The sequence below is a fragment of the Aeromonas sp. ASNIH7 genome (assembly GCF_002903485.1).
Classification (GTDB): domain Bacteria; phylum Pseudomonadota; class Gammaproteobacteria; order Enterobacterales; family Aeromonadaceae; genus Aeromonas; species Aeromonas caviae.
Genome location: NZ_CP026226.1, coordinates 689,022 through 801,198, shown reverse-complemented (window position 1 = coordinate 801,198; position 112,177 = coordinate 689,022). Strand labels below are relative to the sequence as shown.

At 62.6% G+C, this 112,177-nt stretch carries 98 protein-coding genes, 3 tRNA genes, 5 pseudogenes and 2 riboswitches (2 of these 108 only partly in view); of the genes and pseudogenes, 64 read left to right on the top strand and 42 right to left on the bottom strand.

What is annotated here, in order from left to right:
* A protein-coding gene (locus C2U47_RS03565; RefSeq protein WP_010673445.1) for a hypothetical protein crosses the window boundary here: on the top strand, positions 1-38 show its 3' end. It extends 214 nt beyond the left edge of the window; only the last 38 of its 252 coding nucleotides appear in the window; the start codon falls outside the window, past its left edge; it ends in the stop codon at positions 36-38.
* Between the two features lie 94 nt (positions 39-132).
* Here the strand turns inward: C2U47_RS03565 and C2U47_RS03560 are convergent, their stop codons facing one another.
* Complete coding sequence (locus C2U47_RS03560; protein WP_010673446.1) at positions 133-747, bottom strand: trimeric intracellular cation channel family protein; 615 nt, start codon at positions 745-747, stop codon at positions 133-135.
* A 134-nt stretch (positions 748-881) separates the two neighbouring features.
* The gene (cysZ, locus tag C2U47_RS03555; RefSeq protein WP_010673447.1) at positions 882-1,646 is read right to left on the bottom strand and encodes a sulfate transporter CysZ; all 765 of its coding nucleotides are present in this window, start codon (positions 1,644-1,646) and stop codon (positions 882-884) included.
* A 110-nt stretch (positions 1,647-1,756) separates the two neighbouring features.
* Between cysZ and C2U47_RS03550 the strand changes: the two are divergent.
* From C2U47_RS03550 to ligA, 3 genes and pseudogenes are all read left to right on the top strand, one after another.
* Positions 1,757-5,130 (top strand): annotated as a pseudogene (locus C2U47_RS03550) (AAA family ATPase).
* 15 nt (positions 5,131-5,145) lie between these two features.
* Positions 5,146-6,276, top strand: a complete 1,131-nt coding sequence (zipA, locus tag C2U47_RS03545) for a cell division protein ZipA (RefSeq protein WP_010673449.1) — start codon at positions 5,146-5,148, stop codon at positions 6,274-6,276.
* Positions 6,277-6,375: 99 nt separating this feature from the next.
* Positions 6,376-8,382 (top strand): NAD-dependent DNA ligase LigA, encoded by a 2,007-nt coding sequence (gene ligA / locus C2U47_RS03540; RefSeq protein WP_043152325.1) that lies wholly within the window; start codon positions 6,376-6,378, stop codon positions 8,380-8,382.
* 57 nt (positions 8,383-8,439) lie between these two features.
* On the opposite strand, the gene C2U47_RS03535 is transcribed toward ligA, so the two are convergent.
* A complete protein-coding gene (locus C2U47_RS03535; RefSeq protein WP_050485116.1) occupies positions 8,440-9,408 on the bottom strand; it encodes an ABC transporter substrate-binding protein in 969 nt (322 codons plus the stop codon).
* Between the two features lie 439 nt (positions 9,409-9,847).
* Here C2U47_RS03535 and nrdD point away from each other — a divergent pair, with 439 nt between their 5' ends.
* The 4 genes from nrdD (at position 9,848) to C2U47_RS03515 (ending at position 13,339) form a co-directional block, all read left to right on the top strand.
* The gene (gene nrdD, locus C2U47_RS03530) at positions 9,848-11,965 is read left to right on the top strand and encodes an anaerobic ribonucleoside-triphosphate reductase (RefSeq protein ID WP_103261453.1); all 2,118 of its coding nucleotides are present in this window, start codon (positions 9,848-9,850) and stop codon (positions 11,963-11,965) included.
* A 110-nt stretch (positions 11,966-12,075) separates the two neighbouring features.
* Entirely contained in the window at positions 12,076-12,585 is a 510-nt protein-coding gene (gene nrdG / locus C2U47_RS03525; RefSeq protein WP_010673453.1) for an anaerobic ribonucleoside-triphosphate reductase-activating protein, read from the top strand.
* A gap of 57 nt (positions 12,586-12,642) precedes the next feature.
* Positions 12,643-12,813 carry a YqaE/Pmp3 family membrane protein gene (locus tag C2U47_RS03520; RefSeq protein ID WP_010673454.1) on the top strand — a complete coding sequence of 57 codons (171 nt, stop codon included), beginning with the start codon at positions 12,643-12,645 and terminating at the stop codon, positions 12,811-12,813.
* 133 nt (positions 12,814-12,946) lie between these two features.
* Positions 12,947-13,339: an energy transducer TonB gene (locus C2U47_RS03515; RefSeq protein WP_010673455.1), complete on the top strand. Its 393-nt coding sequence runs from the start codon at positions 12,947-12,949 to the stop codon at positions 13,337-13,339.
* 58 nt (positions 13,340-13,397) lie between these two features.
* Here the strand turns inward: C2U47_RS03515 and C2U47_RS03510 are convergent, their stop codons facing one another.
* The 4 genes from C2U47_RS03510 to slyA all read right to left on the bottom strand — a co-directional run bounded on the left by C2U47_RS03510 (position 13,398) and on the right by slyA (position 16,510).
* Positions 13,398-13,757 (bottom strand): MliC family protein, encoded by a 360-nt coding sequence (locus C2U47_RS03510; protein WP_010673456.1) that lies wholly within the window; start codon positions 13,755-13,757, stop codon positions 13,398-13,400.
* A 183-nt stretch (positions 13,758-13,940) separates the two neighbouring features.
* Entirely contained in the window at positions 13,941-14,969 is a 1,029-nt protein-coding gene (locus C2U47_RS03505; RefSeq protein WP_010673457.1) for a DUF2955 domain-containing protein, read from the bottom strand.
* A 10-nt stretch (positions 14,970-14,979) separates the two neighbouring features.
* The gene (locus C2U47_RS03500; protein ID WP_103261452.1) at positions 14,980-16,035 is read right to left on the bottom strand and encodes an HlyD family secretion protein; all 1,056 of its coding nucleotides are present in this window, start codon (positions 16,033-16,035) and stop codon (positions 14,980-14,982) included.
* A 1-nt stretch (position 16,036) separates the two neighbouring features.
* Entirely contained in the window at positions 16,037-16,510 is a 474-nt protein-coding gene (gene slyA, locus C2U47_RS03495; protein WP_010673459.1) for a transcriptional regulator SlyA, read from the bottom strand.
* Positions 16,511-16,768: 258 nt separating this feature from the next.
* Here slyA and C2U47_RS03490 point away from each other — a divergent pair, with 258 nt between their 5' ends.
* Positions 16,769-18,334 (top strand): ATP-binding protein, encoded by a 1,566-nt coding sequence (locus C2U47_RS03490; RefSeq protein ID WP_043152340.1) that lies wholly within the window; start codon positions 16,769-16,771, stop codon positions 18,332-18,334.
* Between the two features lie 3 nt (positions 18,335-18,337).
* The gene (locus tag C2U47_RS03485; protein ID WP_043152342.1) at positions 18,338-19,030 is read left to right on the top strand and encodes a response regulator; all 693 of its coding nucleotides are present in this window, start codon (positions 18,338-18,340) and stop codon (positions 19,028-19,030) included.
* A 115-nt stretch (positions 19,031-19,145) separates the two neighbouring features.
* Here C2U47_RS03485 and C2U47_RS03480 read toward each other — a convergent pair whose 3' ends face one another.
* Positions 19,146-20,054 (bottom strand): LysR family transcriptional regulator, encoded by a 909-nt coding sequence (locus C2U47_RS03480; RefSeq protein WP_043152344.1) that lies wholly within the window; start codon positions 20,052-20,054, stop codon positions 19,146-19,148.
* 99 nt (positions 20,055-20,153) lie between these two features.
* Here C2U47_RS03480 and C2U47_RS03475 point away from each other — a divergent pair, with 99 nt between their 5' ends.
* Both C2U47_RS03475 and C2U47_RS03470 read left to right on the top strand, forming a co-directional pair.
* Positions 20,154-21,137 carry an aldo/keto reductase gene (locus tag C2U47_RS03475; RefSeq protein ID WP_103261451.1) on the top strand — a complete coding sequence of 328 codons (984 nt, stop codon included), beginning with the start codon at positions 20,154-20,156 and terminating at the stop codon, positions 21,135-21,137.
* A complete protein-coding gene (locus C2U47_RS03470) occupies positions 21,134-21,538 on the top strand; it encodes a carboxymuconolactone decarboxylase family protein (protein WP_039039282.1) in 405 nt (134 codons plus the stop codon). Before C2U47_RS03475 ends, C2U47_RS03470 begins: the two co-directional genes overlap by 4 nt.
* A 95-nt stretch (positions 21,539-21,633) precedes the next feature.
* Here the strand turns inward: C2U47_RS03470 and C2U47_RS03465 are convergent, their stop codons facing one another.
* The gene (locus C2U47_RS03465) at positions 21,634-22,521 is read right to left on the bottom strand and encodes a DMT family transporter (protein ID WP_010673465.1); all 888 of its coding nucleotides are present in this window, start codon (positions 22,519-22,521) and stop codon (positions 21,634-21,636) included.
* 96 nt (positions 22,522-22,617) lie between these two features.
* Between C2U47_RS03465 and C2U47_RS03460 the strand changes: the two genes are divergently transcribed.
* Positions 22,618-23,412 carry an AraC family transcriptional regulator gene (locus tag C2U47_RS03460; RefSeq protein ID WP_103261450.1) on the top strand — a complete coding sequence of 265 codons (795 nt, stop codon included), beginning with the start codon at positions 22,618-22,620 and terminating at the stop codon, positions 23,410-23,412.
* 51 nt (positions 23,413-23,463) lie between these two features.
* Here C2U47_RS03460 and exaC read toward each other — a convergent pair whose 3' ends face one another.
* Positions 23,464-24,981, bottom strand: a complete 1,518-nt coding sequence (gene exaC / locus C2U47_RS03455; RefSeq protein ID WP_103261449.1) for an acetaldehyde dehydrogenase ExaC — start codon at positions 24,979-24,981, stop codon at positions 23,464-23,466.
* Between the two features lie 290 nt (positions 24,982-25,271).
* Between exaC and C2U47_RS03450 the strand changes: the two are divergent.
* The 21 genes and pseudogenes from C2U47_RS03450 (at position 25,272) to C2U47_RS03350 (ending at position 43,850) form a co-directional block, all read left to right on the top strand.
* Positions 25,272-26,947: pseudogene (locus C2U47_RS03450) on the top strand (sigma-54-dependent Fis family transcriptional regulator).
* A gap of 303 nt (positions 26,948-27,250) precedes the next feature.
* Positions 27,251-28,537: a GGDEF domain-containing protein gene (locus tag C2U47_RS03445; protein WP_043152359.1), complete on the top strand. Its 1,287-nt coding sequence runs from the start codon at positions 27,251-27,253 to the stop codon at positions 28,535-28,537.
* Positions 28,538-28,605: 68 nt separating this feature from the next.
* Complete coding sequence (locus C2U47_RS03440) at positions 28,606-29,016, top strand: VOC family protein (RefSeq protein ID WP_010673470.1); 411 nt, start codon at positions 28,606-28,608, stop codon at positions 29,014-29,016.
* 102 nt (positions 29,017-29,118) lie between these two features.
* Positions 29,119-29,808: a phosphate regulon transcriptional regulator PhoB gene (gene phoB, locus C2U47_RS03435; RefSeq protein WP_010673471.1), complete on the top strand. Its 690-nt coding sequence runs from the start codon at positions 29,119-29,121 to the stop codon at positions 29,806-29,808.
* Between the two features lie 72 nt (positions 29,809-29,880).
* Positions 29,881-31,176, top strand: a complete 1,296-nt coding sequence (gene phoR, locus C2U47_RS03430; protein ID WP_010673472.1) for a phosphate regulon sensor histidine kinase PhoR — start codon at positions 29,881-29,883, stop codon at positions 31,174-31,176.
* Between the two features lie 272 nt (positions 31,177-31,448).
* Positions 31,449-32,423 carry a PstS family phosphate ABC transporter substrate-binding protein gene (locus tag C2U47_RS03425; RefSeq protein ID WP_010673473.1) on the top strand — a complete coding sequence of 325 codons (975 nt, stop codon included), beginning with the start codon at positions 31,449-31,451 and terminating at the stop codon, positions 32,421-32,423.
* Positions 32,424-32,575: 152 nt separating this feature from the next.
* The gene (locus C2U47_RS03420; protein ID WP_010673474.1) at positions 32,576-33,391 is read left to right on the top strand and encodes a M48 family metallopeptidase; all 816 of its coding nucleotides are present in this window, start codon (positions 32,576-32,578) and stop codon (positions 33,389-33,391) included.
* Positions 33,379-33,885 (top strand): GNAT family N-acetyltransferase, encoded by a 507-nt coding sequence (locus C2U47_RS03415; protein WP_039039287.1) that lies wholly within the window; start codon positions 33,379-33,381, stop codon positions 33,883-33,885. The genes C2U47_RS03420 and C2U47_RS03415 overlap by 13 nt, the downstream gene beginning before the upstream one ends.
* Before the next feature lie 109 nt (positions 33,886-33,994).
* Positions 33,995-34,897, top strand: a complete 903-nt coding sequence (locus C2U47_RS03410; RefSeq protein WP_041214715.1) for an ROK family protein — start codon at positions 33,995-33,997, stop codon at positions 34,895-34,897.
* A gap of 41 nt (positions 34,898-34,938) precedes the next feature.
* Positions 34,939-35,664, top strand: a complete 726-nt coding sequence (locus C2U47_RS03405) for a copper homeostasis protein CutC (RefSeq protein ID WP_043152365.1) — start codon at positions 34,939-34,941, stop codon at positions 35,662-35,664.
* Positions 35,665-35,672: 8 nt separating this feature from the next.
* Positions 35,673-35,792, top strand: coding sequence for a copper homeostasis protein CutC (locus C2U47_RS03400; RefSeq protein ID WP_081843953.1), 120 nt, complete (start codon positions 35,673-35,675; stop codon positions 35,790-35,792).
* Between the two features lie 35 nt (positions 35,793-35,827).
* Positions 35,828-35,920: pseudogene (locus C2U47_RS03395) on the top strand (copper homeostasis protein CutC); the annotation flags it as partial.
* A gap of 8 nt (positions 35,921-35,928) precedes the next feature.
* Positions 35,929-36,048: a copper homeostasis protein CutC gene (locus C2U47_RS03390; protein WP_080769920.1), complete on the top strand. Its 120-nt coding sequence runs from the start codon at positions 35,929-35,931 to the stop codon at positions 36,046-36,048.
* 191 nt (positions 36,049-36,239) lie between these two features.
* Entirely contained in the window at positions 36,240-36,851 is a 612-nt protein-coding gene (locus C2U47_RS03385; protein WP_010673478.1) for an FKBP-type peptidyl-prolyl cis-trans isomerase, read from the top strand.
* Between the two features lie 137 nt (positions 36,852-36,988).
* Positions 36,989-37,870: an ABC transporter ATP-binding protein gene (locus tag C2U47_RS03380; protein WP_039039291.1), complete on the top strand. Its 882-nt coding sequence runs from the start codon at positions 36,989-36,991 to the stop codon at positions 37,868-37,870.
* A gap of 79 nt (positions 37,871-37,949) precedes the next feature.
* Positions 37,950-38,963: an ABC transporter permease gene (locus C2U47_RS03375; protein ID WP_039039292.1), complete on the top strand. Its 1,014-nt coding sequence runs from the start codon at positions 37,950-37,952 to the stop codon at positions 38,961-38,963.
* Positions 38,948-39,259 carry a DUF2845 domain-containing protein gene (locus C2U47_RS03370; RefSeq protein ID WP_029313965.1) on the top strand — a complete coding sequence of 104 codons (312 nt, stop codon included), beginning with the start codon at positions 38,948-38,950 and terminating at the stop codon, positions 39,257-39,259. The genes C2U47_RS03375 and C2U47_RS03370 overlap by 16 nt, the downstream gene beginning before the upstream one ends.
* A gap of 460 nt (positions 39,260-39,719) precedes the next feature.
* Entirely contained in the window at positions 39,720-40,739 is a 1,020-nt protein-coding gene (locus C2U47_RS03365; protein WP_010673482.1) for an amino acid ABC transporter substrate-binding protein, read from the top strand.
* A 62-nt stretch (positions 40,740-40,801) separates the two neighbouring features.
* The gene (locus C2U47_RS03360) at positions 40,802-41,989 is read left to right on the top strand and encodes an amino acid ABC transporter permease (protein ID WP_232091039.1); all 1,188 of its coding nucleotides are present in this window, start codon (positions 40,802-40,804) and stop codon (positions 41,987-41,989) included.
* 9 nt (positions 41,990-41,998) lie between these two features.
* Complete coding sequence (locus tag C2U47_RS03355) at positions 41,999-43,093, top strand: amino acid ABC transporter permease (protein WP_103261446.1); 1,095 nt, start codon at positions 41,999-42,001, stop codon at positions 43,091-43,093.
* A gap of 13 nt (positions 43,094-43,106) precedes the next feature.
* Positions 43,107-43,850, top strand: a complete 744-nt coding sequence (locus C2U47_RS03350) for an amino acid ABC transporter ATP-binding protein (RefSeq protein WP_010673485.1) — start codon at positions 43,107-43,109, stop codon at positions 43,848-43,850.
* Positions 43,851-43,945: 95 nt separating this feature from the next.
* On the opposite strand, the gene C2U47_RS03345 is transcribed toward C2U47_RS03350, so the two are convergent.
* Positions 43,946-44,161, bottom strand: a complete 216-nt coding sequence (locus C2U47_RS03345; protein WP_010673486.1) for a DUF1107 family protein — start codon at positions 44,159-44,161, stop codon at positions 43,946-43,948.
* A gap of 177 nt (positions 44,162-44,338) precedes the next feature.
* On the opposite strand from C2U47_RS03345, the gene yfcD reads away from it, so the two are divergent.
* The 3 genes from yfcD to C2U47_RS03330 all read left to right on the top strand — a co-directional run bounded on the left by yfcD (position 44,339) and on the right by C2U47_RS03330 (position 46,544).
* Positions 44,339-44,869 (top strand): NUDIX hydrolase YfcD, encoded by a 531-nt coding sequence (gene yfcD, locus C2U47_RS03340; RefSeq protein WP_103261445.1) that lies wholly within the window; start codon positions 44,339-44,341, stop codon positions 44,867-44,869.
* Positions 44,870-44,980: 111 nt separating this feature from the next.
* The gene (locus tag C2U47_RS03335; protein ID WP_103261444.1) at positions 44,981-45,451 is read left to right on the top strand and encodes a peroxiredoxin; all 471 of its coding nucleotides are present in this window, start codon (positions 44,981-44,983) and stop codon (positions 45,449-45,451) included.
* Between the two features lie 124 nt (positions 45,452-45,575).
* Positions 45,576-46,544 carry a calcium/sodium antiporter gene (locus C2U47_RS03330; RefSeq protein WP_010673489.1) on the top strand — a complete coding sequence of 323 codons (969 nt, stop codon included), beginning with the start codon at positions 45,576-45,578 and terminating at the stop codon, positions 46,542-46,544.
* Positions 46,545-46,609: 65 nt separating this feature from the next.
* Here the strand turns inward: C2U47_RS03330 and C2U47_RS03325 are convergent, their stop codons facing one another.
* Positions 46,610-47,758 carry a type III PLP-dependent enzyme gene (locus C2U47_RS03325; RefSeq protein ID WP_103261443.1) on the bottom strand — a complete coding sequence of 383 codons (1,149 nt, stop codon included), beginning with the start codon at positions 47,756-47,758 and terminating at the stop codon, positions 46,610-46,612.
* A gap of 506 nt (positions 47,759-48,264) precedes the next feature.
* Positions 48,265-48,375, top strand: a riboswitch (glycine riboswitch).
* 249 nt (positions 48,376-48,624) lie between these two features.
* Between C2U47_RS03325 and C2U47_RS03320 the strand changes: the two genes are divergently transcribed.
* Positions 48,625-50,001 carry an alanine/glycine:cation symporter family protein gene (locus tag C2U47_RS03320; RefSeq protein WP_103261442.1) on the top strand — a complete coding sequence of 459 codons (1,377 nt, stop codon included), beginning with the start codon at positions 48,625-48,627 and terminating at the stop codon, positions 49,999-50,001.
* 201 nt (positions 50,002-50,202) lie between these two features.
* Here the strand turns inward: C2U47_RS03320 and C2U47_RS03315 are convergent, their stop codons facing one another.
* Both C2U47_RS03315 and C2U47_RS03310 read right to left on the bottom strand, forming a co-directional pair.
* On the bottom strand, positions 50,203-50,916 hold the full coding sequence (locus C2U47_RS03315) for a lipoyl protein ligase domain-containing protein (protein WP_103261441.1): 714 nt from the start codon (positions 50,914-50,916) through the stop codon (positions 50,203-50,205).
* Between the two features lie 100 nt (positions 50,917-51,016).
* Positions 51,017-52,413, bottom strand: a pseudogene (locus C2U47_RS03310) (nucleobase:cation symporter-2 family protein).
* A gap of 243 nt (positions 52,414-52,656) precedes the next feature.
* Between C2U47_RS03310 and C2U47_RS03305 the strand changes: the two are divergent.
* A complete protein-coding gene (locus C2U47_RS03305; protein ID WP_103261440.1) occupies positions 52,657-53,796 on the top strand; it encodes a GGDEF domain-containing protein in 1,140 nt (379 codons plus the stop codon).
* A 30-nt stretch (positions 53,797-53,826) separates the two neighbouring features.
* Here the strand turns inward: C2U47_RS03305 and C2U47_RS03300 are convergent, their stop codons facing one another.
* Both C2U47_RS03300 and C2U47_RS03295 read right to left on the bottom strand, forming a co-directional pair.
* Entirely contained in the window at positions 53,827-54,075 is a 249-nt protein-coding gene (locus C2U47_RS03300; RefSeq protein ID WP_010673495.1) for a YciN family protein, read from the bottom strand.
* 151 nt (positions 54,076-54,226) lie between these two features.
* Positions 54,227-55,606: an MATE family efflux transporter gene (locus tag C2U47_RS03295; protein ID WP_045523506.1), complete on the bottom strand. Its 1,380-nt coding sequence runs from the start codon at positions 55,604-55,606 to the stop codon at positions 54,227-54,229.
* Between the two features lie 120 nt (positions 55,607-55,726).
* On the opposite strand from C2U47_RS03295, the gene C2U47_RS03290 reads away from it, so the two are divergent.
* Together C2U47_RS03290 and C2U47_RS03285 are read left to right on the top strand one after the other, a co-directional pair.
* Positions 55,727-56,584, top strand: a complete 858-nt coding sequence (locus C2U47_RS03290) for a helix-turn-helix transcriptional regulator (protein ID WP_162726164.1) — start codon at positions 55,727-55,729, stop codon at positions 56,582-56,584.
* A gap of 55 nt (positions 56,585-56,639) precedes the next feature.
* Positions 56,640-58,334, top strand: a complete 1,695-nt coding sequence (locus C2U47_RS03285; RefSeq protein ID WP_010673498.1) for an NAD-dependent malic enzyme — start codon at positions 56,640-56,642, stop codon at positions 58,332-58,334.
* A gap of 74 nt (positions 58,335-58,408) precedes the next feature.
* On the opposite strand, the gene C2U47_RS03280 is transcribed toward C2U47_RS03285, so the two are convergent.
* From C2U47_RS03280 to C2U47_RS03265, 4 genes are all read right to left on the bottom strand, one after another.
* Entirely contained in the window at positions 58,409-59,467 is a 1,059-nt protein-coding gene (locus tag C2U47_RS03280; RefSeq protein ID WP_029313971.1) for an OmpA family protein, read from the bottom strand.
* Positions 59,468-59,686: 219 nt separating this feature from the next.
* Positions 59,687-60,688: a porin OmpA gene (ompA, locus tag C2U47_RS03275; protein WP_010673500.1), complete on the bottom strand. Its 1,002-nt coding sequence runs from the start codon at positions 60,686-60,688 to the stop codon at positions 59,687-59,689.
* A gap of 412 nt (positions 60,689-61,100) precedes the next feature.
* Positions 61,101-62,120: a porin OmpA gene (gene ompA, locus C2U47_RS03270; RefSeq protein WP_010673501.1), complete on the bottom strand. Its 1,020-nt coding sequence runs from the start codon at positions 62,118-62,120 to the stop codon at positions 61,101-61,103.
* 305 nt (positions 62,121-62,425) lie between these two features.
* Positions 62,426-63,013, bottom strand: coding sequence for a hypothetical protein (locus C2U47_RS03265; protein ID WP_010673502.1), 588 nt, complete (start codon positions 63,011-63,013; stop codon positions 62,426-62,428).
* Positions 63,014-63,271: 258 nt separating this feature from the next.
* On the opposite strand from C2U47_RS03265, the gene C2U47_RS03260 reads away from it, so the two are divergent.
* Both C2U47_RS03260 and C2U47_RS03255 read left to right on the top strand, forming a co-directional pair.
* Positions 63,272-63,538, top strand: coding sequence for a helix-turn-helix domain-containing protein (locus tag C2U47_RS03260; protein WP_010673503.1), 267 nt, complete (start codon positions 63,272-63,274; stop codon positions 63,536-63,538).
* Positions 63,539-63,733: 195 nt separating this feature from the next.
* Positions 63,734-65,094: pseudogene (locus C2U47_RS03255) on the top strand (sodium-dependent transporter).
* 65 nt (positions 65,095-65,159) lie between these two features.
* Here the strand turns inward: C2U47_RS03255 and rssA are convergent.
* Complete coding sequence (rssA, locus tag C2U47_RS03250) at positions 65,160-66,029, bottom strand: patatin-like phospholipase RssA (RefSeq protein WP_029313973.1); 870 nt, start codon at positions 66,027-66,029, stop codon at positions 65,160-65,162.
* 34 nt (positions 66,030-66,063) lie between these two features.
* On the bottom strand, positions 66,064-67,620 hold the full coding sequence (locus C2U47_RS03245; RefSeq protein WP_041201458.1) for a sensor domain-containing diguanylate cyclase: 1,557 nt from the start codon (positions 67,618-67,620) through the stop codon (positions 66,064-66,066).
* Positions 67,621-67,830: 210 nt separating this feature from the next.
* Here C2U47_RS03245 and C2U47_RS03240 point away from each other — a divergent pair, with 210 nt between their 5' ends.
* The 3 genes from C2U47_RS03240 to C2U47_RS03230 all read left to right on the top strand — a co-directional run bounded on the left by C2U47_RS03240 (position 67,831) and on the right by C2U47_RS03230 (position 74,604).
* Positions 67,831-68,883: an efflux RND transporter periplasmic adaptor subunit gene (locus C2U47_RS03240; protein WP_010673507.1), complete on the top strand. Its 1,053-nt coding sequence runs from the start codon at positions 67,831-67,833 to the stop codon at positions 68,881-68,883.
* Positions 68,883-72,035 (top strand): efflux RND transporter permease subunit, encoded by a 3,153-nt coding sequence (locus tag C2U47_RS03235; RefSeq protein WP_010673508.1) that lies wholly within the window; start codon positions 68,883-68,885, stop codon positions 72,033-72,035. The genes C2U47_RS03240 and C2U47_RS03235 overlap by 1 nt, the downstream gene beginning before the upstream one ends.
* Before the next feature lie 196 nt (positions 72,036-72,231).
* A complete protein-coding gene (locus C2U47_RS03230) occupies positions 72,232-74,604 on the top strand; it encodes a YgiQ family radical SAM protein (RefSeq protein ID WP_010673509.1) in 2,373 nt (790 codons plus the stop codon).
* 114 nt (positions 74,605-74,718) lie between these two features.
* Here the strand turns inward: C2U47_RS03230 and C2U47_RS03225 are convergent, their stop codons facing one another.
* Both C2U47_RS03225 and C2U47_RS22805 read right to left on the bottom strand, forming a co-directional pair.
* A complete protein-coding gene (locus C2U47_RS03225; RefSeq protein WP_085943948.1) occupies positions 74,719-76,185 on the bottom strand; it encodes a hypothetical protein in 1,467 nt (488 codons plus the stop codon).
* Between the two features lie 65 nt (positions 76,186-76,250).
* Entirely contained in the window at positions 76,251-76,484 is a 234-nt protein-coding gene (locus tag C2U47_RS22805; protein WP_158657387.1) for a hypothetical protein, read from the bottom strand.
* 141 nt (positions 76,485-76,625) lie between these two features.
* On the opposite strand from C2U47_RS22805, the gene C2U47_RS03220 reads away from it, so the two are divergent.
* The 5 genes from C2U47_RS03220 (at position 76,626) to aqpZ (ending at position 81,356) form a co-directional block, all read left to right on the top strand.
* Positions 76,626-77,576: a transposase gene (locus C2U47_RS03220; protein WP_010673512.1), complete on the top strand. Its 951-nt coding sequence runs from the start codon at positions 76,626-76,628 to the stop codon at positions 77,574-77,576.
* Between the two features lie 618 nt (positions 77,577-78,194).
* Entirely contained in the window at positions 78,195-78,422 is a 228-nt protein-coding gene (locus C2U47_RS03215; RefSeq protein WP_010673513.1) for a hypothetical protein, read from the top strand.
* Positions 78,423-78,705: 283 nt separating this feature from the next.
* Positions 78,706-79,614, top strand: coding sequence for a Gfo/Idh/MocA family protein (locus C2U47_RS03210; RefSeq protein ID WP_103261439.1), 909 nt, complete (start codon positions 78,706-78,708; stop codon positions 79,612-79,614).
* Between the two features lie 233 nt (positions 79,615-79,847).
* Positions 79,848-80,369 carry a crossover junction endodeoxyribonuclease RuvC gene (gene ruvC / locus C2U47_RS03205; RefSeq protein ID WP_010673515.1) on the top strand — a complete coding sequence of 174 codons (522 nt, stop codon included), beginning with the start codon at positions 79,848-79,850 and terminating at the stop codon, positions 80,367-80,369.
* A gap of 300 nt (positions 80,370-80,669) precedes the next feature.
* Positions 80,670-81,356 carry an aquaporin Z gene (gene aqpZ / locus C2U47_RS03200; protein WP_010673516.1) on the top strand — a complete coding sequence of 229 codons (687 nt, stop codon included), beginning with the start codon at positions 80,670-80,672 and terminating at the stop codon, positions 81,354-81,356.
* A 345-nt stretch (positions 81,357-81,701) separates the two neighbouring features.
* Here aqpZ and C2U47_RS03190 read toward each other — a convergent pair whose 3' ends face one another.
* Positions 81,702-82,442: a lytic transglycosylase domain-containing protein gene (locus C2U47_RS03190; protein ID WP_069785440.1), complete on the bottom strand. Its 741-nt coding sequence runs from the start codon at positions 82,440-82,442 to the stop codon at positions 81,702-81,704.
* 342 nt (positions 82,443-82,784) lie between these two features.
* Here C2U47_RS03190 and C2U47_RS03185 point away from each other — a divergent pair, with 342 nt between their 5' ends.
* Positions 82,785-83,225: a GNAT family N-acetyltransferase gene (locus C2U47_RS03185; RefSeq protein WP_010673518.1), complete on the top strand. Its 441-nt coding sequence runs from the start codon at positions 82,785-82,787 to the stop codon at positions 83,223-83,225.
* Positions 83,226-83,229: 4 nt separating this feature from the next.
* On the opposite strand, the gene C2U47_RS03180 is transcribed toward C2U47_RS03185, so the two are convergent.
* Complete coding sequence (locus C2U47_RS03180; protein ID WP_029313991.1) at positions 83,230-83,772, bottom strand: DUF1439 domain-containing protein; 543 nt, start codon at positions 83,770-83,772, stop codon at positions 83,230-83,232.
* A 96-nt stretch (positions 83,773-83,868) separates the two neighbouring features.
* Between C2U47_RS03180 and cls the strand changes: the two genes are divergently transcribed.
* Together cls and C2U47_RS03170 are read left to right on the top strand one after the other, a co-directional pair.
* On the top strand, positions 83,869-85,350 hold the full coding sequence (gene cls / locus C2U47_RS03175; RefSeq protein ID WP_010673520.1) for a cardiolipin synthase: 1,482 nt from the start codon (positions 83,869-83,871) through the stop codon (positions 85,348-85,350).
* Between the two features lie 109 nt (positions 85,351-85,459).
* The gene (locus tag C2U47_RS03170) at positions 85,460-86,728 is read left to right on the top strand and encodes a DUF945 family protein (protein WP_010673521.1); all 1,269 of its coding nucleotides are present in this window, start codon (positions 85,460-85,462) and stop codon (positions 86,726-86,728) included.
* 59 nt (positions 86,729-86,787) lie between these two features.
* On the opposite strand, the gene purU is transcribed toward C2U47_RS03170, so the two are convergent.
* The gene (gene purU / locus C2U47_RS03165) at positions 86,788-87,624 is read right to left on the bottom strand and encodes a formyltetrahydrofolate deformylase (RefSeq protein ID WP_029313992.1); all 837 of its coding nucleotides are present in this window, start codon (positions 87,622-87,624) and stop codon (positions 86,788-86,790) included.
* 209 nt (positions 87,625-87,833) lie between these two features.
* A riboswitch (FMN riboswitch) is annotated at positions 87,834-87,991 on the top strand.
* A 104-nt stretch (positions 87,992-88,095) separates the two neighbouring features.
* Between purU and ribB the strand changes: the two genes are divergently transcribed.
* Together ribB and C2U47_RS03155 are read left to right on the top strand one after the other, a co-directional pair.
* On the top strand, positions 88,096-88,749 hold the full coding sequence (ribB, locus tag C2U47_RS03160; protein ID WP_010673523.1) for a 3,4-dihydroxy-2-butanone-4-phosphate synthase: 654 nt from the start codon (positions 88,096-88,098) through the stop codon (positions 88,747-88,749).
* Between the two features lie 225 nt (positions 88,750-88,974).
* Positions 88,975-89,217, top strand: coding sequence for an Lpp/OprI family alanine-zipper lipoprotein (locus tag C2U47_RS03155; RefSeq protein WP_010634682.1), 243 nt, complete (start codon positions 88,975-88,977; stop codon positions 89,215-89,217).
* 140 nt (positions 89,218-89,357) lie between these two features.
* Here the strand turns inward: C2U47_RS03155 and C2U47_RS03150 are convergent, their stop codons facing one another.
* Together C2U47_RS03150 and C2U47_RS03145 are read right to left on the bottom strand one after the other, a co-directional pair.
* Entirely contained in the window at positions 89,358-90,206 is an 849-nt protein-coding gene (locus C2U47_RS03150) for a tetratricopeptide repeat protein (protein WP_069785441.1), read from the bottom strand.
* Positions 90,203-90,925: a 4'-phosphopantetheinyl transferase family protein gene (locus tag C2U47_RS03145; protein ID WP_029313995.1), complete on the bottom strand. Its 723-nt coding sequence runs from the start codon at positions 90,923-90,925 to the stop codon at positions 90,203-90,205. Before C2U47_RS03145 ends, C2U47_RS03150 begins: the two co-directional genes overlap by 4 nt.
* A gap of 276 nt (positions 90,926-91,201) precedes the next feature.
* Between C2U47_RS03145 and C2U47_RS03140 the strand changes: the two genes are divergently transcribed.
* From C2U47_RS03140 to C2U47_RS03125, 3 genes are all read left to right on the top strand, one after another.
* Entirely contained in the window at positions 91,202-91,690 is a 489-nt protein-coding gene (locus tag C2U47_RS03140) for a C40 family peptidase (RefSeq protein ID WP_010673526.1), read from the top strand.
* A gap of 151 nt (positions 91,691-91,841) precedes the next feature.
* The gene (gene rlmF, locus C2U47_RS03135) at positions 91,842-92,789 is read left to right on the top strand and encodes a 23S rRNA (adenine(1618)-N(6))-methyltransferase RlmF (protein WP_029313997.1); all 948 of its coding nucleotides are present in this window, start codon (positions 91,842-91,844) and stop codon (positions 92,787-92,789) included.
* 235 nt (positions 92,790-93,024) lie between these two features.
* Positions 93,025-93,750 (top strand): MaoC family dehydratase, encoded by a 726-nt coding sequence (locus C2U47_RS03125; protein ID WP_010673529.1) that lies wholly within the window; start codon positions 93,025-93,027, stop codon positions 93,748-93,750.
* A gap of 63 nt (positions 93,751-93,813) precedes the next feature.
* On the opposite strand, the gene C2U47_RS03120 is transcribed toward C2U47_RS03125, so the two are convergent.
* Both C2U47_RS03120 and C2U47_RS03115 read right to left on the bottom strand, forming a co-directional pair.
* Positions 93,814-94,806, bottom strand: coding sequence for a DUF481 domain-containing protein (locus C2U47_RS03120; protein WP_029313999.1), 993 nt, complete (start codon positions 94,804-94,806; stop codon positions 93,814-93,816).
* Between the two features lie 13 nt (positions 94,807-94,819).
* Positions 94,820-95,737, bottom strand: a complete 918-nt coding sequence (locus C2U47_RS03115; protein WP_049636696.1) for a L,D-transpeptidase family protein — start codon at positions 95,735-95,737, stop codon at positions 94,820-94,822.
* A 340-nt stretch (positions 95,738-96,077) separates the two neighbouring features.
* Here C2U47_RS03115 and C2U47_RS03110 point away from each other — a divergent pair.
* Positions 96,078-96,167, top strand: a tRNA-Ser gene (locus C2U47_RS03110).
* Positions 96,168-96,547: 380 nt separating this feature from the next.
* Here C2U47_RS03110 and C2U47_RS03105 read toward each other — a convergent pair.
* Positions 96,548-99,985 (bottom strand): hybrid sensor histidine kinase/response regulator, encoded by a 3,438-nt coding sequence (locus tag C2U47_RS03105; RefSeq protein ID WP_010673541.1) that lies wholly within the window; start codon positions 99,983-99,985, stop codon positions 96,548-96,550.
* Positions 99,986-100,234: 249 nt separating this feature from the next.
* On the opposite strand from C2U47_RS03105, the gene C2U47_RS03100 reads away from it, so the two are divergent.
* Positions 100,235-100,310: transfer RNA gene (locus tag C2U47_RS03100), tRNA-Gly, on the top strand.
* 55 nt (positions 100,311-100,365) lie between these two features.
* Positions 100,366-100,439, top strand: a tRNA-Cys gene (locus tag C2U47_RS03095).
* 63 nt (positions 100,440-100,502) lie between these two features.
* Here the strand turns inward: C2U47_RS03095 and C2U47_RS03090 are convergent.
* A complete protein-coding gene (locus C2U47_RS03090; RefSeq protein ID WP_010673542.1) occupies positions 100,503-100,790 on the bottom strand; it encodes a hypothetical protein in 288 nt (95 codons plus the stop codon).
* Positions 100,791-101,004: 214 nt separating this feature from the next.
* Here C2U47_RS03090 and C2U47_RS03085 point away from each other — a divergent pair, with 214 nt between their 5' ends.
* Entirely contained in the window at positions 101,005-101,205 is a 201-nt protein-coding gene (locus tag C2U47_RS03085; RefSeq protein ID WP_010673543.1) for a YbfA family protein, read from the top strand.
* Between the two features lie 243 nt (positions 101,206-101,448).
* Here the strand turns inward: C2U47_RS03085 and C2U47_RS03080 are convergent, their stop codons facing one another.
* The 5 genes from C2U47_RS03080 to C2U47_RS03065 all read right to left on the bottom strand — a co-directional run bounded on the left by C2U47_RS03080 (position 101,449) and on the right by C2U47_RS03065 (position 107,640).
* A complete protein-coding gene (locus C2U47_RS03080) occupies positions 101,449-103,773 on the bottom strand; it encodes a response regulator (RefSeq protein WP_233735861.1) in 2,325 nt (774 codons plus the stop codon).
* On the bottom strand, positions 103,773-104,669 hold the full coding sequence (locus C2U47_RS23195) for a transporter substrate-binding domain-containing protein (RefSeq protein WP_069785444.1): 897 nt from the start codon (positions 104,667-104,669) through the stop codon (positions 103,773-103,775). Before C2U47_RS23195 ends, C2U47_RS03080 begins: the two co-directional genes overlap by 1 nt.
* A gap of 143 nt (positions 104,670-104,812) precedes the next feature.
* A complete protein-coding gene (locus tag C2U47_RS03075) occupies positions 104,813-105,580 on the bottom strand; it encodes a DODA-type extradiol aromatic ring-opening family dioxygenase (protein ID WP_010673544.1) in 768 nt (255 codons plus the stop codon).
* A 297-nt stretch (positions 105,581-105,877) separates the two neighbouring features.
* Positions 105,878-106,348: an FKBP-type peptidyl-prolyl cis-trans isomerase gene (locus tag C2U47_RS03070; protein WP_010673545.1), complete on the bottom strand. Its 471-nt coding sequence runs from the start codon at positions 106,346-106,348 to the stop codon at positions 105,878-105,880.
* A 137-nt stretch (positions 106,349-106,485) separates the two neighbouring features.
* Complete coding sequence (locus C2U47_RS03065) at positions 106,486-107,640, bottom strand: Na/Pi symporter (RefSeq protein ID WP_010673546.1); 1,155 nt, start codon at positions 107,638-107,640, stop codon at positions 106,486-106,488.
* 251 nt (positions 107,641-107,891) lie between these two features.
* On the opposite strand from C2U47_RS03065, the gene C2U47_RS03060 reads away from it, so the two are divergent.
* Positions 107,892-108,284: a hypothetical protein gene (locus C2U47_RS03060; RefSeq protein WP_029314009.1), complete on the top strand. Its 393-nt coding sequence runs from the start codon at positions 107,892-107,894 to the stop codon at positions 108,282-108,284.
* 75 nt (positions 108,285-108,359) lie between these two features.
* Here the strand turns inward: C2U47_RS03060 and C2U47_RS03055 are convergent, their stop codons facing one another.
* From C2U47_RS03055 to gabT, 4 genes are all read right to left on the bottom strand, one after another.
* The gene (locus C2U47_RS03055) at positions 108,360-109,703 is read right to left on the bottom strand and encodes an APC family permease (RefSeq protein WP_010673548.1); all 1,344 of its coding nucleotides are present in this window, start codon (positions 109,701-109,703) and stop codon (positions 108,360-108,362) included.
* A 470-nt stretch (positions 109,704-110,173) separates the two neighbouring features.
* Positions 110,174-111,517, bottom strand: coding sequence for an APC family permease (locus C2U47_RS03050; RefSeq protein ID WP_041214747.1), 1,344 nt, complete (start codon positions 111,515-111,517; stop codon positions 110,174-110,176).
* Positions 111,517-111,654, bottom strand: coding sequence for a hypothetical protein (locus tag C2U47_RS23045; RefSeq protein WP_010673549.1), 138 nt, complete (start codon positions 111,652-111,654; stop codon positions 111,517-111,519). Before C2U47_RS23045 ends, C2U47_RS03050 begins: the two co-directional genes overlap by 1 nt.
* A 233-nt stretch (positions 111,655-111,887) precedes the next feature.
* Positions 111,888-112,177: the final stretch of a 4-aminobutyrate--2-oxoglutarate transaminase gene (gabT, locus tag C2U47_RS03045; RefSeq protein ID WP_010673550.1), read on the bottom strand. The gene runs 1,000 nt beyond the window's last position; the window shows 290 of its 1,290 coding nt (coding positions 1,001-1,290); the start codon falls outside the window, past its right edge; the stop codon is at positions 111,888-111,890.

Below are 112,177 nucleotides of genomic sequence, written 5' to 3'. Positions count from 1 at the left end.
ACAAGGCGACCTTCTTCAGCTCGGAAGGGATCAACTGACCCTTTCCTCTCTTGCCGATGCCCAACAAAAAAGCGCCGTATGGCGCTTTTTTGTTGCTCGTTATCCGTGCAATATGGCCAGGAACTGGCGCGATCAATGGGTGGCGTACTGATAGTTGAAGGTGGGCAGTCCCCACTTGAAGCGTACCGCCAGGAGCCGCAGCACGAAGCCGATGCCGATGGCACCGAAAGCGGCCCAGTCGTTGGGCAGCCCATGGTGCAGCGCAAAGCAGTAGAGCGCGGCGGTGATCAGCGAGACGGCGGCATAGAGCTCGCGCTTGAACACCAGCGGGATACGCTGGCACAGCAAGTCCCGCAGCACCCCCCCGAACACGCCGGTCACCACGGCCATGATGCAGGCGATGCCGGCCCCGTGGCCCATCTCGAGCGCCCGGGCAGCCCCGAAGATGGAGAAGACCACGAGCCCCAGGGCATCGAGCGCCAGGAACAGCTTGCCAAGGTAGCGCATCAGCGGGGCCGAGATGACCCCGGCCATGGCGGCGCCCGCCACCAGCAGCACGTATTCGGGGTGCTCGACCCAGAGCAGGGGATAGTGGCCCAGCAGCACATCCCGAATGGTACCGCCACCGATGGCCGTCGCCGAGGCGATGATCACGACGCCAAACAGATCCATCCGTCGCCGACCCGCTGCCAGCGCGCCAGTCATCCCTTCGGCCACCAGGCCGAGCAAGAAGAGTGCATGTAACATGAGATATCCCAGGGTGCGAGAAAGGCTCGCATCCTAACAACCCTGCGCTGGGGCGACAAGCTATCTTGGTTATGCATTAGATTAAGTAATGAAAAGGGGGCTTTCGCCCCCTCTTTTGATCATGATGACGCGGTTCAGCGTCCAAGTTGCTCGCTGCGGTATTGGTCCACCCACATGGCGGTGGCGCCACAGATGGCCACCGGCATCACGAAGAGATTCACCACCGGGATGGCGGAGAAGAGGGTCACCAGGGCGCCGAAGCTCAGGCACTTTCCACGACGCTGCTTGAGGGCGTCGCGCATGGTGATGAAGCCGATCTTGTGGTTGTCGAACGGATAATCGACATACTGGATCGCCATCATCCAGGCGCTGAGCAGGAACCAGAGCACGGGTGCCAGGGTCTGGCCCACTACCGGGATCAGGAAGAGGATCAGGCAGCCGATGGCCTTGGGCAGATAGTATTTCAGCTTGGTCCATTCGCGGCCGAAGGTACGGGGCACATCTTTCACCACATCCAGCATGCCGGTGTCATTCATGGCTTCACCGGTGAGGATCTGTTCCACCTTCTCTGCCAGCAGGCCGTTGAAAGGGGCAGCTATCCAGTTGGCCACCGAGCTGAAGATGAAGGAGAAGACCACCAGTATGGTGATGAGGGCGATGGGCCAGAGCAGGTAATCAAGCCAGGAGAGCCAGCTCGGGATCTGCTGGTGCAGCCAGGCGAACAGGCCGTCCAGTTGTAGCAACAGGGCGTAGAAGGCACCGGCAAAAAGCACGAAGTTGACCAGCAGGGGGATCAGCACGAAGGTGCGGATGCCGGGCTGGCGGATGAGCGAGAAGCCGCGCAGGAAGTAGTCTGCACCGCTGACCGAATCTTTGACCATGTGGGGTGATTGGCTCATGTGAGCTCCATCAGTGAATGGGGAAAGTGCCAGCATATTACAAACAAGCCTTTGATTTGGTAAAGTCGCCTGCCCGCCTCCTCTTTATTTCGTTACCCACATAGGCCGCCATGCGTCTGAAATTGATCAAACTCGCCGGTTTCAAGTCGTTTGTCGAGCCGACCCGCATCGAACTCAACGCCGACATGACCGCCGTGGTGGGCCCCAACGGCTGCGGCAAATCCAACGTCATCGACGCCGTGCGCTGGGTGCTGGGGGAGAGCTCCGCCCGCCATCTGCGCGGCGAGAACATGACCGACGTCATCTTCAACGGCTCCATCAACCGCAGCGCCCATGGCCGCGCCTCGGTGGAGCTGGTGTTCGACAATCCCCACAACCGGGTACCCGGCGAGTTCGGCCGCTTTACCGAGATCTCGGTGCGCCGCGAAGTGCTGCGCGACGGCTCCAACCACTACCAGATCAACGGCCAGAAGTGCCGCCGCAAGGACGTGACCGACCTCTTCCTCGGCACTGGCCTTGGGCCCCGCAGTTACGCCATCATCGAACAGGGCACCGTCAGCCGGCTGGTGGAGTCCCGCCCCGCCGATCTCAAGCTGTTCATGGAAGAGGCCGCCGGGGTCTCCCGCTACAAGGAGCGGCGCCGGGAGACCGAGCAGCGCATCCGCCATACCCAGGAGAACCTGGAGCGCCTCGGCGACATCCGCGGCGAACTGGGCTCGCGCCTCGAGCATCTCAAGGCCCAGGCCGAGACCGCCGAGCGCTACAAGCAGCTCAAGAGTCGATCACGTGCCGCTCGTGCGGAGCTGATCGGCTCGGAACTGTGGGCGCTGGAAACGCGACTCGGCGAAGCCAAGACCGAACTGGCCCAGACCGAGCAGGCGCTGGCGGCACTCGATGCCAAGCGCACTGCAGACGAGGGGCGTCACGTCACCCTGTCGGTGGCCCGCCAGGAGGCGCAGGCCGAGCAGGCGAGCCGCCAGCAACAGATTTTCCTCGGCGGGCAAGCCATCGCCCGCCTCGAGCAGCAGCAACTGCACCAGAACGAACTCGGTCGCGACTGGCAGGCGAGGCGGCAGTCCCTCGGCGAGCGTATCGACGGTCTCAAGGCCCAGCTGGCCGGCCAGCTGGAGCAACTGGGCGACAGCACGTTGCAGGGGGAGGTGGCGTCGGCGCGCCTCGAGCAGTGTGAGCAGTTACTTACCGACCAGCAGAGCGTGCGGGCGGCAGCGGGCGATCGGCTCGAGCAGGCGCGCCAGCGTCAGCAGCAGTGGCAGCAGCAGCTGGGCCAGTTGCAGGGGCGGCTCAACCAGACCCGCGCCGAGGTGAATGGCCTGCAGGAGCTGCAGGCCAAGACCCGGCTTGCCCGCCTCAAGCTGGAAGACGAACAGGCCGGGCCCCTTGGCGGGGAGGGGGAGAACCTGCAACCGGCCCTCGATGCCCTGGCGGCGGAACTCTCGCTCTCCCGCGCCCGCCATGAGGAAGCCGATGCGGCGTGGCAGGCCGGTGTGTCGCGCCATGAAGCACTCAAGGCAGAGCAGGGTCGCCAGCAGGGCCTGCTGCGCGAGCTGGAGGCGCGCCTCGCCACCCTGGATCAGATCCTGGGGGAGCAGATGGCGGGTGAGACCCTGGCTGATCGGTTGCAGGTTCCCCCCGAGTGGGCCCGGGGGCTGGACAAGGTGCTCGGCCGCTGGCTCACCGCAATCCCGGCGGACGAGTGCAACCTGGCGCAACCTGGACTCTGGATTGGCCCGGCCCAGCCAGCCAGGGCCGGTACCCTGGCGGCGCAACTGGGGGGCGAGCACATTCCGGCTTTCCTCAATGCCATCTGGCTGGCAGAGAGCAGGGAGGCGGCGCTGTCCCGCCTGCACAGCCTCTCTGCCGGTGAGTCGCTGCTCACTCCCGCCGGCGACTGGTTCGGCCCCAACTGGGCGGATCTGGGGGAGGGCATGGCCCTGGGTACGCTGGCGCTGCTCGGTGAGCGTGAGCGGCTGCACACCGAGCTGGCCGCGGGTCGGGAGGCGCTGCACAGACTCGACGAGCAGCTTGTCGCCGCCGATGCAGCGCGGGCCCAGCAGCATGGAGCGCATGAGCTGGCTCAGCGCACCCTGCGCGAGCAGGAGCTGCGGTGGCAACAACTGCGCGAAGCCTGGAGTCTGCGCGAGGGGCAGCGCCAGGAGCGCTTGCAGCGCCTGGGCCAGCTGGGGGAAGAGCTGGCCCGGCTCGATAAGGAGCAGGCTGAGGAGGCGCAGCGGCTGGCGTCGGCCGGGGAGCGGCTTGAGCAGGATGAAGCGGCCCTTGGCGAGCAGCAGGAGCAGGGGGAGGTACTCGCCGAGGCGCTGCTGCTCGCCCAGGAGCAGGTAAGCGGGGCGGAGCGGGCGCTGGAAGAGGCGCGCCTTCGCCGGGAGCAGCAGCAGGCGGCCTGCCAGCGGTTGCAACTGGAGCAGCAGAACCAGCGCCAGCTCATCACGCTGCGCGAGCAGGAGCTGGCCCGTCTCGGCCTGGAGCTGGCGGAACTCAAGGAGCCAGGGGCCGCTCCGAGTCAGGATCTGTCGCCCCTGCTGGTCGAACAGCGCAATCTTGAGGCGCAGCAACTGGCCTGTCACCAGCGGCTCGCGGAGCTGGATCGTCAGCTGACCGAGCTGGAGCAGGCCAGAAGCGCCGATCACAAGCAGCTGGTGAAAATTCAAGAGAAGCTGGCGACTCTGCGGCTCGAGCGCGAGCGCAACCTGACGCGCAGGCAGGGACTGCACGAGCAGTTCGAAGAGCTGGGCGTGCGCCTGGTGGACCTCGATCAGGCGGTGCTGATTGCCGCTGATCGCGGCAAGCTGCGCCAGGAGATCCAGACGCTGGAGGCGCAGGTGGAGGCGCTTGGCGCCATCAACCTGGCGGCACTGGAAGAGTATGAGGAGGCGAAAACCCGTTCAAGCTACCTGGAAAATCAGTGCCAGGATCTGGAGCAGGCCCTCGATACCTTGAGCCAAGCCATTAAAAGAATTGATAAAGAAACACAAATACGCTTCCGCGACACTTTCGATAAGGTCAATGAAGATTTAAAATCCCTGTTCCCAAAAGTGTTCGGGGGGGCAGTGCCTGGCTTGAGCTGACCTCGGATGATCTTTTGGAGGCCGGAGTGAGCATCATGGCAAGACCTCCGGGCAAGAAGAATGCTACCATTGCCCTGCTTTCCGGGGGGGAGAAGGCGCTAACCGCCCTTGCGCTGGTTTTCGCCATCTTCAGACTCAATCCAGCACCATTTTGTCTGCTGGATGAGGTGGATGCACCGCTCGATGAAGTGAACGTCGGTCGCTTCTGTTCTCTTGTCAAAGAGATGTCGAGCACAGTACAGTTCGTTTACATCAGTCATAATAAGGTCTCCATGGAGATGGCCGAGCAGCTGGTTGGCGTCACGATGCAAGAGCCCGGGGTTTCGCGCATAGTGTCGGTCGATATCGGTGAAGCCGTCGCTTTGGCTGAGCAAAACTAGAAAGAGAAGCAGCTAATGCAGGAATTGCGTTACATCTTGGTTGCCCTGGGCGGTATTGCCATCGCGGCATTGCTCATTCACGGGTTGTGGAGCAACAGAAAGAATCGTCAGGCACCGATCAAGGAGAAACCCCTGGGTCGGATGGAGTCCAAGTCCCGTGAGCGTGACAACGACGCCTTCGACAGCGATGGCATCGGTCAGGTGCGTGTGGTGAGCGGTGGCCGTCGTGCCGAGCCCAAACTGCGCAGCGACGAGGCCCGTCAGCCCGAACCCCGCCGTGTCGCCCCCGTTCCCGCCTTCGATGATGAAGATGACGACGCCGATCTGCCGCCTCCCGTGGTGCGCAAGCCTGCCGCTCGCCCTGTCCCCCCTCAGCCTGTGTATGAGGAAGAAGAGGACTATGACGAGCCGGTTGCCGCCCCTGTTGAAGAGGCCCCTGCCGCGCCGGTGCGCAAACCTGCACAGGTGATCCGCCGTACGCCGGTACACCGTTCCCGTCCGCAGCGCGAGCCCATGATGCAGCCGCTGGACGAAGAGCCGCTGGTGGAGCCGGCCTATGCCCAGGCGCCGACCTTCGGTGCACGCGAGCCGGTACCGGTTGCCCAGCAGGCTCCCCGCTACGCCCAGCCGGCTTATGAAGAGCCCGCTTACGATGACGAGCCAGCCTATGAAGAGCCGGTTCACGCAGCCGAGCCAGAACCCGCTCCGGCCCCGGTCGAGAAGATCTGGCAGGATGTCTATGTCATCAACCTGATGGCCCGTCCCGGCCACGATCTGCAAGGTGCGACTCTGCTCTCTTCCCTGCTGGCGCTGGGCTTCAAGTTTGGCGAGATGGACATCTTCCACCGTCACGAAGATCTGGGCGGCAAGGGGGAAGTGCTCTTCTCCATGATCAACATGGTCAAGCCGGGTACCTTCAACCCCTATCGCATGGAGCAGTTCAGCACCCCGGGTGTGTCCCTCTTCATGCAACTGCCCCTTCGCAGCAATGCCGCCTTCGCCTTCGAGCACATGTTGCAGGCTGCGGATCAGCTGGCGAGCGATCTCGATGCCATGCTGACCGACGCCTCGCGCAGTCCCCTCAGCGACGACGACATCGCCCGTTATCGCCACGAGCTGGCCGCCTACGAGGCCAGCCGCGACTGATGCGCCATGGGGCTTGAACAATGAAAAGTGCGGTACCCCGGTGCCGCATTTTTGTTTCTGCCCCAGACTGAATGTTCCATCACACTTCGAGACTTTTTCATGAGCGATATCCTCTCCCGCCACCGTCAACTGTGTGAGCTGCTGACCGAGTACGGCCATCAGTACTATGTGCTGGACAACCCCACGGTGCCGGACGCCGAATACGATCGTCTGATGCGCGAGCTGATTGCGCTGGAGGCCGAGCATCCCGAGCTGAAAACCCCGGCCTCGCCGAGCGTGCGGGTGGGAGGCCAGCCGCTGACCGCCTTCAAGCAGGTACGCCACGAGATCCCCATGCTGAGTCTGGACAACGTCTTCAGCAGCGAGGAGTTGCAGGCGTTCGAGCAACGCATGAGTGATCGCCTCAAGCGGGAGGTGACTTTCACCTTCTGTTGCGAACCCAAGCTCGACGGTCTGGCGGTGAGCCTGCTCTACGTGGATGGCCAGCTGGTACAGGCCGCCACTCGCGGGGACGGCACCACGGGGGAGGAGATCACGGAGAACGTGCGCACCATCAAGGCCATTCCCCTGACCCTGCGCGGCCAGGGGTGGCCGGCGCGGCTGGAGGTGCGTGGGGAGGTCTTCATGCCCAAGGCTGGGTTCGAGGCGATGAACCGCGATGCGCTGGCGGCGGGGGAGAAGGTGTTCGTCAACCCGCGCAACGCCGCTGCCGGCAGCCTGCGCCAGCTCGATTCACGCATCACCGCCAGCCGCCCCCTCAGCTTCTATGCCTACGGCGTGGGAGTCGGTGGCGACGAGCTGGGGGATTCCCACTTCGGTCGCCTCAATCAGCTCAAGGCCTGGGGTCTGCCGCTCAGCCCGGAAGTGAAGCTCAAAGAGGGTGCCGCCGGCTGCCAGGCGTTTCACGATGATATCCTGGCGCGCCGCGGGGATCTCCCCTACGAGATCGACGGCGTGGTCTACAAGGTGGATGACATAGCACTGCAACAGGAGCTCGGTTTCGTTGCCCGCGCGCCGCGCTGGGCCACTGCCCACAAGTTCCCGGCAGAAGAGGAGATGACGGCGCTTGAGAACGTCGAGTTCCAGGTGGGCCGCACCGGTGCCATCACCCCGGTAGCCAAGCTCAAGCCGGTGTTTGTCGGCGGCGTCACCGTTTCCAACGCTACCCTGCACAATGCGGACGAGATCGCGCGCCTTGGCGTCATGATCGGCGACACCGTGATCGTGCGCCGGGCCGGGGACGTGATCCCCCAGGTCGTGGCTGTGGTGGAGGCGCAGCGCCCGGCGGATGCCCGCGCGATCCTCTTCCCGACCGAGTGCCCGGTGTGCGGCTCGGCGGTGGAGCGGCTGGAAGGGGAGGCCGTGGCCCGCTGCTCCGGCGGTCTCTTCTGCGAGGCCCAGCGGGCGGCCGCCATCAAGCACTTCGCGGCGCGTCGCGCCATGGATGTGGATGGCCTTGGCGACAAGATAGTGGAGCAACTGGTGGACAAGGGGCTGGTGAAGACCCCGGCGGACCTGTTCAGCCTCAATGCCATCCAGCTGGCCGGTCTCGAGCGGATGGGGCAAAAATCGGCCCTCAACCTGGTGGCCGCCATCGATGCCGCCCGCAGCACCACCCTGCCCCGCTTCCTGTTTGCCCTGGGGATCCGCGAAGTAGGGGAGACGACCGCCTTGAACCTCGCCAACCACTTCCTCACTCTGGATGCCCTGCGCGCCGCCTCGGTGGAGCAGTTGCTGGAAGTGGCCGACGTGGGAGACATAGTGGCCAAGCACGTCTACTACTTCCTGCGCCAGCCCCACAACATCGAGGTGCTCGACGCCCTGTTGGCCGCCGGGATCCACTGGCCGGCCATCGAGAAGAAAGAGGCAAGCGATCAACCTTTTGCCGGCAAGACCTTCGTGCTGACTGGTACCCTCACCGCTTTGTCCCGCAACGACGCCAAGGCGGCGCTGCAGGCCCTGGGGGCCAAGGTGGCGGGCTCGGTGTCGGCCAAGACCGACGTGCTGGTAGCGGGGGAGGCGGCAGGCTCCAAGCTCGCCAAGGCCCAGGAGTTGGGGATCACCATCTGGACCGAGGCCGAGTTGCAGGCGGCCATTCAGCCCTGAGAATGCACGTTTGAGCAGACAAACCCGGCCTACTGGCCGGGTTTGTCGTAGGTGGGCTCACTCGACGTAGCTCACCTTGTCCTGCCAGGCATCGGGAGCCGTCAGGTGCCAGCGTGCCAGTTCGCTCTTGCTGAACAGATATTCCCCGCGGGATGCGGCGCGGGGGGAGAGGGCGCCGGGCGCCGTGCCCGAGAGGATGGCATTGGCCAGTTCGGCGGCTCTTTCTCCCTGGCTGTGGCCGTCGAGCACCAGACCGCCGATGGCGGCTCCCCTGCCCACCGCAAAGGCCCAGAAGCAGAACAGTGGCACCGGGCTGTTGGCGCTGGTCCATGCCAGCACCTGTTGCTCGCTTACATGCTGGCCCTGAGCGTCGGTGAGAGTGTGGTAGAGGCCGAGGAAGAGCGCCTGATAGCCGTTTTTCCGACTGGCGAGCACTGCCTCCTGCCAGTGTCCATAGTCGGTGAACTGGCGGCTGCTGACCCGGGTCTGGCCGATCGTCAGCTCGCCTCGCCCCTTGAACTCGTGGGCGACGGCGGTGCGGGACACCTCGCTTTCGTCAAACAGTACCAGGGCACGCTCCAGCCCTCCCATCAACTGACTCATCTCGCTGATGCTGCGCTTGAGCAGGGGGCGTTCCAGTACGCCGGTGATCAGGGGGTGGCCGACCAGCCCCTTGGGGCGCGGATTCTCGTTCATCCCGAGAAACACCACGGGCGTTCCCCGGGCGGCGATGGGTCGGGCGAGGGCGTTGATGGCGTTGTCATCCCCCAGGATCACCAGCGCCGGCTGGTGGGTCCGGTAGGCGGCCATTCCCTTGGCGAGCAGTTCGTCACGGGTCTGGCCGGGCTGGCGCTTGGTGTCCAGATAGAGATAGCCGAGGTGATGCGCCTGCTTGAGGTGTTGCTCGAGGCCGGCACTGTAGCTCTGATCCCACTGGTTGCTCTGGTGATAACTGCTGATCACCAGGATCTCGGCGGCCAGCAGCGGGAGGGAGAGGAGGGAGAGCAGGAGCAAGACCTTGGTCACGTGTTTTTTCCGCAAGGGACAGACTGTTCCCCAGTATGTGCTCTCCCGCTCTCTGGCGCCTCGGTCAATTGTTGTCGGAAGGCGTGCCCCTCTCTTTTTATCCCTTGCCGGGCGGGAGCCCGCATCCCGTCTGGGGTGAGCAAAAAGAGCGTCTTTTGGCGCTGGTCGTGAACTGCCCCACTCCTTCCAAAACCTGTTCTGGATCAAGAAACAGGGTACCGCTTTGGTGCCTAATAGACCCCACATATAGGGGTAAGCATAAAAAAAACACCCATATATAGTGTCATAAAGCTGTGCATAAGTGGTCGCCCTCTCAGTGTCAGCCCAGGTGTTTCAAGCCTTGGCTGACCTTGTTTGCGCCGGGGACGGGCGTGGAGAAGGGGACTCAACGAGGGTGAGCCGAGGGTGGCCACCAGGTCTTTCAATACGGGGAAAATCGATGAAACCGGTAGTGATCAAACGCGATGGATGTCGTGCACCATTCAATGGCCAACTGATCCGCGATGCGGTCAGCCGGGCGGCGGCAGCGGTCAATCAGGCCAGTCCGGCGCTGGCAGAGCGCATTGCCGCCGCTGTCAGCCAGGAGCTGGAGGGGCGAGGGGAGGTAGACATCCACGAGATCCAGAACCGGGTCGAGAACCACCTGATGGCCTCCGACGACAAGGCCATCGCCCGTGCCTACATCGAATACCGTCACGACCGGGATCAGGCTCGCGAGGCCCGGGGTCGCCTGGCCCAGGAGATCCGCGGCCTGGTGGAGCAGACCAACGCGGCCCTGCTCAACGAGAACGCCAACAAGGACTCCAAGGTGATCCCGACCCAGCGTGACCTGCTGGCGGGCATCGTCGCCAAGCATTACGCCATCAGTCACATGCTGCCCCGTGACGTGGTGCAGGCCCACGAGAGCGGCGACCTGCACTTCCACGATCTCGACTACTCCCCCTTCTTCCCCATGTTCAACTGCATGCTGATCGATCTGCAGGGGATGCTGACCCACGGCTTCAAGATGGGCAACGCGGAGATAGACACCCCAAAATCCATCAGCACCGCCACCGCGGTGACCGCCCAGATCATCGCCCAGGTGGCGAGCCATATCTATGGCGGCACCACCATCAACCGCATCGACGAAGTGCTGGCACCCTATGTGACCATCAGCTGGAACAAGCACCGGGAGGTGGCCGAGGAGTGGGGGATCCAGGATGTGGACGCCTACGCCATGGCTCGCACCGAGAAGGAGTGCCACGACGCCTTCCAGTCCCTCGAATACGAGGTCAATACCCTGCACACCGCCAACGGTCAGACGCCGTTCGTCACCTTCGGCTTTGGCCTGGGGGACAGTTGGGAATCGCGCCTCATCCAGCGCGCCATCCTTGGCAACCGCATCGCCGGCCTTGGCAAGAACAGGAAGACCGCCGTCTTCCCGAAACTGGTGTTCGCCATCAAGGATGGCCTGAACCACAAACCGGGGGATCCCAACTACGACATCAAGCAGCTGGCGCTGGAGTGCGCCTCCAAGCGGATGTACCCGGACATCCTCAACCACGACCAGGTGGTCAAGGTCACCGGCTCCTTCAAGACCCCCATGGGGTGCCGCTCCTTCCTCGGTGCCTTTGAAGAGAATGGCGAGCTGGTCCACGAAGGGCGCAACAACTTGGGGGTTGTGAGCCTCAACCTGCCGCGCATTGCCCTGAAATCCCGCGATGAAGCGGACTTCTGGGACAAGCTGGACGCCGCCCTGCGGGTGGCCAAGACAGCGCTCATGTACCGCATCAAGCGCCTCGACGGGGTCAAGGCCCGGGTCGCCCCCATCCTCTACATGGAGGGGGCCTGCGGGGTGCGCCTCAAGGCCGATGACAACATCAGCGAGATCTTCAAACATGGCCGCGCCTCCATTTCGCTGGGTTACATCGGGGTACACGAGACCATCAACGCCCTCTATGGCACAGACGTCCACCTGTTCGACAGCGAGACCCTGCGCCAGAAGGCCATCGCCATCATCGCGCGGCTCAAGGCGGCCACCGACGAGTGGAAGGAGGAGACCGGCTACGGCTTCAGCCTCTACTCCACCCCGAGCGAGAACCTCTGCACCCGTTTCTGCCGCATCGACGCCAAGGAGTTTGGCGTGGTGGCCGGGGTGACCGACAAGGGCTACTACACCAACAGCTTCCACCTGGACGTGGAGAAGCAGGTGAACCCTTACGACAAGCTGGACTTCGAGGCGCCCTATCCGCCCATCGCCAGCGGCGGCTTCATCTGTTACGGCGAGTACCCCAACATCCAGCACAACCTGGAGGCGTTGGAGAACGTCTGGGACTACAGCTATGACAAGGTGCCCTACTACGGCACCAACACCCCCATCGACGAGTGCTACGACTGCGGCTTCACCGGCGAGTTCGAGTGCATCTCCAAGGGCTTCACCTGCCCGCGCTGCGGCAACCATGACCCCGCCAAGGTGTCGGTGACACGCCGGGTGTGCGGCTATCTCGGCAGCCCGGATGCGCGCCCCTTCAACGCGGGCAAGCAGGAAGAGGTCAAACGCCGCGTCAAGCATATGTAAGCGAGCAGACCCCACCCCAGCCCTCCCCTTGGCAGGGGGGGCAAAGAAGCTCCTCCCCCTTTCGAAGGGGGAGGTTGGGAGGGGGTTGGCCGTTAACCCAGAGAACTCGAATGCACTACCACCAGTACTACCCGGTCGATGTGATCAACGGCCCAGGCACCCGCGCCACCTTGTTCGTGTCGGGTTGCGAGCACCAGTGTCCCGGCTGCTACAACCAGAGCACCTGGCGGCTCGATGGGGGCAAGCCGTTCGATGAGGCGATGAGCGATCGCATCATTCACGATCTCAACGACAGCCGCATCAAGCGGCGCGGACTGTCGCTCTCCGGCGGCGATCCGCTCCACCCCGCCAACGTGCCGCATGTGCTGGCGCTGGTGAAGCGGGTGCGGGCCGAGTGCCCCGGCAAGGACATCTGGTGCTGGACCGGCTATCTGCTGGCCGATCTCAGCCCGGCCCAGCGGGAGCTGGTGGCCTTGCTGGACGTGCTGGTGGATGGCAGGTTCGAGAAGGCCCTGGCGGATCCCGGTCTGCTCTGGCGTGGCAGCAGCAACCAGATGGTTCACGACCTCAACGCCTGGCGGAAAGGAGGAGAGCGGATCCCCTGTCTGGTTTGCAGTTGAGGCTTTGGGTGTTTATGGTTAGGCCAACCCCAAGTGCTGTTTACACGAGGAATCCCGATGAACAATCTGCTCAAGATCCTGCTGGCCATCTTTCTCCCCCCGGTCTGCGCCTTTATCCAGGTAGGCTTCAGCCTCCATTTCCTCATCAACATAGTGCTGACCCTGCTGGGCGGTCTGCCCGGCATGGTTCATGCCCTCTGGCTGGTGGTAAGCGACAAGCGCGCCTGAGCCGTGAGAGATCACAAGGCCAGCCCTCCGGGGTTGGCTTTTTTTTGCCTGCCAGATGGGGGCTTCCCGGATGAGCCCCTTTGCCTGACACTGGCGCGTCGCTCATGGAATCGAGCGATACAACGAAGAGGGAATGTCAGTGCGTGTGAAAGGGTTGTTTCTGTGGGCCGCCCTGGCCCTGCTCGGGGGCTGTGCCAGCCCCACCGCCAAGCTGAATCAGCCTCCGGTGGATGTCACCTGGGAAACGCTGCCCGAATACTGGGTGCTGGTGGGGGATGCCATCAGTTTTAACCCGGTCGGGGGGCTGCCGGCGAAGAGGCCGGTCAAGGGGTATGTGACCCTTCGCTACCTCATCGATTCCAATGGCACGCTGTTCAGCCCAGAGGTACTGGAGTCCCAGCCTCCCGGCGTGCTGGATCTCATCGCCATCTCCGGGCTGGCGCAGCTGCGCTACCGGCCATCGGAGCAGAATCAGCAAGCCATTCCGGCTCGGGTTGTGGCCCGATTTGAAGTGGAAGTGAAATGACAAACACCCCGGCCAGGCCGGGGTGTTTCGTGTGGGCTGTGTGCCATGACGGCGCGGATCACTGCTCCTTGCAGTCGTTGTAGCGGCTCTGCCACTCCCCGGCGTCATCACGCATCTCGACGAACCCCTCCTTGCCCTTGTTCCACCAGACCACCTCGTGATCGTCGGTATAGCGGGCGCCGGAGGCGGAAACCGCCTGTGGCAGGGTGTAATCCTTGCCATCGGGGAGGGAGAGCTTGACGAAGTTCAGGCTCTCGTCCGAGAGGGAGAAGTAGCGAACCTGCACTTTCTGGTTCTGTTCACACAGATAGGTGACGGGATCGCCGCCGGTCACTCCCAGCTTGCCGCTGCCCAGATCGCAGCCGCCGAGCAGGGTGATGGCGCCCGCCCCCAGTAGAAAGAGCTTGGCGTGTTTCATGTTTGATCCTCACAACGGTGTCATATGGCCTTGAGCCTAACAGGATGAGGCACAACTGCAACCTCGTGGCAGGAGCCCTGCGTCGGGATGCGTCCGTCTCCCTCTGGTCCGTGGGGCAGGCAAAAAAACGCCCCGGCAGGCAAGCGGGGCGAAAGGGAGCCATCCAATGGCTGCAGAAAAGGGTCAGTGGCCGAACCGTGTCGCCTCGAAGCGATTGAGCAGCCGGTGGATGAGGTAGCAGGCGAGCAGGGTGACCACGATGGCAAAGAGGATGCTGCTCACCCGATAGAGGGCGCTGAACACCAGGTCGTTGCCCGGGGTCAGGTACTGGCCGAACAGGATGCCGAGGGTGGTGAGGGCACCGAAGCCGACTCCGGAGCCGCTCGCCTCCTTCACATGGGCATAGCTGAACAGCATGGCACCGAGCCAGAGCACCGGGGTCACCAGCAGCAGCAAGCCGGACCAGTCATAGAGCACCAGTTGCCCCAGGATGCCGAAACTCACCCCCAGCAGGGTGCCCATGGCCCGCTTGCGGGCATAGTCTAGGGCGCCGTTCCAGTGCATGGGGAAGAGCAGCAGCAGGGTGGTGGCCTGGGCGGACATGGAGTCGCGCAGATCGAAGATCTGGAACACCAGGAACGAGAGGGTCGCGATGGACGCTCCCAGCAGGGCTTCGTGGCGCATCCGGTGCGGCGCCTTGGGGGAGGGGGCCGGCCTGGGGCGCTCCTCCACATCCGGAATGAGGGCCGTCATCAGATAGGCGATGAGCACCGACAGGACGCTGGCCCAGAGGTTGCTGAAGATGAGGTCGTTCAGATCAATCCCGGGGTAGCTGGCAAAGTGCAGCATGATGCTGAGGCTGAGCACCCCGTTGGCACCGAACAGGAACAGGCTGCCCCGGGACATGGCGGCGAAACGGTAGAGGAAGAGCAAAAAGACCAGGGGGGTCATGAGCCCCGGGTGGCCGCCAAACAGGCCGCCGAGCAGTCCCACTTCCAGACCGCACATGGCGGCGGAGGCGATGAGCTGGCGGGCGGCGTGACCGTTCATCACCGGCACCAGGCCGAGCAGCAGCACCGGGGTGACGGTGAAGAAGACCCCGTTGCTCCAGCCGAAGATCTTGCACAGCACAAACCCCAGGGTGCAGCCAAAGGCGATGCGCAGACACTGGCGCAGTTCGTTGGGGGTGAGGGGTCTGTGCCACAGGTTCATGGTCATCATCTCAATAGATGTAGTGCAGCAGGCTGAGCAGACGGATCTGGCCGCGGGCCAGCAGCCCGGTCAGGGTGTTGTCCGGCAGCAGCTGCACCGTGGCGCGAGCCCCGGCCGGCAGGTGGGCGGGCAGTTGCTCCAGGGTCAGGTGCAGGCGCAGGCGCTGGGCATCCCGCACCCAGCGATCGGACTCGACGGGGTTCGCAAGCTGGCCGTTGGCGTCAAACTGGCCGGCGCTGACCCCGGCATCCAGGCTGGCGACGCGGGCAGGATAGAGACGACCGGGCTCGCCGTCGAAGGCGACGAGGGCCTGACTGCCGGCGCTGACGTGGCGCAGGCTCTTCTCGCGAAAATCGGCGATCACGTCCACCTGCTCGGAGACCAGGGCCAGCAGGGGGGAGCCCGCATTGGCCACGCTGCCAGGCTTGAGCTGCAGGTTGGTGATGATGCCGTCCTGGCTCGCATGAACCCGGCTGTAGGCGAGGTTGAGCTCGGCCTGGGCGAGGCGGTTGCGGGCCTGGCGCAGCAGCAGGTTGTCTTCCCCTGGCAAGCCGCGGTTGACGCGGGCCTGCTCTACCCGGGCCTGGCTGCCGAGCAGGTTGGCACGGGCGGTGCGGGCGGCGCTGTCGGCGTCATCTTTCTGCTGTTCAGAGACCATGTGACGGCGGTAGAGGGCGTCGATGCGCGCCGCTTCCCGCTGTTTCTGGTCGGCCTGGGTGCGCAGCGAGCTGTACTCCGCTTCGTAGGCGGTCAGGGTCGCGTCCAGCTGGCGGTTCTGCTGCCTGGCCTGATCCAGGGCGAGCCTGGCCTGATCCACGGCGAGCTGGAAGGGTTCCGGGTCGAGGGCGAACAGCAGATCCCCCTGCTTGGCGTGCTGGTTGTTGGCGACGGCGACTTCGACCACCTTGCCGCTGACCTGGGGGGCCATCCGGGTGACGACCCGGGTGGCCATGGCCTGGGGGGTCAGGGGCATCTTGATGTCGGCCAGCAGAAAGTAGCCAAACACCAGGACGAAGCAGACGATGGCCCACTTTATCCAGCGCTTGAATTGTTGATCCGGTGTCATCTTATTCTCTCTCTTCGTGCTGTGCGGCTATCTTGCCGAGGGCGTTGGCGGAGATGCGGTGCACAATGTCTTCAAACTGGGCCAGCTCCTGCTGGCTGATGCCGGTGAGCAGCTCCCGGCGCACGGCGATGATGCGGCCCTCGATCTGATCGAGCAGCGCCTTGCCCGCCGGGGTCAGGGTGACGATGCGGGCCCGCTTGTCCTGGCTGCAGCAATGGCGCTCGATCAGCCCCTGCTCCTCGAGCTGACCCAGGGTCCGCATCAGGGAGGGGAGCTCTATCTCCAGGGCCTCGGCCAGGGTCTTCTGGCTGAGGTGGCCGCCGAGGCGGCTGAGTTTCCACAGGGCGGTCCAGCGGGGATGGGTGAGCCCCAGAGGCGCCAGCTCGAGATCGGCCACGGTGCGCCAGAGCCGGTGCAATCGCCCCAGCTGCTCGGCGAGGGAGAGTTCTCGCAACATCTCCAGATCCTTTTTCATGACGGGCACCTCAATTACTTAGCTTGCGAAGCATTATATTTATTTCGCAGGCTAAGTAAATAGTGTGATACAGCTCACGTTCAGGTTTTTTGCCCGGGCCGTGGTGTTTAAGTTTTTATATGGCTTTGCGGGCCAGCTAACCGACAACGGCCGGAGGAGGCGTTAGAGTGGCCACCTTTGAGGTGCGCCAGGCTGGCCATTGACCCGGCGGGGCGACACCCTCACCCTGGGCTTTCCCGTCCGCTGCAAGGTTGAACGATGAAACTGCGCCACCAGCTAGTCACCCTCTCGCTTGGCTTGTCACTGCTGCTGATCCTGATCCTGGGCTGTCTGCTCGCCCTCTTCATGCGCCACCTGCTGGAGAACAACCTGAAGGAGAAGGGGAGCGATCTGGCCCGGGTGCTGGCGGCGGACAGCCGGGTGGTCCAGGCCCTGGAGAAGGGGAGCGATCCCGGGCTGCGGGATTATGTGCAGGGGATCTGCAGCCGCACCGATGCCGCCTACATGGTGGTGACCGACGAACATGCCAGGCGCCTGAGCCACCCCTCGCCCGAGCTGGTGGGCCAGACCTTCCGGGGGGAGGACATCTGGCCTGCACTCCAGTCGCGCGAGAGCTACTGCTCCCGGGACGTGGGCACCCTGGGCCCCGCCATCCGCTGCTTCGCTCCCGTGGTGGGGCCCGATGGCCAGGCCATCGGCGCGGTGGCGGTGGGTTATCTGATGCGCACCGTGGAGGGCACCTATCAGGAGCGGATCGCCCTGTTGGTCGGCGCCATTGCAGCGGTGCTGGGGTGCGGCCTGCTGCTGGCGCTCTGGGTGCAGCACCTGCTGCGCCGCACCCTGCTGGATCTGGAGCCGGAAACCATCGCCAATCGCTTCGCCCAGCAGGATCTGGTGCTGGAGGGGATCTCGGAGGGGATAGTGGCCCTGGACAACCAGCACAGGATCACCATGCTCAACAGCGCAGCCTTCTATCAGTTGCGACTGCCCGGCACCGGGCGCCACGCCCTGCTGGGCCGCTCCCTGGCGGAGCTGGCCCCCGGCCTCGTGCCCACGTTGCAGCAAGGGGGGGCGGTCAGGTTCACCGTGCAGGGGGATGACTTCGTCGGCCACTGGCAGGAGCTCAGCGGTCGCGAGCCGGGGCGCATGCTCATCTTCAGCCGGCCAGACGGCACCGGCAGCCTGGGCATGCAGGTGACCCACCTGCGCCAGTACGGCGAGATGCTGCGCATCCAGACCCATGAATTCGCCAACAAGCTCAGCAGCCTCTCCGGTCTGCTCCAGCTCGGCCACGTGGAGCAGGCGGTAGACCTCATCCAGCAGGAGAACGAAGCCTGCCAGAACATGTTGCAGGATCTGCTGCGGGTCATCGAGAACAAGCCGGTGGCCGGGCTCATCCTCGGCAAGTTCAGCCGGGCGCGGGAGCTGGGGGTGGAGCTGGTGCTGGATGCGGGGTCGGCCCTCGGGGAGTATCCGGCCGAGGTGTCGGCGGATCTCATCACCTGCATCGGCAACCTGCTGGACAACGGCATTCGCGCCGCCTGGGGGAACCGCGAGCACGCCGCTCCCAGGGTGCTGCTCTCCCTCGATGATCTGGGGCGGCGGCTGGTGATCGAGGTGGAGGACAGTGGCGAGGGGGTGGACGAGGCGCTGGCGGATCACCTGTTCGACTACGGTGTCAGCCGCCAGACCGGGGATCACGGGGTCGGCCTCTTCCTGGTCAAGAAGACGGTGGCCAGGCGGGGGGGCGTGATAGAATGGCGCCGCACCGCCGAGCAGACGACCCTGTTTGGTATCTATTTGAATAAAAACCAATTGGTGTAAGTCATGAAGCCAATCTTCACGCTGATTATCGAGGATGACGAGCGGATAGGCGCCATGTTGGGGGAGCTGGTCTCCTCCACGGCCGGGTTCTCCCTGATGGGGCGGGCCGGCACCCTGGCCGAGGCGGATCGCCTGATGGCGGGGAGCGAGCCCCGCTTGCTGATGGTCGACATCTCCCTGCCCGATGGCTCGGGCCTGGAGTGGGTGAGCCGGCTGCGCAGCCACAACCGGGAGGTGATGGTGATGATGGTGACCGCCTCCTGCGACGTGGAGACCATACAGCAGGCCCTCAACCTGGGCGTGCAGGACTACGTCATCAAGCCGCTGCGGCTGTTTCGCATCCAGCAGAGCCTGGAGGAGATCCTGGTCCTGCATCGCCGCCTTTGCGAGCCGGGGGAGCTGGCCCAGAGCGACCTGGACCGCCTGATGGGCAAGGCGCGCAACCAGGGGCGGGAGGCGCGGGAAACCCCCAAGGGGATCGACGCCATCACCCTGCGCCAGGTGCTGGATCTGCTGGCGGGGGAGCCGGACAACACCTTCTCCACCGACACCGTGGCCCTGCGCCTCTCCCTGAGTCGCACCACGGCCCGCCGCTACCTGGAGTTTCTGGAGTCAGAAGATCGGCTGGACGTGGAGCTCAGCTACGGCCAGCGCGGCCGCCCGGAGCGGCGCTACCACTGGCGCCGGGAGTCGTGACCCCGTCGCGGGCACAACGCCGAAGAGGCCGCGCACACCATGCTGCGCAGGCCGCGCAGATAAAAGGGAGCCTTTGAGCTCCCTTTTGTTTCGCCCCGATGCGACCCGGCCCGCTCTATCTGGGGTCGCCCGAGAAGGGGTGCAGGGCGGTACGGGCGCGCTCGAACAGGGCGATGAGGTGATCCGCCACGGCCCGCACCCGCCGGGAGTGGGCGAGATCGCTGTGGAGCACCAGCCAGATGGGCTGATCCACCCCGAGCTCCGGCAGCAGGCAGACCAGATCCGTCTGGCGGGCCAGGTAGTGGGGCAGCACCGCGAGCCCCAGACCGGCCTGGGCGGCGGCGAGCTGGGCCGCCAGGGTGCCGGTCTCCACCCGGCAGGGGCGGCCGCGCAGCATGCGGGTCATCCATCTGGCTGCGGGCAGGTGGCTCTGGGTTTCGTTCCAGCCGATGAAGTCATCCTGATCGAAGCTGGCGGCATCCACCCCGGGGCTGCGGGCATCCAGGTAGGCGCCGGTCCCGTAGAGGCCAAAGCCCAGGGTGCCCAGGCGCCGCAGGGTGAGGTGGCCGGCATCGGGCTTGACCATGCGCACCGCGAGATCGGCATCGCGCCGGTGCAGGTTCACCGTCTGCACCCCGGTGACCAGCTCTACCCTCAGCTCGGGGTGCTGGGCAAAGAGCGTCGGCAGGGAGGGGATGATGAGGGGATTGGCCAGGTTCTCGGCAGTGGCGAGGCGCACTGTGCCGGCCACCTGTCCCTGCAACTGCCCCGCCTCGCCAAAGGCCAGTCCCGCATGTTCCAGCGCCTCGGCTCGCTCAAGCAGGGCCTCCCCGTCGTCGGTCAGGCGATAGCCCTGCTGGTGGCGGCTGAACAGGGGCAGGCCGAGGGCCGCCTCCAGCCTGTCCAGGCGCCGGGAGACGGTGGCCACCCCCATGCGAAGGGCGTGGGCGGCACCGCTCAGGGTGCCGCTGCGGGCGATGGCCAGGAAGACGCGGGCGTCGTCCCAGAGCAGGGGATCGTGCATAGTGTTTCCATAATCGGAAAATAGGTTGCCAGTTATCTCTATATCTCATTCATTTTCGGAAGACCATACTCCCCTGCAACTTGTCAGGGAGAAAATGCGATGCAACGACGAACACTGGGAGCCAACCTGCAGGTCTCTGCCCTGGGGCTGGGCTGCATGGGGATGAGCGAATTCTACGGGCCGCGGGACGATGAGACGTCCTTGCGGGTGCTGGCGGAGGCGGTGGAGCGGGGCATCGACCTGCTCGACACCGCCGACATGTACGGCCCCCACCACAACGAGGCGCTGATCGGGCGTTTTCTCGCGACCCGGCGGGGGCAGGTGAAGGTCGCCACCAAGTTTGGCATCGTGCGCCAGCACGGGGAGTACAGGCGTACCCTCGACAACAGCGCCCGCTATGCACGCCAGAGCTGCGAGGGTTCCCTGCGCCGCCTCGGCATCGAGCAGATCGATCTCTACTATGTGCACCGCCTCGATTCGGCCCATCCCGTCGAGGAGACCATGGCCGGGCTGGCGCAGCTGGTGCAGGAGGGCAAGATAGCCCGCATCGGTCTGTGCGAGGTGAGCGAGGCCACCCTGAGGCGCGCCCATGCCGTGCACCCGGTGGCGGCGGTGCAGACCGAATACTCCCTCTGGACGCGGGAGGTGGAGGCGGCGGTGCTGCCCGCCTGCCGGGAGCTGGGGATTGGTCTGGTGGCCTACTCCCCCTTGGGGCGCGGGTTTCTGACCGGGCGTTACCAGCAGGAGGCGGTGTTCGAGGAGGGGGATTTTCGGGCCGGTCTGCCGCGCTTTCAGGGGGAGAACCTCGCCACCAACCGCACCCTGGTGCAGGCGGTCATGGCCCTGGCGCAGCAGAAGGGATGCTCGGCGGCGCAGATAGCCCTGGCCTGGCTGCTGGCGCAGTGGGAGGGGATAGTGCCCATCCCCGGCACCCGGCGCCTGACCCACCTTGAGGATAACCTCGGCGCCCTCTCGGTGCGCCTCTCCCCAGCGGAGCTCGGGGCCCTGGGACAGGCCATCCGGACCCTGCCGGTGGCGGGGGAGCGCTATACCGCCGAGGGGATGAAGGGGGTGAACGCATGAGCGGCTCGCACACGGATCGCCGTGAACGGGCGTTCGCGCTGCTGGCCCGGCTCGATCCCCAGGCGCCCACGCGGGTCGCCGCCAGCCTGGATGCCCTGTCACCGGAGCTTGCCGAGCTGGTGCTGGGGTTTGCCTTTGCCGATGTGCTCGCCCGTCCCGGCATCGATCTCTGCACCCGCGAGATGCTCACGGTGGCGACCCTGATGGGAATGGGCACGGCGCCCGGACAGCTCGAGTTCCATATCCGGGCCGCCCTCAATGTGGGGGTCAGCCGGGAGACCATCATCGAGATCCTGCTCCAGGTCGCCGTCTATGCCGGAGTGCCCGCCTGCATGAATGGCATCAGTGCGGCCCGCAGCGCCTTCGCCGCCCATGACAAGGGGCGGGGGGGCAGGGATTAAGGAGGAGACGCCACCCTGACGAAAAGGTCAGGTGTGCCCTGACGAGGGCAGCAAGAAGGGAGCCGAGGCTCCCTTCTTTCATGGTGCTGGCCGGCTCAAGCCCCTTCCGGCAGAGGACGGCGTACCCTCGGCTTGAGCTGGGAGAGCATGACCCCGGTCAGGATGAGGCCGCCCCCCAGCAGGTGATAGCCGTGGATGGGCTCCCCCAGGGTGATGACGGCGATGAGGGCCGTGCACAGGGGCATCAGGTTCATGAAGACCGAAGTGCGCTCCGCCCCCAGGGTGGCGAGGCCGCGCATCCAGCAGTAGGCGGCGAAGATGGAGGAGGCGAGGCCGGCGAACAGCACCATGCTCCAGCCCTGGGCGGGAATGGCCAGGGAGTCGGCAGAGAGGGCCACCGGGATGAGCAGCAGCACCGCCAGCAGGATCTGCAGGTAGAGGTTGAGCCAGGGGCCGAACGGCAGTTGCCAGCGGCGGATCAGCAGGCCATAGAGGGCATAGCTGGCCGCCCCCAGCAGCATCATGCCGTCGCCGGGGTTGATGCCGCTGTGCAGCAGTGCCAGGGGATTGCCCTGACCCAGCAGCCAGAGCACCCCGAACAGGGAGAGGCTCATGCCGAGCAGCGCCTGCTTGCCCGGCTTCTGGCCAAAGCAGCAGGCCCCGATGAGCAGGGTGAGCAGGGGCAGCAGGGAGCCGATGACCCCCATGTTGGTGGCCGAGGTGCTGTGGGCGGCGTAGTAGGCGAGGCACTGGTAGAGCACCATGCCGAGCAGGGAGAGCACCAGCAGCTTGCCGAGCCAGGGGCGGATGTCGGCCCGGCGGCGCCAGAGCTGCGGCAGGCAGAAGGGGGAGAGCGCGAGGGCGGCGATCACCCAGCGATAGAAGGAGATGGCGGCGGGATCCAGCACGCCGGCGGCGGCCTTGGAGACCACGGTATTGGCGGCCCAGATCAGGATGGCGAGCAGGGGGAAGAGAAAAGGCATAGGCACTCCTTGGTACGATGGGGAGAGTCTAGCCTTGTCTTGAACGAGGTAAGTAGCGTAAATAAGACATGTCATAACCGCTTTGGGACAATCTGCATGGGCACCCTCACCCTGGCCGAGCAAGATCGCCTGCTGGCCGACCCCAACCCCCTCTACTTTCGCTACAGCCAGATCCAGGGGGGCAACGCCTGCGCCGAGCACGCCCACCCCTGGGGTCAGCTCAGCCTCATCAGCCTGGGGGTCATGGTGGTGGAGGTGGGGGGAGAGCGGCTGGTGGCGCCCCCGGACTACCTCATCTGGGTGCCGGCGAACCTGCCCCACACCGCCTTCAACGAGCAGACCCTGGATTACACCTCCATCTACGTGAGCCACGCCCTGGCACCGCGCCTGCCACGAGCCCCCCAGCTGCTGGCCCTCACCCCCTTGCTGCGGGCCCTGCTGGAGGACTTCACCCAGCGCCGGGTCGGGCACATGGAGGATGAGTGGGATGCCCGTCAGGGTGAGCTCTTCATCGAGAAGCTGGCCCGCACCCGTTGCCAGCCGAGCTACCTGCCCCAGAGCCGGGATCGCCTGCTGGCACCCTTGCTGGCGGCATTGCAGGCGGCGCCGGAGGACAACCGCACGCTGGTGGAGTGGGCCAGGGCGCTGCACACCACGGAGCGCACCCTGGCGCGGCGCTGCCAGAAGGAGCTTGGCATGAGCCTCGGCCAGTGGCGCACCCGGCTGCGGCTGGTGAAGGCGCTGGACTGGTTGCGGGGCGAGATGCCGGTGCAGGAGATCGCCTGGCGCCTCGGTTACGCCTCCACCTCGGCTTTCATCGCCATGTTCCAGCGCGAACAGGGCTGCGCCCCCCAGCGCTATCGCCAGCAGCTGGGCCAACCCGTGGCCTGAACCGCATGAAAAAGGGCGCCCGCAGGCGCCCTTGTGGATCACGGGATGGGCTTAGAAGAAGCCGAGGGGGTTGATGTCGTGGCTCACCAGCAGGTTCTTGGTGTTCTGGTAGTGGTCCAGCATCATCTTGTGGGTCTCGCGACCGATCCCCGACTTCTTGTAGCCGCCAAAGGCCGCGTGGGCCGGGTAGGCGTGGTAGCAGTTGACCCAGACCCGGCCGGCCTGGATGCCGCGCCCCATGCGCCAGGCCAGATTGCTGTCCCGGGTCCACAGGCCCGCCCCCAGCCCGTACTGGGTGTCGTTGGCAATGGCCAGGGCATCCGCCTCGTCCTTGAAGGTGGTGACCCCGAGCGCCGGCCCGAAGATCTCCTCCTGGAACACCCGCATCTTGTTCTGGCCCGAGAAGATGGTGGGCTGGATGTAGAAGCTCCCCTCCAGCCCGCTCACCTTGGCCGGGCCGCCGCCCAGCAGCATCTTGGCCCCTTCGCCGCGGCCGATCTCCATGTAGCTCAGGATCTTGTCGAACTGCTCGCGGGACGCCTGGGCCCCCACCTGGGTCGTGGTGTCGAGGGGGTTGCCCTGCACGATGGTGCGGGCGCGGGCCAGCACCCGGTCCATGAAGTCGTCATAGATGCTGGCCTGCACCAGGGCGCGGGAGGGGCAGGTACACACCTCCCCCTGGTTGAAGAAGGTCATCAGCATCCCTTCCACCGCCTTGTCGATGTAGCTGCTCTCGTGCTGCATCACGTCGGCGAAGTAGATGTTGGGGGACTTGCCACCGAGCTCCACGGTGGAGGGGATCAGCTTGTCAGCGGCGCAGCGCAGGATATGGGCGCCCACCTCGGTGGAGCCGGTAAACGCCAGCTTCTGGATCCGGTTGCTGGTGGCGAGCGCCTGGCCCGCCTCGGCGCCGAAGCCGTTGACCACGTTGACCACGCCGGGGGGCAGGATGTCCTTGATGAGATCCATCATCAGCATGATGGTGACCGGGGTCTGCTCGGCGGGCTTGAGCACGCTGCAGCAGCCGGCCGCCAGTACCGGGGCCAGCTTCCAGGCGGCCATCAGCAGGGGGAAGTTCCACGGGATGATCTGGCCGACCACGCCGATGGGCTCCTTGAAGTGGTAGCTGACGGTGTTCTGGTCCAGCTCGGCGGCGGAGCCCTCCTGGGCGCGGATGCAGCCGGCGAAGTAGCGGAAGTGATCCACCACCAGGGGCAGGTCGGCGGCCAGGGTCTCGCGCACCGCCTTGCCGTTCTCCCAGGTCTCGGCGACGGCGAGCACTTCAATGTTCTGTTCGATGCGATCGGCGATGCGCAGCAGCAGGTTGCTGCGCTCGGTGACGCTGGTCTTGCTCCAGCTGGCGAACGCCTTGTGGGCCGCGTCCAGGGCGAGCTCGATGTCGGCGGCGTCGGAGCGGGCCACCTCGCAGAATACCCGGCCATCCACCGGCGAGATGTTCTCGAAATAGCGGCCGGCGCGCGGCGCCACCCAGTCGCCACCGATGAAGTTGTCATAACGGGATTTGAAGCTGACCAGGGCACCTGCCTGACCGGGAGCGGTATAAATCATCTCATCATCCTTATGTGTGTGTGGTCCTGACCGGCCTGGCGGGCAGTCCGGTTGCTTCCTGTCATCGCAAGGGGCGTGCCAGCGGGTGGCGCTCTACAGAAAAAGGTTGCAAAAACGTTATCAAACGGGGTGCCAAGGGGTATCTTGGTTAACCAGTGCCCCCCAGGACGGCCCCCGAACTGTGCCGTTTCTGAACATCGGGTGTGACACTGTGCCGTTTGTGAACAGGAGACGTGATGAAGGCGCTCCCCCAAGGCGGCCCTATTTGCGAGTGTGTAGAAGGAGGTGTGATGAGCGAGTTGCCTCAATCCGGTGCCAGCCCAATCCAGCGCTCCTGGGAGCGCTGCCTGCATCAGGGGCTGAGCCGCCAGCAGAGCGCCGAGCTGGACTTGCTGCCCCAGGGGGAGCTGTCGGCTCGCCAGGAGCAGCACAGGACGCTCATCGCCTGCTTCCAGCGCTTCGTGCTGCCGCTCTTTGGCCAGTTGCTGGCGGGGAGACCCTGTCGTCTGCTGTTGTGTGACGGCGAGGGGGCCATCCTCGCGGTGAGCGGAGACGACCGGTTTGCCCGCCATGCCGAGCGGATCTTCCTGCGCAGCGGCGCCCGCTGGGGGGAGGCGAGCAAGGGCACCAACGCCATCGGCACCGCGCTGGCCGAGCAGAGCGAGGTGCAGGTGCTGGGGGCGCAGCACTTCTTCGCCCAGCACAGTTTTCTCAGTTGCAGCGCCTGCCCCCTGCTCGGGCCGGACGGGCAACTGCTCGGCGTGCTCGACATCTCCACCGATGCGGCCCACCACGGGGGCGACATGCTGGGCACCGTGCGCCTCCTGGCCATGACCCTGGAAAACGCCCTGCTGGCCCGCCAGCCGGGCTGGCTGGTGGATCTCGATCCCCAGAGTCTCTGGTCTGCCCGCCTGCTGCTGGGGGAAGGGGGCGAGCTGCTCGGGGCCAACCGGGCCGGTCGGCTCTGGCTCGGCCAGCACCCCTTCGACGGTCAGCAGTTGCTGCGCGAGCGCCGCGGCCTGCGGCTGGTGCCGGAGGCGGGGGAGCGCGCCGCCAGGCTCCCCCTGCCGAGCGCGGTTGAGGAGGGGGGATCGCAGGCGCAGCAGGTGCCGCTCAAGATGCTGGAGCGGGGCATCTCATTGCTCATCGAGGGGGAGACCGGCAGCGGCAAGGAGCACCTGGTGCGCACCCTGCACGCCAGATCGAGCCGTCGGGAGCGCCCTCTGGTGTGCGTCAACTGCGGCGCCCTGCCGGCGGAGCTGGTGGAGGCCGAGCTGTTCGGCTACGTGGGGGGGCCTTCAGCGGTGCCCGCAGCCAGGGCAGCCAGGGCTATCTGCGCGCCGCCCACGGCGGCATCCTGATGCTGGATGAAATTGGCGAGCTGCCGCTCCAGGCCCAGACCCGGCTGCTGCGGGTGTTGCAGGAGCGCGTCGTCACCCCGGTAGGCAGCCACAGACCCGAGGCGGTGGATTTCTGGCTGGTCAGCGCCAGCCATCGGGATCTGGCGGCCATGGTGGCGGCCGGCACCTTTCGCGAAGATCTCTACTACCGCATCTGCGGCTGGCGCCAGCAACTGGCACCCCTGCGGGCCTGGTCGGTGCCCGAGCGTCAGGGGTTGATCCTGAACCTGCTCGCCCAGATGGACCCGGCGCTACAACTGAGCCGGGAGGCGGAGCAGCGGTTGCTGGCTCACCCTCTGCCCGGCAACGTGCGCCAGCTCAAACAGGCGCTGGAGGTGGCCTGTGTACTGGCAGAGGGGCAGGGCTGGATTGAACCTGCCCATCTGCATCTGCCCGCCGTGGAGGGGGGGCAGAGCTCACCTTTGGGAGGGAGTACCCTGCGCGAGCAGAGTCGGCAGCGGGTGCAGCAGACCCTGGCAGAGTGCGGCGGCAACGTGAGCGAGGCGGCGCGCCGTCTTGGCATCAGTCGCACTACCCTCTATCGGGCACTGCGGGAGGAGGGGTGAAGGGTGTCGCGCCGTCCAGCGCTTGTGTAGACTGGGGCACTGCGATGATTTTTCTTTATTTTTCAATGGCATGTAGTGCTCAGTGGTGAAAGGAATGATGACATCGGGAAGCCGCTTCCCCCGGAGCTGGCGTCCGCCTCTTGCGGTGCAATGCCGACAGGAATCAACCCGGCAGATGGTAGGCGACTGAGCCGACCCATGCCCCTGCGCCCATGAGGGCGCGTGTAATAACCTTGGATCTGGATCAGCACGGTGCGGAATCACAAGGTGTAGAGTAAAAGCTCTTTTTCAGGTGTGATTGCCATGACCCCATCCTATTCCCGCATGACCAATCTGTTGTTCTGGAGCCTGCTGCTCAGCAGCCTGCTGGCCATACTGGCGTTCGAGTTCGGCCCCGAGCGGCGGCTGGACATCCTGAGCCAGGCCGGCATCGCCGCCAGGGCCCAGGATGATCGCAGCCAGGGGGGCCACTCGGTCACCACGCTGATGGCCGATGGCGACAAGCCGGCCATCGACTGCCGGCTGCGTGCGGGCTACGCCTCCCCCTTCTGCGAGCTGATCCTGACCCTCTCTGCGCCGGAGCGGGGCATGGATCTCTCCCATTTCGATGGCGTGCGGGTCAAGTTGCGGGTGGAAGGGGAGGGGTCGCAGAGCTGGCGCCTCTATCTGCGCAACTATGATCCCGCCTACTCCATCGCCGGGGACGAGATCTCCCACAAGTTCAACGAGGTGCTCTTTCGCCCCGACGATTACGGCCGCATCCAGGACGTTCCCCTCAAGGTGTTCGCCCCCAGCTCCTGGTGGGTGCAGCAGTACCGGATCCCGCTGGCGCAGCAGGGCCCGGATCTGCACCATGTCTATGCCATCGAGCTTGCCACCGACGACAAGATGCAACCCGGGGACTACCGGCTGATCCTGGAGACGATGGAGTTTTATGGCCGCTGGGGCAAGCCGGGAGACTTCTACCGCCAGCTGCTGCTGGGCTGGCTGATTTACGGGATATTGCTGTTCCTGATCCAGTACCTGTGGATGGGGGATCGGCTGCGCAAGGCCCGTGAGGCGCGGCTGGCGGCGGAGGCCCTCAGCCAGAGCCTGAGCGAGCAGAACCGCCGCACCGAGGAGGAGGCCCGCTACGATCCCCTGACCGGGGCCCTCAACCGGCTCGGGGGGGAGAAGCTCTTGAGCGAGCTCGGCGAGATGCCGCTCTCCTTCATCTATATCGACATCGATCACTTCAAGGGGGTCAACGACACCCACGGCCACCCCATGGGGGACGAGGTGCTCAAGCACATGGTGAGCGAGCTGCTGCGCCATTGTGACAGCCTGTGCCGCCTGGTGCGCTGGGGCGGGGAGGAGTTCGTGCTGGTCTGTCTCCATTACGACGAGGGACGGGCCGCCGCCCTGGCGGAGCGGCTGAGAGCGGCGCTCGAGGCGTACAGAGGCTGGCCCCTCGGGCTCAGGATCACCGCCTCCTTCGGGGTGGCCGAGCGGCGCAAGGATAGCCTGGAGCAGGCGCTCAAGCGGGCCGACGAGGCGCTCTATCAGGCCAAGCAGAATGGTCGCAACCGGGTGGAGGTGGCGCCCGACTGAACCGGCGCTGGAGCCCATGGCCGGGCGGGGCTATCATGCGCCCCATCATCCATCCGAGGAGAGATGCCATGGCACAACACATTGGCGCCCTGACGCTGCTGGTGGCGGATTACGACGAGGCTATCGCCTTCTTCACCCGGGGAATGGGCTTCGAGCTATTGGAAGACACCCCCCTCGACGAGCCGGGCAAACCGGGCAAACGCTGGGTGCGGGTCGCACCCAAGGGGGCTCCCGGTTCCGCCCTGCTGCTGGCCCGCGCGGCCAACGAGGAGCAGCGCGCCGCCATCGGTCGCCAGGGGGGCGGTCGGGTCTTCCTGTTTCTCGAGACCGACGACTTCTGGGGCGATTACGAGCGGATGCAGGCCTATGGCGTTCATTTTTGTGAACAGCCGCGCCTCGAACCCTACGGCACCGTGGTGGTGTTCGAGGACATCAGTGGCAATCGCTGGGACCTGCTGCAACTCGCTGCTGCCAACTGAATCTGAAAACGTTTATCATCCCGCCCGTCATAAAGTCATAAAAGTGTCACAGAAAGTTCTAATAATTGGCGCACCCATCTTCACAGAGGAGAGAGAAGGGATATGGCTAAGCGAATTCTGGTGGTCGAGGACGAGGCACCGATCCGCGAAATGCTCTGCTTCGTGCTTGAGCAGAAGGGATATGAAACAGTAGAAGCTGAAGATTACGCCGATGGACTGGCAAAGGTGCGCGAACCCTACCCCGAACTCATCGTGCTGGACTGGATGATGCCAGGTGGCAGTGGTATCCAGTTCCTCAAGCAGCTCAAGCAGGATGAGATGACTCGCCAGATCCCGGTGGTGATGCTGACCGCCCGGGGCGAGGAAGAGGACAAGGTGCGCGGGCTCGAGGCCGGTGCCGACGACTACATCACCAAGCCCTTCTCCCCCAAGGAGCTCACCGCCCGCCTGCACGCCGTGATGCGCCGTGTCTCTCCCACCTCGGTGGACGAGGTGATCGAGGTGCAGGGGCTAAAGCTGGATCCCGTTTCCCACCGGGTCAGTGCCGAGGAGAAGGCTCTCGACATGGGGCCGACCGAATTCAAGCTGCTGCACTTCTTCATGACCCACCCCGAGCGGGTCTACAGCCGCGAACAGTTGCTCAACAACGTCTGGGGTACCAACGTGTATGTCGAGGACAGGACGGTGGACGTGCACATTCGCCGCCTGCGCAAGGCCATCGAAGAGACGGGGCACGACAGATTGATCCAGACGGTGCGCGGGGCCGGCTACCGCTTCTCGACCCGTCTCTAGGTCAGGGCCAGTGCCGCCAGCCCCTGCCGGCGGGCATTGGACCCGGCTCTTTGCTGTCTCTAGGAGATCTTAATGTTGCAACCTTACGCCTGGCGGCGACAGTTGTGGCGAATGGCGTTCTTCTACAGCCCCTTCGTCTTGGTAGGTTGGTTAATCGATCATCTCGTTCTCTGCCTGCTGGTGGCCACGGTGGTGCACCTGGTCTGGCACTACCGCTTCCAGAAGCGGCTGTCGGACTGGCTGTGGCACGATCGCAGCCTGGTGCCGCCCCACGGCAGCGGCAGCTGGGAGCACATCTTCAACGGTATCTACAAGTTGCAGCAGCGTCACCGGGCCCGGCGCCGGGAGCTGGCGGGCCTCATCCGCCGTTTTCGGGAAGGGGCGGAGGCGCTGCCCGATGCGGCCGTGGTGTTTCGCACCGACGGCAGCATCCTCTGGTGCAACCGGCTGGCGGAGCAACTGCTCGGCTTTCGCTGGCCCGAGGATGCCGGCCAGCACATCGGCAACCTGATCCGTCACCCCGCCTTCGTCGCCTATCTGGGCAAGGGGCAGTATGACGAGCCGTTCGAGATGCACTCCCCCATCAACGAGGAGAAGTTCCTCGAATTTCGCATCATGCCCTATGCGGAGGACCAGGCCATGCTGGTGGTGCGGGACGTGACCCGGCTGCGCAGCCTGGAGAAGACGCGCAAGCACTTCGTCTCCAACGTTTCTCACGAGCTGCGCACCCCCCTCACCGTGCTCAAGGGGTATCTGGAGATGACCGAGGAGCCGCCGCCCCCCGCCATGTGGGCCAAGGCGCACAAGGTGATGATGGAGCAGACGATCCGCATGGACAATCTGGTCAACCAGCTGCTCACCCTGTCGCGCATCGAGGCGGCGCCCACCGTGGATCTCTCCCATCTGGTGGACATGCCCGCCATGCTGGGGCTGCTGGAGCAGGAGGCGCGGGCGCTCTCCGGCGAGCGGGCCCACGAGATCGTCTTCATGGTTCAGCCCAATCTGCTGGTGCGCGGAGATCAGGATCAGTTGCGCAGCGCCGTCTCCAACCTGGTCTACAACGCCATCCACTACACCCCGGCGGGGCGCAAGATCACCGTGGAGTGGCGCAAGCAGGGGAGCATGGCGCTGTTTGCGGTGCAGGATGAGGGGGAGGGGATCCCCCCCGAGCATCTGGCGCGGCTCACCGAGCGGTTCTATCGGGTCGACAAGGCCCGCTCGCGCCACACCGGAGGGTCCGGGCTCGGCCTTGCCATCGTCAAGCATGCCCTGAGTCATCACGATGCCCATCTCGATATCGAGAGCCGGGTCGGTGCGGGCAGCCGCTTCAGCTTTCTCATTCCCGCCCGCATGGTGCTGGTGAAATAATATTTTGTGTCAATGTGTTAGCAACGAGAGAAGGGCTGCATCGCAGCCCTTTTTTCATCCGGGCCACTCTCGGCCCATGTCATCAAAGTGTCATATAAATTCCATAAATTTGTCACTGCCAGGCCAGATACTGGCGCCGTCTTAAAGAACGGACCTTCTGTAACACTGGAGAAGGAGTGGTGCTGGCCCACGGATCATTGCGATCGGGTGTCAACCACGTTAGACGTCAACCTGACGATTGCCTTCTGCAACCTTGGACTTGGAGAGATTGGATGAAACTCAACAAACTGGCTGGTGTCATCGGATTCACCGCAGCAACCCTGTTTTCTGTCAGCGCTCTGGCTGCCGGTGTGGATAAAGACCTGCCGGAATACACACCGACCAGCGGCATCTCGGGCAACCTGTCCTCTGTCGGCTCGGACACCCTGGCCAACATGATGACCCTGTGGGCCGAAGAATTTAAGCGCATGTATCCCAACGTCAACGTGCAGATCCAGGCCGCCGGTTCTTCCACTGCACCGACTGCCCTGACCGAGGGCGTCGCCCAGTTTGGCCCCATGAGCCGCGCCATGAAGGCCGGTGAAGAGGAGGCATTCGAGAAGCGCTACGGCTACAAGCCGACCGCCATCCGCGTCGCCGTCGATGCCCTGGCCGTGTTCGTCAACAAGGACAACCCCATCAAGGGGCTGACCATGTCGCAGATCGACGCCATCTTCTCCAGCACCCTCAAGTGCGGCGAAGCCAAGGCGGCCACCAAGTGGTCTGATCTGGGTCTGGACGGCAGCTGGTCCGGCAAGGATCTGCAACTGTTCGGTCGCAACTCCGTGTCCGGTACCTACGGTTACTTCAAGGAACACGCCCTGTGCAACGGTGACTTCAAGAGCGGCGTGAACGAGCAGCCGGGCTCCGCCTCCGTGGTACAGTCCGTCTCCTCCTCCCTGAACGGCATCGGCTACTCCGGTATCGGCTACGTCACCTCCGGGGTGCGCGCCGTTCCGCTCTCCAAGGATGGCAAGACCTTCATCGAGGCGAACTCCGACAACGCCATCACCGGCAAGTACCCGCTGTCGCGCTTCCTGTACGTCTACGTGAACAAGCATCCGAACAAGCCGCTCTCCCCGATGGAGCAGGAGTTTGTGAAGATGATGCTCTCCAAGGCGGGCCAGACCATCGTTGCCAAGGACGGCTATGTGCCGGTCCCGGCCAAGGTGGTTCAGGCCGACCTGAAGAAGCTGGGCATCATGTAACAGAACATGCCCTTGCAGAAAAACGAGCCCCATGCGGGCTCGTTTTCATTGGTGCGCCCCAGGATCTTTTTGGTCGCAGGGCGCAGCGCCCGGCTTGCGCCGGGCGGCGGCATTTCCGAGAATAGGGCAACTTCACGGCAAAGGACCCTCTCATGCGCGCATCTTCCCTCTCCAGACTGGCCCTGACGGCCTTGTGCAGCGCCCTGCTGGCCGGCTGCGCCCAGTCACCGACCGGTCGCAACCAGATGTTGCTTTTCTCCCCCCAGCAGATGAACCAGCTGGGTGCCGATTCCTTCACCCAGATGAAGCAGCAGGAGAAGGTGAGCACGGATGCCAGGATGAATGCCTATGTGGGCTGCGTGGCCAAGGCGGTGACCGCCCAGGTGCCTGCCAGCTATGGCATCACCAGCTGGGAGGTGGTGGTGTTCGACTCCAAGGAGATCAACGCCTTCGCCCTGCCCGGCGGCAAGATAGGCGTGTACAGCGGCCTGCTGAAAGTCGCCAAGAATCAGGACCAGCTCGCCACCGTCATCGGTCACGAGCTGACCCACGTGCTGGCCCAGCACTCCAACGAGCGCCTCTCCCGGGATCAGCTGACCGGTATCGGGCTGGCGGTGGCGGACGCCGCCATCGGCAGCAGCGACAGCCTCGGGGGCGCTGCCACCATGGCCGCCCTGGGCCTCGGGGTCCAGGTGGGGATAGCCCTGCCTTATGGCAGAACCCAGGAGAGCGAAGCGGACCGGCTCGGTCTCGAGCTGATGGCCCGCGCCGGGTTCAACCCGGCCGAAGCCGTCACCCTGTGGCAGAACATGAGCGCCGCCTCCGGTGGCAAGGCACCGCCCCAGCTGCTCTCCACCCACCCCAGCGACCAGAGCCGGATCGCCAACCTGCAGGCCCAGCAGGCCGAAGTGCAGCCCCTGTACCAGCAGGCGAAAGCATCAGGGCTGGTTCCCCAGTGCAAGGCGTAAGCCTGCGCCTGGCGCGTCCCGCCGATGCCGCCGCCATGACGGTGATGCAGCGGGCGAGCTGGCTGGCGGCCTACGGGGAGGTGCTGGGGGCCGACATGCTGGCCCAGTTGGCGGTGACCGACCACCTGCAGATCTGGCGACATCGGCTCGCCGAGCCCGGCCCCGTTCCCATGCTGGTCTGTCAGGACGACGTGGTCATCGGCCTGCTCTACTGGCAGCCCTCCTTGGAGGAAGGCTTGATGACGGCGCGGATCCGGGCGCTCTACCTTCATCCCGATCACTGGCGTCAGGGTCATGGCAAACGGCTGTGGCAGGCGGTGGCGGTGCAGATGCGCCGGGCCGGTTGCGAGTGCGTCAGGCTCTGGCTGCTGGATGGCAATCACATCGGCGAGGGATTCTACCTGCGCCGCGGCTTCATGTTCGACGGTCAGGAGCGCACCCTGATGAGCCTCGGACAACCTTGCCAACAGCGACAAATGTTCCGTTTGCTTTGAGCTGGCTCCCGTTTTTCGCCCTCGGTCACTTTATTTTTTTTGCGAATTAATACAATGTGCCCCATCTGGACAGACTGAGGTGGCCGGGTCCACCGCAAGGGAGTGTGGCATGTACTACGGATTTGACATTGGCGGCACCAAGATAGCGTTCGCTGTGTATGACGGCGCCTTGAATCTCTGTCACGAGGAGCGCATGAGCACTCCCGGCAATGATTACGAAGGGTTGCAGCAGCTGATCCGCGAGCGGGTCGAGGCGGCGGATGCGCGCTTCGGGGTGAAAGGGGTCGTCGGCATCGGGTTTCCGGGGATCCTCAATCGCCTTGACGGGAGCATAGTGGCGGCCAACCTGCCCGCCATCCATGGCCGCCATCTGGGGGCGGATCTGGCCGAACTGCTGGGCCGACCGGTCAAGGTCGACAATGACGCCAACTGTTTCCTCTGGTCGGAAGTGCATCAGGGGGCCGCAGACGGTGCTGGCAGCGCCCTCGGCGTCACCATAGGCACCGGCATCGGCGGCGCCGTCTACCTGGCGGGCAAGCTCATCCAGGGGCGCAACTGGCTGGCGGGGGAGATAGGTCACTACCCGCTGCCCGCCACCATCCTGATGAAATACCCGGATTTGCCCCGTCCCCGCTGTGGCTGCGGGCGCCTGGTCTGTTTCGAAACCTATGCGTCGGGTACGGGCCTGGAGCGGCTATACCACCATGTTCATGGGGAACGGGTGAGCGGCCACCAGATCGTCGCCCGTGCCGATGCCCGTGAGGCGGCGGCCCTTTCGACCATCGACTGCTGGCTCGAGATCATCGCCGCTGGCCTCGCCACCGCCATCTCGGTGATTGATCCCGATGTGGTGGTGCTGGGGGGCGGCCTGAGCGCCCTGCCAGCCCTCTATGAGGAGTTGCCCAAACGTCTGCCCGGCCACCTGCTGCCCGGTGTCGCCCTGCCGGCGATCCGCGAGGCCCGCTTCGGTGGAGCCGGCGGTGTGCGCGGTGCAGCCCTGCTCAATCTGTGAGATCGGACAGAGGGTCTGATCTCCCCGAACAAGGAGTCATCATGACCCGTCTTGAAATCTGTATCGACAACCTCGAATCCCTGTTCACCGCCCAGGCGGCCGGCGCCGATCGCATCGAGCTCTGCTCTGCGCTGGGGCTGGGTGGCCTCACTCCCTCCTATGGCTTTATGCAGCTGGCTGCCCGCCACGCCACTGTGCCGGTGTACGCCATGATCCGTCCACGCGCCGGAGATTTTTGCTTCAACGACGGCGAGTTCGAGATGATGCTCTTGGATATCGCGGCCGCTCGTGCTGCCGGCCTGCAAGGGGTGGTGGTCGGTCTGCTGGATGAAGATGGACGGGTACCCGAAGGCAAGCTCCGGCAACTGGTCGAGGCGGCGGGGCCTCTCGGCGTCACCTTCCACCGGGCCATCGATCTCTCCTCCGACTGGCGGCTGGATCTCGAGACGATCGTCGCGGCGGGTTGCGAGCGCATTCTGAGCTCCGGCCATGCGCCGACCGCGCTGGCGGGGCTCGAAACCTTGCAGGCCATGCACCAGGCGCTGGCGGGACGGGCCAGCCTGATGCCGGGGGCCGGGGTCAACGCCGACAACGTGCGCACCATCATCGAATTCACCGGCGTCAATGAAGTGCACATGTCCGGCATGGGCTGGCGCGGCGGCATGGTGCCCCATGGAGTGAACATGGGCACCTCGGACGACGGCCGGGTCAACATCACCGACGGCGCCAAGGTCGCAGCGGTGCGGGCTCTGCTGGACAGGGCCTGATACAGACCGTGTGGCGGCATGGTGCCTCTCTCTGTGACGTCAACATGGGCACCTCGGACGACGGCCGGGTCAACATCACCGACGGCGCCAAGGTCGCGGCGGTGCGGGCTCTGCTGGACAGGGCCTGATACAGGCCGTGCGGCGCCATGGTGCCTCTCTCTTTGACGTCAACATGGGCACCTCGGACGATGGCCGGGTCAACATCACCGACGGCGCCAAGGTCGCAGCGGTGCGGGCTTTGCTGGACAGGGCCTGATACAGGCCGTGCGGCGCCATGGTGCCGCTCTCTGTGACGTCAACATGGGCACCTCGGACGACGGCCGGGTCAACATCACCGACGGCGCCAAGGTCGCAGCGGTGCGGGCACTTCTGGACAGGGCCTGATACAGACCGTGCGGCGGCATGGTGCTCTGTTTTGCCCCCTTCTCCCCTTGCGGGAGAAGGGGTGGGGATGAGGGGGCCGATGTGAGGCGTCTCCCACCGGCGGGCAATTGAGGGGCGTCTTGGCAGCACGGTGCAAAAAAGTCTGTTATCATCCCGTCTCTTTTACCATCAGGACCCGGAGCAACCTCTCAATGTCCCAATACGACTCTATCGAACAGAAGGCCAGCTACGGCATCGGCCGCAACATGGGCGACCAACTGGCTCAGCAAGCCTTCGCCGGTCTGGATATCCCGGCCCTGCAACAAGGTCTGGCAGATGCCCTGAACGGCCTGGAGTTCGCGGTCAGCCGTGACGATATCAACGATGCCTTCCAGGTCATCACCGCCCGCATGCAGGAAGAGCAGGAAGCTGCCGCCAAGGCCGCTGCCGCCGAAGGCGAAGCCTTCCTGGCCGACAACGCCAAGCGCGCCGAAGTGAAGACCACCGACTCCGGTCTGCAATATGAAGTCATGGTCGAAGGCAATGGCGCCGTGCCGGTTGCCGGTCAGTCCGTGCGCGTGCACTACCACGGTACCTTCACCCACGGTGGCGTGTTCGACAGCTCCGTTGCTCGCGGCCAACCGGCCGAGTTCCCGGTGACCGGCGTGATCGCCGGTTGGGTGGAAGCGCTGCAGATGATGCCGGTTGGCTCCAAGTGGAAGCTCTACATTCCTCAGGATCTGGCCTACGGTGCCCGTGGTGCCGGCTCCATCCCGCCGTACTCCGCTCTGGTATTCGAAGTGGAGCTGCTGGACATCCTGTGATCCGGCTGGCGTGATGCAAACGGCGACCCTGAGGTCGCCGTTTGTTTTTGGACCGCCCAAACGGGCCATGTGCCTACGGCGGGTATTTGGATATAGTCAGAGCGTCGTCCATTCCGGCCATGTGAGGGAGACACGCCATGGCAGCCATCATCGAGGTCGTCGATCTCGTCAAGCACTTCCCCGGCGTCAAGGCGGTGGACGGGCTCAGCTTTGCCATTCCCGCCGGCAGCTGTTTCGGCCTGCTCGGCCCGAACGGGGCGGGCAAGACCACGACCATCGAGCTGCTGGAGGGGATCCTCACTCCGGACAGCGGCCGGATCCTGTTTCACGGCGCCCCGCGCGGCCCGGATTATCGCTCCCGCATCGGCATCCAGTTCCAGCACACGGCGCTGCAGGATTTCCTGACGGTGCGCGATACCCTGCGTCTGTTCGCCAGCCTCTACCCCAATCCCTTGCCACGGGAGCTGCTCATCGATCTGTGCGCCTTGGGCGAGTTCATCGACAGGGACAGTCGCAAGCTCTCGGGGGGCCAGCGTCAGCGCCTGCTGCTGGCCCTGGCCCTGCTCGGGGATCCCGAACTGCTGTTTCTGGATGAGCCCACCACAGGACTGGATCCCCAGGCGCGCCACCACTTCTGGCAGCGGATAGAGGCGATCAAGGCCCAGGGCAAGACGGTGGTGCTCACCACCCACTACATGGACGAAGCGCAGCAGCTGTGCGATCTGATTGCCATCGTCGATCACGGCCACCTGCTCAGTCTGGATACGCCGACTGCCTTGCTGGCGCAACACTTCGACGGCGTGCTGGTGCGTCTTGGGGGTCACCCGGCCCTGGCTGGGCTGGGCTATCCCCTGCGTCCGGTCGGCGATCAGGTGGAGCTCTGTTGCCCCGACGTGGCGACCCTGCTGCCAGCCTTGCTGGATCTTGGTGTGCCGCTCACCGGCATGCAGGTGCGCTCCCCCAATCTGGAAGATCTCTTCCTGAACCTGACCGGCCACAGCCTGCGGAGCGGCGCATGAGAGGGATGACCGAGTTCTGTCTGACCGTGGCCTCCGGGCTGCGGTACGCCTTGCCGACATGCAATCCCGGGAGTGGACGATGAAGGGATCCCTCAAGCGCATCGGGGCGCTCTTCTATGCCCGCACCCTCGAGTTCGTGCGCGATCGCGCGGCCCTGGTGTGGAACCTGCTTTTCCCGCTCCTGCTGGTCATCGGCTTCTCCCTCATCTTCTCCGGCCCGCCCAAGCCGCTGGTGCAGATCGGGGTGGTGGGGGCACTGCCCGCAACCTATGCCCCGCTGCGCGCCGTGCCGCTGCTCAAGATCATCCCCTATGACGAGGCGTCGAGAGGCCAGCTCAAGGTCCGTCACCATCAGCTGGACCTGCTGCTCTCACCCGCCGGGGGGCGTTACTGGATAAATCCGGACGCCCCTCAGGGGGCCATGGCCGAGTATCTGCTGCGCCAGGCGGTGCAGGGGCCCTTGCAAAGAGAGACCCTGAGCGGGCGCGCCATTCGCTACGGCGACTGGCTGCTGCCCGGGGTGATCGGCATGAACCTGATGTTCTCCGGCCTGTTCGGGGTCGGGTTTGTCATCGTGCGTTATCGCAAGAACGGGGTGCTGAAACGGCTGCGAGCCACGCCGCTCGGCGCGCTGGAGTTTCTCTTCGCCCAGTTGCTGTCACGGGTGCTGATCACCCTGGTGGTGAGCCTGCTGGTCTTCTGCGCGGCCTACTGGCTGCTGGATGTGCCCCTCATCGGGCCGGGGTGGCTGCTGCTGGTGATCGCTCTGGCGGGAGGAACGGCCATGGCCTCCCTTGGCCTGCTCATCGCCGCTCGCCTGCAGAACGAGGAGCTGGCGAGCGGTTTGCTCAATCTCATCAGCTTGCCCATGATGTTTTTATCCGGTGTCTGGTTCTCGCTGGAAGGCGCGCCCGCCTGGCTGCAGCAGCTTGCGGCCAGGCTGCCCCTCAGCCAGATCATCGAAGCAGCCCGCGCCGTGATGCTGGAAGGGGCGGGATGGCAGGAGGTGGCAGGCCCTCTGGGTCAGGTCATGGTGTTCGCCCTGGTGTGCATCTCGCTGGGAGCCATGCTGTTCAAATGGAGTGCAAAATGAAACCTGTTCTGTGGTTGTTGCTGGTGGCGGCCTTGCCTGTGCAGGCAGGTACCCTGCGTTGCAAGAACGCCTTGCTGACCGAGGGAGACACCACGGCAGAGCTGCTGGTTCGCTGCGGCCAGCCGATGCTCAAGGAAGATCTCACCCGCTTCGAGGAGAACGGCTTCGGGGCGAGAGTGACGGTCAAGTATGCCGAGCGCTGGACCTACAACTTCGGCAAGCGGGAATTCATGCAGTTTGTCACCGTCGAAAACGGCGTGATCACCGACATTGCGGATGGTCCACGGGGAGGATGACCTCCTGGTTTTCTGAAGCCCAGCCTGCGGGAGATAAGGTCGCCATTTCCCCGCCTTTTACCTCTTTTTCTGTTTCTTTTCCCTGCCTGTTATCGCCATTTTTCCATATGGGGTCATGCTGCCTCACTCTGGTGCTTTTGGCATAAAACCGAATCTGATGAGTCAGTTGTCAGCAGAAATGGCTGCCCCAATGCGGTGCAGCCGATTTATTTTCGAAAAATAATCCTCATGCCAAGAAGGGTTTTAAGCAGCAGGCTATTTGGCAAATAAGGGTCTACTTTTGATTCTGAGAGTGCATATTCCCCCGTTCAGATATTTTGTTCTGTTGCACCATGGTTGGGCCGGATTGCACCGATTGACAGGTTTTTCTGCGGCTGGATAAGCTGCCAAAAAGCAGGGAAACGATGGCATCTCGCTAGATTTTGATGCCTGTTCGAATCAAACCACAGGGAAGAGTGACATGAAGCAGATACACAAGGCAGGTATGGTGATGGCGCTGTCGCTGATGGCAGCCAATGCGTGGGCGGACGGTACGCTGGATGCCGTCAAGAAGAAGGGATTCGTGCAGTGCGGGGTCGGTGACGGCCTGCCCGGGTTCTCCAACCCGGATGCCAAGGGAACCTGGACCGGGCTCGACGTGGACGTGTGCCGCGCCGTGGCCGCCGCGGTACTGGGGGACGCCAGCAAGGTCAAGTATGTCTCCCTCACCGCCAAGGAGCGCTTTACTGCCCTGCAGTCCGGGGAGGTGGATCTGCTCTCGCGCAACACCACCTGGACCCTGACCCGGGATGGGTCGCTGGGCCTCACGTTCGCCGGGGTGAACTACTACGACGGGCAGGGGTTCCTGGTCAAGCAGTCCCTCGGGGTCAAGAGCGCCAAGGAGCTTGACGGTGCCGCCGTCTGTATCCAGTCCGGTACCACCACCGAGCTCAACCTGGCCGACTATTTCCGCGCCAATGGCGGCATGAAGTACACCCCAGTGGTGTTCGATACCTCGGATCAGACCGTCAAGGGCTTCGAAGCCGGCCGCTGTGACGTGCTGACCTCGGATCAGTCCCAGCTCTATGCCCTCAAGATCAAGCTCACCAAGCCAGAGGAAGCCGTGGTGCTGCCGGAGGTCATCTCCAAGGAGCCGCTGGGCCCAGCCGTGCGTCAGGGTGACGATCAGTGGTTCAAGGTGGTGCGCTGGAGCCTCAACGCCATGCTCAATGCCGAGGAGGCCGGGGTCACCAGTGCCAACGTGGACGAGATGCTCAAGTCCACCAACCCTGACATCCGTCGCCTGCTGGGGCTGGAAGAGCCCAAAGGGACTGTGCTGGGGCTGGATGACAAATGGGCCTACAACATCGTCAAACAGGTCGGCAACTACGGTGAATCCTTCGATCGCAACGTCGGTGCCGGTTCCCCCCTCAAGATTGATCGCGGCATCAATGCCCTCTGGAACAAGGGCGGTCTGATGTACGCGCCACCCATCCGCTGAGTCGACAGTCACCGGGGGGCCTGGCCCCCCATGTTTTCCCTGGCTTTGTCGGAGTCATCCTCATGGCGTTACACGCATCAAACCATAGGAAAGAACAGGGCCGCTGGTGGTATGACGCCAAGGTGCGGGCGCTGCTCTTCCAGTGCCTGGCCATCGCGGCGGTTATCGGGTTTCTGTTCTACATCGTCAACAATGCCCTGACCAATCTGGCCACCCGTGGCATCACCACAGGCTTTGATTTTCTGGGCAACACGGCCGGTTTCGGCATCTTGCAGAGCCTCATCCCCTACGACGAGACCTATACCTTCGGTCGCACCTTCGTGGTGGGTCTGCTCAACACCCTGCTGGTCTCCGTGCTCGGCATCCTGTTTGCCACCCTGCTCGGGTTCGCACTCGGGGTCGCGCGCCTGTCGCGCAACTGGCTGGTGGCCAAGATAGCGGCCGTCTACATAGAGACGTTTCGCAACATCCCGCTGCTGCTGCAGATCTTCTTCTGGTATTTCTCGGTGCTGCGTACCCTGCCTTCCCCGCGTCAGAGCGTGGATATTGGCGGGCTCGCCTTCCTCAACGTGCGGGGCTTCTATCTGCCCAAGCCCCTGTTCGAAGAGGGATTCGGCTACGTGCTCTGGGCACTGGTGCTCGCGGTGCTGCTGAGCTGGGGGCTGGGCCGCTGGGCTCGCCGCCGTCAGGCCCTGACCGGCAGGATCTTCCCGTTCTGGCGCTGTGTGGCCGCCCTGGTCATGCTGCTCCCGGGGATCACCTTCCTGCTGGTGGGCAGCCCGCTCAGCTGGAGCGTGCCTGCGCTGCAAGGGTTCAACTTCCGGGGCGGGCTGACGGTGTTGCCGGAGCTCGCGGCCCTCTTGCTGGCGCTCACCATCTATACGGCGGCCTTCATCGCCGAGATAGTGCGATCCGGCATCCTGGCCATCAGCAAGGGGCAGACGGAGGCGGCTTCCGCCCTCGGGCTCTCGCCCATCAAGACGCTGCGGCTGGTGATCATTCCCCAGGCCATGCGGGTCATCATTCCTCCCTTGACCAGCCAGTATCTGAACCTCACCAAGAACTCCTCCCTGGCGACCGCCATCGGCTACCCGGATCTGGTCTCGGTGTTCATGGGGACGACTCTCAACCAGACAGGGCAGGCCATCGAGGTCATCGCCATGACCATGGGGGTCTATCTCGTCATCAGTATCACCACCTCGGTGCTGATGAACATCTACAACCGCAGAATGACGCTGGTTGAGCGCTAGGGAGCTGTCATGTTCGTGAATGAATTGCAGGAGGCGCTGCCGCCTCCCAACCACCGTCGGGGGCCGCTCGCCTGGATCAGGCAGAACCTTTTCCCCAACTGGTGGAACGGCCTGCTGACCCTGATGCTGGCCTATCTGTTGCTGCCACTCATCTGGTCTGCACTGGACTGGGCGCTGTTCTCGGCCACCTGGCAGGGGAGCAGCCGCGAGGCCTGCGTCCAGGGCGGTGCCTGCTGGATCTTCATCGAGAGCCGGCTGGGGCAGTATCTCTATGGCTTCTACCCGGCTGATCAGTACTGGCGCATCAACCTGACCTTCGCCGGTCTGGCGGCGCTGCTGGCCTTGCTCATCTGGCCAAAGACCCCGCGCAAGGGGTGGCTGGCGCTCTTCACCCTGCTGGTGTTCCCTGTCATCGCCTTCTTCCTCATCCATGGGGGAGCGGGGCTGGAGGTGGTGGAAACGAACCGCTGGGGCGGGCTGATGCTCACCCTGGTGCTGGCGGTGGTGGGCATAGTGGTCGCACTGCCGTTCGGCATCCTGCTGGCACTGGGGCGCCGCTCCCACATGCCGGTCATCTCCAGCCTCTGTACCGTCTACATCGAGTTCTGGCGGGCGGTGCCGCTCATTACTGTGCTCTTCATGGCGTCCGTCATGCTGCCACTGTTCATGAGTACCGAGGTGGAGCTCGACAAGCTGCTGCGGGCGCTCATCGGCATCATCCTGTTCCAGGCGGCCTATGTGGCCGAGGTGGTGAGAGGGGGGCTGCAGGCGATCCCCAAGGGGCAATATGAGGCGGGGGATGCCCTCGGGCTCTCCTACTGGAAGGTGATGGGCCTCATCATCATGCCCCAGGCCCTCAAGATCACCATTCCTTCCCTGGTGAACACCTTTATTTCCCTGTTCAAGGACACCAGCCTGGTGCTGATCATCGGGCTGTTCGATCTGCTGGCCATCTCCAAGGTGGCACTGGCGGATCCGGCCTGGCTGGGGTATTCCACCGAAGCTTATGTCTTTATCGCCATGATCTTCTGGATGTTCTGTTTTGGCATGTCCCGCTACTCCATCTATCTGGAGCGCAAACTCAACACGGGCCACAAGCATTAGGAGTCGTTCTGATATGAAAACGGACGCAGTTGTCGAACTGAAAGAGGTCAACAAGTGGTACGGTGAGTTTCACGTGCTGCGCAACATCAACCTGCAGGTGGGCAGAGGGGAGAAGATCGTCATCTGCGGACCATCGGGGTCTGGCAAGTCCACCATGATCCGCTGCATCAACCGGCTGGAAGAGCACCAGAGCGGGGACATCCTGGTCAAGGGCACGGCCCTGACCTCGGATCTCAAGAACATCGAGACGGTGCGCCGGGAGGTGGGCATGGTGTTCCAGCACTTCAACCTCTTCCCCCATCTGACCGTGCTGGAGAACTGTTGCCTGGCGCCCATCTGGGTCAAGCAGTTGCCGCGCAAGGAGGCCGAGGAGATCGCCATGAACTTCCTGCGCCGGGTGCGGATCCCCGAACAGGCGCTCAAGTATCCGGGGCAGCTCTCCGGTGGCCAGCAGCAGCGGGTCGCCATCGCCCGCAGTCTGTGCATGAATCCCCAGGTCATGCTGTTTGACGAGCCGACGTCTGCGCTGGATCCCGAGATGGTGCGGGAGGTGCTGGATGTGATGGTGGAGCTGGCCCACGAGGGGATGACCATGCTCTGCGTCACCCACGAGATGGGGTTTGCCAAGCAGGTGGCGGACAGGGTGATTTTCATGGACCGGGGCCAGATCATCGAAGAGAACGTGCCGGATCAGTTCTTTGACAACCCCCAGTCCGATCGGACCAAGCTCTTCCTCTCCCAGATCCTGCAGCACTGAGGCAGGGCACAACCTTCAGAAAAACAGCCCGCACGCTCGAATGAGCGGCGGGCAAATGTGTACATGGAAGTCGACGACAGACAGAAAGGAGTATGTCAGCCCGGCAACAGGGTGGTGGTGCGCAGATCGCGCACGGCCAGGTTGATCTGCCGGGCCAGGCTCAGCGCCTGATGACAGCTCAACGGCTTCACATCGATGATCCCCCCTTGAAACTCAAACCGCCCCAGTGCTTCAACCATGAAACTTCCATGATGGAAGCTCTTGATATAGCGAGCAATTCGACGGGGAGACCACTGCTTGAACACCTTCATGGCAAGAGACCCTGTTGTTTGGACAGGGCACACTATGCCGACGGACCGTGACACTGATGTGACACTTGATAAAGATTTGTATGAATCTGTCTTGTGATCGGCTGGCGTGCAGCCCCGGCGTTGAAAAAGTAGTGAGAGTCCGGGTCCGGGGCCCGATATACTGCGGCCATTGCAGACATGACAAAGGTGCCGCACGTGGAGTGGGTGGACATAGTAGACGAGCAGGACAGGGTGATCGGGGTGGCTGAGCGCGCCAGGGTGCGTCAGGAAAACCTGCGCCATCGTGCCAGCTACATCCTGGTGCTGGATGAGGGTGAGCGCATCCTGGTGCAGCGGCGCACCCCGAGCAAGGATTTTTGCCCCGGCATGCTGGATGCCTGCGCCGGTGGCGTGGTGACCACGGGGGAGGCCATGGCCCTTTCCGCCCGGCGGGAGCTGGCCGAGGAGCTGGGGATCCGCGACGTGCCCCTGCAGGATTACGGCACCTTCTATGCCGAAGGGGAGGCGAGGGGCAGCCGCTACCGGGTCTGGGGCGGCCTGTTCAGCTGTCACTATCAGGGGCCGCTGCAACTGCAGGCCGAAGAGGTGAGCGAGGTGCACTGGATGAGCCTGGGCGAGATAGCCGATCGGGCGGACGAGTTCACGCCTGACTCCCTGCTCGCCATCGCCACCTGGCAGGCAAGGCGCCTGCCATCAGGCCAGAAATAGGGGCGACAGGCGTTCGCCCCCGATCGCGTTGTTGCTGCTCGATGGACCCCTTCGCCTTCTGGTGGAATGGGGTAGACTGGGCCTCTTTGAACCACAGAAGGATGCGTCATCATGATCACGGTCGGTCAATCCCTGCCCGCAGGGGAATTTACCTTTATCACCGCCGAGGGCAAGCAGGTGAAGGATACCCAGGCCCTGTTTGCCGGCAAGCGGGTGGTGCTATTTGCGGTGCCCGGCGCCTTCACCCCCACCTGCTCCAACGCCCACCTGCCGGGCTACGTGGTCCTGGCCGATCAGTTCAAGGCCAAGGGGGTGGAACTGTGCTGTCTGTCGGTCAACGACGCCTTCGTGATGAAGGCGTGGCAGGAGGCACAGAACGCCGCTGACATCACCATGCTGGCGGACGGTGACGGCAGCTGGACCCGGGCACTGGGTCTGGCCAAGGAGACCGGCGCCTTCGGCGGCGTGCGGGCCCAGCGTTTTGCCCTCATCGCCAACGATGGTGTGGTGGAGCGGCTCTTCGTGGAGGCGCCAGGCAAGTTCGAGGTATCGGATGCCCAGAGCCTGCTGGCGGCGCTGTGAAAGATTAATCGGCGTTTGATTACACCTTGAAATAGCAAGCGGCCCCGTTACACTGAGGCCGCGTTTGGATGGAGCCAGGCAACTTGCCTGGCTCTCGTGTTTGCCGTGGATGAGATAGAACAATATGACCCTGGCTTTTGTTGCCCTGATTGCCGGACTGGCGTTGCTGGTCTGGAGTGCCGACAAGTTCGTGGACGGCGCCGCCGCCACCGCCCGTTACGCCGGTATGCCGCCGCTGCTGATCGGCATGGTGATCATCGGTTTTGGTACCTCGGCCCCCGAGATGGTGGTCTCCGCGCTGGCGGCTTCCCAGGGCAATCCCGGGCTCGCGCTCGGCAATGCCTATGGCTCCAACATCACCAATATTGCCCTGATCCTGGGTCTGACCGCCCTGATCAGCCCCATCGCCGTCGCCTCCCAGGTGGTGCGCAAGGAGATCCCCATCCTGCTCGGCATCACCCTGCTCTCCGGCGCCCTGCTCATCGACGGCAATCTGGGCCGGATGGATGCCGCCATTCTGGGGGCCGTGTTCGCAGTGCTGATGGGCTGGTCCATCTGGGCCGGCATGAACGGCAAGGGGGATGCGCTGGATACAGATACCGAGGAGGACATCGTCTCCGAGGGTATGTCTCTCAAGAGCGCCATCCTCTGGCTCATCGTCGGCCTGGTGCTGCTGATCGGGGCTTCCCGTCTGCTGGTGTGGGGGGCGGTGACCATCGCCCAGGGTTTTGGCATCAGCGATCTGGTGATTGGCCTGACCATAGTCGCGGTGGGGACCTCCCTGCCGGAGCTGGCATCGTCCCTCATCGCCATTCGCAAGAACGAGCACGATCTGGCCCTTGGCAACGTGCTGGGTTCCAACCTGTTCAACACCCTGGCCGTGGTGGGCATCGCCGCCGGCATCCACCCGCTCGAGGTGGCGCCCGAAGTGCTTTCCCGCGACTGGAGCATCATGATGGGGCTGACCCTGTTGCTGCTGGTGATGTGTCTGGGCCGCAAGGGGCAGGGGCGCATCAACCGGCTGGAGGGGGGCGTGCTGCTCGCCTGCTTCGTCGCCTACACCGGCTGGCTGCTGACGAGCCAGTTCATCTAGTCTGGTGATGAAATGAAAGAGGGGACGCCGCGGCGTCCCCTCTTTTTTGTGCGCGGGGCCTGGTCTCAGGCCACGGCAACCAGCTTCTGCTTCTGGGCGCTGTCCAGGATCAGGATGCTCGCCTTGGGGAAGAAGTTGAAGGTGGACGCGGAGGCCCAGGTGTAGGCCCCCATCACCCGACCCACCACCAGCTCGCCGATCTCGAGATCTGGCAGCATGATGCTGTCGCGGATGACGTCCACGCTGTCGCAGGTGGGGCCGGAGAGCACCGCATTGTGCAGTTCGCCGTGGGCATAGGGCGTGCTCACCGGGTAGGTGACGTGGTCGTAGAGCTGGCCGTTGTAGCTGCCGTAGAGACCGTCATCCAGGTAGTACCAGATCTTGTCGCCGCGGTGGGCCTTGCCCATCACGCTGGAGACCGAGGTCATGGCCGGCGCGCTGATGAAGCGGCCCGGCTCGGCAATCTTCTGCACCGTGGCGGGCAGCTTGGCCAGGGCCTCGCGGATCGGGGCGCAGAAACCGCCGATGTCGAACTCGCCGCCGTCATAGTCCACCGGGAAGCCGCCGCCGATATCCAGCACCCAGGGCTTGAGTCCGAGCTCCCAGGCCTGCTCCATGATCTCGCGGCAGGCGTCGATGGCCTGCACGTGGCGACGGGCGTGGGGCACCTGGGAGCCGACGTGGAACGACAGCCCCATCACCTTGATCCCCTTGGCCTGGGCCAGTTGCAGCAACGGCAGTGCCTGCTCCGGGGTGCAGCCGAACTTCTTGGAAAGATCGACCTTGGTCTCGGGGTTCGGGAAGCTGACCCGCAGCAGCAGTTTCACTTCATCCTTGTAGGGCAGGAACTTTTCCAGCTCCAGCGGGTTGTCATAGACAAACACGGTGCAGCCGAATTCCAGGGCATAACGGATGTCGCTGTCACGCTTGATGGGATGGGTATGGATGCAGCGTCCCGGGCGAACCCCTTGGCTGCGCACCAGATCCACTTCGCCATTGGTGGCCAGATCGAAACAGGCCCCCTCTTCCTTCAAGACAGAGACCACCGCCTCGTGGGGCAGGGGCTTGAGTGCATAATGCAAGCGCACATCGGGCAGGGCGGCCGCCAGGGCCCGATACTGTTTGCGGACGGCTGCCTTGTCGAGCAGCAGCAGGGGGGAGCCGAATTGTTCAACCAACTGACGGTAATCTTGTGCGACCAGGGTCTCGTTCATTCTCTTTTGATAGTCCTTAGGGGGCGTGATATGCCCAAGCCATATGCGATTGAACCGGCGACGGCCGGCTCAGGCGAGCGGTCCGGAGGGACCCACCAGGCACATTGCATAACTCCCTTGCAAAGTGCTTAGTTATGCGCGGGATTATCGGCTTATTGAGTTTGTGTGCAAGCATTTTGATTGGATATGTCGGCAAGTTTTTCTGGTCGAGACGAAACAGGCTCTTGATACGGGGAGCGATCAGGGCCGTGATGGGGAGCACCTCCGAAGGGAGCTTGATAAGCTGTTGATAGTTAACGAACTAATAACATCAGGCCTGGGGGTTGAGGCCAGGTAAAAAGGGGGCGCCGGGGCCAGGGAGTGCGAGACAGCTCACATTTTTTGGATTACCATGCCCGCTTCCTGATCCAAACTAGTTCGGATGAAGGTAGCAGGAGAGCGATGGGCAACCATCCACCGAAGAAGTGAATCTTTCAGGTACCGGGCAACCGGTGTGGACTGCTACTGGACGATACTCTGGAGAGACCCGTTGAATCGGGCGCCGAAGGAGCAAGGCACCGTGATTGCATCGCAATCTGGCGCCGGAAACTCTCAGGCAAAAGGACAGAGGGGATGGGATGGTTGTACCTGGGCTTGGAACTGTTCACGATCTGTAGCGAGAGGTCGTCAGCAAGGCAAAGAGCAGCGCAGGAACCGGAGTGTATGTAAATACATGAGGCTTCCGAGCCGCGCATGAGCCTTGATCACGGCCTCGCAGTAAGAGTGTGAACACGTTCTTTGCCTGCATCCGATCGCCTTTGGGGATCGCGACACCTATGGGAAGATCATCCTTCTCCTCCTTAATCGTGGTTTTTTAAGGAGGATGCATGTCATCAATTCAATCGGCGCTCGCCGCCATCGATAGCTTTATCTGGGGTCTCCCCCTGCTGATCCTGCTGGTCGGGACCGGTATCTATCTCACCTGGCGATTGGGTCTGCTTCAGATCGTGCGTTTGCCGCTGGCCCTCAAGCTGGTCTTTGGCCGCGATCAGGGGCAGGGCAAGCAGGGGGATGTGTCCAGCTTTGGTGCCCTGTGCACCGCCCTCTCCGCCACCATCGGCACCGGCAACATCGTCGGGGTCGCCACCGCCATCAAGCTCGGCGGCCCGGGCGCCCTGTTCTGGATGTGGATGGCCGCCCTGTTCGGCATGGCCACCAAGTACGCCGAGTGCCTGCTGGCGGTGAAATATCGCCAGCAGGACGCCAACGGCCAGATGGCGGGTGGCCCCATGTACTATCTGGAGAAGGGGCTCGGCTCCAGGCCGCTCGCCAAGCTGTTTGCCCTGTTCGGCATCGGCGTCGCCTTCTTCGGCATCGGTACCTTCCCCCAGGTCAACGCCATCAGTGATGCCATGAGCCTCTCCTTCTCGGTACCCCGTGAAGTGACCGCCGTGGTGCTGACCCTGATCGTGGCGCTGGTGACTCTGGGGGGTATCCAGTCCATCTCCAGTGTGTCGAGCAAGGTGGTGCCTTTCATGGCCATCTTCTACATCGTCGCCTGTGCCGGGGTGCTGGTGAACAATGCAGGCGCCCTGCCCGATGCGGTCATGCTGGTGATCGGGAGCGCCTTCACCGGCCATGCGGCCACCGGCGGCTTCGTCGGCGCCGGCATCATGCTGGCGATCCAGTCCGGGGTGGCGCGCGGGGTCTTCTCCAACGAGTCGGGCCTGGGCTCGGCCCCCATCGCGGCGGCGGCGGCCAAGACCGATTCCTGCGTGGAGCAGGGGCTGGTCTCCATGACCGGTACCTTCATCGACACCCTCATCATCTGCACCATGACCGGCCTGACGCTGGTGGTGACCGGGGTGTGGAGCGGCGATGCAAGCGGCGCGGCCATGACCAGTCTGGCCTTTGCCCAGGGGCTGGATGCCCATGTGGGCCAGTATCTGGTGAGCATCGGCCTCTTGTTCTTCGCCTTTACCACCATCCTTGGCTGGAACTACTACGGCGAGCGCTGCACCGAGTACCTGTTCGGGGTGAAGGCGATCAAACCCTACCGCCTCATCTATCTGGTGCTGGTGGCGAGCGGTGCCTTCCTCCATCTGGACCTGATCTGGCTCTTGGCCGACATCGTCAACGGCCTGATGGCGGTGCCCAACCTCATCGGCCTCATCGGCCTGCGCCACGTGGTGATTGCCGAGACCCGCGCCTACTTCAGCCGGGACCGGGATACGGAATCCGAGCCCGAGCCGCAGACGGCCTGATGAGAAGCGGGCCTGCGGGAAGTCCTGTCACCTGGCTCCTGTCCATGGTGTCAACCGGGATCCGGGCTGGGATGGCAAAACCCGGGGCTTGATCCCGGCTCCTCTGACAATATCTGTGCGAAATACGCAAAAGCCACGACGCTCATCGTGGCTTTTTTGCATTTTACGCAATGAATGGCGGCGCTTGTCACCCAAAGAGGGTCAGGGGGAGGGAATATCTCCGGTGAGCCGCTGCGCCAGCGCCCTGCTCACCCGGCTCACCAGGGCCGCCTCATCCCCCTGCCAGCCAATGGCGTGGGCCAGGGTGGTGGAGGTGCCCGGAGCAAAGCGCAGCTCGCCCCCGGCCAGTTCGTAGAAGCGGCTCGCCATCCGGGTGCCCTCGTCCACATCCCCCGCCACCAGCAGCATGGCCTGGGCCAGCACGGCGCCGTCGTGATCCCGGCCCGGCGCCAGCCAGCGCTGGGCGGTGCCGGTCACCTTGCGCCCTCCGATCACCAGGTTGTACTGGCCGTCGCAAAACGAGCCGGGCACGAAGTCGTAGCTGCCCGCAAGACCGTGTTCCTCCAGCAGGGCGAGCAGGGGCGCCCCCAGCAGCCGGTAATAATGAGCGAGATCCTGGGTGGTGCGGGGCAGCATGAGGGAGAGGTTGAGGATGCCGGCGCCGTGGGGCACGGCGGTGCCGCCGCTGTCGCGCACGAACACCGGCCAGCCCTCGGCGGCAAGCTGCTCGCAGGCGGCCTGGTAGCGGGGCAAACGGGTATCCTTGCGAGTGACGATGAGGCATTGGGGGCCCTGCCAGAGGAGGGCCCTGGGCTCGCCGTCACCGGCGCACTCCCGCAGCCAGCGCTGCTCCTCGGCCAGGATCTGGTCGGGTGTCTGGTGGGCGGGCGGCGGGGGCAGCAGGGTATAAAGCATGAAAGGCATCCTTTGGCAGAGGCTGCCAAGCACAGTACGCGCGGGGGCAAACAAGGTAAAGCCCCGCATGGCGGGGCTTTGGTGCAAGGATGGCGGAGTGTCAGGCCTGTGCGGCGGCGCGCCTGGGCAGCAGCAGATTGAGCAGGATGGCGGTGAGGCCGCCGGTGGCGACGCCGTAGGAGAGCACGCTCCTGGCCAGCTCCGGCAGGTGTTGCAGCACCTCGGGCACCTGGGCCACTCCGAGGCCCATGGCGAGCGACACCGCCAGGATCATCAGGGCGCGGCGGTCCAGCTCCTCCCGGGAGATGATGCGCACCCCGGCGGCGGCGATGGTGCCGAACATGACGATGGTGGCGCCGCCGAGCACGGGTTCAGGTATTTGTTGCACCAGGCTCGCCACCGCCGGGAACAGGCCGAGCAGGGCCAGCATGGCGGCGATGAAGAGGCCGACATGGCGGCTGGCCACCCCGGTCAGCTGGATGACGCCGTTGTTCTGGGCGAAGGTGGACATGGGGAAGGTGGAGAAGACCGCCGCCAGCATGGAGTTGGCGCCATCGGCCAGCACGCCCCCCTTGATCCGCGCCATGTAGACCGGCCCTTCCAGCGGCTCGCCGGAGATGTCGGAGGTGGCGGTCATGTCGCCGATGGCTTCCAGCGCCGTCACCACGAAGATGATGGCGAGCGGCACGAACAGCTGCCAGTCAAAGCCGAGCCCGTAGTGCAGCGGAACAGGGACCATCATCAGGGGGCCGTCGAAGGTGGGAGCAGCCACCTTGCCCAGCAGCAGTGCCACCGCATAGCCCGCCAGCATGGCGATCATGATGGCGGAGAGGCGCAGCCAGGGGTTGCGACTGCGCTGCATCAGCACGATGAGGCCGAGCACCAGCAGGGAGAGAAAGAGGTTGGTGTGACTGGCGAAGCTGCCGTCCGCCAGGGCGCCGTAGCCGCCCCCCATGCTGATGAGCCCTACCTTGATGAGGGTCAGGCCGATGAGCAATACCACGATGCCGGTCACCAGCGGGGTGATGATCCGTTTGACCAGGTGCAGGAAGCGGCTCATGACGACGATGGTGAGGGCCGCTGCCAGCATGGTGCCGAACAGGGTGCCCAGCAGATCGTCGGTGGGCATGGCGGCCTGCTTGAGGGCGAGGCCGGAGGCGATGATGGGACCGAGGAAGTTGAAGCTGGTGCCCTGTACCGAGAGCAGGCCGGAACCGAGGGGGCCGAAACGGCGGGTCTGGATGAAGGAGGCGATGCCGGACATGACCAGGGACATGGAGACGATGTAGCGGGTGTCATCGGCGGGGAGGCCGAGGGCGTTGGCGATGATGAGGGGCGGGGTGATGATGGCGACAAACATGGCGAGCATATGCTGCAGGGCGGCGAACAGGGTCTGGGGCAGGGGGGGACATCCTCGATGCCGTAGACCAGTTCGCTGTGGGCTCGCCTGGGGGGATGGGCCTCTCGGATGGCGCTTGGGGCGGCAGCCTGTTCCATAAATACCTCGAATGTGTGGGGGGAGGGGAGAAAATTGGGCGCTATTTTAGTGATTGGCATCGCGCTTTCCAGCGCTAATTGAGCGCAAACTCGTTTATTTCCTGATGGGTTGAAACGTTTTCCTGTGGCGATTAAGATCCGCCGGTTTGTGTGAGACCGATCCCTCACAAAGGGGAGGGAGGCTGATGCATCAGGATGGGGACGGTGTAGAATGAGCCCTCGGTTCGAAGATGGAGACTCTGGATGCTGAAGCTGTCGGAGTTCTGGAGTGCCCGCGCCCACTCCGAAGATTTTACCCTGACCCGGATGGGCTTCATGACGGTGCGGCTGCGGCTGCTCACCTGTCTGCTGATGGCGGGGCTCCCGAGCTGGGCCCTGGTGGACTGGCTGACCCTGCCAGCCATCCAGTTCGAGGCGCTGTTCCAGGTCAGGATCTTCTGCCTGCTGGCCCTCTCGCCCCTCATCCCCCTCTCCTATCTCATCCACTTCAAGCGCGAGCGCATGAAGCTGGCGCTGGGCTACCTGATGGCGGTGATGATGCTCTTCTCCCTCATCTGCCTGCACAGCTTCGGCGCGGATCAGGAGATGCAGGCGGGCTACATGGCCTTCCCCTATCTGCTCATCAGCCTGTTCGCCATCTTCCCCATTCCCCTCTCCCTCAGCCTGCAACTGGCGGGGGGGATCCTGGCCACCATGCTGGCGGGCAACTGGTTGCTGGTGGGCCAGCCTCTTTGGAGCGTGCAGACCCTCAACCAGGTCTGGCTGCTGGGGCTCTTTGCCATCGCCAGCGCCTGGGTGCAGTGCGGCCAGCTCAACATGCTGCTGCAACTCTATCGGGAATCCACCACGGACGAGCTGACCGGCATGATGAACCGCCGCCTGCTGATGAAGCAGCTCGAGAAGGCGAGGGCCGCCATGATCCGCAAACAGGCTCCCTTCGCGGTGCTGCTGCTGGATCTGGACCGCTTCAAGCGCATCAACGACACCTTCGGCCATCTGGCGGGGGATGCGGTGCTCAAGGAGGTGGCGGCCACCCTGTCGGAACAACTGGAGCCCGGCATGGTGCTCGGGCGTTACGGCGGGGAGGAGTTTGCCATCCTGTTGCCCGGTTGCACGGATCTGGCACAAGCCAAGCGGGTGGCGGAGCGGCTGCGGGTCGCGGTAGAGGCGAGGTTGGTGAAAAGCCCCACCTCCGACGAACTGCTGGAGGTGACGGTGAGCATCGGTCTGACCCTGGCCCAGCGTGGCGAGGGGGTGGAGGATCTGCTCAACCGGGCGGACGAGTGCCTCTACATGGCCAAGATGGCGGGTCGCAACTGCGTGGTGGCCGAGGCCGACAAACCCGCAGGCGATGCAGGGCGCACAAAAACGGATGCCGCCTGAGGGCGGCATCCGGTGATGACGGGGCAGGCGTCAGGCCAGGGTGTATTTGCCGGAGAGCTGCTGGGCCAGCAGCTTGAACATGTTGAACACCGCCATGGTCTTGCCGGTCGGGGTGCCGTCCTCTGCCAGGAAGAACTCCCCCTTGAACACCAGTATGTCCCCCTTCTGCTCCACCGAGTCGGCGCGCATGCCGTGGATGAAGTCCTCGTGTTCACGAATGATCTTGTTGGCCATCTCCAGCAGGGCAGTCTCGGTGATCCGCTCTTTTTGTGGTTGCATGCTCGTCTCCTTAAACGACTACTGGGCAGGGGCACAAGGGTCGGCATGGCCGGCGCACCCCGCCTCTGATTGAAGAGGGGGCCAGCATACTGCAAAGCGGGATTTTCTGTCATTGATATGACCCCGCATTTTCCCGCTTTGCGCTCTTCCCTTATCCCAACACCAGATTGCGCAGCCAGCGCCGCTGGCGAATGCGGCGCTGCACCAGCAGCACCTTGGAGAGCTCCTCCAGCAGGACCACGGCCACCACCCAGGAGAGGGGCCAGCCCAGCAGGCTGACCGCCACCCAGGCCAGCGGCAGGCCGATGCACCACATGCCGACGATGTCGATGAAGATGCTGTAGTTGACGTCCCCCCCCGAGCGCAGCACCCCGACGATCCCCACCATGTTGAACACCTTGAGCAGCATGCCCAGACACATGATGGCGAGCACCTGGCCGGCCTCAGTCATCAGCTCGCCCGGCAGGTTGCCGACCCATTGCAGCAGGCTGCCCTGCATCAGCCAGACGGCGGTCCCCACCAGCAGGGCGCCGACTGGGGCGAGCAGCAGGAAGAGCTGGGAGTGCTGCCAGGCCTCGTCATACTCTTCTGCCCCGAGCCGGTGACCGAGCAGGGTGGAGCAGGCCACCGCCAGCCCGAAGAAGAGGGAGATGAGGATGCTCTCCAGCGTGCCGAGGGTGGTCATGATGGCCAGGGCGTCGGTGCCAAGGTGCGCGTAGAGGAAGCCGTAGAGCAGCATGCCGAAGGCCCAGAGCCCGTCGTGCAGCAACAGCGGCAGGGCGATCAGGGTGAAGCGCACCACCTCCTTGCGCCTGAAGGCGGCGAGCCAGTCTTGCTTGCGCGGGATGAGACGGGGCTCGGTACGCCACACATAGGCAAGCAGCAGCGCGGTCTGTAGCAGGCGCGACAGGGTGGTGCCCCAGGCGGAACCGGCTACTCCCATGGCCTCGGCGCCGAAATGGCCGAAGATGAGGGCATAGTTGAGGATGACGTTGGCGATGATGGCGATGATGCCGATACGGGTCGGCGCCGCGGCATTGCCCACCGAGCGCAGGGCCGACTCCAGGGGCACCACCACGGCGGTGCAGAGGATGGTGGCGCCGGTGATCATCAGGAACTCGTCGGCCAGCTCGCGCAGCGCGGGCTCCTGGCTGGCAAACCCGAGCACGCTGCCCGGTGAGAACACATAGACGAGGGCAAAGGGCAGGCTCACCGCCAGGGCGCCCACCAGGGCCAGGGCCAGGGAGCGGCGCACCCCGGCCATCTCGCCACGGCCGAAATATTGTGCCGCCAACACCGAGACCCCGCCCGAGAGCCCCGCTATCACCAGCAGATTGAAGAAGAAGACCCGGTTGCCCAAGCCGACCGCCGCCACAGCCGTGGTGCCGAGCTGGCTCACCATCATGATGTCGATGAGGCCGAGCAGGGAGAACATCATGGATTGCAGCGAAACCGGCAGGGCCAGTCGCCACAGTCGCGTCATGAACTCGCGATCGGTGGTTTGTTTTAAAATCGCTTGCCAATAATTCATTTATGTTAACCGGGTTGGTAAAAATCAAGGTTTGTCGTGGGTATGATAGGGGTGATATCGGGAGGCTTCACTGTGAGCCCCTCTCGGCTTTCTTGTGCAAAACTATCCTGTTGAGGTGCTATGCCATTTATCAACGAGTGTCTGGAAATCGCCCCGGCCTGCGAAGAGCGGATGCTGGGACGCGAAGGGCTGCCCCTGCTTGGGGAGGCGGGCGTCTTCCTGACCGGCCTCTCGACGATACGGGAGCACTACCTTATCCGCCGCAACCGACCGGAGTTTCACATCCTGATGGTGAGCCATGACGAGGGGGGCGCCCTGCTCACCGATGGCGGGGAGCAGCCCATCCCGGCGGGAGCCCTGGTCTTTCTCCCGGCCGCCGTGCCGGGGGGCCTCAGGCTGGTGGGGGAAGCCTGGCATACCAGCTGGATTCTGCTGGACGACGTGCCGCGCTGGCAGCATCTGCACCGGCTTGGCCATCGCATCTGGCAGGGGGAGGAGGGGGAGCAGCTCTACCATCTGCTCAGCCTGATGCAGGGGGAGGGAATACGTTCGCCACTCCAGCCTCAGCTGCTGAGCCTGCTGCTGGCGCTCCTGGAGCGCACCCTGCAGGGGGAGGTGCGCGGCACGCCGGAGTTGCGGCTACAGGCGCTGTTTCGGCGGGTGGAGGCACGTCTGGACGAGCCCTGGAGCGTGGCCCTGCTGGCCGACCAGATGGCCTGCTCGGTGCCCCATCTGCACCGGCTCTGCCAGCAGGTGTTCGGCATGGGCCCCATGGCCTGGCTCACCGGACTTCGCATGAACAAGGCGCGCCAGTTGCTGCTCTACACCAACTGGCCGCTGGCCGAGCTGGCGGCCCGGGTCGGATACAGCGACGGCGCCAACTTTGCCAACCGTTTTCGGCGTCTGACGGGTCAGACTCCGGGGGCCTTTCGTCGACTGGGTCGCAAACCTTTCGCAAGGGAGGTGCAAACCCTTTGAAATTGTTGGCTCAAGCCCATAGGATCGACGGGCCACACAGTCAAGGTACAGATCCATGTTTGAAGATAATAATCAGAAACGTCCCCTCTACATTCCCTACGCAGGTCCAGCCCTGCTGGAGACGCCGTTGCTCAACAAGGGCAGCGCCTTCACCAGCGAAGAACGCAGCAGCTTCAATCTGGAAGGTCTGCTGCCCCAGAACATCGAAACCATCGAAGAGCAGGCAGAGCGTGCCTATCGCCAGTTCATGGCGTTTGGCAACGACATGGACAAGCACATCTATTTGCGCAACATCCAGGATACCAACGAAACGCTCTTCTACCGCCTGCTGAACAACCACCTTACCGAAATGCTGCCGGTCATCTACACCCCGACGGTCGGCAAGGCGTGCGAGGAGTTCTCCAACATCTATCGTCGTGCCCGGGGCCTCTTCATCTCCTATCCGGACAAGGACAGGATCGATGACATGCTGCAAAACGCCACCAAGCAGAACGTCAAGGTGATCGTGGTCACCGATGGCGAACGCATCCTGGGCCTCGGGGATCAGGGCATCGGCGGCATGGGCATTCCCATCGGCAAGCTCTCCCTCTACACCGCCTGTGGCGGCATCTCCCCGGCCTACTGCCTGCCGGTGGTGCTGGATGTGGGCACCAACAACCAGCAGTTGCTGAACGACCCCTTCTACATGGGGTGGCGCCATCCGCGCATCTCCGGCGAAGAGTACGACGAGTTCGTCGACGCCTTCATCCAGGCGGTCAAGCGCCGCTGGCCGGACATCCTGCTGCAGTTCGAGGATTTCGCCCAGGGCAATGCCACCCCGCTGCTCAACCGCTACAAGGATGAGCTGTGCTGCTTCAACGATGACATTCAGGGGACCGCCGCGGTGACCCTGGGCAGCCTCATCGCCGCCTGCAAGGCCTCCGGTGCCAAGCTCTCCGAGAAGCGGGTCGCCTTCCTCGGGGCGGGCAGTGCCGGGTGCGGCATCGCCGAGCAGATCGTGGCGCAGATGAAGGCCGAAGGGCTGACCGACGCCGAGGCGCGGGGCCGGGTCTTCATGGTGGATCGATTCGGTCTCATCACCGACAAGATCCCCAACCAGCTCGACTTCCAGCGCAAGCTCTCCCAGCCGATCGAGCGGATCAAGGAGTGGCCGGTGGGGGACAACATCTCCCTGCTGGAGGTGATGGAACACGGTCGCCCGGACATCCTGATCGGGGTCTCCGGCCAGCCCGGCCTCTTCACCGAAGAAGTGGTCAAGACCATGCACAAGCACTGTGCCCGTCCCATCATCTTCCCGCTCTCCAACCCCACTTCCCGGGTGGAAGCCACCCCGGCGGATCTCATTCGCTGGACCGACGGCCAGGTGCTGGTCGCCACCGGCAGCCCGTTCGCACCGGTGGAGTACAAAGGCAAGCGCTACGTCATCGCCCAGTGCAACAACTCCTTCATCTTCCCGGGGATCGGCCTTGGGGTGATCGCCTCCGGTGCCAACCGGGTGACCGATGCCATGCTGATGTCGGCCAGCCGTGCCCTGGCGGATTGTTCACCCCTGGTGAAGGGGGAAGAGGGCTCCTTGCTGCCGGATCTGGCGGACATCCATCAGGTCTCCCGCTACATCGCCAAGATGGTGGCCAAGACCGCCATGTTGCAGGGCAAGGCGGTGCAGACCCCCGATGATGTGATCGATCAGGCCATCGAGGCGAACTTCTGGCGCCCCGAGTACCGCCGCTATCGTCGTACTTCCTTCTGATCCCAAGGGGACAGACATGCAGAAGGGATGCCTCGGCATCCCTTTTTTGTGCACGGCTGTGAAGGAAGAGGAGGTTATTGTGCCGGTTGCTCGGCGGGGGCGGGCTCGGCGGGATTGCTGACACCGGTGACCCGGATTTCGACCCGGCGATCCGGGGCCAGGCAGTCGATGAGGGCAGCCCTGGCCTTGATGGCATCACACTGGGTGCCGGTGACCGGGTTGCTCTCGCCATTGCCCTGGATGCTCACCTTGTCTGCGGGCAGCCCCTTGCCAATCAGGAAGTTGGCGACCGTGCTTGCACGGGCCTCCGACAGTGCCTGGTTGTTGGCATCCGAGCCGATGCGGTCGGTGTAGCCCATCACCATGGCGTTGCCATCCTTGGGTTTGACGTCGACGATCTGCTGGTAGAGGGCGTCGAGTGCCTGCATCCCCTCCGGTTTGAGCTCCGCCTTGCCAAAGGCAAACAGCACATCCGAACTCAGGTTGAAGGTCTGATCCACCGGCTCGGGAGCCGGGGGCGGCGGTGCCACGACCAGAGGCGCGGCCACCGGCACTGCGGCGACGGTGCGATTGGGGTGAAGCACCAGCTCGATGGTGGCGGTACTGATGTCGCTGACCCAGCGTTTGGTACCGCTGCCCACCTTGTCGTTGTCAGGATCGTCCCCGACTCGCACCATGTAGCGGTAGCGGGTCTGGATGTCTACCCAGTCGCTCAGTCTGGCGGTCAGGCCCAGACCCGCCAGGGGAGCCAGATTGTCATCTCCCCCGTTGATGGAGTCGACGTGATAGAGATAACCGCCCCCTTCGGCAAAGACAGAGAAGATGTCCCCCAGCGGCAAACGGCCAATGACCGACAGGATGGCCCCCTTGCTGTTGAAGTCCTGGCCGGCAATATCCCAGTCACCGGTGGAGAGGTAGCCGAGCTCTGCCCCCAGATTCTCGTTGTAGTTGTAGCCGACAAAGGCGTTGATGGCGGTTGCGTCCTTGCCGACGTCCTGGCTGAAATCATCGATGTCATGGGCAAAGGCCCAGCCACCCCCAGCCCCCACATACCAGTCGTGAACAGGTGCCGCCTGGGCGGCACTCGTCGCCAGTGCCAATGCAATCCACACAGGTTTCAGTCTTATGTTCATCGCGTATCCTCGTCGATGTTGGGTGTTATAGGGCTCCCAGCCCTTTGCTATGTATAGCCAACATTATGTATAGGCGATGTGAGCGCTTTAACCATTTAAGTGACGCATCTGTATGGAGAATCGGTGGGGCAGGCAGGTGGGCGGCCCGCGTTGGTGGTGCCGTGCGGGCATTAAAAAAGGGGCCGGAATGGCCCCTTTTTGCAACAGGTGGTCAACCTCTTATTGCTGCACTTCCTGTACGCCGGTGACGCGGACTTCGACGCGGCGATCCGGTGCCAGGCAGGCGATCAGCTGAGCCTTGGCCTTGATGCCGTCACACTGGGTACCGGTGACCGGGTTGGCTTCACCACGACCTTCGATGGATACCTTGCCAGCCGGCAGACCCTTGCCAACCAGGAAGTCGGCCACGGTGCGGGCACGGGCTTCAGACAGCTTCAGGTTGTAGGCATCGGAGCCGATGCGGTCGGTGTAACCCACCACCACGGCGCTGCCATCTTTCGGCTGGACGTCGACGATCTGCTGATACAGGGTGTTGAGCGCAGCAGCCCCTTCCGGCTTCAGGGTGGAGTTGCCGAAGGCAAACAGCACGTCCGAGCTCAGGGAGAAGTTCTTGTCGACCATGACGGGTTCGGGAACCGGCTCGGGAGCCGGTGCCGGGGCCGGGGCCACATAGGTGGTGCGGTTCGGGTGCATCACCAGTTCCAGGGTGGCGACGCTCATGTCGGTTTTCCAGGTTTTCTGATCGTCACCCAGATCCCACATGTAGCGGTAGCGGGCCTGCAGGTCGATAAGGTCGGAGAGCTTGGCAGTCAGACCCAGACCCGCCAGCGGCGAGGTGCCGTTGTCGCTCTGGCCATTGCCGTTGACGTGGTTGAAGTAGGCACCCCCTTCGGCGAAGACGGAGAAGATGTCATTCATGGGCAGGCGTGCGATACCGGACAGGGTGGCACCCTGGGTCTTGAAGTCGACGCCATCGACGCCGGCCTTGCCGGCATAGAGATAGCCGAGCTCGGCGGCAAAGTTCTCGGTGAAGTTGTAACCGCCGAACAGGGAGAGCGCGGTGGCGTCCTTGTCAGCATCCTGGCCGAAGGTATCCAAGTCGTGGCCATAGGCCCAACCTGCACCCATACCCGTGTACCAGTCGTCGGCCGCCTGAGCGGTGGTGGTTCCCATGGCTGCAATGGCCAGAGCAATCAGGGTTGGTGCCATTTTCATTTTCATCGTTTTATCCTCGTTGAGTTGCCGTGCTATGGGCGTACTGCGCACTCTTTGTTATACCGGTCGCAGATGACACTTCATGTGCGACACCGTGAGCGGATCACGGACGGCTTGAATAAAAAATGGATGGAAACCTGGATTCTCATGAAGCTGTTTCTCCATGGACAACTAACCGGGCACTGAGCACTTTTAATAGTTCATCCAATGTCTTACAAGCGTTGCTACTGTATTCTTTTGAATCAGCGTGATCAAGTTTCTGCACAGATATGCAGCGCCGACACCGGTGTCGCGGGGCCGCAATACGGGGGTAAAGGGGAGAAAAGGTGAGACAGAGAGTGTCGCTGGGGGGAGGAGAGAGACAGCAAAAGGGGATGCCGTGGCATCCCCTTTTTTACGTTACCTGAGCGAAGTCAGATTACTTTTGAACTTCTTGTACGCCGGATACGCGAACTTCTACGCGACGGTCCGGAGCCAGGCAGGAGATCAGCTGAGCCTTGGCCTTGACGCCGTCACACTTGGTGCCGGTGACCGGGTTGGCTTCGCCGCGACCTTCGATGGCAACCTTGCTGGCAGCCATACCCTTGCTGACCAGGAAGTTGGCAACGGTGCGGGCACGAGCTTCAGACAGCTTCTGGTTGTAAGCGTCGGAACCGATACGGTCGGTGTAACCAACAACAACGGCGTTGCCGTCTTTCGGCTGGAACTCAACGATTTGCTGGTACAGAGCGTTCAGGGCTTGCACGCCTTCGGCCTTCAGGCTGTCTTTGCCAAAGGCGAACAGCACGTCGGAGTTCAGGGCGAAGTTCTTCTCAACGATTTGCGGAGCCGGGGCCGGTGCTTCTTCAACAACCGGGGCCGGAGCAGGCGCTACGTAGGAAGTACGGAACGGGTGGTAAACGGCTTCCAGGGTCGCAACGCTCTGGTTGGACTTGTAGCGTACGTTGTCGGCGTGCAGGTCAGCCACGTCCCACATGTAGCGGTAGCGAGCTTGCAGATCCAGCGCGTCGTTGACCTTGTAGGTCACACCGGCACCGGCCAGCGGGGATACTTTGGTATCGCTGGTGCCCAGACCGTCGGTGTGGCCCCAGTAGGCGCCAGCTTCACCGAACAGGGAGAAATCGTTGCCCAGCGGCAGACGAGCGATACCGGACAGGGTGGCACCCTGGCTCTCGTAACGGTTGCCGTCGGTGTTGCCACGGCCGGTGTACTGGTAGCCCAGCTCGGAACCGAAGTATTCGTTGAAGTTGTAACCAACGAAGGCATTGGCAGCAGCCGCATCTTCTTCGCCAACGTTCACGCCTTCGATCTTGTTCAGACCGTTGAAGTGAGTTGCACCAACACCGGCGCCGAAGTAGATGTCGTCAGCGGCGTGAGCTGCAGTTGCACCCATGGTGGCCATAGCGATGGCGATCAGGGAAGGAGCCATTTTCATCATAAAATAATCCTCGTTGAGATGGCACGTTGTTCACGTGCTTCGCACTTTGTAATTTATGTAAGCTGCTGGCTCTGTCGACCAACGACGTTGGTGCGAACAGGGATCCTAGATCCATCCAGGAGGCACGTATCTGGGTGCACAAGTGTGCGGGTTGCACTGTCGACAATGCATACTCCGCCACGAACAGCCGACGTCATTCCGATGACGTGGCGCACTTTATGCCCATTTCAAAACATGATCAAGCTCACAGATAAGGGATGGGGCAAATTGTGTCGTAGGGATAACTGGCTGTTTCTTGGGATTTATTAGTGATCCAAGTAGGCGCGATGCAGTTTCTTCTCAAGCTTCATATAAGCCTCAGCCCAAGCGTGCCGCGGGGTGGCGTCACCCGCCCTGACCGAGAGGACAGCAAGATAGTCCGCCTCAGTTGCTTCGCACAGCAAGGGTGTGAAACTGAGCAAGAAGTGACGGGCGAGGTAGGGATCGAGAGGCCAGATGTTGAGGATGGCCCGCGCCACGGGCTGGACGGCGGTGGAGCAGATGAAGTGCCGATGACCTGCTTCCAGCCATTGGGCCATCTCGGCGAGGCTTTCTTCCGGCACGATGCCGCCATCGCCTTTCTCCCTGGCCAGCGTCATCGTGTGACCATTGCCCAGTGCCAGGGTGCCGTTTTCTGCCACGACGCCGTCGTGGCTGCGCAGGGGAAGCGTCGCCTGGCCTTCAAGATAGAGGCTGCAGCTGTCCGGGAGGGCCGCCAGCACGGTGGTGGCGTCCCCCTGCATGGCCATGGGCAGCCAGAACGCTTCGGCCCGGGTCTGCATACCCTGGGCGAGCTGACGGGGGAGGGAGTCCGGGTCGGAATGAAGACGGGAAATGATGCCGGGAAATGCCATGTTGATGACTCTCTTGGAAATAACCGGCGAATTATACGAGGGATGGCCGGGCAACAAGAAAGGTTTCTTTTCGAGACTGTTTACCTGAGGCGACGCAGCGATTACCATCCCCGAGGTTTGTGAAGGGTTGTCGTCGAAAGACGCTGATTATAGATAGAGGCTCGACCATAACGAGTCCGTTCAAAACTGATACACTTGACTACGAGTCGTCGCGAAAAATAAAGGTGGAGTCAATCCGCCGAACGGAGTATGGAACACATGAATTCAAATATCGTAACTGTTGGCAAGAAGATCCGTCAGATCCGCGAAGCGGTAGGCCTGAGCCGTCCCAAGTTTGCCGATCTGCTGGGCGTCCCCCCAACCACCCTGAAGAACTATGAACTGGGTTACCGTGAAGTCGGAGGCGCCTTCCTGGTTGCCCTGGCTCACCACCCCGATCTGCACAAGTTCACCCTCTGGCTGCTGGCTGACAAGAAAGTCGCCGAAATCGGCCAGATCGGTCCGGACGATATTGCCAAGGCTTGATTCAGTTCAACCTTGATAAAAATGCCGCCCTCGAGGCGGCATTTTTTATTTGTCAAAATGGATGATTATTTAATTAAATAATGCGTTGTGTGCGGTCAACGGCGATTTTCACTAAATCATCTTGTCGGGCTGGATTAATCCACGGAACACTCCGACCCTTTTAATTCAGGCGGTGATCCACACAGCGAGACAACGATGAGCCAATCCATTACCAAAGCCAGAGATGGGTTTACCAGCACCTTTGGCGTGCTGGCCGCGACCCTGGGGTCTGCCGTCGGGCTCGGCAATATCTGGAAGTTTCCCTATCTGACCGGTGAGAACGGTGGCGCCGGTTTTCTGCTGGTCTATGTCATCGCCACCCTGCTGGTGGGATTGCCGGTGATGATCTCCGAGATCATGCTGGGGCGCGAGGCCAGGACGGATGCGGTCAGCGGGCTCATCAAGCTGGCTCCAAAGGGGCAACCCTGGTGGCTGATCGCCGCCATGGGGGTGAGCGCGGCCTTCCTCATCATGTCGTTCTACTCCGAGGTGGCGGCCTGGGTGTTTGCCTACATCTTCAAGGCGGCCAGCGGCGAGATCCTCTCCACCGATCCCGCCGTCACGGGTGCTGCCTTCAATTCACTCATCACGGATCCCTTGCAGAGTCTGCTCTGGCAGTGGCTGGTGCTGGCCCTGATGGGGGGATCTTGCTGATGGGGGTCTCCAGGGGGATCGAAGCGGTCACCAAGCGGTTGATGCCACTGCTCTTCATCCTGCTGCTGGTGATAGGCGTGCGCAGCCTGACTCTGCCCGGAGCAAGCGAAGGACTGCATTTCCTGTTCTCGCCGGATTTCTCCAAGGTGACCGCAGGCGTCGTGCTGACGGCCATGGGGCTGGCGTTCTTCAAGCTCTCCATCGGGATGGGCTGCATGATGACCTATGGCAGCTATTTTCGCGATGATCAGCACATCCCTCTCACCACGGTACGAGTGATGTGCGCGGATCTCTTCGTCTCCATGCTGGCGGGGATCGCCATCTTCCCGGCGGTGTTTGCCTTTGGCTTCGAGCCGAGCGCAGGCCCCTCCCTGCTGTTCATCACCATACCCGCGGTCTTTGCCAGCATCCCGTTTGGACACCTCTTCATGGTGCTCTTTTTCGTGCTCTCCGCCATCGCAGCCACCGGGGCCATGCTCTCCATCCTGGAGGTGCCGGTCTCGGTGCTCTCCGAGCGCTTTCACATGAGCCGCATAAGGGCAACCTTGATCAACCTGCTGGTGCTGGGGGCGGTCGGCTCGACCTGTGCGCTCTCGAGCAGCACGCTGGCGGATGTGCAGGTTGGCGGGAAAACCTTCTTCGATCTGTTCGACTTCGTCTCTTCCAACGTGCTGATGCCCCTTGGCGGCATCTTCCTCTGCCTCTTTGTGGGCTGGGTATGGGGATTCGAGCGGATGACGACGGCGCTGACCAATGGAGGCAAGCTATCGCTGCCCATCCTCAGGCCCCTGTTTTTCATCATCCGCTATGTGTCGCCGCTGCTGATCCTGGTGGTGATGCTCAAGGGGCTGGGGCTGTTCTGAGCCGCGTCGCCAGAAACAAAAAAGCGCCTATTGGCGCTCTTTTTGTCTTTTACCCCGATATGCCTTCATATCAGGCAGAGTCGTGACAGCTCCTCCTTGAGCTGCTCCAGGTTGCGCTCGACACAGGCTTCCCCCTCGTTGATGGCGTCGCTCGCGCGGTGGAAATCCATGATGGAGAGGTTGCCAAGGCGCGGGCAGAGCTGGATCTCGGGGGGATCCCCGGCCATCCGGGCACGGGTGATGCGCTCCTGCATGATGTTGATGGAGCCCGTCATCACCCCCCACATGCCGGGGGTACTGGGTTCGCGCTCGCCCCGGTTCAACCACTGGCTGAGCAGCCCCCCCTGCACGGGCTCGTCCGGTTCGTCGGTCCAGGGCTGGTGCATGTCGGTGTTGAGGTTGACGGCGATCACCACCTCGGCTCCCATGGCGCGGGCCAGGGAGATGGGGACCGGGTTGACCACGGCCCCGTCCACCAGCCAGCGATCCTCCACCCGGGTCGGGGTGAGCAGGCCGGGCATGCCGCAGGAGGCGCGCACACACTGGCGAAGCGGCCCTTCCTGCAACCAGATCTCGCGACCGGTATCGAGTTCGGTGGCGACGCAGGCAAAGGGCAGCGGCAGGCTTTCGATGGCGGGATCCCCCAGATGGCCGGCGGCGATGCCAAACACCTTGTCACCGCGAAACAGGCCGCCTGAGAGGGCAGGATCGAGCAGCCCCATGACCTGCAGGCGGCTGAAGCCGCGCACCCAGCTCTCCAGCTTGTCCAGTTCACCAGCGGCATAGGCGGCGCCGACAAAGCTGCCGATGGAGCAGCCAGCCACCAGATCCGGCTTGACGCCCAGTCGCTCCAGGGCACGGATGATGCCGATGTGGGCCCATCCTCGGGCCGCACCGCTGCCCAGGGCCAATCCCAGACGGGGTTTTCGTGACACAGTTGCGTCTCCTGACATGAAGTGGGAGTCCAGCTTACTCCGGCTTCTCCTGTCCGTCATCCCGCCACGCTTCGCTGCGATTGCGGCCGTTGGCCTTGGCCTGATAGAGGGCGATATCGGCGCGGCGGATCACCTCCTGCAAGGAGATGGCTGGTGATTGACGACAGTGGCCCAGGCTGACGGTCACCTTCAGCTCGGCCGCGATGGCGCTCCAGGGATGCTCTGCTATGCACAGACGAAGCCGCTCGGCCAAGGGGGCCAGAGGGATCGCTTCATCGGCGACGAGCAGCAGGAACTCCTCGCCGCCCCAGCGGATCAGGTGGCACTCCCGTGTCAGCAGGGACTGGCAGAGCTGCACCAGACGGATGAGGACCTGATCGCCCACCCCGTGGCCGAAACGGTCGTTGACCTGTTTGAAGTGATCGCAGTCAAACATGATGGCGCCGATGCGTTGGCGGCCTGCCAGGGCCTGGCGGTGTTCGAAGGCATCGAAGTAGTGGCGGTTGAAGGCGCCGGTCAGGGCATCGTGGCGCGACAGGTAGTTGAGGCGCCGGTTGAGGCGCTGGGCACGCAGGCTGGAGACGGTCGCCACCACCAGACAGAGAATGGTGATGAGCGCCGTCGCCGATTGCCACAACAGCGTCTGCAGCAGAGGCAGCAGCGGGATGCGATGGATGAGGGAGAGCGGTGTCTCCGGGATGGGATAGACGAGCTGCAAGGCGCCCTGTTGCCACTCATATTCCGCTGACTGCGCCGTCCTGACCGGGGGCGGCGCGGTACCGGACTGGCTGCTGGCGAGGATCTGCTGATGGGCGTTGAGCAGGAACAGGGTGCCAATCCGGGGGGCGAGGCGGTGCAGGGTCTGCGCCAGCGTGACGGTCTGGATGTCGATGCTGAGCAGGCCAATGATCTGGCCGCCCTGGGTAATGGGCTGGGAGAGGGTGATCATCTGCCCCCGTCCGGCAAAATCCTGGTAGGGGCGCGAGAGCATGGCGTGCTCCAGGTGGGGATGCCTGGCCATCGCCTCCTGCCAGTAGGCCTTGCTGTAAATCACGGGATCGAAGCGAAACTGGCTGGATGGCACCCAGGGATAGAGGTAGATGAAATTGTCCGTACCGGTGAAGTAGATCCAGGCCACGTCCCTGTCCAGCAGCTTGCTGGCCGTGGCGAGCAGGGGGGAGAGGCTGAGGGCGAGATGTATTCTGGCTTGCCGCTCGCTGCCGTCGTGGGGCAGCGGGCCCTGCCCGGTCAGGTTGCCGATGAGGGCGGGGGGCAGATCGACGGGGATGCGATCCAGGTTGATGCCGTGCTCCCCGTCGGATTGCAGCGCCTGATAGAGCTGGCGAGAGAGCACGGACTGGGGATTGCTGCGCAGGCGCTCCTCCGCCTGGCCGCGCATGGCCTCAAGGAAGGTCTCCATCCGCTGGTGCTGGCTGCTGAGCTGGGTCGCGGCGTTGATGGTGTCACGCTTGTTGATCTCGGTAACCTGGCGAAACGCATGTTGCAGGGCGAGCAGCAACAGCAGCAGGCCGAGGCCCAGCAGCAGCCACTGCAATCGGTATCTGGCAAAGGCGGGGGAGGGAATGGACATGGGTGTACCGGAAGATGGCGAGAGTCGGCATCAGTGTAAGGCAGAACCCTGACGCGCGTGCCGACAAGATGCGTTTTTGATGATCTTCTCACCGGACTGTTACGTTTTGTCACATTTATACATAGTCACGGCATAGTCAGGGGGTAACATGGTGCCATCCTTGATGAAGCTATCTCTTCTTCCTCTCTCTTTGACTGCATGGATCTTGTGATGAAAACGCGCGTGTGGCTGTGGCTTTTCCCTCTTCTTCTATTGCTGGCGGCGGGCGCCTGGCATCTGCGGCAGGCTGAACCTGCCAGCAAGCCTGCACCAAGAGAGATCAATATCAGGGCCGAAACCGTCAGGCAGAGCCTGGCCGAGCCCTCCATCAAGCTGGTGAGCAAGCTTGCGGCCAATCGCTCCGTGGCCATCAGTCCCGAGGTGACCGGCCGCATTGCCACCATCGCGGTGAGCTCCGGCCAGCAGGTCAAACAGGGGCAGACCCTGATCGCCCTGGATGCGGGCAAGCAGCAGGCGGAGCTGGCCGAGCAGAGCGCCAGCGTGCGCGACGAGGCCCGCAAGCTGCGTGACATGCGCAAGCTGGTGGCGCGAGGCGCCGTCACTACCTCGGAGCTGGAGGGGCAGGAGGCGACTGTTGCCCAGGCCCAGGCCCGGGTCGATGCGGCCCGTTACGAGCTCTCCCTGCGCACCCTGGCGGCCCCCTTCGACGGCACCGTCAGCCTCATCGATCTCAGCGAAGGAGCCCTGGTCAACAGCGGCGACGTGCTCTTGCATCTGGACGAGCTGGCAAAACTGCGGCTCGATCTGGCGGTGCCCGAGCGCTACCTCTCCCTGCTGCGCCCCGGCATGGCGGTGACGGCAACCAGCTCGGCCTGGCCGGATCAATCCTTTTCCGGCGTGCTGGAGACCCTCGACAGCCGGATCTCCAGCGACACCCAGAACATCAAGGCGCGTGTCATCCTGCCCAACACCGGCGGCCAGCTGCGCCCCGGCATGCTGATGAACGTGGATCTCTCTCTGCCACCCCAGAAGATGACCCTGATCCCCGCCCAGTCGGTGGAGTACGCCGGCGAGCAGCGCTTCGTCTATCGCCTGGAGGCGGACGGACGGGTGAAGCGGGTGCCGGTGGAGCTTGGCGACACCCATGGCGAGGCCGTCTGGGTGCTCAAGGGGTTGAACGTCGGCGATCGCATCGCGGTGGAGGGGCTGGTCAATCTGCGCGACGGCGCCCTGGTACGTGATCTGGGCGAGGTGAAAGGCTGATGTGGCTCTCCGATATCTCAGTACGCCGTCCCCTGGTGGCGGTGGTCATCAGCGCCCTGCTCACCGTGTTTGGCCTGGTGGCCTTCAGCAAACTCACCGTGCGGGAGATGCCGGATGTGCAGACCCCGTCCGTCTCCATCACCACCACCTATGAGGGGGCGGCCCCCGAGGTGATGGAGAGCCAGGTCACCAAGCCCATCGAGGATCAGCTCTCCGGCATCAGCGGCATCAAGAACATCAACTCGGTGACCCGCAAGGGGCGCTCCTCCATCACGGTGGAGTTCAAGCTCGGCTGGAACATGCTGGAGGGCACCTCCGACGTGCGTGACGCCATCTCCCGGGCCAGACCCAAGCTGCCAGACGGGGCGGACGAGCCCATGGTGACCAAGGACAACGGCAACGGGGATGTGGCCATCTGGCTCAATTTCAGCAGCACCCAGATGGATCGTACCGCCATGACGGATTACGCCAATCGCATGCTGGTGGACCCCTTGAGCCTGGTGGACGGGGTGAGCGAGGTCTCCCTCTCAGGGGACCTGACCCAGGTGATGTACGTGCGGCTGCGCCCCGCCGACATGGCGGCCCGCGGCATCACGGTGGCCGACGTGCAGGATGCCCTCAAGCGGGAGAACATCGAGCTGCCGGGCGGCGAGATCCGCAACAACACCATGACCATGGCGGTGCAGATTGCACGGCTCTATCACAGTGCGGAAGATTTTCGCACCCTGCCGGTGAAAACCGCCACCAATGGTCAGAGCATCTATCTGGCGGACATTGCGGATGTGGAGGTGGGGGCCAAGAACGAAGACAGCGCCTATCAGCGCAACGGCCGCGAGAGCCTGGGGATTGGCATCGTCGCCCAGTCCACCGCCAATCCCCTGGCGGTGGCCCAGGGCATCGAGAAGAAGCTCGTGGAGATGCAGCGCTTCCTGCCGGAGGGGGCCACCCTTGAGGTCGACTACGACTCCACCATCTTCATCAAGCAGGCCATCGACGAGGTGTATGAGACACTCGCCATCTGCGCCCTGCTGGTGGTGGCCGTGCTCTATCTCTTCCTCGGGCAGGGGCGCACCACCCTCATTCCGGCCATCACGGTGCCCGTCTCCCTGATTTCGGCCTTCATCGGTGCCTGGTATCTGGGCTTTTCCATCAACCTCATCACCTTGCTGGCCCTCATCCTCGCCATCGGCCTGGTGGTGGATGACGCCATCGTGGTGGTGGAGAACATCCACCATCACCTGCAACGGGGCGAGTCCCCCTTGATGGCGGCCTGGCACGGCACCCGGGAGGTGGGCTTTGCCGTCATCGCCACCACCGCCGTGCTGGTGATGGTGTTCGTGCCCATCGCCTTCATGGACGGCATGGTGGGGCGCCTCTTCACCGAGTTCGCCATCCTGCTCTCCCTGGCCGTGCTCTTCTCCTCCCTGGTGGCGCTCACCCTGACCCCGGCCATGGGCTCCTGGCTGATGCGTGCCGTGGACAAACCCAACGCCCTGACCGCCACCCTGGACAAGGGACTTGGCTGGGTGGAGGAGCGTTATCGCCGCGTGCTGGGGGCCGTGCTGCGCCGCGCCGTCTGGATGCCCCTGGTGTTGCTGCTCTGCCTCGGCGGCATTGGCGCCCTCTTTGGCAAGCTGCCCGCGAGCCTCACCCCGACCGAGGACAGGGGCGTGCTCTATGTGTTCGTGAAAGGGGCGGAGGGCACCAGCATCGAGCGGATGAAGCGCAACATGCAGCAGGTGGAGGCCGCCATCCTGCCGCTGCTCGGCAAGGGGGTGGTGCAGGCCATGAGCTTCAGCACCCCGGCCTTCGGGCGCGGCGGCGATCAGACCGGCATGGCCATCATCCAGCTCAGCGACTGGGCGGTGCGGGACGAAACGGCCACCGAGTTTGGCCGCTCCCTGAGCGGCCGCCTCGCCGGCATCCCCGACGTGATGATCCGCACCTTCCAGCCGGGGTTCAGAGGCGGCTCCACCGCGGCGGTGCAGTTCGTGCTGCAAGGCTCCGATTACGGCGAGCTCAACCAGCAGGGGCTGGCGCTCAAGGAGGCGGCGGCCCAAAGCGGGCTGATGCAGAGCCCGGATCTCGACTATGCCGAGAAGACCCCGGAGCTGCAGGTGACCATAGAGCGGGAGCGAGCCACCCAGCTCGGCATTCCGGTCTCCACCATCGCAAGCTCCCTGCAGGCCCTGCTCGGCGGCGTCAGCCAGACCACCTATGTGGACAGGGGCGAAGAGTATGATGTCTACCTGCGCGCCAACCAGACCCAGTTCAACGGCATCTCCGACATCAGCCGCATCTATTTGAAGGCCGCGAGCGGCGAGATGGTGAGCCTCTCCACCTTGGCGACCGTCACCCAGGTGGCGAGTCCCCAGCGCCTCAACCACTACCAGCGCCAGAAGGCGGTCACCCTCACCGCGGACGTGGCCCCCGGCCACACCCTGGGGGAAGCGCTCGACTTCCTGGATGGCTGGGCCGCGGATCACCTGCCCACCGGCATGTCGGTGGATTACGCCGGCGAGTCCAAGGACTATCGCGACAACCAGGGGGAGATGGCACTGGTGTTCGGCCTGGCCCTGCTGGTGGTCTATCTGGTGCTGGTGGCCCAGTTCGAGAGCCTGCTGACCCCGGCGGTGGTGATGATGACGGTGCCGCTCGGCATCTTCGGCGGTCTGCTCGGCCTCTGGCTCACGGGGCAGGAGCTCAGCATCTACAGCCAGATAGGCATGATCATGCTCATCGGCATGGTGACCAAGAACGGTATCCTCATCGTCGAGTTCATCAACCAGCTGCGCCAGCGGGGTGAAGGGTTCGAGGAGGCGATCATCAAGGGCTCGGTGCGCCGCCTGCGCCCCATCTTGATGACCTCGCTCACCGCCATCATCGGCGCCGTGCCCCTGATGCTCTCCATGGGGGCGGGGTACGAGAGCCGGATGGCCGTGGGAACCGTGGTCTTCTTCGGCTTGTCCTTGGCGACCCTGGTGACCCTGCTGGTGGTGCCCGCCATCTATCACCTGATCGCCAGACGCGCGGGGATGACGGGGGCACGGGACCGACTGGTGGACGAAATACTGGCCACAGCAACCCCGGCCAGTCCCTCCCCGGTGCCGGGGGCGGTGGCCCCCGAGGGGCGGGACAAACCGGCGGCCTAGCGTGCCGACTCGGATGACAGCAAGCAGGGCGCCAATGGGCGCCCTGCTTGTTGATGAGATCCGAGTTTGTCACGCCGACCTGTCGCGCCCGCTCGAAGGCGCCCCTTCCCCTCGCGTTCTGTAGGGGCAAAAAGCCGTCGCCCCCGCCTTGCTCTGCCGGTATAATGCGCGACCCGAATTGTTCCAGGTGGTCAAAATGCAGCCGGTTACCAACCTCTTCTCCTATCCCCGTTACTGGGCCGAGTGCTACGGCACGGCGCCCTTCCTGCCCATGTCCCGCGCGGAGATGGACAAGCTCGGCTGGGACAGCTGCGACATCGTGCTGGTGACAGGCGACGCCTACGTGGATCACCCGAGCTTCGGCATGGCAGTGATCGGCCGCATGCTCGAATCCCAGGGTTTTCGGGTCGGCATCATCGCCCAGCCAGACTGGTCATCGAAGGATGACTTCATGCGCCTGGGCAAGCCCAACCTCTTCTACGGGGTGACGGCGGGCAACATGGACTCCATGATCAACCGCTACACCGCCGACAAGAAGCTGCGCCACGACGACGCCTACACCCCGGGGGATGTGGGCGGCAAGCGGCCGGATCGTGCCACCCTGGTCTATACCCAGCGTTGCAAGGAGGCCTATAAAGAGGTACCGGTGGTCATCGGCGGCATCGAGGCATCCCTGCGCCGTATCGCCCATTACGACTACTGGTCCGAGACCATTCGTCGCTCCATCCTGATCGATGCCAAGGCCGACATCCTCATCTACGGCAACGCCGAGCGCCCCCTGGTGGAGGTGGCTCACCGCATCGCAGGCGGCGAGACTATCGACACCATGCAGGACATTCGCGGCACCGCCGTCATTCGCAAGGAGCCGCTGCCGGGCTGGCGCGGGGTGGATTCGAGCAAGCTCGACCAGATTGGCCGCATCGATCCCATCCCCAACCCCTATATGGAAGGGGCCCCCTGCGCGGACGACGAAGGCACTGCGCCGGTGGAGCAGGAGGCCAAGCCCATCCTGGTGCAGCCCCCTAAGCAAAAGCCATGGGAGAAGACCTACGTCAAGCTGCCGGCGTTCGAGCGGGTGAAGGAGGACAAGGTGCTCTACGCCCATGCGTCGCGCATCCTGCACCACGAGACCAACCCGGGCTGCGCCCGCGCCCTCTCGCAGGCCCACGGCGATCGCATCATCTGGGTCAACCCGCCCGCCTTCCCGCTCGAAACCGACGAGATGGACGGGGTGTTCGGCTTGCCGTACCAGCGGGTGCCGCACCCGGCCTATGGCAACGAGAAGATCCCGGCCTACGACATGATCAAGACCTCGGTCAACATCATGCGCGGCTGCTTTGGCGGCTGCTCCTTCTGCTCCATCACCGAGCACGAGGGGCGCATCATCCAGAGCCGCTCGGAAGAGTCGATTCTGAAAGAAATCGAAGAGATCCGCGACAAGGTGCCGGGCTTTACCGGTGTCATCTCGGATCTGGGCGGCCCCACGGCCAACATGTACAAGCTCCGCTGCAAGAGCCCCAAGGCCGAGCAGACCTGTCGCCGTGCCTCCTGCGTCTGGCCGACCATCTGCCCGCACATGGATACCGACCACAGCCCGACCATCAACCTCTATCGCAAGGCGCGTGACCTCAAGGGCATCAAGAAGATCCTGATCGCCTCCGGGGTGCGTTACGACATCGCGGTGGAAGATCCGCGCTATATCAAGGAGCTGGCCAAGTACCACGTCGGCGGCTACCTCAAGATCGCGCCGGAACACACCGAGGAGGGCCCGCTCTCCAAGATGATGAAGCCGGGCATGGGCAGCTACTACAGCTTCAAGGAGCTGTTCGACAAGTATTCCAAAGAGGCGGGCAAGCAGCAGTACCTGATCCCCTACTTCATCTCCGCCCACCCGGGCACCACGGATGAAGACATGGTGAACATGGCGCTCTGGATTAAAGCAAACCGCTTCAAGCTCGATCAGGTGCAGAACTTCTACCCGTCGCCGCTCGCCAACGCCACCACCATGTATTACACCGAGAAAAACCCGCTCAACAAGGTGAGCCGCCAGGGCGGGGATGTGTTCGTGGTGAAAGGGGAGCGTCGCCGTCGCCTGCACAAGGCGCTGCTGCGCTACCACGATCCGGCCGGTTGGCCGATGATCCGCGAAGCCCTGCTGGAGATGGGCAAGGGCCACCTGATCGGTAACGGCCCCGACTGCCTGGTGCCGCCGGAAGGCCGTGGCGAAGCCAAAGCCGAGCGCAGTCGCAGCAAGGGCCTCAAGCCTGCGTTGACCCGCCACAGTGCCATCACCCATCAGCGCAGCAACGGGGCTGGCAACAAGGCTGCTGGCGGCAAGGCAGGCAATGGCAAACCGGCTGGTTCTCAGTTGCAGAAAGGGGCTGGCAACGGCAAGTCCAGTTCGCAAGGTACAGGTCAGGGCGAAGCTCAGGGGAAATCGGCCGGCAAACCCGCCCATAAGGGCAAGGCGCCGACCCGCGCAGGCTCAGCCAAGCCGGGTGCCAAACCTGCCACTCAGGGCGGTAAGCCAGCGGCCAAAGGGAATGGTGCCAAGCGACCGGCTCGGTGAGTTTTCCTGATTGGAAAGCGATAGAAATAAAAAAGGCGACCGGATGGTCGCCTTTTTTATTTCAGCTATCTCGGATTTATTAGCTATGGATTATAACGAGTTGTTTTTTACATTCTATGGCCTTATTTTATCTATCACAACTGTTATTGAGCCAAGTACATCATAAGGCTGATGATATCCATAAAATCCTTCTTCATCTGAGTAAAAAATATGACTTATGTCGGGAAATATATCCGGATCAACAGGATGTATTGCATTTGGATTATGATACATGATAAGTCCATCCGACCATGATTCTTCATAATCTTGGTCATCAACATCTTTAGAAAATGGTATTGGGTGAGTTGCTTCGGGATCGGGATTATATAGGAATCCATTTCTAATCATTTTCACATTAGCACTTCCTAGTCCTGCAATCTTGCCCATTCGATTGAACTTAGGTATGGTGGCTTGATTGCTAAACATGACTGCACTAATATTTTCAGCTTGTTCTTGATAGAAGAAGCCAGAAGGGATCTCTTTTCCATTCCAACGGTGAGTTTTTATTTTATGAGAGTTTGGCTTGCCATCAACAATTCTATTTCTCATACCATATAAGTATTCAGATAACGCAGTTCTAGACCAAGTCATTGCATTTTCATTATGATAGTCATGAATAGCTAAAACTAATGGGTGGCCTGCAACGTGCTCTTTTTCCCAATATCTTTTTTTTAACTTGCTATAGAGTGGACTTCCAAACTTTATTGGCATGTAATCATTTAATCTTTCCTCTATCTCGTCATATGTTTGAGGTGGTGGCAGATCTGGTCTATTAATGTTTTCTGACGGGTTTACAGTAACAGCTTCTATGAATACTTTTTTACCAAAATAAGAGACTTCAAAGTCTGGAGCTGGGTGATTGTTTTCAACCAGTAGGCCTGCATTATGAATATAAACATGTAAATATAATTCCCACAATCTAGCTTGAAAATTTACAGATTGGAACTCTCTTTCGAAATGACCATCATTATCTATAAATGAATTTGCGATCTCTGAAATAATATTTCTTGCTGCCTCATATCTGGGCTCATCTTTAAGTATGAGGTAGCCATTATGTTGCTCTTCTTTGGGTATTTTATCCTTAAACAATTCAAAGCCAGCATCTACTTCATCGTATTGAGGATATATATCCTGTACTTTCCCTAAGTAATTGTTGTAAATCTTGTTAGATAGAGCCTCTCTTGCTTCTTTCGGGGTTGAATAGAATTCTGTTCCAACCTCAATGCAACGAAACAATCTTCTGGTATCTCTACCTAGTAAAATGTATCCATAATCATTGTCGGTTACATCTCTAATTACAGTCCCTAGAAGCTTGTTATCAAAAAATGAATGCCACTCAACCTCATCAGCTAAGAATCTGACCATAGGTTGACGGCAATAACAATATGCGTCAAACTGTCTTCTAGTTAAATTTTTACCATAAGTAAAAATGTTTTTAGACTGATTGGCTAGTTTATTTGCTTCATGCAGGGAATGTCTTGATGCTTTTAATTTTGCTTTTAATTTTTTCTTTCTTTTTTCACTTTTAGTGATTTTTGTCATATGTGCCTTCAATATTTTTGATGATTTTTTGGAGCTTGTGCTCACAAGGATTTAATCTATAAAAGCTAAATGACTACATGTTTTCTTTTTGCTTTTTTATACTTATCTTTTATCTTATTTGGCTCTAGTGTAAGTCCATATTCCATCAAAATAAAAGAGGCTAGATGCCACATTTTTTCTGGAGTATCTGGTTGTGCTAGCGCATAAGTCCCAAGATCTACAAGAGAAACCCATTTAGCAACATCATCTAGACCTACTGGAGATTGCGCACCATAAATAAGCTTTGTTGATTCTTGCAAATCTAAATCTTGGGATTTGAATACTGGAGGATGAAATCTGGTGAAATCTGGTGAAATCTGGTGAAATCTGGGACACCCACCTTTTTGACAGCGGCGTAGCCCTGTACTTGGCTTGAGGTGTCACTGCCCAGGGGGTGAGCCATGACCATTGCCCGTTCACGTCAAATCAGTTTGCAGGATACGCCTTACTATCATGTGGTCAGTCGCTGTGTGCGGCGGGCGTTTCTGTGCGGGGAAGATGCCCACTCCGGCCAGAGTTACGAGCATCGGCGCCAGTGGGTGGTCGACAAGTTGGGCCAATTGTCGCGACTGTTTGCCATCGGTGTGTGTGCCTATGCGGTGATGAGCAATCACTATCACCTGGTGCTCAAGGTCGAGCCGGATACCGCTGCCAATTGGAGCGAGCGGGAGGTGGCCGAGCGTTGGGCGGCGCTATTCCAGTGGCCGCTGCTGGTACGACGCTGGTATCAGGGGGAATCCCTGATTGAGCCTGAACTCGCTGTGGTTCAACAACTGATAGGGCAGTGGCGGGAGCGGTTACATTCCATCAGCTGGTTTGTGCGGTTGCTCAACGAAAACCTGGCTCGGCAGTCCAATCGGGAAGATGGTTGCAAGGGCCATTTCTGGGAAGGGCGCTTCAAGAGCCAGGCCTTGCTCACCGAGCCAGCCCTGCTGGCCTGCATGGCCTATGTTGATCTCAATCCGATACGAGCGGGATTGTCCGACCGGCCTGAACAGAGCGATTACACCAGCCTCAAGCAGCGTCTCGATGGCGAGCAGTCCGCGGCCCCATTGCCGCCGTTGCTGTTGCCATTCGCGCACGACGCGCGACCCGATAGCCTGCCATATGCCTTTGCGGATTACCTGATGCTGGTGGACTGGACAGGTCGCGCCATCCGAGTGGACAAACGGGGTCATATCCCGGCTTCTCTTGCCCCCATCCTGGTGCGGCTGGGGTTGGACGAGGTGCGCTGGCTCAAGCAAGTGACGCTGTTTCGGCGCCAGGGTATCAGAGTGGTGGGTGACAAAGAGCATTGTCAGCAGTTTGCCTGGCACTGTGGCCAGCGACGATGTCATCAACCATCCCTTTGAGTGATGAATACTTGTGTCATAGCAACGTCCGGTATCGCGCCAGCACCCCGCCTGTGTGATCGCATCTGAATTGGCGTCATCAATGCCAAGACATTCTCTTTAATCCCCCGAGTTTCACAAATGCCATCGCAAATGCTGGATGACGAGTTGTGCTGGGCGCTGGATGAAGGCTTTCTCCAAAAGGTGGCTGTCCTGATAAGGCGCCATGAATTGGCGTCATCGATGCCAAGACATTCTCTTTAATCCCCCCGAGTTCCACAAATACCATCGCAAATGCTGGATGACGAGTTGTGCTGGGCGCTGGATGAGAGCTTTCTCTAAAAGATGGCTGTCTTGATAACTCTTTCTCCAAAAGATGGCTGTCCTGATAAGGCGGGTTGGGGAATAGGGGCTATCGGCCCTTTGTTATCAGGTCGTTTTTTCACAACGCTGCGACACCGTGGGTGTTGCTTGAGCAGGTGATTTTTGCATCAGTGAAACAGAGTGGGTGATATGGTTCCTCCAATGGAACAATTCGTACGCAAAGATGGCTGTCCCAAATGAAGAAAGGCTTTGTTATCTTGCTGGATACGTTGGCAAGGGCGAGTCACGTGGAACGTTCAAGTCAGGAGCAATCAGATGGCGATAACAACGCGATCCCGAAGAGAGAAGGTAGGCAGTGGGCTCGGGCTGGTGATGGGGCTCATCGCCTTTAACCTGATCGTGCCCCTGCTTCCGGTTGCAACAGAGATGTCGGATATGACCCGGATGATAGGTGCCATGGTCAGCGCCATGCTTTGCGCCGAGCTGGGCGCCAGGATTGGCAAGTGGCGGGATGCCAAAGAGCAGGCCGGATCGGCAGAGTAACTCGACGTGAGAAGAGCGCCAATCGCCCGAGTGCGGCGGTGTGTGCGGGTGTAACAGGCAGGGCGACAGTTGTCGCCCTGCCTGTTTTGCTATCGCGGTGTGCCGCTCAAGCGCCGCGCCGCCGGGGGTCGCTTCGATGGAGGAAGGTGGCCAGGGTGTCGCGGGGCGATGCCGCATTGCATCAGAAGGCACCTGGAGCGAGATGGCTCCAAGGCTGGATCTGCGAGGGAAATCCTGAGATCGTGCAGGCAGTTATCTGGTTATCCCCTTGAGAGGAGTGCCCATGCGCATTGCCCTGATTGGCCTTGGCGATATCGCCCGGAAGGCCTATCTGCCGCTGCTGGCAAACGACGAGCGAGTCACCCCGCTGCTCTGTACCCGGAGTCCCTCGGTGCTCGGCAAACTGGCGCGCCAGTACCGGATTGGCGAGTGTTTTACCGAGGTCGATGCGCTGCTGGCGAGCCGACCTGATGCGGTGATGATCCACGCTGCCACCGCCGTGCACGGCAAACTGGCGGAGCTGTGCCTGCGTGCCGGCATTCCCACCTTTGTGGACAAGCCGCTGTGTGACAACGCAGGAGAGGTGGAGGCGCTCGCCAATCTCGCCATCGCCAGAGACTGCCCGCTGTTTGTGGGCTTCAACCGTCGCTATCTGCCCGCCATGGCCGCCGCACGCGGCCAGCCGCTGACCGAGCTCCATTGGCAAAAGCACAGGCACGCCCTGCCGGGGGCGCCTCGCCAGTTCCTGTTCGACGACTGTATCCATGTGCTCGACAGCCTCTGCTGTTATGGCGGCGAGCCGGACGGGGAGCTGCATGCGGTGCTGCGACGCAGCAGTGAGCAGCCCGAGTTGCTGGCCGGGGTGAGCGTCGCCTGGCAGAGCGGGCAGATGGCGGTGAGCGGCAGTATGAATCGCAGCGCCGGCATGACCGAGGAGCGCATCGATGCCTATGGCGACAACCTCTCATTGCATATCGAGAACTGCACCCGTGGCCTGCTTGCGCGAGACAGCACAGTGCAGACCCTGGCACCGGGCGACTGGCAGCCCGTGCTGGCGAGCCGAGGCTTTGTCGCCATGCTCGAGCACTGGTATGGGCAGATTGACGCCGGGCGGGCAGACGGGGCGCTGGTCGAGAGCTACCTGCAAAGCCATCGACTGGCAGAGCGCCTCGTCGCCCTGGCAAAGGGATGACCCGGAGGCAAGGGGCTGGTGACACCGGCAGGCATCACTGGCCAGAGAAGCGGCAGAGCACTGTATGAGATGGTGGCTCCTTGCGCAGTCAGCCGGGAAAGGTGCCAGCGAGCGAGCCAAGCGGAGGCGGGTTTGTTATCTTGGCGGCCATCAAGAGCTGCAGGGCAAGAGATCGCAATGAAGAAGGTGTCGAAGATGAGATGGCTGACCGCAGTGGGCGGGGTATTCCGTTCATGAGCATCATTCTGGGGATCGATCCCGGTTCGCGCATCACCGGTTACGGGGTCATTCGCATCGTCGCGGGCAAGGCGGAGTATCTGGGATCGGGCTGCATCCGCACCGATCTGGGGGAGCTGCCGTCTCGCCTGAAGCAGGTCTATGACGGGGTGAGCGAGATCATCACCCAGTTCAAGCCGGACGAGTTCGCCATCGAGCGGGTCTTCATGGCGCGCAACGCGGACTCTGCCCTGAAGCTCGGCCAGGCCCGTGGCAGCGCCATCGTCGCGGCGGTCAACGCCCTGCTGCCGGTGAGCGAGTACTCGGCGACCCAGATCAAACAGGCGGTGGTGGGCACCGGTGGCGCCGCCAAGGAGCAGGTGCAGCACATGGTGACCCATCTGCTCAAGCTCTCTGCCACCCCCCAGGCGGATGCGGCGGATGCCCTCGGGGTGGCGCTCTGCCACTTCCACACCCGTCAGAGCCTCATTCGCATGGCCGGGCGGGCCAGCGGATCGGTGCGCGGCCGTTATCGCTGATCCCCGGAGGAGGGCTACCCGGTGTTGGCAGGGGAGCGCCGGGTGCCGGAGCTGCTGGCAAAATCGCTGGTAGGGTCACAATCTGTCGCGTCCCTCCATAGGACTCCCGTGGAGAAGCGCACTGGGCGGGGGGATATCTTTCTACTTTATCAATAACTTGTGACCTTCATCACATATCCGCGATGAGCCGGGTCGGTTTCGTCTTGCTCCGCCACACTCCCATAATATGGCGCCTGTTCAATAACAGTGTCCGTATGAGCCTTTCTGGCTCTCGTGTTAATCATCATGGGAGAGACAAGAGTGAAACCTTTTGCTGCTGAATTTATGGGAACCTTCTGGCTGGTACTGGGAGGCTGCGGGAGCGCCGTGCTGGCTGCCGCCTTCCCCAATGTGGGGATCGGCCTGCTGGGCGTCGCCCTGGCGTTCGGTCTGACCGTGCTGACCATGGCCTATGCCATCGGTCATATCTCGGGTTGCCACCTTAACCCGGCCGTGACCGTCGGGCTCTGGGCCGGTGGCCGCTTCCCGGCCTCCAACGTGCTGCCCTACATCGTGGCCCAGGTGCTTGGCGGGATCGTGGCAGGTGGCGTGCTCTATGTCATTGCCAGCGGACAGGCGGGTTTTGATGTGAGCGCAGGCTTTGCTTCCAACGGCTATGGCGAGCATTCCCCCGGTGGTTACAGCCTGCTGGCCGCACTGGTGTGTGAAGTGGTGATGACCGGTTTCTTCCTGTTTGTCATCATGGGGGCCACCGACAGCCGTGCGCCGGCCGGGTTTGCTCCCATCGCCATCGGTCTGTGCCTGACCCTCATTCACCTCATCAGCATTCCGGTGACCAACACCTCGGTCAACCCGGCGCGCAGCACTGGGGTGGCGCTTTTTGTCGGTGACTGGGCCGTGGGCCAGCTCTGGCTGTTCTGGGTTGCCCCCATTGTCGGTGCCATTCTGGGTGCATTGGCCTATCGTGTGATCGCCACGAAAGAGTGATGTGTTGCTAGTTAACGTGTGGTATCGACACGCCCCCGGGCGTGTTTTTTTATGCCTGAAGGAATACCGGGCAGGGCGCCATGCTGACGATAGGGTGCGGCATGATCACAGTCCCTTGGCGCTCAGCATCTCTTTGTAGCGCTGATGCAGCAGCTTGACTCGTTCCACATAGGCCCGGGTTTCGGCCAATCAATGAGGGATGCCGCCGTGCTTGTACTGTACCGGTCCTACAGCCCCTTGGCGCTCAGCATCTCCTTGTAGCGCTGATACAGCAGCTTGACCCGTTCCACATAGGCCCGGGTTTCGGCCAATGAGGGATGCCGCCGTGCTTGTACCGTACCGGTCCTACAACCCCTTGGCGCTCAGCATCTCTTTGTAGCGCTGATGCAGCAGCTTGACCCGTTCCACATAGGCCCGGGTTTCGGCATAGGGCGGTATGCCGCCGTGTTTTTGCACCGCACCGGCGCCTGCATTGTAGGCGGCGGTGGCCAGGGCCACATTGCCGTCATACTGCTTGAGCAGCCCCGCCAGGTATTTCACCCCGCCAAAGATGTTCTGCTCCGCCAGCAGGGCGTTGCCGACCCCGAGCTCGCGCGCCGTGGCGGGCATCAGCTGGGTCAGTCCCATGGCGCCCTTGCGGGAGACGGCCAGGGGATTGAAGGCGGACTCGGCATGGATCAGCGCCCGGATGAGGGCAGGCTCGACCTGATAAGCCTTGGCTGCCGCCTGTATGGTGCTGGCGTAGTCATAGAGGAAGAGGCCTGTCGTGCGCCAGTTGACCTTGGACGCCGGATCGCAGGCATAGCAGTCGTTGAACAGCAGCAGTTCGTAGTGACCCTGCTCCGGCATCATGTCGGAATAGCGTATGACCCCGTTCTTTTGTACCGACTTGTAGACCTGGATCTGACGGCTTGCAGACTTAGCGGGTTCAGGGGAGGGGAGCGGCGCCGTGGTGAGTGCCACGGTACGCGGCGTGGGAACCGGGGAGGAGACAGCCGTCTCCGGGGTCAGGATCACCACCTCTGCCGGTGGCGGTATCTGAGCCGGGGCTGCGTGGGAAAACAGCGGCATCATGCCCAGCAACATCCATGCTTTCAACGGCTTGCTCCTTAAGCCTCGTTAGCCACGTTGAGTAAAGCATTCGGGATGGCGCAGAACAAGTGCCCGTGAACAGGGGAGGCTGGAAATGCGATGGTAGAGGGACGTCCCGCCTGTGTGCTCACTCAGGACAAGGGGCGCGGCTCATGGCGTCAAGGGACGGATGATCGCAACCTCGTCTTTTCCATCGAGTTATTGGCTTTTTTGTAAGTTAAAGGCGTGTTATCTTGCTGTTGCTCCACTCTGGTCTGATCTCTTCGTGGAGCCAGCGAGCGAGCAGGAGAGGGCCGGTATGGCCAGAGCGAAATGGGCATGACAAGCAGGCGAGCGATGGAGCTCAGATTCGAAGAGTACTGTGATGCGGATCTTTCCCTCATCAGAGACTATTACGAGACGACGTTTTCCCACTATGTGCCGGATTTGGCAGAACGGATTTTTGTGGTCCGTGACGCGCACTGGTTGGTGGGGGCGGTGCGCCTGCGCGATGAACAGGATTATTACCACTTGTGTGGCTTTCGTCTGCTCCCTCACTACCAGTCCCTGGGGCTGGGGTCCCGCTTGCTGCAGCATGCCTGCCGCGATCTTTCCGACAAGCCCGTGATCTGTCACGCCCTGCCGTTCGAGAAACCCTTCTACCTCAAGGCGGGATTTGACCACCTTCCCCTGCATGAACTCGACGGGCCCCTCCACTCTCTCTATCACCAGCAGCACGAACAGGGTTACCAGATCGAGCTGCTGGTGCGTCAGGCGAAGGCGCCTGTTTTCAACTGACGTCTTATTGGGGTTTGGTCAGCAGGTGGATCTTGCCTGGTGACAGCTCCAGCCCCAGCAGATTTTCCTTGAGCCAGGCCTGATTGGGATCCTTGTCATCCAGCTTGTAGACAGGCTGGGTCTCCAGCCGTTTCTCCATGCTCTGCAGCAGCATCCTCAGCATGAAACCAAACTTCTGTTCCGCCGCGGCAGGCTCCAGCTTGTAATCGATGAGCTTCATGTTGTCGAGGAAGAGCGCACTCCTGGCCTTGTCGTAGCGGGGCCTCGCCTCATAGGTCATGTTGAGGCGCGCGTCGTACTCGGTCTGATCCGGGAGCGCGATTTTCAACTTGCCTTTGCCAAACACCCTGGCGGTATCCGGGCTCTGGCGACCAATCTGCACATCGCTCTGCTCGAGTTGCACATGGGCCTTGATGATGCCGGGCAATTCCAGCTGTTTGTCCACTTGCACCTGTGACTGCAGGTACTGATTTATCTGCTGCTCATTGATGTCATATGAGCCTTGACCTAGCATGGCCAGACTCAGCAGCATAGATTGCAGGATCATGCTAACGACCTGATAGAATGGGTGTGCCCCATAGCATACCATCCCGACCCTGTGGGGTCTGCCCGTGCCATCTGTCCAATACACCAAGGAGTCGCCTTGCTCGACGGTCTGGAATATGACATTCAGTTGCTGTTTTCCCGCTTTCTCGGCTGGTTGTTGCTGTTGTTTCACACCGTGATCGTGGCTGGGATCTCCCTGCGGGTGGTGATGAAGCGACGTCCCATCGGGGTATCCCTCGCCTGGTTGGCCCTCATCTATGCCATCCCCTTCGCCGGGGTCGGTTTCTACGTGCTGTTTGGCGAGATTCGCCTCGGTCGCAAGCGGGCGGAGCGGGCCCAGGCCATGTACCGTCCTTACGCCATCTGGATCCGCCAGCTCGCGCGCCTCTTCCCCCAGCACTGCTGCGAGGTGGGCAGCAAGGCACGCCCGCTCCACGATCTGATCCAGGGGCGCTTGGCCATGCCCATGCTCTCGGGTAACCGGATGACTCTGCTGCACAAGCCGAAGAGCATCGTAGAGGAGATAGTGCGCGACATCCGGGGCTCCTCCCAATCCTGTTATCTGGAGTTCTACATCTGGCACCCCGGCGGGGATGTGGACGAGGTGTGCGAGGCGTTGATGGAGGTGGCGGCACGCGGCGTGGATTGTCGTGTCTTGCTCGACTCCATCGGCAGCAAGACTTTCTTCCGCTCCTCCTGGCCCAAAACCTTGCGTGCCGCTGGTGTCAAAGTCGTGGAAGTGTTGCCGGTCGGCGCCTGGCGCATCCCGTTTCAGCGCCAGGACTTGCGCATGCACCGCAAGCTGGTGGTGATCGATGACAAGGTTGGTTACACCGGCTCCATGAACATGGTGGATCCCCGTTTCTTCAAGCAGGATGCCGGGGTCGGCCAGTGGGTCGACATCATGATCCGGGTGCAGGGCCCCGTGGTGCCGTTGATGTGGTCCACCTTCGTCTGGGACTGGGAGATGGAGACCGGCGAGCGGCTGCTCGACAGTCTGCAACATGAGCCGGAAGCCTGGCCACAGACCAACTATCGAGCCCAGCTCATTCCCTCAGGCCCCTTCGTCGGCGGTGACTGCATCCAGCAGAGCCTGCTGCTCGCCATCTACCAGGCTCGTCACCATCTGGTGCTGACCACCCCCTATTTCGTGCCGGACGATCCGCTGGCTGCGGCCCTCTCTTCGGCGGCGGCCCGCGGCGTGCTGGTGCAGTTAGTTCTGCCTGCGCGCAACGACTCCCTGATGGCCAACCACGCCAGCAACTCCTTCATGGAGGATCTGCTGGCGGCAGGAGTGGAGATATACCGCTATGATGCCGGACTGCTGCACACCAAGAGCGTGCTGGTGGACGATGATTTCGCCCTGGTGGGCACGGTCAACCTCGACCGGCGCAGTCTCTGGCTCAATTTCGAGATCACCCTGCTCATCGACAACCCGGTGTTTGTCGCCGAGATGAACCAGCTGGTGCAGGGCTACATGCTGGAGGCGACCCCCATGTCACTGACCAGGTGGCGTGCCCGCCCCTGGTACAAAAAATTGCTTGAGAACATCTTCTACCTGTTCAGCCCCCTGCTGTGACAGCCAGAGCGTGGAACCCAAGCCGTTGTCTGGCTTGTGTTGATGCCCATCCTCCCCGTAGAGTGCGCCCATGCACCCGCCATTGAACCATTGTGGAGAAACAGAACTGATGAAGAAAAAAGTGGCCTTGGCCGTCGGAGCCGTGTTGGTGGTGGGAGGGCTTGGCGCCTGCTGGTACACGGGCAATACGTTCGACCGGATCCTGGCCGAGCAGATCGCCAGGGCGCAGCAGGAGAGCGGAATCGAAGTCACCTGGAGCCCGGAGACGGAGAATCTGTTCACCCGCGACGGCGTGCTCAAGGTGGTGGTGCCGCCCCAGACGCTGGCGAGTTTTGATCCCCAGCTGGCGGGAAGCGAACCCATCGAGATGCAGTTCGCGTTCAACAGCCGCCTGTTGCCGCTCTATATCAAGAGCCACCTCCAGCTTGATACCGCACAGGGCACGCTGGCGCCCATCCTGACCTCTCTGGGGATGCAGCAGTGGCAACTGGGGGCCGAATCGGCGAGCAGCCTCTGGACCATGAGCAACAGTTCCCGCTTCTGGGTGAGTGACTTCAAGGTTAAGGAGGGGCTCAACGAGTTCACCTTCCTGCCCCTGAACGGCGACTATCGCGGGGATCTCGACGGCAATGGCCATCTCACCGCCCACTGGTTGGGGATGACGGTCCACGATGCCCAGAGCAAGACAGATCTGGCCTTGGCGGATCTCAAGGGCAGTGCCGACATGGCCGAGATCAGCGGGCTCTGGCTCTCTCCCCGCAGCGATGCGACCCTCACGGCCTTCACCCTGACCCAGCCGGGGAACGTCAAGATCACGCTGGAGGGGCTGACCACGGCCACCGAGCTGGCGGGGGACGATCTTCAGACGCTCTCCACTCGCTATCAGATGAAGGTGGCGACCCTCAACATGGAGAGCGAGGAAGACCGGCTCGCGCTGACCCAGGGAAATCTGGATCTCTCCCTCAAGGGGCTGGATCTCGAGGGGTATCAGACGCTGCAAGAGGCCAGCAGCAAACGGGTGGACGAAGCGGCCATCCAGGAAGCGCTGGACAAGATGCTCCAGAGAGGGGCCACGCTGGAACTGGCGGATCTGAGTGCGCGATTGAACGGTGAGCCTGTCAGCCTGCAAGGGGAGGCCAAGCTGGCGCCCACTACCCTGGCACAGTTGATGGGCAGCGAGGAGGGGATGCAGGCACTCTCCGGTCTGCTTCATGCCCACCTTGGGGAGAAGCTGGGCCAGGCCGTTCCCCAGTTGGCCCCCATGCTGGAGCAATTCACTGCCATGGGATATCTGAAGGCGCAGGAGTCACAGTTTCAGGCCGAGCTCAAGCTCGACAAAGGGGTCGTGACCGTCAATGGTCTGCCGCTGCACCCGTGAGTGCCGCGCAATGAAAAAGGCTCCCTCGGGAGCCTTTTTTCTGGGGTGCGCGCAGCCGCTTATTTGAACACGACGGTCTTGTTGCCGTAGACGAAGACCCGCTCGTTCAGCACCAGTTCCAGCGCCCGGCTCAGCACGGATTTCTCCACGTCGCGTCCGGCCTTGGCCATGTCATCGGCACTGAAGGTGTGATCAACGTGGATCACGTCCTGCTCGACGATGGGGCCTTCATCCAGATCGTCGGTGACGAAGTGGGCGGTGGCACCAATCAGCTTGACCCCGCGGTCGAAGGCCTGACGATAGGGGCGGGCACCGATGAAGGCTGGCAGGAAGGAGTGGTGGATATTGATGATCTTGCGCGGATAGGCTTCCACGAAGCTTGGGGTCAGCACACGCATGTATTTGGCCAGGATGACGTAATCCGGCTGGTAGCCATCGATGAGCGTGCGCACTTGCTCCTCATGCTCGGTGCGGCTGAGATCCTCGTGGCTCACGCAGTGGAAGGGGATGTCGAACTTGCCGGTCAGCTCGGCGAGGGTGTCGTAGTTGCCGATGACCGCGACGATGTCCATGTCCAGGGCGCCGGCATAGTTCTTCATCAGGATGTCGCCGAGGCAGTGGGTCTCCTTGGTCACCAGGATGACGATGCGCTTCTTGCCCGCCTTGACGAGACGACGCTGGGCGCCGGCAGGCAGGGCATCATCGAGGTCGGCCAGCAGGGTCTCGTCGTTGAAGCGCCCTTCCAGCTCGGTGCGCATGAAGAAGCGGCCGTTTTCGTGATCCACGAACTCGTCGTTCTTGTTGATGTTGAGCTGGTGCTTGTAGCAGATGTTGGTGATCTTGGCGATGAGACCCTTGGCATCGGGGCAATCGGTCAGCAGTATTTTCTTTTCCATCTCTGTCATGATTCCGTTTGTGATGTTGGCACCCGGTCTGCGCGGGCGCGCGCGTTTTTGCTGGCACTATGCCACAAACGAATTCAGAAAGGACAGCGCGCCGTGTATCGGGTGGTGCTCGCGCGAAAATTGCAGTGCAGCCAGCACCCGGTTTGTCTTTGATGGGTTTTTGGCTGGCATCCTGCGTCTTTTTTCTTTAGGCTGTCTGCGCTTATTCTCAGGGCGGGGCGAAATTCCCCACCGGCGGTATCCCGATGTGACTCGGGGAGCCCGCGAGCGCCCGACCCGGCATTCATCCGGGACGGGGTCAGCAGATCCGGTGAGATGCCGGAGCCGACGGTCATAGTCCGGATGAAAGAGGATAAGACAGATATTGCTGGCCAGACCCTGACGGGTTGGCCGCCGCATGGCTACTTCTGTCTGCCTTTCCATGCCCTGATTCTGGTCCTTGTCTTTCTTAGGAGTCTTACCATGAATCAGTCTCTACTCAGTGAATTCGGTGATCCCATTGCTCGCGTCGAAGCCGCGCTGGCCGCCCTGCGTGCCGGTCAGGGTGTGCTGGTGGCCGATGATGAAGATCGCGAGAACGAAGGCGATCTCATCTTTGCCGCAGAAACCATGACCAACGAGCAGATGGCCATGATGATCCGCGAGTGCTCCGGCATCGTCTGCCTCTGTCTGACCGACGAGCGGGTTCGCCAGCTCGAGCTGCCGATGATGGTGGAGGCCAACTCCAGCCACTATCAGACTGCCTTCACCGTGACCATCGAAGCGGCGCAGGGGGTGACCACCGGGGTGTCCGCCGCCGATCGCATCACCACCATCCGCGCGGCCATCGCCGACGGAGCCCGGCCCTCCGATCTGCATCGACCCGGCCATGTCTTCCCGCTGCGCGCCCGCACGGGTGGGGTGCTGACCCGCCGTGGTCACACCGAAGCGACCGTCGATCTGATGCAGCTCGCCGGGCTCAAACCTTACGGAGTATTGTGCGAGTTGACCAAGGAAGATGGCTCCATGGCCAGGTTGCCGGACCTGGTGGCCTTCGGTCGCCAGCACCGGATGCCGGTCCTGACCATCGAAGATTTGGTGCAATATCGTCAATTGCTGTCAGAACGTTCAGCCTGAGCCTCATACGAAATTGTAATAAGCCCAAATTTTGGTTACGCTTTGTGCGAACCTCATCGAAGGACACTCATTTTTGCTTAAAGTTTGTACGGAAAGTGTGCAACTAAAAAAAAATGAGGGTTTTAACGCATTTATCTGTGATGAGGCCTATCCAAACTATGATTTTTTTGTGCCATAATCACGCCGCTTGCTAAACGTCTGGCGAGTTAAAGGGAGCTTTTAAAAATGAAAAAAATGTTGTTGGTAGGTGTTGTTGGTCTGTCCGCTCTGCTGGGCGGTTGTGCAAACACCAGCGAACTGGAAACTTCCGTTCAGAATCTGTCTAACAAAGTTGACCAACTGGCTCAAGATGTTAGCGCTGTTCGTGCTGATCAGTCCAAGATCGCTGCTGATGTTGCAGAAGCCAAGCAAGAAGCTATGCGTGCTAACCAGCGCATCGACAACATGGCTACTTCCTACAAGAAGTAATCCATGCGAAAAAATGGCGCATTTCAATGCGCCATTTTTTTTTGCCTGAAATTCATCAAATTACCGCGTTTCCCCGCTGAAACCCGCCTGACAAGGCAATGCCGACGAATCGGCATCCCCTCTTCTGATTTTCCTGTCGCTCAATAGAGCAGGCTGTAGAGCTTGCGACGATAACTCTGCGCCGCCGGGTGCGCGCCCATGGTTGCCAGCACATCGAGATAGATCTTCTTGGCATCGCCAAAGGCGAGATCACGTTTGAGGATGGTGAACAACAGAGCCAACGCCTCCTCTTGTCTACCAACCTGGCTGTAGAGCACCGCCAGCTCCTGGGCGAGGGCATGGTCATCAGGCTGTTCAGCGTGGCGCAGCTCCAGGGCGCGCAGCTCAGGACTGTCGCTGGCCTGCAGCGCCAGCGAGAGGCGGGAGCTCAGGGTCTGGTAATGGTCATCCTGTGCCACCATGGGGATGGTCGAAAGCAGGCTCTGCGCCTCGTCAAGGAGATTGAGATCCAGCGTGGCCTGTATCAGCCAGAGCGTGATGTCGTGACGCTCGGGGGCGAGGCGATGGGCCTGGCCAAGATGGGTGTGCGCCACATCGGCTTGCCCGTTCTCCAGCGCCTGCTTTGCCTGATCGAGCAGCAACTCCTCCTCTTTGGGGGCAAAGGCGGCGAAATACTGGCGCAATGTGGCTTCATCCTGCGGCCCTTCCAAAAAGGCCTGTTCATCCGGGCGCCCCTGATGGAACAGCACCAGCGCGGGCAGTGCGCGCAGGGCAAGCTGGCTGGCCAGAGGCTGCAACTGGGGGTCGTTCATGTCGACTTTGGCAAGGGTCACCGCCGCATTGGCCGGGCCGACCAGCGCTTCCACTTGCGGGGTCATGGCTTGGCACTCCGGCATTTGGGGGGCGTGGAAATAGATGACGACCGGCTTTTTCATGGACGCATCGAGCAATTCTGCGTGGAAGTTCTGGGGAGTGATGTCGACGATCATGAGGCTGACTCTCGAAAAATGGTGTGGATCAACATGGGGTCCAGCGGGGTGGAATTCAAGCGCGTATCCAGCAGATGGGCATCGACCCGGCGGGTCGGGGCAGCCAGGCTGAGCCATCCGCTGCCCGCGGGCCAGTCACGGATTTCATAGTGGCGATTGTCGAGGTGATTATTGAGCTGCCATGCCTGCTCCGGAAGGAAGCTGATCTTGTCGAGCCCGGCGGAAATACCATCGCCATGGGCCTTGAGCACAGCTTCCTTGCGAGACCATAGCCGATAGAAGGCCGAATGTTGCTCCTCTCGAGGCTGGGTGTTCAACCATTGGTATTCGCTTGGCGCATAGAAGCGTTTGGCCAGCGGCAGTATGGGGCGGTGACGCAATCCCATCTCGATGTCCACCCCAAGGGGGCCCTCCTCACAGAGGGCGATCACCAGCCATTCTCCGCTGTGGCTGAGGTTGAACTGCCAGCGATGACTGAGCAGTGTCGGTTTGCCATGCGCACCGATGCCAAAAGTCAGGGCATCGGCCCGGCAATGGAGTCGCTCGGCCAGCAGGCGGCGCAGCAGCACCCGGCCGAGCAGGTACTCATGCTGGCGACCCGCCTGGTGGATCTCGTGCCAGTGACGGCGTTCATCCGGGGCGAGTTCGGATGCCAGCCTGATCATCAGGTCTGCATCAACGCTTGCCGTATTTAACAAATAGAGATCCGCAGATAGCATAATATTTCACTTAAAAATGGGGGTGAAATAGCGATAACAGTCCGTTTGATGCGCTCAAAACCGATGCTTTCAAGATTGTATATTGTTTGGGCATGATCACATAAATTGCGCTAAACAGAGCATTTCCTTGCAAAAATGTGAGGTCGATTGGGATTTTCGCTTGCCTCGATAGAATTCTTGGATATAGTCGGGTGCTGTTGCCTTATAAATTGCCCTTTCGGGCTGCATTTTAACAAGTTTCACTCTTTTTGCGGGGATAAAGGATTGCGCCACCTGATGCTACTGCTGGTCGCGCTCGGAATGGTAGGTTGTGCTTCGGCACCCCAACCCGAGGTCGCGAGCAAGATCGAGGTTTCCATGATGGAACCCGTGATTGAACCCGAAGTTTCGCCTACCCCGGATGTCAACGAAATCCTGACCGTATACAAAGAGTGGCGTGGTACCCCCTATCGTTATGGCGGTACCACAGAACGAGGTATCGATTGCTCGGCGTTTACCCGTGAAGTGTTCCGCAATGCCATCGGCATCGAATTGCCCCGCGATACCCGCTCCCAGGTCCACGAAGGCTCTCGCGTCTCCAAGCAGGATCTGGTCGAGGGGGACCTGGTCTTCTTCAAGATCAACCCGCGTCTGAACCATGTCGGCATCTATGTCGGCAACGGTGAATTCATCCATGTCTCCTTCCGTGCCGGCGTCACGCGCTCCAAGCTCGACAATGTGTATTGGCGCAACAAGTTCTGGCAGGCACGCCGGATCGATATCTGAGTCAGGCTGGACAAACGGCTCGCAGTACGGACTGTTTTTCCAACCTCACTTGAACCGGACCCTCAGGGTCCGGTTTTTTTATGGCCCTCTTTTAGACTTTCCCTGGCCGACTCTCTATAGTGTGGCCCCCTTGATCCTCGGCAGGTCCAGCATGACACCCCAGCAGAAAACCGGATTGCACCCGCGCAATCGCCATCAGGCCCCCTACGACTTCGACGCGCTCTGCCTGCGTACCCCGGCGCTGTCGCCTTTCGTGTTCGTCAACGAGCACGGCACCCGGACCCTGGATTTCGCCGATCCGGCCGCCGTCAAGGCGCTCAACCGGGCGCTGCTGGCGCTGCACTATGGCATCGAACACTGGGATCTGCCGCCTGGCTACCTCTGCCCGCCCATCCCGGGGCGGGTCGATTATCTGCACCGCGTCGCGGATCTGCTGGCGGAGAGCGCGGGATGCGTACCGACGGGCAAGCAGGTTCGAGTGCTGGATGTCGGTGTCGGGGCCAACTGCATCTATCCCTTGCTGGGCGCCCGGGAGTATGGCTGGCGCTTCGTGGGCTCAGACATCGATCCTGTGTCGGTGAAGGCGGCAACCCTGCTGGCCACCAGCAATGGATTGGGCAACCAGATCACATGCCGTCATCAGGGTAACCCCAAGCATGTCTTTCGCGGGATCCTGGGGCCGAAGGAGCACTTTGCCCTGACTCTGTGCAACCCGCCGTTTCATGCTTCTCTGGCGGAAGCGAGCAAGGGGACGGAGCGCAAGCTGCGCAACCTGGGCAAGGGCCAGGCAGTGGCCGGGGCGCCCGTGCTCAATTTCGGCGGTCAGAAGGCTGAGCTCTGGTGCGAGGGGGGCGAGGCGGCGTTTCTGGCGGCCATGATAGAGCAGAGCAAGGAGTTTGCCAGCCAATGCCTCTGGTTCAGCTCGCTGGTGTCGAAAAAGGAAAATCTGCCTGCCGCACGAAAGGCGCTGGCTCGGGTGGGGGCGCGGGAGGTTCGCGTGCTCGACATGGCGCAAGGCAACAAGGTGAGCCGGATCCTCGCCTGGAGTTTCCTGGACGATGAGCAGCGCAAGAGCTGGTGGACCGCCCAGGGGAGATGATCGAGGACGGGGCTCAGTGGCGACACGGGCCCCGTCTCTTTTTCAGCTCAGATGTTGATTCGTTTGCAGCCTTACATTCAATCGTTTTCCTGCCCGTGTTTGCTCGCATGTTAGTGACCACTTCGCGCCTGGTACAGGTGTACGCCGAGATTTTTTTGTACTTGCTGATGAAACTTTCATAAAATAGGACTGGTTAGACCTCTTTACAGGCTTTGAATCGAATAGGGATCGGTAAATGAAAGTTGTCGATTTTCTGAAGCACAAGCGCGAAATTCTGGCGCAACACCCCTTTGAGCTCAAGGATTGGCTCTCTCCGGCGATCCGCGACTACTGGCGTGAGTTTCAGCAAAAGGCACACCTTCACCCCTTGCTGGGAAGAGTGCTGGATCTGCAGGGGGAGTCCCAGGATGCCCGCCAGCAAGAGGCTGCCAGAGTCACCCAGGTAGCGAATGGCCAGCCTGCCCTGGCGCAGGATCCCGTGGTGGAGCTCGAAGGCGAAGCGGCGGCACTCTATGCCGAGTTGCAGACCCGCATCGGTGAAGAGACCCATGTGGGCGAGTGGTTGCAGGTCACCCAGGCGTTGATCAACCAGTTCGCGACCGTGACCGGCGATCATCAGTGGATCCACACCGATCCCGAGCGTGCGGCAGCCGAGTCTCCTTTCAAGACCACCATTGCCCACGGCTTCCTGACTCTGGCCCTGCTGCCCCAGTTGACCGGTTCGGTGGACGAGAGCACGCCGGAGTTCCCGACAGCTCGCATGGTGGTGAATTTCGGCCTGGAGCAGGTCCGCTTCCCTTACCCCATCAAGGTGGACAGCAATATCCGCGCCCGTACCAAGCTGTCGCGTGTCACGCCCATCAAGGGAGGCATCGAGCTCCTCAAGGAGATCAAGATAGAGATCGAGGGGATCCGTCGCCCTGGCTGCGTCATCGAGTCGGTCACCCGGATCTATTTCTGACGCGCTCGTCTTGCACCCATGAACACAGGCCCACTTTGGTGGGCCTGTGTCGTTTCTGGCGGGTCAGAAACTCGCTCCCAGGGTGATGAGGTGACGCCACTCTTTCTCGCTCACATCCCTGTGCAGGCCGTGGTAGTCGAGCCAGGCATCGTCCCAATCCAGTTCGCTTGACCAGGAGAGGCGCAGGTGATCGTTGAAATAGTACCTGAGGCCCAGGCTACCGCTGACGGACTGCTTTCTGGTCAGGTAGGGGGAGGGTTGATCGACGAATTTTTCATAACTGCCCTTGCCAAACAGCTCGAACTTCTCTTCCCAGAGTGCCAAGGGCTGCCGGTAGTCCCACCCCAGGCTGACGTAGGGGTAATTGATGATCCTGTCGTCAAACAGGTCTGAGTTGCTCCACACCTCCGGCCTGAAATAGGCACGTTCCAGACCGAGCTGGGTAATGAGCTCCAGCCGGCGTTGCCTGTCATTCCAGAAGCGGTAGCCGGGGCCGGAAGCACAGTCAATCTCCAGATAACCGGCATCGATCATGTTGTAATCGATGTCGACGGAAGATCGCAGGAACCAGTGATCGTCGAAGAAGAAGTCGAGCTTGGGTTTGAGCTTGTATTCGTGGCTGTCGGTGATGTTGTTCGCCGTTTCGTAGATGTACTCGCCATCCAGGCTGTAACGCCAGTCCAGATTGGCAAACTCGGTGGAGACCTTGAGATTGACGTTGTTGGTCTTCTTGGTGTTCTCCTTGAGCTTGATGTTGAGATCCCCGTTCCCTGTCAGCAGCCAGGCATTGGCCTCGTCAGGAGAGTCCAGCAGGGGGATCCCCGTCTTGGTAAGCGGCTTGGGTTTCTCCTGCTTGTCCAGACGCCATCGTTTGATGGCGTGGCGCGGGACCGTCATGGCCTGACTGTAGGCGGGCTTGATGCGGATCTGCTCGTCCGTGATCTCCTCTATGGTCCCGCTCACTCGATCGCCGTTGCGCATCCAGAGGATGTCCGCCATCGCCGCGGAGCCAGGCAGCAGAAGCAACAGGCAAACCACATGACCCGTTCTGTTCATGTTGGTCAGGCCTTCAGCCGCTCACGGGCTTGGGCAGCCCGCTCTTGTGCTCGAGCAGGGCGGTCACCCGGGCACTGTCGATGTCGGGGGCAGCGATGAACTGCTCGGCTTCGGGGGAGAGCACCAGCGGCGCCCCCTGTGCCATCTCCGCTTCGGTGCGGGAGAGGGGAGAGTGTACCTCCAGCCAGCGACGACCGTCGGGTTCCACCGCCATCTTGACCGGCTGGTTGATGACACGGACCGGGGTGCCGACGGGAACAAGACCAAACAGGGTTTCGATGTCATCCGGGCGCAGCCGGATACAACCCGCGCTGACTCGCAGACCGACCCCGAAATCCTTGTTGGTGCCGTGGATGAGGTAGTCCTTGTTGCCATAGCCAAGACGCATGGCGAACTTGCCGAGGGGGTTGTCGGGGCCAGGGGGGACCACGGCGGGCAGATCGATCCCCTTCTGCTCCAGCCAGGACTTGCGGACCATGGGGCCGGGCACCCAGGTCGGGTTGGGATTTTTCGCGATGACGGTGGTGGTCATCTCCGGCGTCTCGCGGCCGATGTCACCGATCCCGATGGGCAGCACCATCACCTCCTGCTTGCCCTTGGGGAAGTAGTAGAGGCGAAGTTCAGGCAGGTTGATGACGATGCCTTCTCGCGGCACGTCGGGCAGCAGCATCTGGGTCGGCAGAGTGAGCCGGGTGCCCGGGGTGGGCAGATAGGGGTCTACGCCGGGATTGGCTTCGAGCAGTGCCAGAAAGCCTGTCCGGGTATGCTTGCCGACCAGTTCCAGATGATCGCCAGGTTGTACGATGTAATCTTCCAGGGCGCCGATGAGACGGCTGTCCGCTGGCGGCAGGGGATAGGTGTTGGACCAGACAGGTGCGGCCCAGAGGCTGGCGGCGGCCAGCAACAGTGAGACGATACGAGTGTTGAGCATGGTTGTTCCTATCGGCTGGGGCGAGGGACGGGTTCCCTTCCAAAAAATGAGCAGAGATTGTCAACGAATCCCGCGGGGATTACCAGTCCGGCACCATGACTGCCGGGAGGGCGGTGGCGAGAGCGTCACCGGGTGTCACCGACCCATCAGGCTCGCCGTATTCACCCGCCCGGAACCGGGTACAGGGTGGAGACAGTGAGCGAGGAGGCGCTGCAGGGTGAACGTCACTAGTGTTGTGAGGGGCGGGATCGCCGGATGGCGGTTTTATCGCCAGTCGTCTGATCTGCAACGAGATTTACATTGATTTCCCGGCTAGGGTTGGGTCAATATGAGTGCCCGTGGAGAGATGCCGGAGTGGCCGAACGGGATTGACTCGAAATCAATTGTGGCAGCAATGCCACCCAGGGTTCGAATCCCTGTCTCTCCGCCATTTATTCCCCTCAAGCCCGCGCCCGTCGCGGGTTTGTCATTTCTACTGTCCATCCCCCGCCTCAGCCATCTCCCAATGTCTTTTCCGATTTGGGGCCTGTGGTCACGGGGTCGCGAAGTCTCACCCCATTCTCTCGAATGTCTATTCACCTGATTAGCCACTTGCCGGCCCAGACAGGTCTCCCGGGGTCATCACCAACATGGTGATGGGGCATGGGCCCGCACCTGCAGGGTCATCTGGCCGACCCCGCGAGCTCAGCCATCGCGATCCCCCTGATAGGCGCAGAAAGCCTGCGAGTCGATGTGTCCAGAGTTGGCTATTGGTGCTTGGTTTTCTATCCCGCAGCCATCATCAGAGCAACGTGGCTGCGGGTTGGAGACTCATGCCTTGCGGCTGGCGAGCTGGCGAAGGCGCTGGGTGCTCTGGTGCAGACTCTGGTGCTGCACCTCGTTCAGGGCGCAGTGCTTGAGCACGTACTCGGCGCTGGCCACCACCGTCTTCCAGCGCGGTGCCTTGGGCAGGGTGTCGAGGTTCAGGTACTTGTCGAGGGTGCGGGTCTGGGGACTGGAGCGGTCCATGTAGACCCGCCACAGCTTGCTCTTCTCCGCCAGCACTATCTTGCCCTTGCCGGTGCTCTGCTGCCAGGTCTCCAGGGTGAGACGCATGGTGTCCACCAGGGCGCGGCGCAGAGGTTCGTCATCCTGCTGGCGAATGAGATCGTCCGCCAGCGACCTGAACTCCCCTCCCAGCCGGCTCAGTTCCCCCAGCAACTGGCCATCCTCGATGATGGCCTGGCGAGAGAGGCTCTTGAGGGCGTTCTCCAGTGCAGCCATGCGATTGTCGTCCTGGCGCGGTTCGGTGCCAAGGGTCAGCGCATAGGCGTGCTGCCCCCCCAGGTTGATGGGCAGGGCGCGGGCGTTGAGGGTGTCTCGCTGGCCCGCCACCAGGAAGTCCAGCTCCCGCTCCGGCTGCGCGGTCATGTCGGGCCACTGGCTTGCCAGCGGGGCGGCCAGCCACTCGTCCAGCATCTGCCCCTCCATGGCTTCCGGCTCCTGACCCAGCAGGCGCGCCAGGGCCCGGGAGGCAAACAGCACCCCTCCTTGCTCATCGAGGAAGACCATGGGGTCGGCCCCCTCGCCAAGCAGGGCGAGGAGCCGCTCCTGATCCTGGTGCAGTTGCTCCTGGAGCAGCAGACGGTGCTCTATCTCCTGTTTGAGCAGGCGGTTCTCCACCAGGGAGGCGCGCCCGGCGCTGGCCTCCAGCAGGGCCCTCACCCGGGCGAACAGCTCCTCCTTGCAGAAGGGCTTCACCAGATAGTCGTTGGCTCCGGCGTTGAAACCCTCTTCAATCTCCTTGGGCTGGTTGAGGGCGGTGAGCAGCAGCACCGGCAGCTTCTCCTTGGGGTGCTGCTGGCGCAGACGGCGGCAGACGTCGAAGCCCGAGAGGGTGGGCATCATCACGTCAAGCAGGATGAGATCCACCGGCTCCTGAGCCAGCTTGGTCAGGGCGTCGTGGCCGTCGCTGCTGGGCAGGATGCGATAACCGCAGGGCTGCAGCAGGTGGCGCAGTATGTGCAAATTGATGGGCTCGTCGTCCACCACCAGGATGACGGGGGCATCTTGCGGCGGGGGCGGCAGATCCTCGCTCTCCCAGTCCGGCAGGATGACGGGCTGCTGGCGCACCAGCTGGTGCTCTATCTGGCGGCTGTCGAGGGTCAGACTGCCCGCCTTGCCGCTGGCCAGCGGCAGGGTGAAGGCGAAGGTGGAGCCGACGCTCGGCTCGCTCTCCACGAACAGCTCCCCCCCCATCAGGTGCACCAGCTGGCGGGTGATGGAGAGACCGAGGCCCGCTCCCTGCTTGCTCACTTCCGGGCTCATCTGCACCAGGGGCTCGAAGATGTGCTCCAGATGGTCCCTGGCGATGCCGATGCCGGTGTCGGTCACCTTGATGCGCAGGAAGTTGCCCTCCACCAGGGCGCTCAGCACCACCTTGCCCTGGGGGGTGTACTTGATGGCGTTGCCCACCAGGTTGTAGAGCACCTGCTCGAGGCGCTGCTCGTCCGCCAGCACAGGGGGCAGCTCGGCGGGGCTCTTGTCCACCAGGGTGAGGGGCTTGGCTTGTACCAGGTGCTGACAGAGATCCAGCACCAGCCGGATGACCCCCTTGGAGGAGACCGGCTGGGGGTGGATCTCCAGCTGGCCGTAGCGCATCTGGTGGTAGTCGAGCAAGTCGTCCACGAGGCGCGCCAGGCCGTCGGCGCTCTTGATGATGAGGCCGAGCTGTTTCTGCTGCCCTTCGGTCAGGTCCTGCTGGCTGGCGAGCATGGACTCGGCCATCCCCTTGATGCCGTGGATGGGGGTGCGCAGCTCGTGGGAGGTGTTGGCCAGGAGTTCGTCTTTGAGCTTGTCCGCCTGTTGCAGGCTGAGGTTCTGCTTGTGGGTCAGCTTGACCTGCTGTTGCAGCTCCTGGGTCTGGCGTTCGATGAGCTCGATCTTGTCCTTCACCGAGCGCTGCATGTGGCGAAACGCCTGGGCCAGCCGGTCGATGTCATCGTCGGTGCGGGGGATGGTGATGGGGTGATCCAGGGCGCCGTCCGCCACCTGTTCGGCGGCGGCGGTGAGGGATCGCAGGGGCGCCGTGATGGAGTGGGAGAGCCAGCGGGAGAAGAGGATCAGCAGCAGCAGTGAGCCTGCCCCCAGCAGGATCACCAGGGTCTCGAGCTGGCGGATGGGGGCATAGGCCTCGCTGGTGGAGATCTCGGCGATGAAGGCCCACTCGGTATCGAACACCTTCACCTGGGTATAGGCGGCCAGCACCTCGTCATCGTGGTAGGAGAGGAAGGGGCCGACCCCCTGCTCCCCGGAGAGGGCCTTGATGATGAGGGGGGTCTGCAGCGGTCGGAAGTCGGGGCTGAAGCTGTTCTCCACGCTGAATTCGGGGGCGAGCCAGGCGTTGGCGCGCATCCGCTTGTCCGGGCCGATGAGAATGGTCTCGCCGGTTGCGCCGAGCCCCTCCCGCTCCGCCATGATCTGGTTGAGCTTGTCCGGCAGCAGCTCGAAGATGACCACGCCGCGCACATAGTCGTACTGCATCACGGGAGCGGCGAGGTAGGCGACCACCTGGCCGGTCAGCTCGTTGCGGCCAAAATCGGTGAACTCGAAGATCTGCTGGGGCTTCTGGCCGCCATCGAGGCGGCGCTTGATCTTGGCGAAGGTGTTGCCAAGACCGCTGGACTGGTAGGGGCCCGAGAGCAGGTTGGTGGCGAAGTTGGCCTGCTTGGTGACCGAGTAGACCACGTCACCGTTGAGGTCGACCAGGAAGATGTCGCTGTAGTTGGATTTGCGCACCATGTCGGCGTAGCCGCGATGGAAGCGCTGGTGGACGCGGCCATACATCTCGTCCGCCAGGATGAGGGCGCTGATGGAGGGCTCTATCTCCACCTGACTGTCAGGCTGTTGCAGCTTGTCCCAGGAGCCCGGCACATAGCGGGCCTGGGCGCGGGCGCGGGCCTCCTGCGGCGTGGTGCCGAGCTTCTCGAAGGCGCCGGTGAAACCGTAGAAGCGACCGATACTGTTGCCGGCAAAGTCCTGCTGGGAGAAGTTGATGATCTGCTCCTTGAGGTTGCCGAAGTAGTCTTGCAGCTGGTTTTTCTTGATGTTGCGCACCGAGACCAGATGGTTGGAGGTCTGGGTGGTGAGATCCTTGCCGTGGCTATAGAGGAAAAACAGGGTGACGACCAGGAAGGGCACCAGGCCCAACATGAAAAAAGCCAGCATCAGCTGCGGTCTGAGCCCCCGAGGCCTGAAGTTCCATTTCATCGCATGATTTTCAATTGAGAATCCAGTTACTAAGCGCGATGAGTTTCTGACTAAAGGCTAACTATTTCAATGGCTTTATCTTAAATTCGCTCGTCGGGTCACAGGGAGCGGGGGGATTTTCGACCAAGGCGTCTAAAGGGTGAGCAAACAGCACGAGAAAGGGCTCAAAGTGAGAAAAAAGGGTTGTGCCCGGGCTCGGGGTACGTATAATGCGCCTCGTTGTCAGGTAACTGGCACGCAAGCAGTCATGCGGGAATAGCTCAGTTGGTAGAGCACGACCTTGCCAAGGTCGGGGTCGCGAGTTCGAGTCTCGTTTCCCGCTCCAATACTCCATGGCACCAACCATGGACATCACTCTCAAGGCAATGCCTTGTCAGCATGGCGCGTTAGCAAAGCGGTTATGCAGCGGATTGCAAATCCGTTTAGTCCGGTTCGACTCCGGAACGTGCCTCCATATTCTCCCTGTTTTCCACGTCACTGACGTTGTCCATCCGCCATGGCGGCCCAGGATGATGCTTCATTGCATGTCAGTCAGCCGTGAACAACCCTCCCGTTGCCACGTCTTGTGCAGATGCTGATCCATCTCGGCCAATGCCTCGCCCCTGGATCCGGACCTCTCTTCGCCCCCCTGTTCTGCCAGTGCGGCCATCTCCTTTATCAGCAAACCGCATTGCCACAAGCTGGCGGTGGGGACCCCGTGATACGGGATGTCGATGGCATCGTCACGATTGAGCCGCCACTCCTGCCACTGGCTCCAGGCGAGCACGCCCAATGCCCCCAGCAGCGCCGCATCTGCAAGTTTCATCCTGTGTTCCCCCGTTCTGGTCCAGTCCTCGTTAACTCTGGAACAGGGGCCGCGTTTTGCCACCTTTGTTGTTTTTTAGTTAAAGAATGTAACCCGGTTTCATTTTTAGGCTTTTAGACCCATTTTTTATCAAAAAATGGCGCTGTCGGTGTAGTAATCCTACAATGATTGGCGTAATCTTTGTTCAGTGGTCTTACCAGTGAGGCGTTACATCATGTTTCATCCCTTCTCCCTGACTCAGATAATCCTTCGCCGCATCTTCGTCCTGATGGCGGGTCTGCTCGCCTTCCCGGTGATGCTGTTTCGCCGGGATCGCGCCCGTTTCTACAGCTACCTGCACCGCATCTGGAGCAAGACCAGCACCAAGCCGGTCTGGCTCAAGATGAGCGAGCGAGGGGAGCGGATCTTCTACTGATCCTCCCCGTGACGCCCGCTTCACCCGGCGCCAGACTGGCGTAACAGGCAGGGCGCACCTCCCGATATAAAAAAACCGACACCCTGGTGTCGGTTTTTTTATGGGGCTCGAACCGCCACCGGCCTTGTATCCATGGCTGGCCCACGTTGTCTCTTGTCCCGGTGAGCGACCCTTTATGCCGCAAATGCCAACGCATTCTCAGCCGCGCCCGTGCGACATGGCGGGAGGAAGGGCTGGCGGTATTCAGGGCGCAGGCCCCAGGGTGGCCAACGCCGCGCGCAGACGGGCGAGGCCGATGGGCTTGAACAGGCAGTCGTTCATGCCGGCGGCGAGGCAAAGCTCCCGCTCGCGAGGCTGGGCATGGGCGGTGAAGCCCCAGACGGGCAGGTCATGGCCGAGGGCTCGCAGGTTGCGGGTCAGCTCGAAGCCGTCCATCACCGGCATCTGGCAGTCGGTGATGACCAGATCGAAGGGGTGGCTGGCGAGGGCGCGCAGGGCCTCCAGGCCATTGCTGCGCACACTGACGTCGTGTCCCAGGTGCTTGAGCTGCTGGCGCAGCAGGATCTGGTTGGCGTGATTGTCATCGACCACCAGGATATGCAGCCGATGGGGGAGGGGTTGAGCCTGGTGGGGCTGGGGCGCCGGGATTGCCGTGATCGGGGCGGGGGGTTGCTGGGTGAGCGTCAGGGGCAGCCTTATCTCGAGGCGGGTGCCTTCGCCGACCTGGCTGTGAACGGCTATCTCCCCCCCCATCATCTGGCACAGGATGCGGGCGATATTGAGGCCCAGCCCGCTGCCGGGGAACTGGCCCTGGCCGTGGGCGCGATAGAAGGGGGTGAAGAGCCGGGGCAGCTTGTCCGCGGGAATGCCGGCTCCGGTGTCGGTGATGGTGAGGTGCAGCACAGGAGGCTGCTCGCCCCCGGTCAGGGTGGCGGTGATGGCGACCCGGCCCTGCTCGGTGAACTTGATGGCGTTGCCGATGAGATTGAAGAGGATCTGGCGCAGGCGAAGGGGATCGATCAGCACCCTTGGCATGGGGGTGTCGGGCAGCTTGACCTCATAGATCAGTCCCTTCTGCTCGGCCATGCCCGCAAAGACCCGGGTGACGGACGAGAGCAGGGGCGCGAGATCGCAGGGGGTGGGAGTCAGGGTCATCTGGCCCGCTTCTATGGAGGCGATATCCAGGCTGTCCCCCAGCAGATCCAGCAGGCCGTTGGCGGAGTCGGCGGCGATGCGCAGCAGCTCGCCGCTGTGACGGCTGAGAGCGGGATCCTCGGTGGCCAGCTCCAGCATGCCGAGGATGGCGTTCATGGGGGTGCGGATCTCGTGGCTCATGGTGGCGAGGAAGTCGCTCTTGGCGCGGCTGGCGCTGTCGGCCTGCTGTTTGGCCTCGCGCAGCGCCTCTTCCAGCCGTTTGCGGTCCGTGATGTCTATCCAGCCGTCGATCACCCCGCTGATGGCCCCCTCCCCGTCGAAATAGGGCACCATCCAGTGATAGATGTCGCTCTGGGTGCCTCTGTGATGGAAGAGGCGATCCGCAAAGATGGGCTGCCCCTCCTGCAATACCCTGGCAAAGTCCTGCTCCAGCACGGCGATGCTGCCTGCATCGAGCACCCCTGACAGCCCCTGGGCGAAGGGCTGACCCAGGATGGCCTTTGGCTCGGCGCCGAGCTGGGTCAGGTATTTGCTGTTGCACAGCAATACCTTGCCGCTCTTGTCCCGCACGACGATGGGGTGGGGCAGGCTCTCCCCCAGCGCCCGGATGAACCTGACATGGGCCTCCAGTTGCTGGCGGGAAGCCTGCTCGGCGCTGGCCATCCGCTTGAACATGCGGTTGCGATAGAGCAGCACCAGCGCCAGGGTGAGGAGCCCCACGAACACCAGGTAGACGATGTGGGCGTGGCGATCCATGAAGCCGGGCACCGGCAGTTTGCGGTTGCGCCACTCGTAACTCATCATGGCGAGCTCGTTGGGGGGGATGGCGAGGATGGTCTTGTCGAGGATCCCCATCAGCATCCCCTGTCCGGGCAGGCTGGCAAACCCCATCCGGATCGGCTCGTCATCGGCGGGGCCGGCGATGCGCAGGGGGCTCTGGGGATCATTGTCCAGCGCATGGCGGGCAAAATAGAGGGGCACGATGGCGGCATCCACCCGTCCCTGGGCGAGCACCTCCATCGCTTCTGCTGCACTCTCCACCCGGGTGATGCGGCTGCCCTCCAGTCTCTGTGCGAGGGGCACATGGTGCGTCATCGCCACCGTCTTGCCCGCCAGACGCCGGATGGTGTCGATCCCTTGTTCCTCCTGGCGGGTGAGGATCACATAGATGTTGTCGGTGGCGTAGGGCACCGAGGTGCGCAGCCCGTAGTGTTCGGCCACCTGCTGGGAGATGGCGCCGATGAGGTCGATGGCGCCTGACTGCATGGCTTTTGCCAACTGGCGCTCGGAGTCTGCCCGCACGAACTCGAAGGTGAGGCCGGTGCGTGTGCGGATCTTGTCCAGCATGTCCACCGTCATGCCGACCAGCTGGCCGTCATGATCCAGGGCGCCATAGGGGTAGAGGTTGTCCATCAGCCACACCCTGATGGGGGCGCTTGCCGCATCCAGGCCCGCTCGGCGGCATCATAGAGATCGGCGCTTCGCTCGCTCATGTCGCGGATGGGCCCGTTCCACTGGGTGAAGAGGGTATTGCGCGCCCGGTCGTCGATGGCCGCCAGCCCCCGGTTGACCAGGCTGAGCAGGGCGGGCTCGGTGGCCGGGACGGCAAAGCGGAACTCGGCAGGCGCCAGATCGGGCGGGGCCTCGCCCCGCTGGCGAAGGTTGTCGAAGCGCTCGCTGTTGAGGTAGTGGGTGGCGTGGGCATCCCCCAGCAGGATGTCGTCGCGGCCGAAGAAGACCGCATCGAACGCCTCCATGTTGGAGGGATAGGTCACCAGGGTGAGGGTGGGGTAGTAGCGTCCAAAGCGCGCCCTGTCTATCTGATCCCGGACGGCGGCCACCCGCTGTCCCGGTGTGAGCAGTGCCCCCCGATAACGTCTGGGCACGGAGAAGACGAGGGGGCTGCTGAAATAGGGGTTGCTCAGGCGGATCGCCCGGGTGTCACTGTCCGCCAGGGTGAGATTGCCGAGGCTGGCGAGGTGTATCTCCCCCCGTGCCAGAGCACGGAGCAGGTGCGCCTTGTCGGGGAAGGCGCTCAGGGCAACGGGTTTGTCCAGCATCCGGGCCAGCAGGTCGATGTAGTCGGCACTGAGCCCCTCGACGCGCTGGCGAGCGATCATGGTGAAGGGGCGGTAGTCCTCTTGCAGGATGCCGACCCGCAGTTGGGACTGCTGGCGCAGCCATCCGAGCTCCGCCTCCGACCAGCGGGGAGGCAGCGGGGCGGGATCGTAGCGGCTGTGCAGGGTCAGGGCCTGCACAGGTTGAAGGCAGAGCAGACAGAGCAGGATCAGTGTTCGATATAGGTTCATCTAGCCACCCGACGCGACAGCCATCCCTGCCAAGCCTCATCCAATGGCGGCCATTCTACCGGAAAATGGCTATAACGAGTCCGCTATTTCTCCACGCGCGTCGGCGAGAGCACGTCAAGCAGGGCGGCCTGGCCGCCCCGCCCTCAACCGAACTGGTAGGCCCCCATGTAGAGGCTACCGTAATCCCAGCTGTCGTGCAGCTTTCGGGGTCTGTCGGCCCCCGCCGCGCCGAGCGCCACAAACAGGGGGCGCAGGTGATCGTCGTGGGGATGGGATTCCACCGCGCCCGGCGCCCGGGCCCGGTACTCTTCCAGCGCCCCCCTGTCTCCCTCTGCCATGGTCTGCTCCAGCCAGCGAGCAAACTGACTGGCCCACTGGGGAACCGGCGAGCCGTCCGGCCCGAGGGCACGGAGGTTGTGGGTGATGGCGCCGGAGGCGAGGATGCCGATCCCTTGCTCGCGCAGCCCCTGCAATGCCTCCCCCAGTTGCCACAGCTGGGCCGGGGTGAAGCTGGCCGGGATGGCGATCTGCACCAGGGGGAGTTCACTGTCCGGATCCATCAGGGAGAGGGGGGACCAGACCCCGTGATCGAGCTCGCGGCGCACCGGGGTGGCGGGCAGGCCGGCCAGCAGCAGCTGATCGCTCACCGCTTCCTGCAACCATTGCGGGCTCGTCGCGGGCCAGCGGATCTGGTAGAGGGGCTCGGGGAAGCCGTAGAAGTCGTACATCAGGGCCGGGCTGGGCTCGACGTTGATCTGCAGCTCGCTTCGGCTGAACCAGTGGGCCGAGATCACCACCAGCCCTCTGGCACCCTCGAGGCGCAGTTGCTTCAGGAACCGGGTCGCGGGCTGATCGCGCAGGACCAGATCCGGGGCGCCGTGGGAGATGAACCAGACAGGGGCGATAGACATGACAGACTCCATATGCGTTGTGCCGATGCGCGCGGCGCACCGACAACCCGAGGCCAGGGCGACATGCCGCTGACGATGTGGTCATTATCTGCCCCTATTGATGGGTTAACAATCAGGCTTTAAGGATAAGCACTCTTCACTTTTGGTTGATAGTCTGGCGTCAGGGCGAGGGAGACCGGGGCAGAAACGACAACGCCGGCGCAGTGCGCCGGCGTTGTGATCAGGGTCCGTCGGACGTGGCCCCTGACGGGATGCCCGCAGCGCCACCGCCAAGATCAACGCGGGCCCCGGGCGGGTTTATTGAATGCCCAGCAGCTCCACGTCGAAGATGAGGACTGAGCCCGGCGGGATCTTGCCGGCGGCTCTGTCGCCATAGGCCAGGTTGGCGGGGATGTAGAAGCGGGTCTTCTCCCCTTCCACCATCAGTTGCACCCCTTCGGTCCAACCCTTGATCACCTGGTTGAGGCCGAACTCGATGGGTTCGCCACGGGCGACGGAGCTGTCGAACACGGTGCCGTCCAGCAGCTTGCCCTCGTAGTGCACCTTTACCTTGCTGGTGGCGGTGGGGTGAACGGTGCCGGTGCCCGGGGTCAGCACTTCGTACTGCAGGCCGGAGGCGGTGGTGGTCACCAGGGGTTTTTCCTGGTTGCTGGCGAGGAACTCGGCCCCCTTGCGCACGTTCTCTTCCGCCAGCTTCCGGTTGTTGCTGCTGGAGTAGAAGTAGTAGGCGGCGCCGGCGATAAGAAGGGCTATCAGAATGAATTTCATCGGGTTTTCCTGTTCCTTGAAATCAGAGTGCAATGAAGGGGCATCTTATCCCAGCCGGGGAGGGAGGGCGAGGGGGGATGCCGGAGGATGTGACCGGACGGGCAAGGCACCGGGGGCATGATGCCCCCGGTTCGGATTTACTTGACGGCCACCATCATCAGGGCGGGCAGGGCGAAGAAGAGCCCGGCCACGTAACCCAGCGCCAGCAGCTTGTTCTCGCTGCCGACCCGGGCCAGGGTTTCGGCGGCCTTGATGGGCAATTCCCGCAGGAAGGGCACCCCGTAGATGAGCGCCACGGCGAAGACGTTGAACAGCACATGCACGAAGGCGATGGTCAAGGCCAGCTGGGCGCCGGCGCCGCTGATGGCGGTGGCCGCCAGCAGGGCCGTGATGGTGGTGCCGATGTTGGCCCCCAGGGTGAAGGGGTAGAGCTGACGGGTGTTGAACACGCCGCCGCCCGCCAGGGGGATCATCAGGCTGGTGGTGGTGGAGGAGGACTGTACCATGACGGTCACCAGGGTGCCGGAGGCGATGCCGGTGAGCGGACCACGGCCCAGCGCCTTGTGCAGCAGCTCCTTGGCACGGCCCACCATGACCCGTTGCAGCACCTTGCCGAGGGCGGTGACGCAGCCGAGGATGAGCAGAATGCCGATGACGATGGTGGCGATGGCGGGGCCCTTGCCCGGCAGGAAGGCGACGGCACCGTCGATGAGATCCAGGGACGGGGAGATGAGGGGCTTCATGAAATCCATCCCCTTCATCGACATGTCGGCGGAGCCCAGCAGCAGGCTGGCAATCCCTTCCGCACTCTTTTGCAGCAGACCGAACATCAGCTCCAGGGGCAGGAAGATGAAGACCGCCAGCAGGTTGAAGAAGTCGTGCACGGTGGCGGCGGCGAAGGCGCGGCGAAACTCGCCTCTGTCCCGGATGTGCCCCAGGGAGACGATGGTGTTGGTGATGGTGGTGCCGAGGTTGGCCCCCATCACCATGGGGATGGCCATGGCCATGGGCAGGCCCCCTGCCACCAGACCGACGATCACCGAGGTGACGGTGCTGGAGGATTGCACCAGGGCGGTGGCCAGGATGCCGAGCAGCAGCGCGACGAAGGGGTTGTTGGCAAAGGCGAAGATCTGGGCCGCGCCCTCGGCGCCGCCGGAGAAGCCCTTGAAGCCGTGGGAGACGGCGCCAACGGCGACCAGGATCAGGTAGATCAGCGTGATCACCGCGAGCCAGTTGAACAGGGGGCCGGGACGACGGATCTGCTGGGGTGCGGAAGATGCGGTGCTGTGCATATGGCCTCTTGGGGTCGTTCTGCGTTGAAAATGGACGGGCGCATTACAACAAGGCTCCATGACAGAAATATGACAACGTGACACTTTTATGATGCTTTGGTGACAGGGCGGCAGGGGGCGTCGCAGACAAAAGGTGTCGGAGCAAACGCCGATATGACGCCATCCGGCTCATCACCGGCCCCTGCCCTTGCACTGGGATCCCAGGGTTATATGCTGCCGGACTTTCCTGTCTTGAAACTGAGGAAGTGATGATGCGTGCATGGGTTTTGTGCCTCTCCCTGGGTCTGCTGTCTGCCGGTGCGCAGGCCAGCGTGTTCAAGTCCGAGTGCAACCTCGACAAGGCGGTCAGGAACGAGGCGATGAACGCCACCCTGGGGGTCAAGGGCAACTGCGATGCCGACAAGCTGGTGCGCAAGCAGAAGGAGAAGGCCAATGCCGAGGTGAAGAAACACACCACGGACGTGCTGGACAAGAAGACGGCGGGACTGAAAGAGACCAGGCAGCACACCAATGCGGCCCTGAACAAGCAGAGTGCCGGCGTGAAGCAGGCGCAGGACAAGGTCAACCAGACCCGCAAGGATGTCAACGCCGTGACCAGGGATCCGGTCAAGGCGGCCGCCACGGCCGTGCTCAATCAGGGGTGAGGGTCCGCGCACCGGACGTCTGAATGCAAGAAGGGGAGCCATGGGCTCCCCTTCTGTTTGGGCGTGTGTGCCGACTTACTGGCCGTCGGCCGCTTCCTCGTACTGACGGAAGGGGATGCGGAACACGGCGAGGCGCAGGAAGAGGTAGGTGACCCCGATCCCCGCCCAGATGAGGCCAAGCTCCAGGGAGCTCTGCTCCAGGTTGATCCAGAGGGCGCCGATGGTGGCGGCCCCCAGCAGCGGCAGCACCAGGAACAGCAGGTGCTCCTTGAGGCTCTTGTTGCGCTTCTCGCGCACCCAGAACTGGCCGATCACCGAGAGGTTGACGAAGGTGAAGGCCACCAGGGCGCCGAAGTTCACCAGGGCCAGGGCCATGTCCAGATCGAAGGAGACCGCGGAGAGGGCCAGGGCCCCCACCAGCAGCACGTTGATGGCCGGGGTGCGCCAGGTGGGGTGGATATAGCCGAACACCCGCTCCGGGATCATGCGATCGCGCCCCATCACGTAGAGGATGCGCGACACGCCGGCGTGGGCCGCCATGCCGGAGGCGAGTACGGCTGCGGTGGTGCACACCAGCACCACGCTCTGGAACAGGGTGCCACCCACGTAGAGGGCGATCTCCGGCAGCACGGCGTCCGGCTCCTTGAAGCGGGCCAGATCCGGGAAGAAGAGCTGCAGGCTGTAGGAGACGGTGACGAAGATGATGCCGCCGATGAGGGCCGTCAGCACGATGGCGCGGGGGATCACCTTGCCGGCATTCGGGGTCTCTTCGGAGAGGGAGCTCAGGCCGTCGAAGCCCAGGAACGAGAAGCAGAGGATGGTGGCGCCGGTGAACAGCGGCAGCATGCTGGCAGACTCCACATGGAACGGACGGCTGCTCATCAGGGTGCCGGCCCCTTCACCGTGACTCAGGCCCCAGGCGATGAGGCCGAGGAAGGTGACGATGATGGCGATCTGGATTAAGACGATGAAGCCGTTGAGGTTCGCCACCAGCTTGATACCGCGCAGGTTCAGGAAGGTCATCACGGTCACCAGACCGAAGATGAAGATCCAGGGCTCCACGGTGGGGAACATGGCGGTCAGGTAGATCTTGGCCAGCAGGATGTTGATCATCGGCATGAACATGTAGTCCAGCAGGGAAGACCAGCCCACCATGAAGCCCACATAGGGGTGAAACACCTTCTGGGCATAGGTGTAGGCGGAGCCTGCGGACGGGAAGCGGCGCACCAGGTGGCCGTAGCTGAACGCGGTCAGCAGGATGCCGCCGAGCGCCAGCAGGTAGGCGGTGGCCACGCGACCATCCGTGATGTCACCGACGATGGCGAAGGTATCGAATACCGCCATGGGCGTGAGGTAAGCCAGACCCATCACCACGACCTGGAACAGGGTGAGGGTCTTGAGCAGCTTGGCACCGGCCATCACGCTTTCTCCTCTGCACAGGCCCCGTGGGCGAGATGGGACGGGATCAGGGACGCGGGAACGCGTCGCTGGACACAGGGGGCGCCCATCTGTGGCACAGATGCGTGGCGCACGCCGGCGGGGACCGGCAGGAAAGCAGTGAAATGCCCCATGTTTTTCCTCACAACGTCGGGAGATTGCTTGGCAATCTGGGTATCAATTCCGGCACATGGCCGGCCTCTTGGTGAATGGTGGTGTGCCCCAGAAAAGCAAAGAACCGATGTTGTTGAAACATCGGCTCTCAAGGGGCGCCGTATTGTGCCCTCAGGGGGGGGAGGAGACAAGTGAAAAAGGCCGTCAGCGGGGAATTTGTTCCCCCGGTGAGCGATCACTTCGCCACCGCTGCCGGAAAGTCGATGACAACCTTGTCATCAGACGGCGCCCTGCTTTGCCACCATGCGAAACCGGCGCCCTGGGGGCGCCGGTTTTGCTCAGGAGGCGTCCTGCTCGGGGCGGCCGAGGCGGACCCGGAACACGGTGAGGCGCAGCAGCAGGTAGATGGCGCCGAGGGCGGCCCAGATCAGCCCCAGCTCGAAGGAGGCGGGCTCCAGGTTGAGCCAGAGCACCCCGATGCAGGCGGCGCCGCACAGGGGCAGGGCGAGGAACAGCAGGTGATCCTTCAGGGTCTTGTTGTGACCCAGCCTGAGATAGAAGTGGGCAATCACCGCCAGGTTGACGAAGGTGAAGGCCACCAGGGCGCCGAAGTTGATGAGCGCCAGCGCCATCTCCAGATCGAAGGCCACCGCCGAGAGGGCCAGCATGCCCACCAGCAGCACGTTGAGAGCCGGGGTCTGCCAGGTGGGGTGGATGTAGCCGAAGACGCGGCTCGGCAGGGCGCGATCCCGGCCCATCACGTAGAGCAGGCGCGATACCCCGGCGTGGGAGGCGAGCCCCGAGGCGAGCACCGCCACCGTGGTGCAGACCAGCACCACCGCCTGGAACAGCTTGCCGCCCACATAGAGGGCGATCTCCGGCAGCACCGCATCCGGCTGCTGGAAGCGGGAGATGTCCGGGAAGAAGAGCTGCAGGAAGTAGGAGACCGAGATGAAGAGCACGCCGCCGATGAGGGCGGTGAGCACGATGGCCCGGGGGATCACCCGATCCGCGTTCGGGGTCTCCTCCGACAGGGTGGTGATGGCGTCAAACCCGAGGAACGACAGGCAGAGGATGGAGGCGCCGGTCAGCAGGGGATTGATGTGCATCTGCTCGGAGAAGAAGGGGCGGCTGCTCGCCACCGTGCCCAGCCCCTCGCCGTGGCTCACGCCCCAGGCGATGAGGCCGATGAAGACGGCGATGATGCTGAACTGCATGATGACGATCAGGCTGTTGAAGTTCGCCACCAGCTTGATGCCCCGCAGGTTCAGGAAGGTCATGACGGCGGCCAGGGCCAGGATGTAGGTCCAGGGGGCCACGCCGGGGAAGAGGGCCTCCATGTAGATCTTGGCCAGCAGCATGTTGATCATGGGCATGAACATGTAGTCGAGCAGGGAGACCCAGCCCACCATGAAACCCACATAGGGGTGGAACACCTTCTGGGCATAGGTGTAGGCGGAGCCTGCCGAGGGGAACTTGCGCACCAGGTGGCCGTAGCTCATGGCGGTGAACAGCATGCCGATGAGGGCGAGCAGGTAGGCGGTCGGCACATGGCCTTCGGTGATCTCGGTGACGATGCCGAAGGTGTCGAACACCGCCATGGGGGTGAGATAGGCCAGCCCCATGATGACCACGTGCCAGAGTTTCAGGCTTTTTTTCAGACCGGCGGGGTGCGGGTGCATCAGGCGATCCCCCGCAGGCAGGCTGACGGGATCAGGCTGACGGTGAGGTCATCCTGCACGGTGGGGGCGCCAGTCCGGGATGCGGACGGATGGCGCAGACCGGCGCGGGCCGGCAGGAAAGCGATGATATGCCCCATGGAGTTCCTCACTAAGAAGCGGGTGTCGTGAGATGGCGTGCCACCTCGTTATCATTTCCGGTCTGTTCCGGCCTCGTTATGGATTTGTTTGGCGCAAAAAAAGAACCGGGCTCCGATGAGCGGACGGTCCTTGAATACGGCGGCGCATTGTGCATTCGTGATGCCCCCTTGACAAGCATATCAAGGGAGCAAAAACGCATTTTTTTGCACGTTGGCGAACGCGGTCTTCCGGATCAGGCCAGGGAGGCGGACAGGGCCTGCTCCAGCAGGTCGAGCCCCTCGTCGACGATGGCTGCCGGGGCGGTCAGGGGGGCGAGGAAACGGATCACGTTGCCACGCACGCCGCAGGCCAGCAGCACCAGGCCCCGCTTGCCTGCCTCGGCCACCAGCCGCTTGGTGAGATCCGGGTCCGGTCTGGCGGCATCCCCCTCCTTCACCAGCTCCATGGCCACCATGGCGCCGGGGCCGCGGATGTTGCCGATGCAGTCAAACCGTGTCGCCAGCTGGTGCAGGCGTGCCTTGA

What these genes read in the sequence shown, in the direction of transcription:
- C2U47_RS03230 (WP_010673509.1), top strand. Translation starts at nt 72,232, where the DNA reads ATGCAGCCGGTTACCAACCTCTTCTCCTATCCCCGTTACTGGGCCGAG.
- C2U47_RS03070 (WP_010673545.1), bottom strand. Translation starts at nt 106,348, where the DNA reads ATGAAATTCATTCTGATAGCCCTTCTTATCGCCGGCGCCGCCTACTAC.
- ligA (WP_043152325.1), top strand. Translation starts at nt 6,376, where the DNA reads ATGAGCGATATCCTCTCCCGCCACCGTCAACTGTGTGAGCTGCTGACC.
- C2U47_RS03515 (WP_010673455.1), top strand. Translation starts at nt 12,947, where the DNA reads ATGTCAGTGCGTGTGAAAGGGTTGTTTCTGTGGGCCGCCCTGGCCCTG.
- C2U47_RS03190 (WP_069785440.1), bottom strand. Translation starts at nt 82,442, where the DNA reads ATGTTGCTGGGCATGATGCCGCTGTTTTCCCACGCAGCCCCGGCTCAG.
- C2U47_RS03090 (WP_010673542.1), bottom strand. Translation starts at nt 100,790, where the DNA reads ATGAAACTTGCAGATGCGGCGCTGCTGGGGGCATTGGGCGTGCTCGCC.
- C2U47_RS03065 (WP_010673546.1), bottom strand. Translation starts at nt 107,640, where the DNA reads ATGCACAGCACCGCATCTTCCGCACCCCAGCAGATCCGTCGTCCCGGC.
- phoR (WP_010673472.1), top strand. Translation starts at nt 29,881, where the DNA reads ATGTTGCAACCTTACGCCTGGCGGCGACAGTTGTGGCGAATGGCGTTC.
- purU (WP_029313992.1), bottom strand. Translation starts at nt 87,624, where the DNA reads ATGGAAAAGAAAATACTGCTGACCGATTGCCCCGATGCCAAGGGTCTC.
- C2U47_RS03115 (WP_049636696.1), bottom strand. Translation starts at nt 95,737, where the DNA reads ATGCTCAACACTCGTATCGTCTCACTGTTGCTGGCCGCCGCCAGCCTC.
- C2U47_RS03425 (WP_010673473.1), top strand. Translation starts at nt 31,449, where the DNA reads ATGAAACTCAACAAACTGGCTGGTGTCATCGGATTCACCGCAGCAACC.
- C2U47_RS03520 (WP_010673454.1), top strand. Translation starts at nt 12,643, where the DNA reads ATGAACAATCTGCTCAAGATCCTGCTGGCCATCTTTCTCCCCCCGGTC.
- ompA (WP_010673501.1), bottom strand. Translation starts at nt 62,120, where the DNA reads ATGATGAAAATGGCTCCTTCCCTGATCGCCATCGCTATGGCCACCATG.
- C2U47_RS03290 (WP_162726164.1), top strand. Translation starts at nt 55,727, where the DNA reads ATGCCATTTATCAACGAGTGTCTGGAAATCGCCCCGGCCTGCGAAGAG.
- C2U47_RS03485 (WP_043152342.1), top strand. Translation starts at nt 18,338, where the DNA reads ATGAAGCCAATCTTCACGCTGATTATCGAGGATGACGAGCGGATAGGC.
- C2U47_RS03420 (WP_010673474.1), top strand. Translation starts at nt 32,576, where the DNA reads ATGCGCGCATCTTCCCTCTCCAGACTGGCCCTGACGGCCTTGTGCAGC.
- C2U47_RS03405 (WP_043152365.1), top strand. Translation starts at nt 34,939, where the DNA reads ATGACCCGTCTTGAAATCTGTATCGACAACCTCGAATCCCTGTTCACC.
- C2U47_RS03220 (WP_010673512.1), top strand. Translation starts at nt 76,626, where the DNA reads ATGACCATTGCCCGTTCACGTCAAATCAGTTTGCAGGATACGCCTTAC.
- C2U47_RS03140 (WP_010673526.1), top strand. Translation starts at nt 91,202, where the DNA reads ATGCTACTGCTGGTCGCGCTCGGAATGGTAGGTTGTGCTTCGGCACCC.
- C2U47_RS03440 (WP_010673470.1), top strand. Translation starts at nt 28,606, where the DNA reads ATGGCACAACACATTGGCGCCCTGACGCTGCTGGTGGCGGATTACGAC.
- exaC (WP_103261449.1), bottom strand. Translation starts at nt 24,981, where the DNA reads ATGATTTATACCGCTCCCGGTCAGGCAGGTGCCCTGGTCAGCTTCAAA.
- C2U47_RS03155 (WP_010634682.1), top strand. Translation starts at nt 88,975, where the DNA reads ATGAAAAAAATGTTGTTGGTAGGTGTTGTTGGTCTGTCCGCTCTGCTG.
- C2U47_RS23045 (WP_010673549.1), bottom strand. Translation starts at nt 111,654, where the DNA reads ATGGGGCATATCATCGCTTTCCTGCCGGCCCGCGCCGGTCTGCGCCAT.
- C2U47_RS03510 (WP_010673456.1), bottom strand. Translation starts at nt 13,757, where the DNA reads ATGAAACACGCCAAGCTCTTTCTACTGGGGGCGGGCGCCATCACCCTG.
- C2U47_RS03380 (WP_039039291.1), top strand. Translation starts at nt 36,989, where the DNA reads ATGGCAGCCATCATCGAGGTCGTCGATCTCGTCAAGCACTTCCCCGGC.
- C2U47_RS03245 (WP_041201458.1), bottom strand. Translation starts at nt 67,620, where the DNA reads ATGTCCATTCCCTCCCCCGCCTTTGCCAGATACCGATTGCAGTGGCTG.
- rlmF (WP_029313997.1), top strand. Translation starts at nt 91,842, where the DNA reads ATGACACCCCAGCAGAAAACCGGATTGCACCCGCGCAATCGCCATCAG.
- C2U47_RS03385 (WP_010673478.1), top strand. Translation starts at nt 36,240, where the DNA reads ATGTCCCAATACGACTCTATCGAACAGAAGGCCAGCTACGGCATCGGC.
- C2U47_RS03350 (WP_010673485.1), top strand. Translation starts at nt 43,107, where the DNA reads ATGAAAACGGACGCAGTTGTCGAACTGAAAGAGGTCAACAAGTGGTAC.
- C2U47_RS03260 (WP_010673503.1), top strand. Translation starts at nt 63,272, where the DNA reads ATGAATTCAAATATCGTAACTGTTGGCAAGAAGATCCGTCAGATCCGC.
- C2U47_RS03105 (WP_010673541.1), bottom strand. Translation starts at nt 99,985, where the DNA reads ATGAAATGGAACTTCAGGCCTCGGGGGCTCAGACCGCAGCTGATGCTG.
- C2U47_RS03335 (WP_103261444.1), top strand. Translation starts at nt 44,981, where the DNA reads ATGATCACGGTCGGTCAATCCCTGCCCGCAGGGGAATTTACCTTTATC.
- yfcD (WP_103261445.1), top strand. Translation starts at nt 44,339, where the DNA reads ATGACAAAGGTGCCGCACGTGGAGTGGGTGGACATAGTAGACGAGCAG.
- C2U47_RS03365 (WP_010673482.1), top strand. Translation starts at nt 39,720, where the DNA reads ATGAAGCAGATACACAAGGCAGGTATGGTGATGGCGCTGTCGCTGATG.
- C2U47_RS03325 (WP_103261443.1), bottom strand. Translation starts at nt 47,758, where the DNA reads ATGAACGAGACCCTGGTCGCACAAGATTACCGTCAGTTGGTTGAACAA.
- C2U47_RS03410 (WP_041214715.1), top strand. Translation starts at nt 33,995, where the DNA reads ATGTACTACGGATTTGACATTGGCGGCACCAAGATAGCGTTCGCTGTG.
- C2U47_RS03345 (WP_010673486.1), bottom strand. Translation starts at nt 44,161, where the DNA reads ATGAAGGTGTTCAAGCAGTGGTCTCCCCGTCGAATTGCTCGCTATATC.
- C2U47_RS03050 (WP_041214747.1), bottom strand. Translation starts at nt 111,517, where the DNA reads ATGCACCCGCACCCCGCCGGTCTGAAAAAAAGCCTGAAACTCTGGCAC.
- C2U47_RS03370 (WP_029313965.1), top strand. Translation starts at nt 38,948, where the DNA reads ATGGAGTGCAAAATGAAACCTGTTCTGTGGTTGTTGCTGGTGGCGGCC.
- ribB (WP_010673523.1), top strand. Translation starts at nt 88,096, where the DNA reads ATGAATCAGTCTCTACTCAGTGAATTCGGTGATCCCATTGCTCGCGTC.
- C2U47_RS03295 (WP_045523506.1), bottom strand. Translation starts at nt 55,606, where the DNA reads ATGAATTATTGGCAAGCGATTTTAAAACAAACCACCGATCGCGAGTTC.
- C2U47_RS03500 (WP_103261452.1), bottom strand. Translation starts at nt 16,035, where the DNA reads ATGACACCGGATCAACAATTCAAGCGCTGGATAAAGTGGGCCATCGTC.
- C2U47_RS03075 (WP_010673544.1), bottom strand. Translation starts at nt 105,580, where the DNA reads ATGTCTATCGCCCCTGTCTGGTTCATCTCCCACGGCGCCCCGGATCTG.
- C2U47_RS03355 (WP_103261446.1), top strand. Translation starts at nt 41,999, where the DNA reads ATGTTCGTGAATGAATTGCAGGAGGCGCTGCCGCCTCCCAACCACCGT.
- C2U47_RS03360 (WP_232091039.1), top strand. Translation starts at nt 40,802, where the DNA reads ATGGCGTTACACGCATCAAACCATAGGAAAGAACAGGGCCGCTGGTGG.
- C2U47_RS03210 (WP_103261439.1), top strand. Translation starts at nt 78,706, where the DNA reads ATGCGCATTGCCCTGATTGGCCTTGGCGATATCGCCCGGAAGGCCTAT.
- C2U47_RS03460 (WP_103261450.1), top strand. Translation starts at nt 22,618, where the DNA reads ATGGGCACCCTCACCCTGGCCGAGCAAGATCGCCTGCTGGCCGACCCC.
- C2U47_RS23195 (WP_069785444.1), bottom strand. Translation starts at nt 104,669, where the DNA reads ATGAACCTATATCGAACACTGATCCTGCTCTGTCTGCTCTGCCTTCAA.
- C2U47_RS03305 (WP_103261440.1), top strand. Translation starts at nt 52,657, where the DNA reads ATGCTGAAGCTGTCGGAGTTCTGGAGTGCCCGCGCCCACTCCGAAGAT.
- C2U47_RS03320 (WP_103261442.1), top strand. Translation starts at nt 48,625, where the DNA reads ATGTCATCAATTCAATCGGCGCTCGCCGCCATCGATAGCTTTATCTGG.
- C2U47_RS03055 (WP_010673548.1), bottom strand. Translation starts at nt 109,703, where the DNA reads ATGGCCGGTGCCAAGCTGCTCAAGACCCTCACCCTGTTCCAGGTCGTG.
- C2U47_RS03280 (WP_029313971.1), bottom strand. Translation starts at nt 59,467, where the DNA reads ATGAACATAAGACTGAAACCTGTGTGGATTGCATTGGCACTGGCGACG.
- C2U47_RS03560 (WP_010673446.1), bottom strand. Translation starts at nt 747, where the DNA reads ATGTTACATGCACTCTTCTTGCTCGGCCTGGTGGCCGAAGGGATGACT.
- C2U47_RS03505 (WP_010673457.1), bottom strand. Translation starts at nt 14,969, where the DNA reads ATGAACCTGTGGCACAGACCCCTCACCCCCAACGAACTGCGCCAGTGT.
- C2U47_RS03235 (WP_010673508.1), top strand. Translation starts at nt 68,883, where the DNA reads ATGTGGCTCTCCGATATCTCAGTACGCCGTCCCCTGGTGGCGGTGGTC.
- C2U47_RS03215 (WP_010673513.1), top strand. Translation starts at nt 78,195, where the DNA reads ATGGCGATAACAACGCGATCCCGAAGAGAGAAGGTAGGCAGTGGGCTC.
- C2U47_RS03085 (WP_010673543.1), top strand. Translation starts at nt 101,005, where the DNA reads ATGTTTCATCCCTTCTCCCTGACTCAGATAATCCTTCGCCGCATCTTC.
- nrdG (WP_010673453.1), top strand. Translation starts at nt 12,076, where the DNA reads ATGCACTACCACCAGTACTACCCGGTCGATGTGATCAACGGCCCAGGC.
- C2U47_RS03225 (WP_085943948.1), bottom strand. Translation starts at nt 76,185, where the DNA reads ATGACAAAAATCACTAAAAGTGAAAAAAGAAAGAAAAAATTAAAAGCA.
- C2U47_RS03465 (WP_010673465.1), bottom strand. Translation starts at nt 22,521, where the DNA reads ATGCCTTTTCTCTTCCCCCTGCTCGCCATCCTGATCTGGGCCGCCAAT.
- C2U47_RS03265 (WP_010673502.1), bottom strand. Translation starts at nt 63,013, where the DNA reads ATGGCATTTCCCGGCATCATTTCCCGTCTTCATTCCGACCCGGACTCC.
- C2U47_RS03375 (WP_039039292.1), top strand. Translation starts at nt 37,950, where the DNA reads ATGAAGGGATCCCTCAAGCGCATCGGGGCGCTCTTCTATGCCCGCACC.
- C2U47_RS03060 (WP_029314009.1), top strand. Translation starts at nt 107,892, where the DNA reads ATGCGTGCATGGGTTTTGTGCCTCTCCCTGGGTCTGCTGTCTGCCGGT.
- C2U47_RS03150 (WP_069785441.1), bottom strand. Translation starts at nt 90,206, where the DNA reads ATGATCGTCGACATCACTCCCCAGAACTTCCACGCAGAATTGCTCGAT.
- C2U47_RS03125 (WP_010673529.1), top strand. Translation starts at nt 93,025, where the DNA reads ATGAAAGTTGTCGATTTTCTGAAGCACAAGCGCGAAATTCTGGCGCAA.
- C2U47_RS03445 (WP_043152359.1), top strand. Translation starts at nt 27,251, where the DNA reads ATGACCCCATCCTATTCCCGCATGACCAATCTGTTGTTCTGGAGCCTG.
- C2U47_RS03490 (WP_043152340.1), top strand. Translation starts at nt 16,769, where the DNA reads ATGAAACTGCGCCACCAGCTAGTCACCCTCTCGCTTGGCTTGTCACTG.
- cysZ (WP_010673447.1), bottom strand. Translation starts at nt 1,646, where the DNA reads ATGAGCCAATCACCCCACATGGTCAAAGATTCGGTCAGCGGTGCAGAC.
- slyA (WP_010673459.1), bottom strand. Translation starts at nt 16,510, where the DNA reads ATGAAAAAGGATCTGGAGATGTTGCGAGAACTCTCCCTCGCCGAGCAG.
- C2U47_RS03240 (WP_010673507.1), top strand. Translation starts at nt 67,831, where the DNA reads ATGAAAACGCGCGTGTGGCTGTGGCTTTTCCCTCTTCTTCTATTGCTG.
- C2U47_RS03170 (WP_010673521.1), top strand. Translation starts at nt 85,460, where the DNA reads ATGAAGAAAAAAGTGGCCTTGGCCGTCGGAGCCGTGTTGGTGGTGGGA.
- C2U47_RS03080 (WP_233735861.1), bottom strand. Translation starts at nt 103,773, where the DNA reads ATGGACAACCTCTACCCCTATGGCGCCCTGGATCATGACGGCCAGCTG.
- phoB (WP_010673471.1), top strand. Translation starts at nt 29,119, where the DNA reads ATGGCTAAGCGAATTCTGGTGGTCGAGGACGAGGCACCGATCCGCGAA.
- C2U47_RS03185 (WP_010673518.1), top strand. Translation starts at nt 82,785, where the DNA reads ATGGAGCTCAGATTCGAAGAGTACTGTGATGCGGATCTTTCCCTCATC.
- C2U47_RS03315 (WP_103261441.1), bottom strand. Translation starts at nt 50,916, where the DNA reads ATGCTTTATACCCTGCTGCCCCCGCCGCCCGCCCACCAGACACCCGAC.
- C2U47_RS03330 (WP_010673489.1), top strand. Translation starts at nt 45,576, where the DNA reads ATGACCCTGGCTTTTGTTGCCCTGATTGCCGGACTGGCGTTGCTGGTC.
- C2U47_RS03145 (WP_029313995.1), bottom strand. Translation starts at nt 90,925, where the DNA reads ATGCTATCTGCGGATCTCTATTTGTTAAATACGGCAAGCGTTGATGCA.
- C2U47_RS03300 (WP_010673495.1), bottom strand. Translation starts at nt 54,075, where the DNA reads ATGCAACCACAAAAAGAGCGGATCACCGAGACTGCCCTGCTGGAGATG.
- C2U47_RS03120 (WP_029313999.1), bottom strand. Translation starts at nt 94,806, where the DNA reads ATGAACAGAACGGGTCATGTGGTTTGCCTGTTGCTTCTGCTGCCTGGC.
- C2U47_RS03470 (WP_039039282.1), top strand. Translation starts at nt 21,134, where the DNA reads ATGAGCGGCTCGCACACGGATCGCCGTGAACGGGCGTTCGCGCTGCTG.
- C2U47_RS03285 (WP_010673498.1), top strand. Translation starts at nt 56,640, where the DNA reads ATGTTTGAAGATAATAATCAGAAACGTCCCCTCTACATTCCCTACGCA.
- C2U47_RS03475 (WP_103261451.1), top strand. Translation starts at nt 20,154, where the DNA reads ATGCAACGACGAACACTGGGAGCCAACCTGCAGGTCTCTGCCCTGGGG.
- C2U47_RS03180 (WP_029313991.1), bottom strand. Translation starts at nt 83,772, where the DNA reads ATGATCCTGCAATCTATGCTGCTGAGTCTGGCCATGCTAGGTCAAGGC.
- ruvC (WP_010673515.1), top strand. Translation starts at nt 79,848, where the DNA reads ATGAGCATCATTCTGGGGATCGATCCCGGTTCGCGCATCACCGGTTAC.
- C2U47_RS03480 (WP_043152344.1), bottom strand. Translation starts at nt 20,054, where the DNA reads ATGCACGATCCCCTGCTCTGGGACGACGCCCGCGTCTTCCTGGCCATC.
- zipA (WP_010673449.1), top strand. Translation starts at nt 5,146, where the DNA reads ATGCAGGAATTGCGTTACATCTTGGTTGCCCTGGGCGGTATTGCCATC.
- ompA (WP_010673500.1), bottom strand. Translation starts at nt 60,688, where the DNA reads ATGAAAATGAAAATGGCACCAACCCTGATTGCTCTGGCCATTGCAGCC.
- nrdD (WP_103261453.1), top strand. Translation starts at nt 9,848, where the DNA reads ATGAAACCGGTAGTGATCAAACGCGATGGATGTCGTGCACCATTCAAT.